General features: G+C 31.4%; 97 protein-coding genes and 1 tRNA gene (2 of these 98 cut by a window edge). 50 read left to right on the forward strand and 48 right to left on the reverse strand.

Features of this window, described 5'->3' with window-relative positions:
- Positions 1-1,689: the 3' portion of a PAS domain-containing sensor histidine kinase gene (locus Q0820_RS12375; RefSeq protein ID WP_298487957.1), read on the forward strand. Its footprint begins 144 nt before the window's first position; the window shows 1,689 of its 1,833 coding nt (coding positions 145-1,833); its start codon lies off the left edge, out of view; the stop codon is at positions 1,687-1,689.
- Positions 1,690-1,696: 7 nt separating this feature from the next.
- Complete coding sequence (locus Q0820_RS12380; protein ID WP_298487958.1) at positions 1,697-2,089, forward strand: response regulator; 393 nt, start codon at positions 1,697-1,699, stop codon at positions 2,087-2,089.
- 3 nt (positions 2,090-2,092) lie between these two features.
- Here Q0820_RS12380 and Q0820_RS12385 read toward each other — a convergent pair whose 3' ends face one another.
- Positions 2,093-3,424 carry a DUF5689 domain-containing protein gene (locus Q0820_RS12385; protein WP_298487959.1) on the reverse strand — a complete coding sequence of 444 codons (1,332 nt, stop codon included), beginning with the start codon at positions 3,422-3,424 and terminating at the stop codon, positions 2,093-2,095.
- Between the two features lie 53 nt (positions 3,425-3,477).
- On the reverse strand, positions 3,478-6,216 hold the full coding sequence (locus Q0820_RS12390; RefSeq protein ID WP_298487960.1) for a TonB-dependent receptor: 2,739 nt from the start codon (positions 6,214-6,216) through the stop codon (positions 3,478-3,480).
- A gap of 100 nt (positions 6,217-6,316) precedes the next feature.
- On the opposite strand from Q0820_RS12390, the gene Q0820_RS12395 reads away from it, so the two are divergent.
- A complete protein-coding gene (locus Q0820_RS12395) occupies positions 6,317-7,369 on the forward strand; it encodes an endonuclease/exonuclease/phosphatase family protein (RefSeq protein WP_298487961.1) in 1,053 nt (350 codons plus the stop codon).
- A gap of 13 nt (positions 7,370-7,382) precedes the next feature.
- Here Q0820_RS12395 and Q0820_RS12400 read toward each other — a convergent pair whose 3' ends face one another.
- The 9 genes from Q0820_RS12400 to uvrC form a co-directional block, all read right to left on the reverse strand.
- Complete coding sequence (locus Q0820_RS12400) at positions 7,383-8,162, reverse strand: DUF481 domain-containing protein (protein WP_298487962.1); 780 nt, start codon at positions 8,160-8,162, stop codon at positions 7,383-7,385.
- 127 nt (positions 8,163-8,289) lie between these two features.
- Positions 8,290-8,727: a hypothetical protein gene (locus Q0820_RS12405; RefSeq protein ID WP_298487963.1), complete on the reverse strand. Its 438-nt coding sequence runs from the start codon at positions 8,725-8,727 to the stop codon at positions 8,290-8,292.
- A gap of 88 nt (positions 8,728-8,815) precedes the next feature.
- Positions 8,816-11,428 (reverse strand): carboxypeptidase-like regulatory domain-containing protein, encoded by a 2,613-nt coding sequence (locus tag Q0820_RS12410; RefSeq protein WP_298487964.1) that lies wholly within the window; start codon positions 11,426-11,428, stop codon positions 8,816-8,818.
- A gap of 171 nt (positions 11,429-11,599) precedes the next feature.
- Positions 11,600-13,237, reverse strand: coding sequence for a glucose-6-phosphate isomerase (gene pgi / locus Q0820_RS12415; RefSeq protein WP_298487965.1), 1,638 nt, complete (start codon positions 13,235-13,237; stop codon positions 11,600-11,602).
- Positions 13,238-13,241: 4 nt separating this feature from the next.
- Positions 13,242-14,510, reverse strand: coding sequence for a peptidoglycan DD-metalloendopeptidase family protein (locus Q0820_RS12420; RefSeq protein WP_298487966.1), 1,269 nt, complete (start codon positions 14,508-14,510; stop codon positions 13,242-13,244).
- Positions 14,511-14,512: 2 nt separating this feature from the next.
- Positions 14,513-15,481: a tryptophan 2,3-dioxygenase family protein gene (locus Q0820_RS12425; protein ID WP_298487967.1), complete on the reverse strand. Its 969-nt coding sequence runs from the start codon at positions 15,479-15,481 to the stop codon at positions 14,513-14,515.
- A 7-nt stretch (positions 15,482-15,488) separates the two neighbouring features.
- Positions 15,489-16,268 (reverse strand): DUF3108 domain-containing protein, encoded by a 780-nt coding sequence (locus tag Q0820_RS12430; protein ID WP_121064720.1) that lies wholly within the window; start codon positions 16,266-16,268, stop codon positions 15,489-15,491.
- Positions 16,269-16,591: 323 nt separating this feature from the next.
- Positions 16,592-18,841: a patatin-like phospholipase family protein gene (locus tag Q0820_RS12435; protein WP_298487968.1), complete on the reverse strand. Its 2,250-nt coding sequence runs from the start codon at positions 18,839-18,841 to the stop codon at positions 16,592-16,594.
- Between the two features lie 11 nt (positions 18,842-18,852).
- Positions 18,853-20,649: an excinuclease ABC subunit UvrC gene (gene uvrC / locus Q0820_RS12440; protein ID WP_298487969.1), complete on the reverse strand. Its 1,797-nt coding sequence runs from the start codon at positions 20,647-20,649 to the stop codon at positions 18,853-18,855.
- 564 nt (positions 20,650-21,213) lie between these two features.
- On the opposite strand from uvrC, the gene Q0820_RS12445 reads away from it, so the two are divergent.
- Complete coding sequence (locus Q0820_RS12445) at positions 21,214-21,777, forward strand: 5-formyltetrahydrofolate cyclo-ligase (RefSeq protein WP_298487970.1); 564 nt, start codon at positions 21,214-21,216, stop codon at positions 21,775-21,777.
- A gap of 29 nt (positions 21,778-21,806) precedes the next feature.
- Here the strand turns inward: Q0820_RS12445 and Q0820_RS12450 are convergent, their stop codons facing one another.
- Genes Q0820_RS12450 through ileS form a run of 4 tightly spaced genes read right to left on the reverse strand, consistent with a single transcriptional unit; the run spans position 21,807 to position 26,926 of the window.
- A complete protein-coding gene (locus Q0820_RS12450) occupies positions 21,807-22,448 on the reverse strand; it encodes a lipoprotein signal peptidase (RefSeq protein WP_298487971.1) in 642 nt (213 codons plus the stop codon).
- Between the two features lie 32 nt (positions 22,449-22,480).
- Positions 22,481-23,101 carry a hypothetical protein gene (locus Q0820_RS12455; protein WP_298487972.1) on the reverse strand — a complete coding sequence of 207 codons (621 nt, stop codon included), beginning with the start codon at positions 23,099-23,101 and terminating at the stop codon, positions 22,481-22,483.
- 38 nt (positions 23,102-23,139) lie between these two features.
- The gene (locus Q0820_RS12460) at positions 23,140-23,523 is read right to left on the reverse strand and encodes a TraR/DksA C4-type zinc finger protein (RefSeq protein ID WP_298487973.1); all 384 of its coding nucleotides are present in this window, start codon (positions 23,521-23,523) and stop codon (positions 23,140-23,142) included.
- 4 nt (positions 23,524-23,527) lie between these two features.
- Positions 23,528-26,926: an isoleucine--tRNA ligase gene (gene ileS / locus Q0820_RS12465; protein ID WP_298487974.1), complete on the reverse strand. Its 3,399-nt coding sequence runs from the start codon at positions 26,924-26,926 to the stop codon at positions 23,528-23,530.
- A 182-nt stretch (positions 26,927-27,108) separates the two neighbouring features.
- On the opposite strand from ileS, the gene Q0820_RS12470 reads away from it, so the two are divergent.
- Positions 27,109-27,519 carry a hypothetical protein gene (locus Q0820_RS12470; protein WP_298487975.1) on the forward strand — a complete coding sequence of 137 codons (411 nt, stop codon included), beginning with the start codon at positions 27,109-27,111 and terminating at the stop codon, positions 27,517-27,519.
- A gap of 55 nt (positions 27,520-27,574) precedes the next feature.
- Here Q0820_RS12470 and Q0820_RS12475 read toward each other — a convergent pair whose 3' ends face one another.
- From Q0820_RS12475 to Q0820_RS12490, 4 genes are all read right to left on the reverse strand, one after another.
- Positions 27,575-29,986: a TonB-dependent receptor gene (locus tag Q0820_RS12475; protein WP_298487976.1), complete on the reverse strand. Its 2,412-nt coding sequence runs from the start codon at positions 29,984-29,986 to the stop codon at positions 27,575-27,577.
- 1 nt (position 29,987) lies between these two features.
- A complete protein-coding gene (gene recO, locus Q0820_RS12480; RefSeq protein WP_298487977.1) occupies positions 29,988-30,707 on the reverse strand; it encodes a DNA repair protein RecO in 720 nt (239 codons plus the stop codon).
- Between the two features lie 93 nt (positions 30,708-30,800).
- Entirely contained in the window at positions 30,801-32,144 is a 1,344-nt protein-coding gene (gdhA, locus tag Q0820_RS12485; protein WP_298487978.1) for an NADP-specific glutamate dehydrogenase, read from the reverse strand.
- 206 nt (positions 32,145-32,350) lie between these two features.
- Positions 32,351-33,505 carry a PLP-dependent aspartate aminotransferase family protein gene (locus Q0820_RS12490; RefSeq protein WP_298487979.1) on the reverse strand — a complete coding sequence of 385 codons (1,155 nt, stop codon included), beginning with the start codon at positions 33,503-33,505 and terminating at the stop codon, positions 32,351-32,353.
- A 99-nt stretch (positions 33,506-33,604) separates the two neighbouring features.
- On the opposite strand from Q0820_RS12490, the gene Q0820_RS12495 reads away from it, so the two are divergent.
- Positions 33,605-34,348, forward strand: coding sequence for a DUF3298 and DUF4163 domain-containing protein (locus Q0820_RS12495; RefSeq protein WP_298487980.1), 744 nt, complete (start codon positions 33,605-33,607; stop codon positions 34,346-34,348).
- Position 34,349: 1 nt separating this feature from the next.
- On the opposite strand, the gene Q0820_RS12500 is transcribed toward Q0820_RS12495, so the two are convergent.
- Positions 34,350-34,814: a DinB family protein gene (locus Q0820_RS12500; RefSeq protein WP_298487981.1), complete on the reverse strand. Its 465-nt coding sequence runs from the start codon at positions 34,812-34,814 to the stop codon at positions 34,350-34,352.
- 103 nt (positions 34,815-34,917) lie between these two features.
- Between Q0820_RS12500 and Q0820_RS12505 the strand changes: the two genes are divergently transcribed.
- Positions 34,918-35,271, forward strand: coding sequence for an ArsC/Spx/MgsR family protein (locus Q0820_RS12505; RefSeq protein ID WP_298487982.1), 354 nt, complete (start codon positions 34,918-34,920; stop codon positions 35,269-35,271).
- On the forward strand, positions 35,268-36,161 hold the full coding sequence (locus Q0820_RS12510) for a DMT family transporter (protein ID WP_298487983.1): 894 nt from the start codon (positions 35,268-35,270) through the stop codon (positions 36,159-36,161). The genes Q0820_RS12505 and Q0820_RS12510 overlap by 4 nt, the downstream gene beginning before the upstream one ends.
- On the opposite strand, the gene Q0820_RS12515 is transcribed toward Q0820_RS12510, so the two are convergent.
- Positions 36,145-36,621, reverse strand: coding sequence for a thioesterase family protein (locus tag Q0820_RS12515; protein WP_298488090.1), 477 nt, complete (start codon positions 36,619-36,621; stop codon positions 36,145-36,147). The two genes, Q0820_RS12510 and Q0820_RS12515, sit on opposite strands and share 17 nt — an antisense overlap.
- Before the next feature lie 120 nt (positions 36,622-36,741).
- On the opposite strand from Q0820_RS12515, the gene Q0820_RS12520 reads away from it, so the two are divergent.
- From Q0820_RS12520 to Q0820_RS12545, 6 genes are all read left to right on the forward strand, one after another.
- On the forward strand, positions 36,742-37,716 hold the full coding sequence (locus Q0820_RS12520; RefSeq protein ID WP_298487984.1) for a nitronate monooxygenase: 975 nt from the start codon (positions 36,742-36,744) through the stop codon (positions 37,714-37,716).
- Positions 37,716-38,120, forward strand: a complete 405-nt coding sequence (locus tag Q0820_RS12525; RefSeq protein WP_298487985.1) for an ACT domain-containing protein — start codon at positions 37,716-37,718, stop codon at positions 38,118-38,120. Before Q0820_RS12520 ends, Q0820_RS12525 begins: the two co-directional genes overlap by 1 nt.
- On the forward strand, positions 38,120-39,085 hold the full coding sequence (locus Q0820_RS12530) for an alpha/beta fold hydrolase (RefSeq protein ID WP_298487986.1): 966 nt from the start codon (positions 38,120-38,122) through the stop codon (positions 39,083-39,085). Before Q0820_RS12525 ends, Q0820_RS12530 begins: the two co-directional genes overlap by 1 nt.
- A gap of 42 nt (positions 39,086-39,127) precedes the next feature.
- Positions 39,128-39,607 carry a c-type cytochrome gene (locus Q0820_RS12535; protein WP_298487987.1) on the forward strand — a complete coding sequence of 160 codons (480 nt, stop codon included), beginning with the start codon at positions 39,128-39,130 and terminating at the stop codon, positions 39,605-39,607.
- 283 nt (positions 39,608-39,890) lie between these two features.
- The gene (locus Q0820_RS12540; RefSeq protein ID WP_298487988.1) at positions 39,891-41,201 is read left to right on the forward strand and encodes a sulfatase-like hydrolase/transferase; all 1,311 of its coding nucleotides are present in this window, start codon (positions 39,891-39,893) and stop codon (positions 41,199-41,201) included.
- A 9-nt stretch (positions 41,202-41,210) separates the two neighbouring features.
- Positions 41,211-42,728 (forward strand): arylsulfatase, encoded by a 1,518-nt coding sequence (locus Q0820_RS12545; protein ID WP_298487989.1) that lies wholly within the window; start codon positions 41,211-41,213, stop codon positions 42,726-42,728.
- Between the two features lie 65 nt (positions 42,729-42,793).
- On the opposite strand, the gene Q0820_RS12550 is transcribed toward Q0820_RS12545, so the two are convergent.
- Together Q0820_RS12550 and Q0820_RS12555 are read right to left on the reverse strand one after the other, a co-directional pair.
- Positions 42,794-44,365 carry a SulP family inorganic anion transporter gene (locus Q0820_RS12550; RefSeq protein WP_298487990.1) on the reverse strand — a complete coding sequence of 524 codons (1,572 nt, stop codon included), beginning with the start codon at positions 44,363-44,365 and terminating at the stop codon, positions 42,794-42,796.
- Between the two features lie 234 nt (positions 44,366-44,599).
- Positions 44,600-45,517: a nicotinic acid mononucleotide adenyltransferase gene (locus Q0820_RS12555; RefSeq protein ID WP_298487991.1), complete on the reverse strand. Its 918-nt coding sequence runs from the start codon at positions 45,515-45,517 to the stop codon at positions 44,600-44,602.
- A gap of 121 nt (positions 45,518-45,638) precedes the next feature.
- Here Q0820_RS12555 and Q0820_RS12560 point away from each other — a divergent pair, with 121 nt between their 5' ends.
- The gene (locus Q0820_RS12560; RefSeq protein ID WP_298487992.1) at positions 45,639-46,640 is read left to right on the forward strand and encodes an NAD(P)H-dependent glycerol-3-phosphate dehydrogenase; all 1,002 of its coding nucleotides are present in this window, start codon (positions 45,639-45,641) and stop codon (positions 46,638-46,640) included.
- Between the two features lie 2 nt (positions 46,641-46,642).
- Here the strand turns inward: Q0820_RS12560 and pbpC are convergent, their stop codons facing one another.
- Positions 46,643-48,991 (reverse strand): penicillin-binding protein 1C, encoded by a 2,349-nt coding sequence (gene pbpC / locus Q0820_RS12565; RefSeq protein WP_298487993.1) that lies wholly within the window; start codon positions 48,989-48,991, stop codon positions 46,643-46,645.
- A gap of 27 nt (positions 48,992-49,018) precedes the next feature.
- A complete protein-coding gene (locus tag Q0820_RS12570) occupies positions 49,019-49,375 on the reverse strand; it encodes a hypothetical protein (RefSeq protein ID WP_298487994.1) in 357 nt (118 codons plus the stop codon).
- A gap of 86 nt (positions 49,376-49,461) precedes the next feature.
- On the opposite strand from Q0820_RS12570, the gene Q0820_RS12575 reads away from it, so the two are divergent.
- Complete coding sequence (locus Q0820_RS12575; RefSeq protein ID WP_298487995.1) at positions 49,462-49,968, forward strand: CvpA family protein; 507 nt, start codon at positions 49,462-49,464, stop codon at positions 49,966-49,968.
- Between the two features lie 149 nt (positions 49,969-50,117).
- Positions 50,118-50,561 (forward strand): hypothetical protein, encoded by a 444-nt coding sequence (locus Q0820_RS12580; protein ID WP_298487996.1) that lies wholly within the window; start codon positions 50,118-50,120, stop codon positions 50,559-50,561.
- A gap of 11 nt (positions 50,562-50,572) precedes the next feature.
- On the opposite strand, the gene Q0820_RS12585 is transcribed toward Q0820_RS12580, so the two are convergent.
- The gene (locus tag Q0820_RS12585; RefSeq protein WP_298487997.1) at positions 50,573-56,089 is read right to left on the reverse strand and encodes an MG2 domain-containing protein; all 5,517 of its coding nucleotides are present in this window, start codon (positions 56,087-56,089) and stop codon (positions 50,573-50,575) included.
- A 301-nt stretch (positions 56,090-56,390) separates the two neighbouring features.
- Here Q0820_RS12585 and Q0820_RS12590 point away from each other — a divergent pair, with 301 nt between their 5' ends.
- The 6 genes from Q0820_RS12590 to Q0820_RS12615 all read left to right on the forward strand — a co-directional run bounded on the left by Q0820_RS12590 (position 56,391) and on the right by Q0820_RS12615 (position 61,400).
- Positions 56,391-56,867, forward strand: a complete 477-nt coding sequence (locus tag Q0820_RS12590) for a CAP domain-containing protein (protein WP_298487998.1) — start codon at positions 56,391-56,393, stop codon at positions 56,865-56,867.
- 136 nt (positions 56,868-57,003) lie between these two features.
- Complete coding sequence (locus Q0820_RS12595) at positions 57,004-57,543, forward strand: 3-hydroxyanthranilate 3,4-dioxygenase (protein WP_298487999.1); 540 nt, start codon at positions 57,004-57,006, stop codon at positions 57,541-57,543.
- On the forward strand, positions 57,544-57,915 hold the full coding sequence (locus Q0820_RS12600; RefSeq protein ID WP_298488000.1) for a DUF1304 domain-containing protein: 372 nt from the start codon (positions 57,544-57,546) through the stop codon (positions 57,913-57,915).
- 83 nt (positions 57,916-57,998) lie between these two features.
- Positions 57,999-59,549, forward strand: coding sequence for an aldehyde dehydrogenase family protein (locus Q0820_RS12605; RefSeq protein ID WP_298488001.1), 1,551 nt, complete (start codon positions 57,999-58,001; stop codon positions 59,547-59,549).
- Between the two features lie 314 nt (positions 59,550-59,863).
- The gene (locus Q0820_RS12610) at positions 59,864-60,769 is read left to right on the forward strand and encodes an OmpA family protein (protein WP_298488002.1); all 906 of its coding nucleotides are present in this window, start codon (positions 59,864-59,866) and stop codon (positions 60,767-60,769) included.
- A gap of 28 nt (positions 60,770-60,797) precedes the next feature.
- Positions 60,798-61,400, forward strand: coding sequence for a hypothetical protein (locus Q0820_RS12615; protein WP_298488003.1), 603 nt, complete (start codon positions 60,798-60,800; stop codon positions 61,398-61,400).
- A 68-nt stretch (positions 61,401-61,468) separates the two neighbouring features.
- Here the strand turns inward: Q0820_RS12615 and Q0820_RS12620 are convergent, their stop codons facing one another.
- Positions 61,469-62,464, reverse strand: a complete 996-nt coding sequence (locus Q0820_RS12620; protein ID WP_298488004.1) for an acyl-ACP desaturase — start codon at positions 62,462-62,464, stop codon at positions 61,469-61,471.
- Positions 62,465-62,528: 64 nt separating this feature from the next.
- Positions 62,529-63,254 (reverse strand): metallophosphoesterase family protein, encoded by a 726-nt coding sequence (locus Q0820_RS12625; RefSeq protein WP_298488005.1) that lies wholly within the window; start codon positions 63,252-63,254, stop codon positions 62,529-62,531.
- 160 nt (positions 63,255-63,414) lie between these two features.
- On the opposite strand from Q0820_RS12625, the gene Q0820_RS12630 reads away from it, so the two are divergent.
- Positions 63,415-64,362: a carbohydrate kinase gene (locus Q0820_RS12630; RefSeq protein WP_298488006.1), complete on the forward strand. Its 948-nt coding sequence runs from the start codon at positions 63,415-63,417 to the stop codon at positions 64,360-64,362.
- Here Q0820_RS12630 and Q0820_RS12635 read toward each other — a convergent pair.
- Both Q0820_RS12635 and Q0820_RS12640 read right to left on the reverse strand, forming a co-directional pair.
- Positions 64,359-65,498, reverse strand: coding sequence for an ATP-binding protein (locus Q0820_RS12635; RefSeq protein ID WP_298488007.1), 1,140 nt, complete (start codon positions 65,496-65,498; stop codon positions 64,359-64,361). The genes Q0820_RS12630 and Q0820_RS12635 overlap by 4 nt on opposite strands.
- The gene (locus tag Q0820_RS12640) at positions 65,495-66,250 is read right to left on the reverse strand and encodes an SDR family NAD(P)-dependent oxidoreductase (RefSeq protein WP_298488008.1); all 756 of its coding nucleotides are present in this window, start codon (positions 66,248-66,250) and stop codon (positions 65,495-65,497) included. Before Q0820_RS12640 ends, Q0820_RS12635 begins: the two co-directional genes overlap by 4 nt.
- 246 nt (positions 66,251-66,496) lie before the next feature.
- Between Q0820_RS12640 and Q0820_RS12645 the strand changes: the two genes are divergently transcribed.
- The 14 genes from Q0820_RS12645 (at position 66,497) to Q0820_RS12710 (ending at position 81,803) form a co-directional block, all read left to right on the forward strand.
- Complete coding sequence (locus tag Q0820_RS12645; protein WP_298488009.1) at positions 66,497-67,498, forward strand: MoxR family ATPase; 1,002 nt, start codon at positions 66,497-66,499, stop codon at positions 67,496-67,498.
- Between the two features lie 98 nt (positions 67,499-67,596).
- A complete protein-coding gene (locus Q0820_RS12650; RefSeq protein WP_298488010.1) occupies positions 67,597-68,463 on the forward strand; it encodes a DUF58 domain-containing protein in 867 nt (288 codons plus the stop codon).
- A gap of 6 nt (positions 68,464-68,469) precedes the next feature.
- On the forward strand, positions 68,470-70,128 hold the full coding sequence (locus Q0820_RS12655) for a hypothetical protein (RefSeq protein WP_298488011.1): 1,659 nt from the start codon (positions 68,470-68,472) through the stop codon (positions 70,126-70,128).
- A complete protein-coding gene (locus Q0820_RS12660; protein WP_298488012.1) occupies positions 70,129-71,127 on the forward strand; it encodes a VWA domain-containing protein in 999 nt (332 codons plus the stop codon).
- A gap of 3 nt (positions 71,128-71,130) precedes the next feature.
- Complete coding sequence (locus Q0820_RS12665) at positions 71,131-72,177, forward strand: VWA domain-containing protein (protein WP_298488013.1); 1,047 nt, start codon at positions 71,131-71,133, stop codon at positions 72,175-72,177.
- 1 nt (position 72,178) lies between these two features.
- On the forward strand, positions 72,179-73,060 hold the full coding sequence (locus Q0820_RS12670; RefSeq protein WP_298488014.1) for a tetratricopeptide repeat protein: 882 nt from the start codon (positions 72,179-72,181) through the stop codon (positions 73,058-73,060).
- Positions 73,060-74,841: a BatD family protein gene (locus Q0820_RS12675; protein ID WP_298488015.1), complete on the forward strand. Its 1,782-nt coding sequence runs from the start codon at positions 73,060-73,062 to the stop codon at positions 74,839-74,841. Before Q0820_RS12670 ends, Q0820_RS12675 begins: the two co-directional genes overlap by 1 nt.
- Before the next feature lie 2 nt (positions 74,842-74,843).
- Positions 74,844-75,605: a tetratricopeptide repeat protein gene (locus tag Q0820_RS12680; RefSeq protein ID WP_298488016.1), complete on the forward strand. Its 762-nt coding sequence runs from the start codon at positions 74,844-74,846 to the stop codon at positions 75,603-75,605.
- Positions 75,606-75,664: 59 nt separating this feature from the next.
- Positions 75,665-75,961, forward strand: a complete 297-nt coding sequence (locus Q0820_RS12685; RefSeq protein ID WP_298488017.1) for a hypothetical protein — start codon at positions 75,665-75,667, stop codon at positions 75,959-75,961.
- A gap of 71 nt (positions 75,962-76,032) precedes the next feature.
- Complete coding sequence (locus Q0820_RS12690) at positions 76,033-77,619, forward strand: SulP family inorganic anion transporter (protein WP_298488018.1); 1,587 nt, start codon at positions 76,033-76,035, stop codon at positions 77,617-77,619.
- A gap of 6 nt (positions 77,620-77,625) precedes the next feature.
- On the forward strand, positions 77,626-78,252 hold the full coding sequence (locus tag Q0820_RS12695; protein ID WP_298488019.1) for a carbonic anhydrase family protein: 627 nt from the start codon (positions 77,626-77,628) through the stop codon (positions 78,250-78,252).
- A 169-nt stretch (positions 78,253-78,421) separates the two neighbouring features.
- A complete protein-coding gene (locus Q0820_RS12700; protein WP_298488020.1) occupies positions 78,422-80,281 on the forward strand; it encodes a SulP family inorganic anion transporter in 1,860 nt (619 codons plus the stop codon).
- A gap of 96 nt (positions 80,282-80,377) precedes the next feature.
- On the forward strand, positions 80,378-81,397 hold the full coding sequence (gene pheS / locus Q0820_RS12705; protein ID WP_298488021.1) for a phenylalanine--tRNA ligase subunit alpha: 1,020 nt from the start codon (positions 80,378-80,380) through the stop codon (positions 81,395-81,397).
- Between the two features lie 10 nt (positions 81,398-81,407).
- The gene (locus Q0820_RS12710) at positions 81,408-81,803 is read left to right on the forward strand and encodes a hypothetical protein (RefSeq protein WP_298488022.1); all 396 of its coding nucleotides are present in this window, start codon (positions 81,408-81,410) and stop codon (positions 81,801-81,803) included.
- Between the two features lie 9 nt (positions 81,804-81,812).
- On the opposite strand, the gene Q0820_RS12715 is transcribed toward Q0820_RS12710, so the two are convergent.
- Complete coding sequence (locus Q0820_RS12715; RefSeq protein WP_298488023.1) at positions 81,813-82,280, reverse strand: CYTH domain-containing protein; 468 nt, start codon at positions 82,278-82,280, stop codon at positions 81,813-81,815.
- A 51-nt stretch (positions 82,281-82,331) separates the two neighbouring features.
- On the opposite strand from Q0820_RS12715, the gene dinB reads away from it, so the two are divergent.
- Positions 82,332-83,429 carry a DNA polymerase IV gene (dinB, locus tag Q0820_RS12720; RefSeq protein WP_298488024.1) on the forward strand — a complete coding sequence of 366 codons (1,098 nt, stop codon included), beginning with the start codon at positions 82,332-82,334 and terminating at the stop codon, positions 83,427-83,429.
- 60 nt (positions 83,430-83,489) lie between these two features.
- Here the strand turns inward: dinB and Q0820_RS12725 are convergent, their stop codons facing one another.
- The 9 genes from Q0820_RS12725 to Q0820_RS12765 all read right to left on the reverse strand — a co-directional run bounded on the left by Q0820_RS12725 (position 83,490) and on the right by Q0820_RS12765 (position 90,094).
- Positions 83,490-83,879: a cupredoxin domain-containing protein gene (locus tag Q0820_RS12725; RefSeq protein ID WP_298488025.1), complete on the reverse strand. Its 390-nt coding sequence runs from the start codon at positions 83,877-83,879 to the stop codon at positions 83,490-83,492.
- A 34-nt stretch (positions 83,880-83,913) separates the two neighbouring features.
- On the reverse strand, positions 83,914-84,462 hold the full coding sequence (locus Q0820_RS12730) for a carboxymuconolactone decarboxylase family protein (RefSeq protein WP_298488026.1): 549 nt from the start codon (positions 84,460-84,462) through the stop codon (positions 83,914-83,916).
- Positions 84,463-84,519: 57 nt separating this feature from the next.
- Positions 84,520-84,675, reverse strand: a complete 156-nt coding sequence (locus tag Q0820_RS12735; protein ID WP_298488027.1) for a hypothetical protein — start codon at positions 84,673-84,675, stop codon at positions 84,520-84,522.
- A 91-nt stretch (positions 84,676-84,766) separates the two neighbouring features.
- Positions 84,767-85,615 (reverse strand): helix-turn-helix domain-containing protein, encoded by an 849-nt coding sequence (locus Q0820_RS12740; protein ID WP_298488028.1) that lies wholly within the window; start codon positions 85,613-85,615, stop codon positions 84,767-84,769.
- A 123-nt stretch (positions 85,616-85,738) separates the two neighbouring features.
- Positions 85,739-87,181 (reverse strand): pyruvate kinase, encoded by a 1,443-nt coding sequence (gene pyk / locus Q0820_RS12745; protein WP_298488029.1) that lies wholly within the window; start codon positions 87,179-87,181, stop codon positions 85,739-85,741.
- 2 nt (positions 87,182-87,183) lie between these two features.
- Entirely contained in the window at positions 87,184-87,648 is a 465-nt protein-coding gene (locus Q0820_RS12750) for an IPExxxVDY family protein (protein WP_298488030.1), read from the reverse strand.
- 110 nt (positions 87,649-87,758) lie between these two features.
- Positions 87,759-88,496 (reverse strand): ribonuclease III, encoded by a 738-nt coding sequence (rnc, locus tag Q0820_RS12755; protein WP_298488031.1) that lies wholly within the window; start codon positions 88,494-88,496, stop codon positions 87,759-87,761.
- A 6-nt stretch (positions 88,497-88,502) separates the two neighbouring features.
- Positions 88,503-89,753 (reverse strand): beta-ketoacyl-ACP synthase II, encoded by a 1,251-nt coding sequence (fabF, locus tag Q0820_RS12760; protein ID WP_298488032.1) that lies wholly within the window; start codon positions 89,751-89,753, stop codon positions 88,503-88,505.
- Positions 89,754-89,860: 107 nt separating this feature from the next.
- Positions 89,861-90,094 carry an acyl carrier protein gene (locus Q0820_RS12765; protein WP_008269813.1) on the reverse strand — a complete coding sequence of 78 codons (234 nt, stop codon included), beginning with the start codon at positions 90,092-90,094 and terminating at the stop codon, positions 89,861-89,863.
- A gap of 161 nt (positions 90,095-90,255) precedes the next feature.
- Between Q0820_RS12765 and purN the strand changes: the two genes are divergently transcribed.
- The 4 genes from purN to Q0820_RS12785 all read left to right on the forward strand — a co-directional run bounded on the left by purN (position 90,256) and on the right by Q0820_RS12785 (position 94,454).
- Entirely contained in the window at positions 90,256-90,825 is a 570-nt protein-coding gene (gene purN / locus Q0820_RS12770) for a phosphoribosylglycinamide formyltransferase (protein ID WP_298488033.1), read from the forward strand.
- Entirely contained in the window at positions 90,825-91,460 is a 636-nt protein-coding gene (locus Q0820_RS12775) for a ribonuclease H family protein (protein ID WP_298488034.1), read from the forward strand. The genes purN and Q0820_RS12775 overlap by 1 nt, the downstream gene beginning before the upstream one ends.
- A gap of 122 nt (positions 91,461-91,582) precedes the next feature.
- Positions 91,583-92,509, forward strand: coding sequence for a PfkB family carbohydrate kinase (locus tag Q0820_RS12780; protein ID WP_298488035.1), 927 nt, complete (start codon positions 91,583-91,585; stop codon positions 92,507-92,509).
- A 46-nt stretch (positions 92,510-92,555) separates the two neighbouring features.
- The gene (locus Q0820_RS12785; protein WP_298488036.1) at positions 92,556-94,454 is read left to right on the forward strand and encodes an amidophosphoribosyltransferase; all 1,899 of its coding nucleotides are present in this window, start codon (positions 92,556-92,558) and stop codon (positions 94,452-94,454) included.
- A gap of 1,110 nt (positions 94,455-95,564) precedes the next feature.
- Here Q0820_RS12785 and Q0820_RS12790 read toward each other — a convergent pair.
- The gene (locus Q0820_RS12790; RefSeq protein ID WP_298488037.1) at positions 95,565-96,173 is read right to left on the reverse strand and encodes a superoxide dismutase; all 609 of its coding nucleotides are present in this window, start codon (positions 96,171-96,173) and stop codon (positions 95,565-95,567) included.
- A gap of 118 nt (positions 96,174-96,291) precedes the next feature.
- On the opposite strand from Q0820_RS12790, the gene Q0820_RS12795 reads away from it, so the two are divergent.
- From Q0820_RS12795 to Q0820_RS12805, 3 genes are all read left to right on the forward strand, one after another.
- Positions 96,292-99,390, forward strand: a complete 3,099-nt coding sequence (locus Q0820_RS12795) for an exodeoxyribonuclease V subunit beta (RefSeq protein WP_298488038.1) — start codon at positions 96,292-96,294, stop codon at positions 99,388-99,390.
- Positions 99,391-99,581: 191 nt separating this feature from the next.
- A complete protein-coding gene (locus tag Q0820_RS12800; RefSeq protein WP_298488039.1) occupies positions 99,582-100,928 on the forward strand; it encodes an OmpA family protein in 1,347 nt (448 codons plus the stop codon).
- Between the two features lie 66 nt (positions 100,929-100,994).
- The gene (locus Q0820_RS12805) at positions 100,995-103,742 is read left to right on the forward strand and encodes a PD-(D/E)XK nuclease family protein (RefSeq protein WP_298488040.1); all 2,748 of its coding nucleotides are present in this window, start codon (positions 100,995-100,997) and stop codon (positions 103,740-103,742) included.
- A 2-nt stretch (positions 103,743-103,744) separates the two neighbouring features.
- Here the strand turns inward: Q0820_RS12805 and Q0820_RS12810 are convergent, their stop codons facing one another.
- On the reverse strand, positions 103,745-104,458 hold the full coding sequence (locus Q0820_RS12810; protein WP_298488041.1) for an SDR family oxidoreductase: 714 nt from the start codon (positions 104,456-104,458) through the stop codon (positions 103,745-103,747).
- A 242-nt stretch (positions 104,459-104,700) separates the two neighbouring features.
- Between Q0820_RS12810 and Q0820_RS12815 the strand changes: the two genes are divergently transcribed.
- Positions 104,701-107,334 carry a T9SS type A sorting domain-containing protein gene (locus tag Q0820_RS12815; protein WP_298488042.1) on the forward strand — a complete coding sequence of 878 codons (2,634 nt, stop codon included), beginning with the start codon at positions 104,701-104,703 and terminating at the stop codon, positions 107,332-107,334.
- Between the two features lie 47 nt (positions 107,335-107,381).
- On the opposite strand, the gene hppD is transcribed toward Q0820_RS12815, so the two are convergent.
- Genes hppD through Q0820_RS12835 form a run of 4 tightly spaced genes read right to left on the reverse strand, consistent with a single transcriptional unit; the run spans position 107,382 to position 111,832 of the window.
- On the reverse strand, positions 107,382-108,497 hold the full coding sequence (gene hppD, locus Q0820_RS12820) for a 4-hydroxyphenylpyruvate dioxygenase (RefSeq protein WP_298488043.1): 1,116 nt from the start codon (positions 108,495-108,497) through the stop codon (positions 107,382-107,384).
- A gap of 16 nt (positions 108,498-108,513) precedes the next feature.
- Entirely contained in the window at positions 108,514-109,401 is an 888-nt protein-coding gene (locus tag Q0820_RS12825) for a flavin reductase family protein (protein WP_298488044.1), read from the reverse strand.
- Position 109,402: 1 nt separating this feature from the next.
- Complete coding sequence (gene fahA / locus Q0820_RS12830) at positions 109,403-110,650, reverse strand: fumarylacetoacetase (RefSeq protein ID WP_298488045.1); 1,248 nt, start codon at positions 110,648-110,650, stop codon at positions 109,403-109,405.
- 24 nt (positions 110,651-110,674) lie between these two features.
- Positions 110,675-111,832, reverse strand: coding sequence for a homogentisate 1,2-dioxygenase (locus Q0820_RS12835; RefSeq protein WP_298488046.1), 1,158 nt, complete (start codon positions 111,830-111,832; stop codon positions 110,675-110,677).
- A gap of 107 nt (positions 111,833-111,939) precedes the next feature.
- On the opposite strand from Q0820_RS12835, the gene Q0820_RS12840 reads away from it, so the two are divergent.
- The gene (locus Q0820_RS12840; protein ID WP_298488047.1) at positions 111,940-112,518 is read left to right on the forward strand and encodes a TetR/AcrR family transcriptional regulator; all 579 of its coding nucleotides are present in this window, start codon (positions 111,940-111,942) and stop codon (positions 112,516-112,518) included.
- Between the two features lie 20 nt (positions 112,519-112,538).
- On the opposite strand, the gene Q0820_RS12845 is transcribed toward Q0820_RS12840, so the two are convergent.
- Both Q0820_RS12845 and Q0820_RS12850 read right to left on the reverse strand, forming a co-directional pair.
- A tRNA-Ala gene (locus Q0820_RS12845) sits at positions 112,539-112,612 on the reverse strand.
- Between the two features lie 16 nt (positions 112,613-112,628).
- Positions 112,629-113,426 (reverse strand): universal stress protein, encoded by a 798-nt coding sequence (locus tag Q0820_RS12850; RefSeq protein ID WP_298488048.1) that lies wholly within the window; start codon positions 113,424-113,426, stop codon positions 112,629-112,631.
- A 138-nt stretch (positions 113,427-113,564) separates the two neighbouring features.
- Between Q0820_RS12850 and Q0820_RS12855 the strand changes: the two genes are divergently transcribed.
- Both Q0820_RS12855 and Q0820_RS12860 read left to right on the forward strand, forming a co-directional pair.
- Complete coding sequence (locus tag Q0820_RS12855) at positions 113,565-114,899, forward strand: MATE family efflux transporter (protein ID WP_298488049.1); 1,335 nt, start codon at positions 113,565-113,567, stop codon at positions 114,897-114,899.
- 15 nt (positions 114,900-114,914) lie between these two features.
- Positions 114,915-115,343, forward strand: the 5' portion of a protein-coding gene (locus Q0820_RS12860; protein ID WP_298488050.1) for an enoyl-CoA hydratase/isomerase family protein. 339 nt of this gene lie beyond the right edge of the window; the window shows 429 of its 768 coding nt (coding positions 1-429); the start codon lies at positions 114,915-114,917; its stop codon lies off the right edge, out of view.

A 115,343-nucleotide genomic window follows, 5' to 3' on the forward strand; every position in this document is an offset into this window, starting at 1 on the left:
ATTATTGGAAAAGATTTTTTTGCAGCAATGTCTAATTTACCCAAAGATTTTTCTCCCTATTTGCAATATTGTTTAAAGGGAAATGATTGTTACAATGATGGCAAAAAATTTAGTGCAAATAACAATGAATTTATTTGGTTAAAATGGAGCATTAACCCGTGGAAAGAGAATGATGGAAGTGTGAAAGGGTTAATTATTGAACTTGATAATATTACTGTAGATAAAAATAAAGAAGCTTTAATTCAAGAAGCTCAAATTGTTTCTAGGGTAGGTGGCTGGGAGGCGTATTTACAAAATTTTAGAGTTACTTGGACTAAAATGGTTAACATTATTCATGAGCAACCTTTAGATTACGTACCACAAAGTTTTGAAGAATGTTTTGAGCATTTTAAAGAAGGGGAACATAGAGATACTGTCTTACGTTTAGCTAATATTGCCATGACTAAAGGTACTCCTTGGGACGCCGAAGTTATAATGATTACTGGAAAAGGGAAAGAAGTTTGGATACGAACAAAAGGGAAACCAGAATTTATTAACGGTAAATGTGTAAGGCTATACGGTATTTGCCAAGATATTAATGAACGTAAAATTGCAGAATTTAAATATAGGGAAGAAGCAGAAAGAGCAAAAAAAGCTACAACTGCTTCTAATGTTGGTATATGGCAGTTTACAACAAAAGACAGAATTGCTATTTGGGATGATATGTGTTATAAACTGCATCACAAAAACCCTAAAGATTACAATAGCACCTATGAAGCTTGGGAAGCCGCAATACATCCTGATGATTTTTTAAGAGTTTTACAAGAAGCTTTTTGGATGAGCAAAGGAGAAGGAAGTGGTATAATTGAATACCGAGTTATCTTAGAAAATAAAAGTATAAGACATTTAAAAGCTGTAATTACTTTTTTTGCCGAAACAGAAAAATATAACAACAAAGCTATTGGCGTAATTTCTGATATAACAAAGGAAAAAGAATCTGAACAAAAACTAAAAGAATATGCACAATTAACAGGAGATCAAAATAATAGTCTTACTAATTTTGCTCATATGGTTTCCCATGATTTACGATCTCATGCTACAAACCTATCTATGGTTACAGGGTTTTTATTAGAAGAAAGAAAAGATGAGGAAAGGCATAAATTAATGGCAATGTTAAAAGAATCTACAGAGAGTCTTAATAGCACCGTGTATAATTTAAATGAGGTGGTACAATCTAACGCCAACGTTACTAATAAACTTGAGCCCATAAACTTAAAAGGGGTTATAGAAAATGTAAAAAATAATATCTCGGCTACTTTTATAGAGAAAAATGCTTCCTGTACCTTAAAGCTCTCTTCCAATTCTATTGTTCTAGGAGTTCCTGCTTATTTAGATAGTATTTTACTAAATTTATTTACAAACAGTATAAAATACTCTGCTAATGACAGACCTCCCCATATTGAAATTAAAACCACTAATTCTGGAAAAAATTTAACTTTAAGTTTTACAGATAATGGGAAAGGTATAGATTTAAATAAATTTGGGAATAAAATTTTTGGGATGAACAAAACCTTTCACCGAAACAAAGACGCCAGAGGTGTAGGTTTGTATATAACTAAAAACCAAATAGAAGCAATGGGCGGAAGTATTTCTGTAATAAGTGAAGTAAATGTAGGAACAACATTTACCTTAAAATTTATAACACCTTAACATTTTAATGAAAAAAATTAACTCTGTTTGTATTATTGATGATGACTCTATATTTGTTTATATAGTTAAGCGTCTTATGGATGAAAGTAACTTTTGTGATTCTATAATTGAATTTGAAAATGGAAAAGAAGGAATTGAAGGCGTTTTGGAATTAAATACTAAAAACAAATTACCAAATATTATTTTTTTAGATTTAAGTATGCCCATAATGAGTGGTTGGGAGTTTTTAGATGCTTTTGCAGAAGCTAAAATTTCTAATAAAGAAGCTATAAAAATAATTGCGATGAGTTCTTCTATTAACCCCAATGAAATAGAAATGATAAAAGCCTACCCTATGGTTACAGATTATATAGTAAAACCGATTACACCATCCGATTTAGAAAAAATTGCAAACTACTAATTTTTAATTGTGTGCGCCTGGAGTATAACTTTCTGGAGCAATCCCTGGATTATTTATAGTGCCACTCTCACCCGAATCATTAGTAATAATCCATTCGCTAAAATCATAGACTGGGTTGCCATTTTGCACCTCTGATTTTCTTACAGCTCTACCATCTTCAAATTCATGATTTGTTCCAGAACCATCTTCCCCAACTACTCCAAAAACATCTATTATTTTACCAAAAGGGTCTACCAAAACTAAATTATCATCTCCATTAGAATCTGCAGGACTATTATTGCCAACTTCTAAATCTGGTAAAAAACCATAAATGGAATTAAAATCATCTACAGTAGGAGTTATTACTATTGTACTTTGTGGTTCAATTTCTAGGTCCGATAAATCTATTTCAGAACTTACTTCTATATTCCCATTAGTATACCTTTGCAATGCCCATTTGTTTAAACTTAATTTACTATCACTAGCATTATAAAGTTCTACATATCTTCCTAAACTAGTATTATTTGGGTCTGCTAATTCAGATATAAATATAGCATCTGATGTAAATTCTGTTATTTCTTCCACACAACGTTCTTTATTAAAATTAAGGTCGTCTAAACTTCTTATGGTTAATTGATACTCTTTACTAGATTTTGAAAGTACTCCTGTTATGGTTCCATTTAAATCTGGTAAAATACTATCATAAAAATTGGAGTAGCCACTACTAACTAGTTTTAAAATATCTTCATCACAGTTTTGTAATGTCCTTTCGGTTTCCTCTTTTTCATCTGCAAACGGTAATTCTAATTCTTCTTCTAGAAACTCTACATTATTAAATGTAACCAGAGTGTTAATGTGTTGATCGGATAGTTGGGATATTTCTACTACTGTTGGCTTTAGTTTTTGTTGCTCTTCACAAGATAAAAACACATGTTCTTTTAAAGATATTGCTGGCAACCTTCCTACCGATAAATTACCAAAAGAAGTAAAAAGACCTCCAATTTTATACGTTTCTTTACTTTTTCCTAAATACAATCCTTTTAGTTTTATAAAAACTTTAGCCCCTACAGGATATTGTAAATGCAAATTTTGCAAATCTACTTCTAGTTGTATTCCTCCTGTAGGGTTTATAGTTTTGTCTTGACAATGAAGAACACTAAAAAAATTACCTTCTTTGTCAGATGAAATAACAATTACCTCCAAGACTAAATCTTCTTGTATTTCTATAACACCATCAACATATATATTTTTTAAATCTTCTAAACTAATTGTAGCTACTATGTCTGAATTACATAGATTATCTGGTGTATTAAAATTTTTATCCGGAGCGCAGCCTAAAACAAACGCTAAACTCATAGTTAGTATAAAAAAACAAACCTTATTTATGTTTACATTCTTCATTCTGTGCTTTAATTAAAACTATATGCAAAATTTAAAAAATAGGTTCTACCGTAACCATACCAATATTTTGGAGCAAAAGAAGGACTGCCACTAAGGTTATCATCTCTTAATTGTCCAAAATTTCCATTTCTACTTTGTTCATAACCACCTGTTCTATATTTGGTATTAAACAAATTATTTAAACTCATAAAAACACTAATATATTTCCCATTTACTAACCAGGATTTTCCGGCTACAGCATTTAATAAATAAAAATTATCTAGTGGTTTTTGTGCTAATAATGCGGTAACATTTTCTTTTGTAGCATCTGGGAAATTTTCTCCCGTTTCTGGGTCTAAATAAAAACTATTTGTTCTGGTAATTGTAGAAATATTACTATAATTATTGCCTAAGAAATTAGCACTTACCCCTACCCACCAATATTTAGGGTCTCTATAATCTATACCAATAGCCCATGCTTTTTGAGGCCCTTGTGCTAGTTTATAACCCTTTATAAATGCTTCTCCTAGATCTACATTTCCTACTGTATTTATGAGTTCTTCTGATGCATCTGCAGTATCAAAATTTATAGAAACATTGGGGTTGCTTGCATAAACATATTTTGCAAGAGAAAATACTCCAGATAGTTTTACAGCAGAGGATAATTGATAGGTTACTCCCAACTCCGCACCAAAATGTAATTTGTCTAAACCAGTGAGTACTTCTTGTACAAAATCTGACCCAACACCTGCATCTACAAAAAAGAAATTTATATCTGTAGTATTTTGAAAACGAGTATGAAAACCTGTTACTCTTCCTGTTAGTTTAGGAAAACTTGCAAAATAACTTACATCTACACTAGTTATGGTTTCTTTGGTACTCTCGCCAACAATAGTATTATTCTCTCTAGGGTTAATAAACAAATTTTGGATTGTTGGAGGTCTGTTTATTAATGCTACATTCGTAGACACCCAATTTCTACCATTAATTTTATACGTAGCACCCGCTTTTGTAGCAATATTTGAAAAACTTAGCGTCTCACTTTTACCTAAGGAATTCTCTAAAAAACGTTCATTTTTATATAACCCTTCTCTTTGGTAATTAGACGCACTATATTTTCCAGCTATAAATCCTTCCCATTTTTTTGACTCATATTTTAACTGCCCAAATACATTGTAATTGTGTGCAAGAATATTGTAGTTATAGTTAAAAATATCTCCCTGTAACTTTTCTTGACTTTCATTTACATTGTTTTTTGTGTTAGAAAAAGCATCTACATCATTATGATAATTTGCTCCTAAAAGGTCTACTATTTTAGCGTAATTACCAGAATGCAACTTTTGATAGTACATCCCAACGTCTAATTTTATATCTGTTCCTAAATTTACATTTGCAATACTATTTATTATAAACTGTCGGTCTTTAACCACATCATTATATAAAATATATGAGGCTGGGGAACTTATGGTATTTGTATTAGCTACATATAAATTTTCCCAATCTATTTGCGCATTATCTAAAAAATCTTCTTCAGCTTTATTTGCACTATAAAAATTAGCTCCTATGGGGCTGTTTAAATAAAAACTGGGTAAATATCTATAATATGTTTTATCGGGGTTAGGTGCATTATAATATCCTAATCTACTTTTAGAATGTGTGCCATATTGATACGCAACACCAGTGTTTATATTTACTTTTTTAGTAGTATACCTATGGTTAAACATAAATATAGGTTCTTGTAATTTACGCTCTCTAGAATTTCTAGTTTTTCCATTCTGATTTCCCCAATATGGGTTGTAAGTGTTACTTTTTAGCTCAAAAACCTCCTCTGTAATTGCAGAGGACCTTCCTCTTCTGTTCGATGCCAAGAAGCCTGTTAGTAATAGGGTATGTTTGGCATTTAAATTATATTCCACAGCACCGTAAATTGCATACGCATTATATAATGTGCCTTCTACAAATCCATTTTTAGCTCCTCTTAAAGAACCCGAAATACTATATGTTATTCCTTTTTTATTAGTTTTAGAGGTATATGTTGCCATTAATCTACCTGCATAAGTTCTATTAGAAACAGAAGAAGAGAACCTATAACCGGGTCTAAGTTGCGATGGTCTTGTATCTATATTTGTAGTTCCCAAAACTCCACCAAAAGATGAAGAAGAGGGTTTTAAACCTGCTGAAAATTCTTGGTTTCTAGTTACATCATTTAATCCCCCCCAATTATTCCATTGTGGCCTTCCGTCTATGAGTTTATTCATGGGAATACCATTAATTAGCACTTTACCATTACGAGAATCATAGCCACGGACTCTAAAGAAAGCCTGACCAAAATCAAAAGCAGCCCTATTTAAAAAAATATCTTTTGTTGCTTGTAATAAACCAGAAGTAATAGATTCTCCTTGATCATCCTCCAAATCTGCATCTGTTAAAGCAATTAAATTATTGGTTTTCTCAATTACTATATTTGGCTCTAAATAAATAGCACCTAAATCTATATCTTCTCCATTACCTATTAGCTCTAATTTCTTAGTTATAAAATTATATGCACGAACTTCTAATATAAAAGACCCTTTTATGCTCAAAGAAATATTAAAATTACCCAGTGTAGATATAGGCCTTTCTATTGGCTTTCCATTAATGCTAAGTGTTGCATTAATAGGCTCTTTTTGGTTTACTATGGATGTAACTTTTCCGGTTATTTTATAATCTTCTTGCGCTACTGCAAATTGTAACATAAAAAGCCATAGCAACAATACAAAATATCGCATTATATTTGGTTATGGTTAATGGTTGCATATTACAAATAGTAAAAATGCCCATATTATTGTATGAAAAAACCCTCTTTTTTTGCTATATATTAAATTTTTTATGAAATATAACTTTACATTTTTAAAGAATATTCTTGTATTTATATTAGCTATTTATACTGGATACGGACAGGAAAAAAACAAATATACAGTCCGAACTATTGCATTTTATAATGTTGAAAACTTGTTTGATATTAAAAATGATTCCCTTACTAGAGATGATGACAGAACTCCTTCTGGTAAAGATAATTGGACATTAGATAGATATACTACCAAAATTGAAAATACCACTAGAGTATTAAGCAAAATTGGTTCTAAAGTGACCAATACCTCTCCAGATATTATTGGGTTATGCGAAATAGAGAATATAGAAGTTTTGCAAGATTTAGTAAATCATCCTAATATAAAAAACAAAAATTATGGTATTATACATTTTGATTCTCCTGATGAAAGGGGCATAGATGTAGCTTTACTTTATAAGAAAGATGTTTTTATTCCTGATAGCTTTAACAGTCATAGACTTTTGCTTTTTAATGAAGAAGGGTATAGAGATTTTACTAGAGACCAACTTGTAGTTAGTGGCTTATTAGATTCTGATAAAATACATTTTATTGTAAATCATTGGCCATCAAGAAGTGGTGGTGCAGCAAGGAGTAAACCTAATAGACTACAAGCTGCTAAACTCAATAAACGTATTATAGACTCTATTTCTAGGACTGAAGTAAACCCAAAAATTATAAGTATGGGAGATTTAAATGACGACCCAACTGATGATAGCCTTAAAAAAATACTACAAACCAATGGGAAAAAGAAAAAATTAGAAGATGGTTCTTTATTTAACCCTATGGAAAAACTATATAAAAAAGGAGTTGGCACACTTGCCTATAGAGATAAATGGAATTTATTTGACCAATTTTATATGACAAAAAGTGTAACTAATTCTGTTTCTTCTAGTGGCTATAGTTTTTGGAAAACAGGGGTTTACAATCCACCCTATTTATTAACCCAAACAGGTAAATACAAAGGCTATCCCTACAGAACATATGCTGGCGGAAGTTATGCCGGTGGTTATAGTGACCACTTTCCTGTTTACATGTATCTAATAAAAAAATAGATTATCTATACTTTTAAACTTTTAATGTAAAACCAAAGTTTACATTTGAAAATTTATTGTCCTCTAAGTTCGAATTAAAGTTAATTACAGAATGGTTATATAAAGCCGAAAAACTAATCTTTTTTGTAAGTGGTAAATCTGCTTTGAATTGACTTAGTACCCTATGATTACTAATATTACTATACAAAGGCTGAAAATATAAAGTACCGGTTATACTAAGGCTTATCTTTTTAAAAGATTGATTTAAAGATATATAACTGCTATTTCTGTGATTATAAAGTTTTTGATTTGTAGAACTAATTTTTTCTGTTTCGTACATATATGCATTACCCAAATATGCCTGTGTATTGGTAGTAGAAAAAAGCTTAAATCTTAACCCTAATCCAAATAAGTTTCTTTCGTTAATAGTAAGCTTTTTGTTATTCTGGTTTTGCAAAAAAGATTCTACACGTAATAACTTAGATATCTTGTAGTTATATCTTGCGTGCACAAAATATGAATTTTGAAAATCCTCGTTTCTAGACCTTATTAAATTTATATTACCTATTAAAAAATAAATGCTCTTAAGGTTTTTAGATTTTAATTGTGCGCCCACATTAGAGCGTATTTGAAGTATATATGCTCCATTATTATCGGTATAATTAAAAAGCATATCTGCATTTAAAACAAACCTTAATGAATCTGTATGCATACGTTTAGATTCAATATTAACCAACTGCGCTTGAAGATAATAACTAAAGAAAAAAAGTAATAGTAAAAAACTTTTACGAATAGTATTTAAAATAACTGTCATTTAGTTTAAAAAAAATAAAGAAAATAATCTTTAAATAATTTTGCCTATTCTATTTAGAACAATGGTAATAAAAAATCCTTTTTCTTTTGTAAAAAGGATTTTCAAATTAAATGTTTATTACATATGCTTAAGCAAACCATTGCCCCCATGGAATTCTGCTTAAAATAAGTATTAAGCCAATACCATAAAACATTGCAATACTTTTAAATTTTTTGTTACCCTCAACAAACTTTTTGTGACGAGACCAACCAATTGTTATTAAAACCAAAGCTATAATATTTATAAATGGATGCTCTACCGCTAAAAGTCTTGCTGCAGAATTTAAACCTCCCATACCAAGCTCTTTAATTGCATTTAAACCATTTGCAGACACAAAATAAAGAATAAGTCCTACAAGTAATTGAATATGACATAAAATCATGGCAAATAGGCTAATACGTAAATCTTTAGTCATCGTAAATACCTTATTACCAACTAAACCAATAATAGCATTTGCTACTGCTAAGAATAATACCGCCAATGCAACATAGGCCAAAGAAGAATGAAGGGTTTTTATAATTTCCATAGTCATTAATTATTTTGATAAAAATAGTGAATTTTAAGCATAAAAAAACCCTGCTTAGAGCAGGGTTTAAAATTATGTGATTTTGGTTTTAGAAATTGTAACGCAAACTTGTATTCCAAGTTCTTCCTATTCCTAAATAATAACCAAATGCATCTCTTTGGTTAATATAAGATTCGTCAAATAAATTATAAACATTTGCTCTAAATGTTAGGGTATTTTCTCCTAAATCAAATTTATAAGTTAGCCCTGCGTCTGCTAAGGTATAAGCAGGTAATCTAATTGACTCATACTGACCTCCTGCTAAGGCTTCTGAAGCTACATCTTCTGGATCTACAAATTCATATAAATCGGTATAAATATTATAATCCATATCAATAGAAAGGCCTTCTGTAATATTTGCTCTTAGCCCAAATCCAAAAGATGTTTGTGGTGCATTACCAACTTTTACTCCTGTTAAATCTACATTACCGTTTGTTGTAATAAAATTACCTGTATCATCATTTTGTAAAGTATATGGTGTCTCTCCATCATACTTCCAATTACCTATAGACCCATAATGTCTTAAGCTCCAAACTCTTGATCCTGAAAGGTACTCAAGATCCCACTCTATACCTCTGTGCACCTGAGTAACATTCGTAAGTCTGTAAGTAGAAGTTTCATCATTTGGTAGCGCAGGGCCATTAACAGATAAAAATCTATTACCCCACTGTGTACTGTAAATATCTAAATTAAATCTAATATTATTATTTTTAAATCTATATCCTCCTTCTAATCCAACAATCTCTTCATTATCCACTTCTGGCTCAACTAATGCATTTGAATAACGAATATTTGCAAATACATTGTCTAAAAATGGTTGGCGAGAAAAGAAACCTGCATTAGCAAAAAAAGAATGTTTTTCATCTAATTCATAAGCTAAACCACCTTTAGCTTGATACCCTAATTTATTAAGTTTTTCTGATTTACCTAATCCGTCTCCAGCACCACTTAACCTACCTTCTCTTTGATAAGATTGTGTTGATACAGCACCTTGTATAAAGGCAGAAAACCCATTCTTAGAAAATTCAGCTTGACCAAAACCTCCCACATAATTAATATTTTCAGAATAATCTCTATCATACCTTTGTTCTTCATCTGCAAAATTAAATAGTGCAGACCAAGGATTAGCTTCAAAAGTTTCAGAAATAACGTAATCACTTGGGCGTTCAGATGCATTAAAGTTATCTACATATCCATTTAAACCAAACTTATTTATTAATTGTCTAAAGTGATCTCCTCTATAAAATCTGGTATCAAAACCTACATTAAAACTCCAACTCTCATTAGCTTCAAAATTTAAATTAGATAATAAACCATACCAATTGTGATTATTAACAGAAGCTCTTCTTAAATAAGAACTACCAAAGTTACCATTACCATTAGCATCTGCAGTAGCAACATTATTTACCTCAATAGCATCAAAATTAATTTCTCTCTCATTAAGACCCGTAATTCCTAGATCTTCATTTCTAACACGACCTCTACCTAGGCCACCAGTTCCTCCACCTCTTCCCCAAGATGCGTATACAACTGTTGATAAATCTAATTTATCATTAATATTAAAATCCCAGTTTAAGTTTGCTACTGGTTTATGATAATAATTTCTTCTTTCAGTAAAACGTTCTCCTTCATAAAAACCAGAATTATCATTTGCTTTATCACCGTATTGTTCGTAAAATTCTAAATCTTCTGAGAAATTCTGATCATGCCACTGTGGTGCACCCGTTAATAGGAAATTAAAGGTATGTATATCATTTGGTTGGTAACCAACAGATATCATATAATTTTGACCTTGACCTGCAGTACCTATAGAATATTTTCTATACGATTGCCAATGATCTAATAATATTGAAAAGGCCCATCCTTTATCATTAATTCCTGTATTATAGTTAATAGTACCTTTTACATAGCTATCATTAGCTCCCATAAACCTAACAAATCCACCTTCTTGCTTATCTGTAGTTTTAGAAATAATATTTACTGTACCACCAACTGATGAAATTGCTAATTTGGAAGATCCCAAACCTCTTTGAATTTGAACTGCATTAGCTACATCTGACATACCAGACCAATTAGACCAATACATATTACCGTCTTCCATCCCATTAATAGGTTGCCCATTTAATAAATAAGCTGTATTTGTTTGATCAAAACCCCTTAAAAATATTTGGCTGTCACCAAAACCTCCTGCTTGGCTCGAAACATAAATAGAAGGAGTATTTTTCATTGCCTCTCCAAACTCAACATTTCCTGTTGCTTTAAGCTGAATATCTTTAGCTTTTATTGTAGATACTGCTACTGGAGTTTTTCTATCACCAGCTAAGTCAATTAATCCTGTTCCTACTACCACAACACCTTCTAACTCCTCTGCATTTGGTTGTAATGTAATTGAACCTAAGCTTCCTTCTGATGTGTAGGATACTGTTTTACTTATAAATCCTATATATGAAATTACTAAGCTTCCTGAACCTTCTGAAACATTTATTGAAAAGTTACCATCAAAATCAGTTACTGTTCCATTAGTTGTTCCTTTTACCATAACATTTGCTCCTGGTAATGGACTATTTGTTTCCCCGTCAATTACAGAACCCGTTATAGTTCCTTGTGAAAATGCAATAGCAGTAATTAAAAAAGCTGCTAGTGCGAAGTACATTTTTTTCATTTTTCTAATGTTTGTTATTTTCATTATTGTGCAAAAGTGTTGTATTTTTTTTAACAACACATTAAGACAATGTTAAATTAGTCAACCCAAATTTAACATACAATTAGCAATAAAAAAGGCTTATAACCATATAAGTTACAAGCCTTTATCAAATTTTACTAATAAAGAAAATTATCTCTTAAATTTTTGAAGTAATTGTAATGTGGATGCATCATGATTAGCAATTTCTGAACCATTAATATCTTTTAGAATGGTACCAGCCAATTGTTTTCCAAGTTCTACTCCCCATTGATCATAACTAAAAATATTCCATATTACGCCTTGCACAAATATTTTATGCTCATACATTGCTATAAGTGCTCCTAGAGACTTAGGGGTTAATTTATCTATTAATAGTGTGTTTGTAGGTTTATTACCTTCAAACACTTTAAATGGTGATAATTTCTCAATTTCTTCTTCTGATAGGTTTTTAGCTTTTAATTCTGAATCTACCTGTTCTTTTGTTTTTCCATTCATTAAAGCCTCTGTCTGTGCAAAGAAATTAGCCATTAATTTATTATGGTGATCTGTTTCTCCATACAAAGATTCTTTAAACCCTATAAAATCTGCTGGAATTAGCTTAGTACCTTGGTGTATTAATTGAAAAAAGGCATGTTGCGAATTTGTTCCAGGCTCTCCCCAAATTATTGTTCCCGTTTGGTATTTAGTTGCTACTCCATTACGGTCTACACTTTTACCGTTACTTTCCATTATACCTTGTTGTAAATAAGCAGAGAATCTACTTAAATACTGTGTATAAGGTATTATTGTTTCGGTTTCTGCACCATAAAAGTTATTATACCAAACACTAAGAAGTGCTAAAACTACCGGGATATTAGTGTTAAAGTCTTCTTCTTTAAAATGCTCATCCATAGAGTTTGCCCCTTGTAATAAAGCATCAAAATTATCATAGCCTACTGCTAATGCTATAGACAAACCTACAGCACTCCAAAGAGAAAAACGACCTCCAACCCAATCCCACATAGGAAAAACATTAGCACTAGAGATTCCAAATTCAGCAATTTTTTCTGCATTTGTAGAAACAGCTGCAAAATGTTTTGCTATATCTTCTTGAGTAGCATGCTCTAAAAACCATTTTTTTATGGTTGTTGCATTACTCAATGTTTCTTGCGTTGTAAATGTTTTAGATACAATTACAAAAAGTGTTGTTTCTGGATTTAAATCTCTTATAATTTCACGAACATGATCCCCATCTACATTACTAACAAAGTGTAATTTTAAATGGTTTTTGTAGAACTTTAGAGCTTCAGTTACCATTGCCGGCCCAAGATCCGAACCTCCAATACCAATATTTACAACATCAGTAAAAGATTTTCCTGTATACCCTTTTGCTTCTCCAGATATTATAGTCTTAGTAAATTCTTTAATATGCTCCTTTACTTCATATACTTCTGGTATAATATTTTTTCCGTTTACTAAAACAGTATCTTCTTTTTTAGCTCTTAGTGCTGTATGTAACACTGCTCTACCTTCGGTTTCATTAATTAGATCTCCCGTAAAGTATTTATTTATTGCATCTTTTAACTCTAATTCATTAGCCAATTCTACTAATAAATCTATAGTTTCTTTAGAAATTCTATTCTTAGAAAAATCGACTAAAAAATCTTCCCAATTTAGAGTGAATTTTTCTGCTCTTTTAGGGTCTTTGCTAAATAAATCTTTTAAAGTAGTCTCTTTTGTAGTACTAAAGTGTTCCTCTAATTTAGTCCAAGCTTTTGTTGTTGTTGGGTTAGTGTTCTGTAGTGGCATTGTTTTAATTAAGTGTTACTAGTTCTTCTTCTATTTTCTCTGGAAAATTAATACTATCTAATTGTTGCTTTTTAGGGTTTATAAAATTATAATAATCTTCCCTTAAAGATTCCGCTAAAGGTTCTGCTTGAGGTAATTTTTCTTTTAGTGGATCTACTTGTCTTCCATTCTTCCAAAAACGATAACATACATGAGGTCCTCCCGTATTTCCTGTCATACCAATCCATCCAATAACATCTCCTTGTCTTACAAACTCTCCCTTTTTAACATTTTGGTTTTTCATATGTAAATATTGTGTAGAATAAGTACCATTGTGTCTTATTTTAACATATTTCCCATTACCCCCTCTTCTGGTAGATTCTGTAACAGTACCGTCTGCTGTAGCAATAATTGGTGTTCCAATGGCTGCAGCATAATCTGTTCCTTTATGTGGTCTCAGTTTGTAACCGTAATATTTTATTCTTCTTTTTAAATTATACCTTGAAGATATACGACTAAATTTTACTGGAGCTCTTAAAAAGGTTCTTCTTAGGTTATTTGCATTTTCATCAAAATAATCTACAATGTTTTTTAAAGAGTCATTTTCATAAGCAAACGCATAAATTGGTTTGCCATTATGCTCAAAAAAAGCGGATTCTATTGGCCCAGCTCCTGCATAAATAGAGTCATTAATATACTTTTCTTTATATATTACCTTAAACTTATCTCCTTTCTGAAGTCTAAAAAAGTCTATTGTCCACGCATAAACTTCTGATAAATTGTTTGTTACATTATAATCTATCCCTTGATCTAAAATAGCTTCAGACAAGGATGTTTCTATTACCCCAGAAGCTTCTCTTTCTATATATTTTACTTCTTTTTTATCTTTATAAGCTATTATACTGTCTCTTAAATCTACTACAGTATAATTTATAGCATCATTTTCATAAATAAAAACTTGCGCCGTTTCTGTTGTATCTTTTGCTTTTAATATTACATAAGGTTTTCCTACTCGTATTTTACGAACATCAAAAGTATCTTTATAATCCTCTGAAATTTTTGCAATTTTAGGATACTCTACATGGTTTTTAAGCATTAGCTCTCCAAAGCTATCGCCATTTTTAACCGTGTCTTTATGTACTTTAAAATTATCTAAATTAAAGCCGTACTGTTTTGTAATTACCTTTTCTTCTTGCTTAGGTTTTTGTACCTCAACCTTAGTTTTTTCTGTTTCATTGTTTTTACAAGAAGACAGTAAAACCAATGCTATTATTGTGCCCCAATATTTACGCATTATTACTCTTTATTGTTATCTGGATTAAAAATGTGGTTCACCCATTCTTTTCCCCAATCTGTTATTTCCTGTTCTGTATATATTTCTGGAAAAAATATTACTTTTTGAAAACTTGGTGGTAAATATTTTTTCCAATTTGTTCCTCCTGTTGCATCTATGGCTTCTTTCTCCTTATGTAAATACCTATGCGCAGAGCCCATATGCATTAATGGCCAATTTACATTTGCATTTAAGTCTAACGTTTTTAATGCTTTAACTAGCTCGTTATTGTTTTGGTCTTCTTTAGAAAGCTGTAAGTATTTATCATATATAGTACTGTTATGAACTTGCTTTGCTATTCTTATTAAGCGTGGAGTATACCTGTACTCAAACTGTTTTAAGGTTAATGTCTTTTCTCCTGTTTCTTTGTCTATCGCTCCTTTTTTCCAATATATAGTTTCATACAATTCTTCTATAGTATTTTCTGAAGAAAAAAGCTCTCTTTGGGTATGATGCACTAAATTATGCATTGGAGTTGCATAAAGCTCTATCATCCTATATTGTGCAGATTGAAAGCCACTCGCTGGCAATAATGCCATTCTGTATTTTAAAAATTGCTCTCTTTCCATTCCTTTAATCATGATACTAAAGGATGATATTAAAGCTTTGTAATAATTATTTATTCTATTAGCCTTATCAATAAAAAAAGAAACGCTTAGAGACTTATCGTCCACCAATTGTTTCTGTTCGTGTAGTATTAATTTAAAATATAATTCGGTAATCTGATGATACATTATAAAAATCTCTTCATCAGGAAAATATGTTTTGGGAACCTGTAAACTTAAAAGTGTATCTAAATGTATATAATCCCAATAAGTTAAATAACGTTGGTAAAGCAAACCATCTAAATAAGCGCTAAGATCTTGGCCAGAATCTTTATATTTTTCTTGTAGTTTTTTTATTTGAGACTCTATCTGCTCGTTATTCTCCATTATTAAGTTAGTCCATTATTATTTTAAACTGGTGTTTAAGACCATTATACCCATCTAAATCTGCCTTTATAGAACCAACTGCAATGTCTGCTTTTATTCTAATTGGTATTCTATTATCATCATTAGACACCCAAAGAGATAAACTTTCTTGCTCTTTAAATATTCTTCCTGACTGTACTAAAGGTCTAAATTTTAGACACTCTACCTTTCCGTATTTTGTCTTAACCACTTCTTTTCCAAGATACTTTAATTTAAAATTAAAAACACCGTCATCATCAAACAACATTTTTAATGTAATTGCTTCTCCTTTTACTAAATCTTGAACATTGTAATTGTTTCTAAGGTAATAAAAAGCAGATATTAAATCTTGTATACTATCTTGAAGGTCAAAATTAAGCTTTTTCTTGTTCTTTTTATCGTTTAATAATGCCTTATCTTTCTTATAATCAAAATTTATCTCAACATCTTTCTTATAACCTCCCTCATTAATTTTACGAACAAAACGGTATGGCTTTCCATCTTTTTTATCAAAATAACTTTCATAGGTATCATCCACTTTAAAAAATACACTTGCAAAACCTGTAGTTTCTCCATGAGCTACAACATGGTATACTGGTTTATTATTTATAGTACTATTTTTAACTTGTAAAGTGGCGTAACTAGCATTTAAAAAGCCATAATGCATTCGAAATTTAAGCCACTCTCCTGATTTAAATGAAGATTTTTGATTTTGTGCGTTACTAAATAAACTTATGAATAAGAAAAATAAGAATATAATTTTTTTCATAACCTAATAGTTGTTTAAAACATTAAAATTACTAATTAGTAGTAATAAATGTGTGTTAGTAACAATTACTTAAACAAAATTTGTTCCAAAGTATTGTATAAAAAAAGCCCAGTTTTAAAACTGGGCTTTTCCTAAATAACCAACCAAACTTTAAATTATGAAAAACCAATACTTAAAGTTATAAGGGAACCACCCCTTATGCTATACAAATGTAGTATATACTAGTTCTACAACAGCAAGCTTTAACTTACTTTAACTATTACATTAACACTTATTGGTATTTAACCTATAATTTTATATTTTTTTTAAGAAAAAAGGGGTTGTTAAAACCAGTATCCTACACTTATAAACAGATTACTCTTTTTTACTTCTGGAGACCAAGAATACATTAATTGGATTGGACCTACGAAAGAATCTAAACCATACCCTATACCATAGCCAGAAAAATTTGGTGTCGTAAACCATTCTCCTGTTCTAAAAATATCATCCTCGACATTAGAATAATTACATGCAAACATAAAATGATTTTTAGCTGCAAATTCATAGTCTAATTTTGCGTAAGCTTTTACAAAACTATTCCCTGGTAGGCTTAAAAAATCGTACCCAATAAAAGGAGTAAAACTATTAATTGTACTAGCCCCAAAACCTCCTAAAACAAAATCGAAAGTTGATACTTTAGAAGTACCCAGTTTAAAACCTCCTTCTGTTTCTATATTTAGTGCTAAGTTTTTAATTATAGGAATAGCTACTCCTATTTTTGCTTTAGATATTGAAAATTCTTTAAAATTGTTATTATAGTCTGATGACCAAGGGTAAAAATGAAAATCGCCATTAAAATATACTCCTTTTTTAGGGAAATATTTATTGTCATACGTATCATACGTTAATTGACTATAGGCACTTAAAAAAGTACTTTTTTCAAAAAAGGTTCTTCTATCTTTAGAATTTGCGGTACTATCTATACTTGCGAGAGTTCTAGAGCTATATTTTATAAATTTATGTTCTACACCTAATGTAAACGCTAATTCGTCTTTTAAGACTGTTTGTACATATATTTGATTTGTTAAATCTGTTACATCTAAATTAATTCTATTAACATTAGTTATACCAGGAATATCATAATTTTCATTTATTAGACTAAAATCTATTTCTTCTTCAAAAGCATTGAATCTAGAGTTAACCCCAAAACTCCAATAACTACCTTTATCTATATAATACTGCATATTATAACGCACATTATCTCCCAAAATAAAATCAAAAGAAGCTACATCATCTCTTGTTAAAAAATTCTTTCTGGTAAGGTTAATTATTGCTGCACTTTTATAGAGATCGTCATAATGAGCTCCTAAACGAATAAAGGTTTTAGTCTTCTTTTCTTCTAAATTTAAAATGAGGTCTTCTCCAATGCCGTTTTCTAAAAGTTTATATCTATTTGTTTGAAAGTTTCCTGTTGCTGATAAATTTAAAATTCCTTTTTGTAAGTCTGCAAAGGTTATTTCCTTACCTAAAGGGAATCTTAACTTCCCTTTTACATATCCTCTTGAATAATTATTATTACCATCAATAATTAGTCTACTAATTATTAATGTATCCTTTATAGTTGTTTTAGAAATACCTTTTTTTCTAATTTTTTGATTAAACGCAATTGTTTTTAATTCCGAATATTTTTGAATTGCAGCGGTTTCCCCAGTTTTTATAATTGCATCTCCTTCATTAAAATCTAACACAGAATACTCTCCTATTTTTGGTTTTATATAAATAGTAGTCTCTTCAGATTTTTTTTTCATGTCTGTAGCTACTCTAAAATTATTTATCTGTGATAAAATTTCTGTTGCAGAAATAAGTTCTTCTTTGCTAGATAAACCGTGTTGTACATCTACACCAATTACAACATTTGCTCCTAATTTTTTTACTTGATCTATTGGGTAATTATTTACAATACCACCATCTATTAACGTTTTATCTCCTATTCTTGTTGGCTCAAAAAGGGAGGGGAGTGTACCACTAGCCATTATTGCTTCAGGTAAATATCCTTTATCTAAAATTACTTCTTCTCCCGTTTCTACATTTGTTGCAATACATACAAATGGTTTTGGTAATTTTTTAAAATCATTAATATCTTTTACATGGTACAATAGGCGTACCAACTCATTATAAATATTTTGTCCTCCAGAATATGCAGCAGGAACTGTTATCTTAAATTTATTAAATGGTAATGTTAAAATATAACGCTCAGAATCTTCTTTTTCATAAAACGTTTTTGCACTTCTTGGTAAATTATCTTGAATAAAGCTCCCAAAATCTATATTTCTAAAAATAGAGTCTAACTCAGTGGCAGAATAACCCGAGGCATATAATGCACCAACAATTGCCCCCATACTTGTACCGCTAATATAATCTACATGTACTCCTGCTTCTTCAATAATTTTTAATGCGCCAATATGAGCCATTCCTTTTGCTCCGCCACCACTTAAAACTAGGCCTACTTTTACATCTTTTTGTACTGCTAAGTTCTGCGCATTTACAAAAAAAGTAAATAATATTGCTGCTATTGTTATTAGTAACTTAGGCATACCATATTAGATTATTGTTTCGTATTAAAGGCTTCAAATATTTTCTTTGCTTTAGAAAAACCAACGTTTTCTGTTAACTTTTCTAAGGATGCTTCTTTTACTCTTTTTACCGATTTAAATTCTTTTAGTAATTCTTCTATCGTTTTTTTTCCTATACCTTCTATATTTTCTAACTCAGAGTTTATTGCGGCTTTACTTCTTTTATTTCTATGAAAAGTAATTCCAAACCTATGGGCTTCATTTCTTAGTTGTTGAATAATTTTTAAACTTTCAGATTTCTTATCTAAGTATAAAGGTATTGGATCTTCTGGAAAATAAATCTCTTCTAGTCTTTTTGCTATTCCTATAATTGCAATTTTTCCTCTTAAACCTAACACGTCTAAACTTTTTAAAGCAGAAGATAGTTGCCCTTTACCACCATCTATAACTATTAACTGCGGCAGAGGTTCTCCTTCTGAAACTAATCTTTTATATCGTCTATAAACAACTTCTTCCATAGAGCCAAAATCATCTGGCCCCTCTACTGTTTTAATATTATAATGTCTGTATTCTTTTTTAGATGGCTTACCATTTTTAAAAACTACACATGCAGCAACTGGATGTGTTCCCTGTATATTACTATTATCAAAACATTCTATATGCCTGGGCTCTTCAGAAAGACGAATGTCTTTTTTCATTTGGCCCATTAATCTATTTGTGTGCCTATCTGGGTCAATTATTTTTATTTGATTAAAACGCTCCTTTCTATAATATTTAGCATTTCGTTCAGATAACTCTAGTATCCTTTTTTTGTCCCCTAATTTTGGCACTGTAATCTTTAATTCTGGTGCAACTTCTATTTTAAAAGGTAAATAAAGTTCTCTTGTAACTAAATTAAAACGTTGTCTTATTTCTATAATAGCTAAAAGCAAAAGCTCGGCATCTGTCTCATTTAGTTTTTTCTTAAGCTCCATAGTGTGGGATCTAATAATTGCTCCATGAGAAAGTTGTAAGAAGTTTACATATGCAAAAGCTTCATCAGAAATTATAGAAAATACATCTACATTATTAATCTTAGGGTTTACCACTGTAGACTTAGATTGGTAGTTTTCTAAAACTTCTATCTTTTCTTTTATTGCTTGTGCCTCTTCATATCGCATTTCCTTAGCCATTTTTACCATTTGACTTTTAAAATAATGCAATGATGTTTTAAAATTACCTTTAAGAATTTCTTTAATATCTTTTATTTGCTGGTTATAATCCTCTAAAGATTGATATCCTTCACATGGTCCCTTGCAATTTCCTAAATGGTACTCTAAACATACTTTATACTTTCCTGCCTCAATTTTTTCTTTAGAAAGGTCATAGTTACAAGTACGAAGAGGATAAACACTTTTAATTAAGTCTAATAAAGTCTTTACTGTAAAAGTACTTGTGTAAGGTCCAAAATAAGCAGACCCATCTTTTATTAATCTTCTTGTACTAAATATTCTGGGAAATCGTTCATTTTTAATACAAATCCACGGATAGGTTTTATCATCTTTCAATAAAACATTATACCTAGGTCTATATTTTTTAATTAAATTGTTTTCTAACAAGAGAGCATCAGATTCTGTAGATACAACTATATGCTTTATACTCCTTATTTTTTTTACTAATACTTTAGTCTTACCATTATCATGTTTCTTATTAAAATAGGAAGAAACTCTTTTCTTTAAATTTTTTGCTTTTCCTATATACAGAATCTTATCTTCCTCGTCATAAAATTGATACACCCCAGGGCTTTTAGGAATTGTACTTAATTGTATTTTTATGGGAATATGAGACATGAAATAACAAGATTATTGGCCTTTTTTAAAGTATGGTTAAATTACTATGTTTTTTAAATAATAACTATCTATTTCAACTTTTTTTAACTCTGTCCTATTTAGGAAAACCAAGTTTCCAATATTATTAAATTCTTGATTTACGAAGGTCAATATTTTTATATTGTTATTTTTTTAATATAAAATTGTATAAAATGTTAAAAACGGTTTTTGCAAGAAAAAGCTTTTTTTAATGCCTTTTAAGAAAATTGTTTTGTAATTAATTGATTATCAATTTTTTAAATGTAATAATTACATTTTTATGTTAAGCAAATATTTCTTTTATGTAAACCGTTTTTGTTAAAATGTGCATTTCATCGATATAAAAGTGTATTTCATGGGTAATATGTAAAATATTTTACCTATTTTTAAAACATCAAAAAACCCGAAAAAGCATGGACAGCTACATAATTACTTTAGGAACTTACTTAATATTAATGTTATTTTTTAAGGTGTTTTACGCATCTTCTGTAAAAGAATAATATTATAATAAGTACACTTACGTAAACTTAAAATCAACTTTTATATATGTTGAAAAAAGATTTACGTACCTTATATTTAAACAAAAGACTTCAATATTCTACACAGTCTTTACAAAGCAAAAGCTTAATAATTTCTAATAATATATTAGAGTTACCTATATGGAGTTATACCAACTACCATATATTTTTACCTATTGATACTAAAAATGAAATAGACACTAGTTATATATTGTCTATTTTACATGGTAAAGATAAAAACGTTATTATTCCTAAAATGTTTACAAGCAACAGTTTAGAAAACTATTTACTTACAGATAACACTACATTAAAAAAAAATAAATGGGGAGTTCCAGAACCTATAGATGGTATTAAGATAGAACCTTCTTCTATTGATGTTGTATTTGTGCCTCTCTTAGCTTTTGATAAAAAAGGGAATAGAGTAGGTTATGGAAAAGGCTATTATGATAATTTTTTAAATAACTGCAAACCTGATGTTCTAAAAATTGGACTTTCTCTTTTTGAAGCTGAGGAACAAATTACAGATGTATATGAAAATGATATTCCGATAGACTATTGCGTTACACCAAAAAAAACATATATTTTTAAGTAAATCTCTATTATCGAGTAGTTTCAGAAAAACTACTCTTCTGTGGTTTTATTTTCTTCTGCGTTTTCTCCAAAAGCTTTTTTATTAAAAACTAATAAAATACCTACTCCTGTACTAATTGCGGTATCTGCAATATTAAAAACAGGCTCAAAAAAACGAAAATTATCACCTCCAAAATAAGGAATCCATTCTGGCAAAGTAGTATCTACCATTGGAAAATAAAGCATATCTACCACTTTTCCGTAAAAAAAGCCTCCATATGGTTCATTAGAGAACAAAGTTGCTACTTGATTGTAGCTATCATTAAAAATTACTCCGTAAAACAAGGAGTCTAAAATATTTCCTAAAGCGCCAGAAAAAATACAAGAAACGGCAATTATTAGTGTATTAGAAGCTCCTTTTCTTATTACGTCATATAACCAATACCCAATGCCCGTAATTGCAAAAAGCCTAAAGACAGTTAAAATAAGTTTCCCTGTAGCATCCGAAACTGGTAGAATATCACTTAGTTTAGCTCCCCAAGCTGCCCCTTCATTTTCTATAAAAAGTACTTTAAACCAACTAAAAACCTCAACAGACTCTCCTAAAACAAAATTTGTCTTTATATAAATTTTACTAATCTGGTCTATTAAAAGTAAAATGAAAATTAGTAATAATGACTTTTTTAAATTCATAATCTTATTTATAGACGGCAAAAATAGACATATTATTTTACTTTATTTAACAAGATATTTCCTGTAATAGTTGTCAAATTAAAAAGGGTTTCTCCCTCTGGGAAATCCTCTTTTTTAATTTTTCCGTATTTACTATAGGTAATAAATTTACCTTGTTCATTTTTAACTATTATGTCTCCACTTTTAGTTGTAACAAAAACATCTCCTGTTATAGTAGATAAGTTACATATACCGTCTTCTAAAGACACTCTTAAGCTTTTATAAGTACCAGAGGCTACTATATTGCTATTTGTCCCTAACAACAAAACATCTTTATCTTTAGGAAGCATAATTTTTAAAGCTATGGAGACCACTTTGTGAGCACTTAACTTATCATTTGGACTAACAAAAACAGGTTGAAATTCTGTTTTTATACCAATAGAAGCGTCTCTTTCACTAACATTCAAAAGTAAATCTTTTTGATACTCTCCATCAATCAGAGCTTCTAAAATTACTTCGTTACCATCTGTTGTTACGACCTCTATTTTATAACAATTAGTAGCATCTATTTCTATAGTAGAAATAGCACTATTTAAAATGGATTTCTTTACTACTTTCTGACTTATACCAATAAAGGAACAAAAAAGCAAAAGGGGGAAAATAAACTTTTTCATGCTTAGTTATAAAGAACGCCCTAAAAGGGCGTTTACTATTATTTTTGCATATTCTTAGCTTCAATACTAAGTGTTGCATGTGGTACTAATTTAAGACGCTCTTTGTTTATAAGCTTACCTGTAACTCTACAAATACCATACGTCTTATTTTCTATACGAAGAACAGCATTTTTTAAATCACGAATAAATTTTTCTTGACGAATAGCTAATTGCGTATTAGCCTCTTTACTCATAGTTTGCGAACCTTCTTCGAAAGCTTTAAAGGTTGGCGAAGTATCATCTGTACCATTATTACCATCGTTCATATAAGAACTTTTAAGTAATTCTAAATGGCTTTTTGCTTTCTCTATTTTTTCTTCTATAAGAGTTTTAAACTCTGCCAGGTCTTTATCTGAATACCTTACTTTTAATTCTTCTGCCATAATATTAATGTTTTGCAATAAACAATTTTGTGTTCACTTGGTCAAAAGTTACTTCCGTGCCACTTTCTAATTTTTCTTCAAAATGTAAATCTGCAGTTAATGTTTCTGTCTTAATATAATCTATATTTCCAGCAACTGCTTCTTCTACAATACCGTCTTTTAATATTTTAATATCAATTTTGTCTGTAACTTCAAAACCAGATTCTTTTCTAATATTTTGAATACGGTTTACTAATTCTCTAGCAATTCCTTCTTTTTTTAACTCCTCATTAATAGTAACATCTAAAGCAACAGTAAGTTTACCTGATGTTGCCACTAACCAACCTTCAATATCTTGAGAAGAAATCTCTACATCCTGTAACTGTAAATTAATACTTTTATTTTCTATGTTTATAGATAATTCGCCATCCTGCTCAATTTTCTGGATATCTTCTTGATTAAGACCTGCTACAGCTTGCGCAATTTGCTTCATTTCTTTACCATATTTAGGCCCTAAAACCTTAAAATTAGGTTTAATCTGCTTTACCAAAATGCCAGAGGCATCATCTAATAATTCTATTTCCTTTACATTAACCTCAGACTTTATTAAGTCTGCAACAGCTTCTATCTCCTGCTTCTGTTTTTCATCTAAAACCGGAACTATTATCTTTTGTAATGGCTGCCTTACTTTTATTTTCTCTTTTTGTCTTATAGATAAAACCAAAGAAGAAATAGTTTGCGCTTTTTCCATTTTACTCTCCAAATCTACATCAATAATAGCACCATCGTATTTTGGAAAATCTGCTAAATGTACACTTTCAGCAGCATCTTTTTGCGTAGTATTTGTTAAATCTTTATAAAGCCTATCCATAAAAAATGGAGCTACAGGCGCAGATAATTTTGCAATAGTTACTAAGCATGTATAAAGAGTTTGATACGCAGATATTTTATCTTGCTCATATTCGCCTTTCCAAAAACGTCTTCTACATAATCTTACATACCAGTTACTTAAATATTCCTGTACATAATCTGAAATAGCTCTTGTTGCTTTTGTTGGTTCATATTCTGCATACGCTTCATCTACCTTTTTTATTAAGGAGTGTAATTCTGATAAAATCCAACGATCTATTTCTGGTCTTTCTTTTAATGGAATTTCATCCTCGGCAAATTTAAAATCGTCTAGATTAGCGTATAATGCAAAGAAAGAATAGGTGTTATATAAGGTTCCAAAAAACTTTCTTTTTACTTCTGCTATCCCCTCAATATCAAACTTTAAGTTATCCCAAGGGTTTGCATTAGATATCATATACCAACGCGTTGCATCTGGTCCATGCGCGTCCATAGTAGTGAATGGATCTACTGCATTGCCTAAACGCTTAGACATTTTTTTACCGTCTTTATCTAGTACTAAACCATTAGATACTACATTTTTATAGGCTACGGAATCAAAAACCATAGATGCAATTGCATGTAGGGTGTAAAACCAACCTCTGGTTTGGTCTACTCCTTCAGCTATAAAATCTGCCGGGAATGTTTCTCCTTTATCAATTAAATCCTTATTTTCAAAAGGATAATGCCATTGTGCATAAGGCATAGAACCACTATCAAACCAAACATCAATAAGATCGCTTTCTCTTTTCATTGGTTTTCCTGATGGGGAAACTAAGGTAATTTGATCTACAATATTTTTATGTAAATCTATTTTCTCATAGTTTTCTTCACTCATGTCTCCCACAACAAAATCTTCAAAAATGTCTTTCTCTAAAACACCCGCTTGTAATGCTTTAGCCATTTCTTCTTTTAATTCTGCTAAAGAACCAATAATAATCTCTTCTTTACCATCCTCTGTTCTCCAAATAGGAAGTGGTATTCCCCAATATCTAGATCTAGAAAGATTCCAATCATTAGCATTTGCTAACCAGTTACCAAACCTACCTTCTCCTGTAGATTTAGGTTTCCAATTAATAGACTGATTTAATTGAAACATTTTATCCTTAACATCCGTCACTTTAATAAACCAAGAATCTAAAGGGTAATATAAAATAGGTTTATCTGTACGCCAGCAATTTGGGTAACTATGCAAATACTTTTCTACCTTAAAGGCTTTATTTTCTTCTTTTAAACGAATTGCTATTTCTACATCTATAGAACGTTCTGGAGCTTCCCCATCTGCATAATACTCGTTCTTAACATACTTACCGCCCCATTCTCCTAATTCTGGTCTAAACTTACCTTGTAAATCTACAAGTGGAACTGGGTTTCCGTTCTCATCTAAAACCAACATTGGAGGTATTTCTGGCTCTGCTTGTTTTGCAACCAAAGCATCATCTGCACCAAAAGTAGGTGCTGTATGTACTATACCTGTACCATCTTCAGTAGTAACAAAATCTCCAGAAATTACTCTAAAGGCATTTTCTGCATTTTGGTAAGGTTGTACAAAATCTATAAGTTGTTCGTACTTAATACCTATAAGGTCTTTCCCTTTAAACTCTTTTACAATGTAGTATGGTATTTTTTTATCCCCAGATGTATATTCTAATAATTCTGGTTTTGTTTCTACTGCATTATATTTTCCTGCAAATTGTTTACTAACCAAGTTTTTGGCTAAAATTACATTCATAGGTTTAAACGTATATTGGTTATACGTTTCTACCAAAACATAGTCTATTTTAGAACCTACGGTTAAAGCTGTATTACTTGGTAACGTCCAAGGCGTTGTTGTCCAAGCTAAAAAGTATATATCTCCTTCGTTTTGTAAAAACTCTGGTAAAGTATCTTCTATTGCTTTAAATTGTGCTGTTACTGTAGTATCTGTTACATCTTGATACGTTCCTGGCTGATTTAACTCATGTGAACTAAGACCAGTACCAGCTTTAGGAGAGTATGGTTGTATAGTATACCCTTTATAAATAAGGTCTTTATTATAAATTTGCTTTAATAACCACCAAACCGACTCCATGTATTTGGATTTGTACGTAATATATGGATCTTCCATATCTACCCAGTACCCAACTTTTTCGGTCATTTCATTCCAAACATCTGTATAACGCATTACTGCCTTTTTACAAGCAGCATTATACTCTTCTACAGATATTTTTTTTCCAATATCTTCTTTGGTAATCCCTAATTCTTTCTCTACTCCTAACTCAATAGGTAAACCATGCGTATCCCAACCAGCTTTTCTTTTCACTTGAAAACCTTTCATGGTTTTATACCTTGGAAAAATATCCTTAATAGTACGAGCCATTACATGATGTATGCCAGGCATACCGTTTGCCGAAGGAGGTCCTTCATAAAAAACATAACTTGGTTTTCCTTCTCTAGAAGAAACACTTTTATCAAAAATATCCTGTTCCTTCCAGTATTTAAGAATTTCTTCTGCCACTTTTGGCAAGTCTAAATTGTTGTATCCCGCAAACTTCATAATCTCAGTGCTCTACCTTTAAATTAAGGCTGCAAAATTATAAATTTAGATTGAATAATAAGCCTTTATACGCAACCAATATACTTGTTAAAGCCCTCTTTCTTACATAAAGACATCTAAAAATTGATTTATTACGTATATATTTGCGTTGAAAACATATTTAAACACTAAAAACATTCACGATGAAAAAAGTAATTTTAGGATCAATTTTAATGGTTGCATTAAGTGTATCATTTGTATCATGTAGAGAAGCTGCTGATAAAGCAAAAGACGCTACGGAAGCTGCTGCTGACGCTGCAGGAGATGCTGCTGATGCTGCAGGAGAAGCTGCAGGTAACGCTGTTGATGCAACTAAAGATGCCGCTGATAGCGCTGTTGATGCTGCTGGAAATGCGGTTGACTCTGCTAAAGATGCTGCTGGAAATGCAGTTGATGCTGCTAAAGATGCTGCAGGTAACGCTGTAGATTCTGCTAAAGATGCTGCAGGTAATGCTGTTGACGCAACTAAAGATGCTGCAAACGATGCTGCTGATAAAGCAAAAGACGCTGCAGGAGCTGCTGCTGACAAAGTTAAAGATGCAGTAAAGCACTAAAAACTTATTCTTTTAAAAAAAGGGCAAAACTTAATTGTTTTGCCCTTTTTTATGCTTAAAATTTATATCCTATCCCAAGAATAAGATTTATTCCTGGAGCAACTATACCAGATGAATACGTTCTATACCTCTGGTTTGTAATATTCTCTACACTTAAAGTTGTCTTTAATGCGGATGATATTGCATATTGAGAACTAAAATTAAGGGTATGCCAAGATGGTGCGTATGGATTACCATTTACGTCTGTAGCATATATATAATCCTTATTTTTTTCTGAACTTGCTAAATCATTATACGCTATTTCTCCGTTAAAATTTAAATATAAATCTGTCTTAATTTTTTGGTTTTTCCATACAACATGAAAATCTCCAAAAGTTGGAGCAACATGTCTTGCAGGTGTATCTGTACCATCTTCCTCTTCTTCTATACCTTCTGTAAATGTTATGTTACTATTTATTGAAAAATTTTCGCTTATATAAGCATCCAGCCCAAACTCAAATCCATAAACATAAGCTTTAGCTGCATTTTGAACGGCTTGAACATTACTTAATTCTCCATTATAATGTATCTCTGATGCGCCATTAAATTCAAAATCTCTACGTACCAAAGCATCTACTAAATAAGTATAAAATGCTGCTCCCTTTACTACTAAAACATCTTTAATATTTTTATGGATACCCAGCTCCACATTATAGGCATATTCTGGCTCTAAATCTGGATTAGGCACTACTACAGAACCTGGTTCCGAATCAAAAACCTTACCAACATCATCTATATTAGGAGATCTAAAACCGGTAGAACCATTAAAAGTTACTTGTAAATTTTTCTTTGGAAACCAACTTAACCCTAAACTACCAGTTAAAGCTCCCGTACTAAGTCTTTCATTAGTAAAGGGGAAAGGAAAAAAAGTAGTGTCAAAATCTGCATCTATCCAAACATGACTATATCGTAACCCAGATAACACTGTAAAATTAGGCTTAGCCTTGTATTCTCCATTAACATATGCAGCAACGGTTTTCCAACTTGCACCATGAGGGTATCTAGATGCAGCTCTGTTAGTTTCTTTGGTTTCAATATTTGTTTCTGTACCATTGGAATATATTTTGTTAAAAATAAATTCTCCTCCATAATACAAACGCAAGTCTCCAATTTTTTTATTTTCAAAATCTATATTTGCAGATAAAGCATCTACATTTTCTTTGGTACTAACTAAATCTAATACCCCAAAGTTTCTACTATTTCTACTTTCTTGAAAATGCTGATATGCTGTAGTTATTTTTAAGCCATCATAAAATTTACCATTTCCTTTTTTTTGTATTTGAAAATTAGCCATAAACCATTTTTGAGGTCCATAATACCAATTGCCATAACGAAGTCCATCTCCATTACTTGCTGGCCTTATTAAACGGTCATACCTAGAGTAATCTGATGTTTCTGAATAATAGGTTCCTAAAAAGAATTTTAAATTATTATTAGGTTTAAATGCTAATTTTTGCATCACATTAATTTGACTATAACCGCTTGTAACCTGTTTTTTAGGGTTATTGTTACGTACCAACACATCCTCATCATTAATTCTTTCTACATAATTATTTCTTAGATAAGAATCTGGGCCAGAAGTACCCATATACAAATCATTAAAATCACTATAAGTTACACTAGTTAAAAGTGCCCATTTCTTTTTTCCTAAATTAATATCTGCATGTAGTGTATTCTCCATATTTACAGAAGAAAACCTATAATTACTGTTTCCAGAAACAGCTAAACTATCTGTACTAGAATACTGTGCTTTTTTTGTGTAAAAATTCATAACACCGCCAATAGCATCACTACCATAAATTACAGAACCTGGACCAAAAATTATTTCAGTGTTTTTTATAGTATATGGATCTATAGAAATAACATTTTGAACGTTACCTCCTCTAAAAATGGCATTATTCATACGAACACCATCTACAGAGAGTAACAACCTATTTGTTGCAAAACCTCTTATCATTGGGCTGCCCCCTCCTAACTGGCTTTTTTGAACAAATACTTTACCACTTTTTTGCAATACATCTGCCGAAGTTTGTGGTGCAGTAAAAGAAATGCTTTTAGCATCTATAGATGCAATTTTATTAGGAATATCTTTTTTTTGTTGTTCCCATTTAGAGATAGACATAACAACCTCATCTAACTCATTTGGTTTCATAACCATAAAAACCTCATGGCTATGCTTTAATAGTTGCCTTTTTGTTTTTTTAAAAACATCATAACTAACGTGTTTAAAAAATATTTTTTCTTTTAAGTCAAAATCATCTAACTGGCACGTCCCATTTAAATTAGTAATAGTTGCTTTAGACTTATCGTTATTATATACTGCAACATTAACTATAGGAGAATTAGTGTCTGCATCTAAAACTGTTATTTGTTGCGCAGAAACTATTTGTAGAAATAGAAATACTATAAAAAATATTATTTTTTGCATCCTAATTAAACACTTCATTTAATATGGCTAGAGATTTGGGTTTTCTAAATCCTTGTAAATGTAATTCATAATAAAGCACTAAAGATTTTAACAAATTTTGCCTACTTTCTTTATGTAGCTTAATGGTGTGTATTACATCAAATTTTATGCCTAATAGAGTTTTAAAATTATCTAAATTTTTATTTTCTATCATTGGGTTTAATGAAGGGCTATTTACAAACTCACCTTCTAACAAATCAAAATACAAAGCTTGTTTATTAGATGTATCTGGATATATGCCTAAATATCTAGTTAATTGTAGTAAAAAGTATAAATGAAAATTTGCAATTTCATCATTGCTATCTAACCACTGTAACATTACCTCTATATAGGAGAAAAGTTCTTCATTACACTCTTCTTCATGTATACTATGACTAAGCATTTCTGCTAAAAAAAGAGTCATTGCATTTTTTGCAATTTGGGAGTGTAGTGTTTGGTAGTGGTAATTTACTTTTGCCTCTCTTATACTTTCTAAAGTTCCTTTGTTTCTATGATTAGCAACTATTTCTAATTGCATTAAAGGCTGAAAATATGCGGTCTTTAATTTTCCTTTTTTACTTGCCAACACACCTTTTAACAAATACGATTTAAGCCCGTCTGAAGCTGTAAAAGCTTTGACAATTAAACTTGTGTCTCCATATTTTAAGGAAGATAAAATTATGGCTTTGGTAGTAACCTGCATTTTTGTTTTTAAATCTTGTCAAAGATAATTGTAATAAAGTAAAAAGGCTTCCCAGAAACTGGAAAGCCTTATTTTTATATTTAAAAGTTAGGTTTAAATTACTCCTTGTGCTAACATAGCATCTGCTACCTTAACAAAACCTGCAATGTTTGCTCCTTTTACGTAGTTGCAAAAACCATCTTCTTCTTTACCAAACTCAATACAAGAATTATGAATTTCTTCCATTATACCTTTTAATCTTTCATCTACCTCTTCTCTTGTCCAACTAATTCTAAGAGAATTCTGAGACATTTCTAATCCAGAAGTTGCAACACCACCAGCATTAGAAGCCTTTCCTGGAGCAAAAAGTATTTTAGCATCATGAAAAGCATGTATAGCATCTGCTGTAGAAGGCATGTTTGCTCCTTCTGCAACACAAATACATCCATTTGCAATAAGTTGTTTTGCTTGGTCTACATTTAACTCGTTTTGCGTTGCACATGGTAATGCAATATCACATGTAATTCCCCAAGGTTTTTCTCCAGCATGATATGTTGCAGAGCTATATTTTTTAGTATACTCAGAAATACGAGCACGCTTGTTATTCTTTAAATCCATAACAAACGCCAATTTCTCTGAATCTATACCGTCTTTATCATAAATATAACCAGCAGAATCTGAAAGTGTAACCACTTTACCCCCTAACTGAATTACTTTTTCTGCAGCAAATTGCGCTACATTACCAGAACCAGAAATAACAACTGTTTTTCCTTTTATCTCTTGCCCTCTTGTTTTTAACATGCTTTGTGCAAAATATACGGTACCATAACCTGTTGCTTCTGGGCGTATTTTAGAACCTCCCCAAGAAAGACCTTTTCCTGTTAATACTCCCGTAAATTCATTTCTTATTTTTTTATACATTCCAAAAAGGAATCCTATTTCTCTTGCACCAACACCAATATCTCCTGCTGGAACATCCGTATTAGGACCTATATGTCTATTCAACTCTAACATAAAAGCATGACAAAAACGCATTACCTCATCATCAGATTTTCCTTTAGGGTCAAAATCTGAACCACCTTTACCACCACCCATTGGCAGCGTAGTTAAACTGTTTTTAAATACTTGTTCAAAAGCTAAGAATTTAAGAATACTTGCATTTACTGTAGGATGAAAACGCAAACCTCCTTTATAAGGACCAATTGCCGAGTTCATTTGTATACGATATCCTCTGTTTACATGTATATCTCCTTGGTCATCTACCCATGCAACTCTAAACGATATTAAACGTTCTGGCTCTACCATTCTTAATAGAATGTTTTTGCCATTGTAAATTTCATTACTAGCAATGTATGGTATTACAGTTTCTGCTACCTCTTGTACTGCTTGGATAAACTCAGGTTCATGGCCGTTTCTTGCCTTAACCTCATCCATAAAACCTTTAATTTTTGCCTCCATAAAGCTATTTTAATATATTATGTTTTAACAATTTAGAAATATAACGGCGAAATTATAACATTACTATAATTATATCGCTATTTTTTTTAGTTAAATTATCATAATCTTAATTTAACAATCTTAATCTTACATTGTTAAAAAACTTCAAAATTCCCCTTTTAATTGTTCTCTTTAAAAAGCATGCATTTTATACAATGTATTACTAATTAACTTAAGGCATTCTCTAAATCGTCTATTAAATCTTGCGCATCTTCTATACCCACACTAATTCTAATTAATGCATCTTTAATTCCAATTTTTTCACGCTCTTCTTTAGGCATACCACCATGAGACATACTTGCAGGATGCCCAACTAAACTTTCTACACCGCCAAGAGATTCTGCTAATGTAAAAAGTGATAGTTTTTTTATAATAACAATGGTCTTTTCATAACTCCCTTCCTTAGGCAAAAAAGATAACATTGCACCAAAATCTTTCATTTGATGTTTAGCAATTTCATGATTAGGATGATTTACAAAACCTGGCCAAAACACTTTTTCTACTTTAGAATGTTGGTTAAGAAATTCAGCAATTTTTCTTCCATTTTCGCAATGGCGTTGCATTCTTACGTGTAACGTTTTTATTCCACGAAGCACTAAAAAGCTATCCATAGGGCCACTTATTGCTCCACTTGCATTCTGAATAAAATAGAGCTTATCTGCTAATGCTTTATCTTTAACCACGATACCCCCTAAAACAGTATCACTATGTCCTCCTAAATATTTAGTTGCAGAATGCATAACTATATCTGCACCCAAATCTAATGGTGTTTGTAAATATGGCGATGCAAACGTATTATCTACCGCAACTAATACTTCGTGGTTTTCTACTATTTTTGTAATAGCCTTAATATCTATTATGTTAAGCATAGGGTTCGTTGGGGTCTCTAACCAAATAAGTTTTGTTTTATTAGTAATATAAGATTCTATAGAAGCAGCGTTTTGCATATCTACAAAATGAAAAACAACTCCATATTTCTCAAAAACTTGTTTAAATAATCTATAACTTCCTCCATACAAATCATTATTAGATATAACTTCATCTCCTGGACTAAGTAATTTCATTATAGCATCTATAGCCGCAAGCCCACTACCAAAAGCTAATCCGTATTTTCCATTTTCTATACTTGCCATAGCATTTTCTAATGCCGTACGCGTAGGGTTAGCACTCCTAGCATACGCATACCCTTTATGCTCCCCTGGAGTAATTTGTGCAAATGTTGAGGTTTGATATATTGGCGGCATAACTGCTCCATATGCCTTTTCTACCTCTTGTCCTCCATGTATAGTTTTACTATTAAATTTTAAAGATTTATTAGTCATAAAAAAGAATTAGTTAATACTATTTTAAATTTACAGTATTCTCCTTGGAGATTATAACGAAACCGTATTTTTGTGACGTTAAAATAATTATCTCTTTCTATGAAATATATTTATATACTACTTCTTTTATTCCTTGTTTCTATTAGCTGTAAAAATGAAACACTACTAACTTTTGAAACTTTATTCATTGAAGATAAAACTTGTGAAAATTGTCCAGTAGTAACTATTGATATTCCAAAAGCATTAGAAAAAAATACCATTTCTAAAAACATAAATACTGCCTTACAAGAAGAGATAATTGCCCTTTTAAATTTTGATGAAGCAACTAATGTTAACTCTATAAAAACTGCTATTGCATCTTTTAATGAAGGTTACACGAAATTAAAAGATAAATTCCCAGAAGAATCTACAAAATGGGAAGCTGTTATTAATGGAGAGGTGGTATATGAAAATAAATATATACTTACTATAGCTTTAGACTCTTACATTTTTACTGGCGGTGCTCATGGATATTCTGTAAAAAGATTTTTAAATTTTAATAAGAAAAATGGCGCTGAATTAGAAAATTGGGAACTATTTAATACCAATTTTGACTTTGAAAAATTTGCTGAAATTAAATTTAGAATTCAAGAAGATATACCACAAGACACACCTATAAACTATACTGGTTTTATGTTTGAAGAAGATTCTTTTTATTTGCCAGAAAATATTGGTTTTACAAAAGAAGGGATACAACTTTTATATAACCAATATGAAGTAGCATCCTATGCAGATGGCCCCATTACAATAACAATTCCTTATAATGAAGCCAATAAATATTTAGTTACGGGAATTAAAAATTAAACTATTTAGCCAAGGCTCTCCTCAATGCTAAAATTGACCCTAAGTGTATACCCTCATGAAAAACATTAAACGCTATAGCATCTTCAGCACTATCTAAAGTTACCTGTGGCGTTGTTGTATAACTTTCATAGGAAGTAAAAATACCTTTATTATAATCTTCCTCTGTTTGTTTTGGTAATGATAACAACAAAGCTTCCACCTCTTTTATTTCGTCTTCACTTACAGGTTCTTCTGTTGGTACAGTTCCTTTTTTGTATTTCTCTACCAACTCATTAGAAACTAAAAATTCCTTACCACTTTTCCCATATACCAGTAACTGTTGTGTTACAACAACATGTGCAATATTCCAAAATAGATTATTATTAAATCCATCAGGAATTATAAATAGTTCTTCTCTAGGCGTTTCTGTTAAAAATCTTTTAAGAATAATTCTATTCTTCAAGGTAGTATCAAATAATTTTTCCAATAGATTTTTATTTTAAATTAAAGGCTATACATTTTATTTTACCAAAAATAGAAAATTAGGCTTTAATTAGGTTTCTTTGCTTAGTAAACTTTGCAGTAAAAAAATGAAAAAACTATATTACTTAAGCACTTGTGACACCTGTAAAAGAATTATTAATGAATTACAACCTCTAAATAACTTTGAAATGCAGGATATAAAAGTTAATTCTATTTCAAAAAATGATATAGAAAAAATGCAAAACTTAGCAGGTTCTTATGAAGCGCTTTTTAGTAAAAGAGCAAGGTTGTACAAAGAAAGAAACTTAAAAGAAAAAAGATTATCTGAGGAAGATTATAAAAATCTTATCCTAGAACATTATACTTTTTTAAAAAGACCTGTTTTAATTAATGGTAACAAAATCTTTATTGGAAACAGTAAAAAAACGGTTGCAGATGCAAAACTAAATATACATTCTTGAGTACTAGAACACTTGCAATCCTTGCAGCAATAGGTGCAACTACAATTTATGGTATTAACCATACTATTGCTAAGGGAGTTATGCCAATATATGTAAAACCTTTTGGATTTATAATGCTACGGCTAGCAGGTGCAACCATTTTATTTTGGGCTATTTCCTTTTTTGCCCCAAGAGAAAAAATAGAAAAAAAAGACTGGGGCAGACTTTTATTATGTGCCATAACAGGTATGGGTATTAATATGCTTTCTTTTTTTAAAGGATTAGCATTATCTACACCAATAAACAGTGCTGTATTAATTACATTATCTCCTATTTTTGTAGTTGGTTTATCTGCAATATTAATTAAAGAAAAAATTACTTTACAAAAAGGCATAGGTATAGCAATAGGCTTTATTGGCGCGGTTACTTTAATACTTTTTGGTGTAGAGGTAAGACAAGATGCTCCTAATATTCCATTAGGAAACTTACTTTTTATAGTAAATGCAGTTACTTATGGTATATACCTTATTCTAGTAAAAAAACTTATTGAAAAATACCACCCATTTACAGTAATGAAGTGGTTATTTCTTATTGGTACTATTATTTGTTCTCCTATTACTTTGCCAGAATTTTTAGAAATTGAATGGAATTCTTTACCCGTAAATGCTTTAGGGGGTATTATTTTTGTAATTGTCTGCACTACATTCCTTACCTATCTATTTAACATTTATGCCTTAACCAAACTAAAAGCATCTACAGTTAGTTCTTTTGTTTATTTACAACCATTAATAGGTATTATTTTTGCTATTTTGGCAGGAAAAGACCAGATAACTACATTAAAAATAGTTGCAACCCTACTAATAATGTTTGGCGTTTACTTAACAAGTAAAAAACCTAAACCAAATCTTTAGGTATTTTTACAAATTTTCTAGTGTCTTCTTTTGTAAGTACTCTAAACCCTTCAGGTTTCTCTACTTTACTAAATGCATTTAAAAAATCGTCATTAAGACCTGTTAATGCTCTAGTTTTTAAATTTACCCAAGCACCCATCATCTCACAATGTGCAACGTTTCTACCTTTGTAATCATAAAAATTATGGTGAAACTCAAAAAATTTACCGTCTTCACTCATTCCCATAACCTCCATAGACACTCTCACTGGTTTTCCAGGAAAAACTTCTTTAAAATAATACACATGTTCATAAAAAACCACAGGACCAATACCTTGCTCTTCCATAGTTTTATGATTAAACCCTAATTCCATTAAAAAAGCCATTCTAGTATGGCTCATAAAATTTAAATATGCAGAGTTTGCTAAATGTCTATTAGCGTCTACATCACTCCATCTAATTTCAAAATCTTTTAAATACATAGTTATTTTTTTGTTATGCATGCATAATACTTCATAAAAATAGTATAGTTTTGAAGAACAAGGAACATTTTAAGATAAAAATATTCTTAAATTTAATAGTTAACTCTAAAGTAAACACTTATGACTGCAAAACCATCTTTTATAAAAGAGCTCTCTTTACCAGCTGTTGCTGCACCAATGTTTTTAATCTCTGGACCGCAATTAGTAATTGAATGTTGTAAAAATGGCATTGTAGGCACCTTTCCTGCTCTTAACCAACGTACTAGTGAAGGATTTGAAGAATGGCTTATAGAAATACAAACCGTTTTAAGTGCTTTTGAAAAAGAAACTGGAAAAAAAGCGGCTCCTTTTGGTGTTAATCTTATTGTGCACCCAACAAATCCAAGATTACAAGAAGATATAAAGCTTTGTATTAAATATAAAGTGCCGTTAGTAATTACTTCTTTAGGTGCAGTATCGCAAGTAGTAGATGCTATTCATAGCTATGGTGGACTAGTTTTTCATGATGTGATTAAAAAACGTCATGCAAAAAAAGCTGCAGGAGCCGGTGTAGATGGTTTAATTTTAGTTGCAGCAGGAGCTGGCGGACATGGAGGCACTATAAATCCTATGACTTTAGTTTCTGAAATAAAGCAGTTTTTTGATAAAACAATTTTGCTCTCTGGTTGCATAAGTACTGGAAGAGATATTGCCTCTGCATTACAAATGGGGGCGGATTTAGCATATATGGGAACTCGCTTTATTAATACCAATGAAAGTAAAGCTACAGAGGAATATAGAAAAATGATTATTGAAGCAGGAGCTAGCGATGTTGTTTATACGGCATCTATCTCTGGTGTACATGCTAATTTCTTAGGTGCAAGTTTACAAGCTGCAGGAATTACAGAAGAAGATTTAAAAAAAGACACAAAAATAGACTTTGGAAAAGAGATGGATACCGAGGCTAAAGCATGGAAAACTATATGGTCTGCTGGGCAAGGTGTTGCTAACATAGAAAATACTACTTCTGTTTCTAATTTGGTTTCTACTCTAAAAACAGAATTTAAATCTGCCATAGAAGAACAAACAAAGTATTTAGAAATATACCCTAAATAATGTCTGGAGAAAAAAATTTAGGAAAATTAATAATTGGAATGACTCCAATTCTACATGAAGGAACTTATGTATTTTCTACGGTTAAAAATCTAAATTTAGTATCTAGAGAAGACACCATTTGTGAGTTTAAAGAAAAAGAAGGGACAACAATAGTGATAGAGCAGCAAAAAGCAGATGCAATAGGACTTACCTATGATTATGTAGCGGCATGGCTAACATTAACTATACATTCCTCATTAGAAGCTGTAGGCTTAACAGCATTATTTTCTTCGGAACTTGCAAAACATGAAATAAGTTGTAATGTAATTGCTGGGTACTATCACGATCATATTTTTGTAGATATTAAAAATGCAGAAAAAGCAATGACTGTTCTCTCTAATCTATCTAAGAATTCTACAAAATAGTGCCTCTTATAACCTCCACATATAATCCACCGTTAGCCTTTAAAAACGGTCATTTTTCTACCATTTATTCTGGCTTATTTAGAAAAGTCTCTGGAGTAACTCAAGAACGAGAAAGAATACTATTGCCAGATAGCGATTTTTTAGATTTAGACTGGAGTTATTCTAAAATGCAAACCAAAAAACTCGTCATTATAGTTCATGGGCTAGAAGGTAATGCGCAAAGAGCTTATGTATTAGGAAGTGCAAAATTATTTAATGCTTCTAATTATGATTGTTGCTCTATAAATTTACGAGGCTGTAGCGGTGAGATTAACTCTTTGTTTCGTTCCTACCACTCTGGTGCCACAGAAGACTTAAAAGCCGTAATTACCCATATTCTAGAAAATAAAAACTATGACGAACTTTATTTAAAAGGATTTAGTCTTGGCGGAAATTTAATTTTAAAATATTTAGGAAAAGAGCCAAAAAAAGTTCCTAATCAAATTAAATCTGCAGTTACAATATCAGTCCCCTGCAGCTTAAATAATTCTCAAGAGCAGTTTTTAAAAGCAAATAACATTTTATATGCTAAACGTTTTAAAAAACACCTTAAAAAGAAATTAATAGAAAAACAGATTCTTTTTCCTGACTTAATTTCGTTAAAACAAATTCAAAACATAAAGACTTTAAAAGATTTTGACGACACGTATACGAGTAAAGCTCACGGCTTTAAAAATGCGTTAGACTACTATAAGCAGTGTAGTTCTCTTCAGTTTTTACCTAATATTAAAATTCCAACTTTATTAATAAATGCAAAAAATGATTCTTTTTTAGGAGCCGAATGCTATCCATACTTAGAAGCAAAAAATAGCGCTTATTTATATTTTGAAATTCCTAATTTTGGTGGCCATGTTGGCTTTTTTGGCAAAAAAAACATCACTTATAGCGAAAAAAGAGGGTTAAATTTCTTTAATGAAGTGTATTAATTTTTTCTATTTATTATCTTAGGCGCAAAATCAAACAAAACAATGAAAAAAATATTCAGCATTTTAGCATTAGGAGCCTTAATTGTAAGCTGCGGAGAGAAAAAAGAAGAGAAAAAACCTGGTTTTGAAATGAACAGAACCAAAACAGAAGCAAAAACTACCACAGAGACTCAAGAAGTACCTGTAGATTTAAGTAATAAAGGTGTAGGGCCAATTACTTCTATAACACTTGATACTGATATTAATACAGATATGGCTACTGCTGGCGAAGAAAAATTTAAAACAGTTTGTACTGCTTGCCATATGGTAGATAAACGTATGATTGGACCTGCTTTAGAAGGTGTTTTAGAACGCAGAAGTCCAGAATGGGTAATGAATATGATTTTAAACCCAGATAAAATGATAAAAGAAGATCCTATTGCACAGGCTTTACTAAAAGAGTATAATAACGCAATAATGATTAATCAAAATCTTAGCGAAGGTGATGCTAGGTCTATTTTAGAATACCTAAGAACATTATAAAAACGTTCAAAAATATATAATAAAAGAGCCACCTAATTAGGTGGCTCTTTTATTTTTAGTTCCATTATACTTTCCTTTCTATAAACAACTGTACTAACTTATAGATCATATGTAGCAATACTTACCACTATATATAAGTAGTTTTACTCTCAAAATATATTACATTATAAAATTAGGATTTGGTATTCACTTTAGTATTGCCATAATTACCTACATAAACTCTAGATTCTATTAAAGTTTATTGGGAAAAAATCTGACATTATAATCAATAAAAAATAAAAAAATGTGTAAGCTAGTTTTAACTATATCTGTTCTACTTTTTCATTTTGTAGTAATAGGACAATATAATATTATAGTAATAGAATCTGATGATCAAAGTAATGTTGCTGTAGGCGCCTATGATTTTGGTACTATAAAAACCCCTAACATTGATAAAATAGCAAAATCCGGAGTCTATTTTACTAATGCATACAATATGGGATGCTGGTCTCCAGCTGTTTGTATACCTAGTAGAACTATGTTATTTAATGGTACATATCTTTGGAAGGCATCTAAAATTACAGCGAAAAATGTTCCAGGTCTTTCACTAACAGAGCGTTTAAAAAATGCTGGTTACGAAACTTATTTTACAGGAAAATGGCATGCTTTAGGAAAATCTCCTAAAAACACTTTTGATCATTATGGAACTATACTACCTGGCCAATTAAAAACCTACATAAGTACTAAAGGGCATTATACAGATGTTGTTGGCGAAGAATCTATAGCATTCATTAACGAGGCTGCTAAAAACAAAAAGCCATTTTTTTTATATACAGCATTGAATGCGCCACATGTACCAAGGCAAACAGAGCAAAAATACTACGACATGTACCCTATAGAAGACATTGAACTTCCTCCTAGTGTTAAAGCAGGTCCTTTACATCCTCATATAAAATACAACTATACCACAGCTCCTTTAAACCTAAAAACAATGAAAAAGCGTTACCAACAAAACAATGCAATGGTAACCCATATGGATGATCGTATTGGAGACATTATAACTGCATTAAAGAAAAACGGAATCTATGATAACTCTATAATTGTATTTATGTCTGATCATGGAATAAGTTTTGGTGAAAATGGCGTTGCTGGTAAAGTATGCCTTTATGATATTAGCGCAAAGGCTCCATTAATAATTATGGGTCCTGGAATACCAAAAAACACTAAAAGAAGTCAACGTATTTACTTACAAGATATTTACCCTACAATTTTAGAGCTAGCGGGAATTAAAATTCCTGAGTATATAGAATTTAATTCCTTAACGCCACAAATTAAAAACAAAGTAAAACCAAGCCCTTATAGCTCTATCTATTTAGCCATGTTTAATGACCAAAGAGCTATTGTTGCAGACAATTATAAACTTATACTTTACCCCAAAACAAAGGCGTCTGAATTATACAATCTAAAAATAGACCCTTGGGAAACCAATAATATTATTTCCGAGAAAAAATCTATCTCCAAAATAAAAAAATTAGGGAGCGCTTTTTTAGAATGGCAAAAAAATACTGGCGATACTTTAAGCTTAAAAAATATATACCCAACCTATTTTAAATAAACATTATTCATGAAAATTAAAAACGTATACCTTTTAGGTGTTTTAATATTGTCCACTCTTGCTAAAGCTCAAGAAAAACCAAATGTTATAGTTGTTTTAGCAGATGATATTGGGGTAGGAGATATTTCTTATTACAGAAAAATGTATTCTGATAAAGTCATAGTTAAAACTCCAACTATTGATAAGTTAGTTAATAATGGAATGGTTTTTACTAATGCACATTCTCCTGCTGCATTATGCGCTCCCTCTCGTTATGCTATAATGACAGGAAATCATTGTTACCGAAGCGACTTTCCGTGGGGAGTTTGGGGTGCTTACCAAGAATCTCCAATTAAGCCAAAACAACTTACACTAGGAAAACTTATGAAAAATGCTGGTTACCAAACTGCATTTTTAGGCAAATGGCATTTAGGAGGTAATTATTATACAAAAAGAGATCCTACCAAAATATATAGAGGTCCAAGAAATAAACCAGAAACCGAAGTAGATATTAGTAAAATTGTTTCTGGAGGGCCACAATCTAACGGTTTTGATTATAGTGTAACCTTAGCTGCAGGAATACAGGCTTCTCCTTATGCAGTTTATGAAAATGGAAAATTAATGCCTTTAGAAAACGATTCTAAAATTAGTTTTATTTCGCAAGAGAAAATGAATAAAATAGGGGTGAAATTAGATAAGTTAGAAGGTTTAGGGGATAGCAATTGGGATCCTCATAAAATTGGTGGCGTTTTAGCTAATAAAGCAGTCTCTTATATTGAAAGTAGAAAAGCCGAAAAGCCTTTCTTTATATTTTACTCTACCCAAGCAGTGCATTTACCACATACCCCATCTAGAGAATTAAATGGCAAAAAAGTTGCTGGCACAACTCCTTCTAATCATTTAGACCTAGTTAAAGAGCTAGATATTCAAATAGAAATGCTTGTACAAACTTTAAAGAAAAAGAACCTATATGATAACACTTTAATAATTATAACCTCTGACAACGGTGGTTTACACACTCCTAATACACTAAAGGCTAATCATAATTCTAGCAGTATGTACCGTGGGCATAAAAATCTTTGTTATGAAGGTGGTCATCGTGTTCCTTTTATTGCTTCATGGCCAAATAAGATAAAACCAAATTCTAAATCTGATGTTCCAATTATTGGTCTAGATATATTGGCTACATTAGCAGATGTTACAAAGCAGAAAATAAACCCAAATAATGCTTTAGACTCCTCTACTTTACTTCCTTTACTTTTAGGTGAGTCAACAGCAAATCCACATCCTTTTTTAATGCTACAAAGCGGAACCGCTAAAGAAGTAATAATTACAGAAAATAATTATAAGCTAATTATAAAAGTAGACAAAAAGGATAAAACCGATAAAACTAGAACACCTTATGCTCTTTTTAATCTTAAAGAAAACCCAACGGAAAATGAAGAGAAAAATTTAATAAACATTCCAAAGTACAAAAAGAAGATAGATTATTTATTTAAAAAATATAATACTACAAGAGATAGTAAAATTGCCACGGGAGTTCGGTAAAACAAACTAAAAAAGCGCAGTAAAGAATAATCTTTTACCGCGCTTTTTTTAATACTTAATAAGCCTTACTTAGCAACCACTTTATAAGTAGGGTCCTCTAAAACATTAACATCAATAATATCATCGGCATTTTTAAGTAAGCGTATACAATCTTTACTTAAATGTCTTAGATGTACTTTTTTACCTACTTTTTGGTAGCGCTCCGTAAGCTTATTTAAAGCTTCTATACCAGACATATCTGCTACTCTACTATCTTTAAAATCTATAATAATTTCATCAGGATCTCCTTGTACATCAAACTTTTCATTAAAAAGTGTTGTAGAACCAAAAAATAAAGGACCAAAAATTTCATAGTGCTTTACACCATTATCATCTACATGTTTTCTTGCTCTAATACGTTTTGCATTTTCCCAAGAATATGCCAATGCAGATATTATTACTCCTAATAAAACAGCTACTGCAAGGTTGTGGGTTATTGCAGTAATTAAAGTAACTAATACCATTACTATAACGTCTGAGTTTGGCATTTTTCTAAACGTTTTAAAACTTGCCCATTCAAAAGTACCTATAGCAACCATAAACATTAAACCTACTAAAGCAGCCATTGGTAATTGTTCTATTAGATTAGAACCAAACATAATAAACACCAATAACATTACTGCAGCAGTAATACCTGATAAACGTGCTCTTGCTCCAGAAGAAGTGTTAATTAAACTTTGCCCAATCATTGCACAACCACCCATTCCGGATAAAAACCCAGAAAGTATATTTGCGGTTCCTTGTGCTACACACTCTTTATTACCACTACCTCTGGTATCTGTAATTTCATCAATAATATTTAAGGTTAGTAAACTCTCTATTAAACCTACACCAGCCACAATTGCAGCATATGGGAAAATAATTTTGATAGTTTCTAACGTGAATGGAATATTAGGAATAGAAATAGGAGGAAAACCACCTTTTATAGATTCTCCTTCTTTCATAGTATCTGCCACAGTAAGCGTGTCTATACCAAAGCCTAAAACAATTGCAGAAACTACTATAATTGCCACTAAAGAAGAAGGTACTGCTTTTGTTAATTTAGGTAACCCCCAAATTATTAACATGGTCAAAAGCGTTAATCCTAGCATTATATACATAGAACTGCCTTCTAAAAGACTGTCTGTTCCTTTTTGATAAAAATTAGGAAACTGCGCCATGAATATAATTATAGCCAAACCGTTTACAAAACCAAACATTACAGGATGCGGTACTAGTCTTATAAATTTCCCTAAGCGCAAAACACCAGCTAATATTTGTAATACTCCTGCAATAATTACGGTTGCAAAGACATAATTAAGAATTGACTCTGGCTCTATTCCTGGAAAGTTTCTTTTTAATTCTAAAATAAGGCCAATAAAAACAACTGCAACAGCACCAGTTGCTCCAGATATCATTCCTGGTCTACCTCCAAAAATAGAGGTAATTAATGCCAATACAAAAGCGGCATAAAGCCCTGTTAATGGAGAAAATCCCGGAATTAATGCAAAAGCAATTGCTTCTGGAACTAATGCTAAGGCTACTGTTAATCCAGAAAGTATTTCTGTTTTATAATCTACTTTTTGTTTAAAGTCGAAAAGATTAAGATACTTTTTCATATCACTAATTTAAGGGCGCAAAAATAGAACAAATTCTTTTGGAACACCTTAAACTGTTTAATAATTAAAGATATAGCGGTTTTTTATTAAAAATTTAAACTTCTTAATGTTCTTAATAACAATCCATTAGGAATTATATAAATAAAAAACCGCCTTAAACATATTGCTTAAAGCGGTTCTTAACTAAATAACCAACCAAAAATTCTTGAAAGAGAATTTAATACTTTTCTCTTATTATTTTATTTTTCTACTTCGTTTTACATGCATTGTGGGGTTCGAAGTCTTTTCTCTCTTTTTACTTACCGAGTTTTTACCCGACTTTAAGTACTGCTGATATCCTTTTCCTGTAAACTCATAAACCGTTTTACTATCTGGGTGATAAAGCTCTATAGTACTATCATTAATAACGTATAGTTCAAAGTAATCATTGCCCATGAAATCATATGCAAGTGTTAAAGTTTTAAGCGTTTCATCGTTTTCTATGTTATACACCTGATAATCTCCTTCAAAATCCCATTGTAATCTAGAAATAGAGGTTCCATTTTTATCTATAGAAGATCTAAAAAAGTCTGGTAAAAACTGTAAAAAATTCTCTTCATCAAAATCGTTTATAGCTCCTTCTTCACTAGTATAACTTTTTTCCCAAGCATCATACTCTTGTAAAAAGTAATTTATGTTATCATAAAACACATAATCATAATCAAACGTATCTGTATAATATCCTTTTAAAAAGTAAGATGTTCTAGATCCAGCATCATACAATTCTATGGTATTATTATTAACTGTAAGCACCTCTAATATCCAAGAACCATCCACAACATGATCTATATCTACCGCACCACTATAGCCGTCATAATAACCTACAGGAATTCCAAAACCATTTCCTGTATTGCCAATACCTACAATATTATTATTAGCATACATTTTTCCATTTTTAAATGAAACTGTAAATGCTCTTTGTAAAAAAGGAACTTCGCCATTACCCTTGGTAGCATTAATATCTATATACCATAAGTCATAAGATTGTAACACCTGATTGGTGGTATAAATTGGCTCGTCTATAAATTCATCTTCTATTAATACTTCTGCATAACAAGAAGAAAGTAAGGTTCCTACTAATATAAATCCCATAAGTAATTTTACTGCTTTCATCTTTTAACTATTTTAAATTCCTTTAATACAAAACAAACCTCATGCCAAAAAATTTACAATGCTTCTATTGTACTATAGAAAGCTCCTTAAATTTTGGTAATTTTGGAACATTAATACTATAATGTACAAACAAATGAAATTTGCAGTTTTAGGAGGGGGAAGTTGGGCAACAGCTATTGTTAAGATGCTAACCGAAAACCAAGATCAGGTTATTTGGTATATGCGTAATGAAGATGCTATTGCTCATATTAAAACTGAAAAACATAATCCTAACTATTTAAGTTCTGTAGAATTTCACTTGGATCAACTACAATTAACTTCAGATATAAACGAAGCTATTTCTAATGCAGATTTATTGTTATTTGCTATTCCGTCTGCTTTTTTAGATAGTGAATTGCAAAAGCTTACCGTCTCATTAGAAAATAAAATTGTTTTTTCTGCTATAAAAGGAATTGTTCCTGAAACTGGGTTAATTGTTGGAGAGCATTTTCATGAAAAGTACGCTATCCCTTTTGAAAATATTGGTGTTTTAACTGGTCCTTGCCATGCAGAAGAGGTAGCCTTAGAGAGGCTATCTTATTTAACTATTGCTTGTGCAGACCAGGAAAAGGCGACAATTGTAGCAGAAAACTTAAAAAGTCATTACATAAAAACTAAAATATCGGACGATATTATAGGTACAGAATACGCTGCTATGTTAAAAAATATTTATGCAATTGCAGCAGGGATTTCTCATGGTCTTGGTTATGGAGACAACTTTCAGAGTGTTCTTATGAGTAACTCTATTAGAGAAATGAAACGCTTTATTAAGCGTGTACATAAAATGAAAAGAAACATTAACAATTCTGCTTATTTAGGCGATTTGTTAGTTACTGGGTATTCTACTTTTAGCCGTAACCGTATGTTTGGTAATATGATTGGTAAAGGGTATACTGTAAAAAGTGCCATGATGGAAATGAGTATGGTGGCAGAAGGATATTACGCTACCAAAAGTGCACATTTACTAATGCAAAAAATTAATAAAGAATCTGGAACCCCTATTATAGATGCTGTTTATGAAGTATTGTATAAAGGTAGAAACCCAAAAAAAATATTTACTGCACTTACCGATAAGTTAGATTAAATTTACTCTACAGTAATATGTATTATTGCTTCATTTCCTAAAGCATCTAAAACTGTAATTTTGTGTTTTCCTTCTGAAGGAATAATTCCAATTTCATGAAAATTAGTTGTTTCTTTTATAAACTCTTCATCTACATACCAATACACTGGTGTTTCTTGTTTAGAGTGCGCTAGCTTTAAAATAAGTTCTCCCTTTTCCCCATTAAAACCTTTAGTAAGCGTAATTCTGTTTCCATCCTTTGGGTAAATAAACTGCATAGGAGAAACATTTGTTGGCTTGCATGCCCTTTTAAAGCTTGGGAGTATTCTATAATCAAGATGCGTTTTTTTATAATAAAACTCCATTAAGGGTGGTAATACAAACCAAGATTCTGTTATAGTAGTAGATAAATCTGCGCAGGAAGAATTTACCCTAAATTGTTTCTTAGCATCTAATTGTATGTTTTTATGATAAGAGCATACCTTAATTTTATTTTCTTTATTTGGAATAGAAATAGTTTTTGTGGGACAAATAGGTGTTGCTAAATACCCACTTTTAGAACAAATATTAACATCTACAAATGCATCTAGAGGCTTTAAAAACCAGTCCGATTTTGGTAGCACATCAAAAACATCAAATAAAATAGGAGCTGCACTATGTACTCCAGTATGGTTTGGTCTTCCTTCCCCATCTGCATTGCCTGCCCAAACACCAACCACATAATCTTTAGTTACCCCAATAGCCCAAGCATCTTTATTACCATAGCTAGTCCCGGTTTTCCATGCTACTTCTTTACTACTATCATAAAACTCCCAAGACTCACTCCCTTCTGGCCTATTTACCTCTTTCATAGCTTCAAAGGCTAAATAAATACTTGCAGCATCAAAACTATTTTTCTCCTTAGTAAGCTCTCCAAAATTTATAGAATCTTCCTGTTTTATAATTGGTTCTACAAATTCATTTTTATAATACTCACTAGAAGTCTCGTTAAAATGATTTACTGTAGAAGCTAAATTTGCATAGGTCTTGCATAAATCCCACAAATTACTTTCTGCACCTCCTAAAATTAAAGTTAACCCATAATGGTCCGCAGATTTATTAACTCCTCCCAAATTAAAATAGTTAAGTTGGTCTCTAAACTTTTCTAAACCATAAGACTGTAATAAGCGAACCGCAGGTATGTTTAAAGAGCGTGCTAGTGCTTTTTTTGCAGTTACGGCTCCACTATAATCTTCATTAAAATTTTCTGGTGTGTACCCGGCAATTTGTGTAGGTACGTCTGGCACTAACATTTCTGGTAATAGCTCTCCTGCATCTAACATTGCAGTATATAGCAAAGGCTTAATAACACTACCTGTACTTCTATTTGCTCTAATTATATTAACATCTTTTTGGTATTCTTTTGTAGTTGGTGTGTTCCCAACATAAGCTAAGACTTTTCTAGTCTTTACTTCTAAAACTAAAATTGCAGCGTTATGCACTAAATTTTGTTTTAATCTTTGGTAATGCTTCTCTAGAATCCTATTTGCATTTTGTTGCAATGTCCTATCTATAGAGGTTACTACACATTTCCCGTTATTATTTTTTGTTATTTCTTGTACTAAATGTGGAGCAATTTGCGGTAAAGCATACGGCTTTTTTGGTAATTCTTCTAATAGTGCTAATTCATAGGTAGTTTTGTCTAAAACACCTGTATTCAATAATTTTTTTAAAAGTCGGTTCCTTTTAAATAATAATTGTTCTTGATTTTTTCCTGGGTAAATTAAACTTGGAGCGTTTGGCAGCACCGCTAAAGTAGCAGATTGTGCCCATGATAATTGATGAGATTGTAAACCATAGTAACGCCAAGAAGCTACTTCTAAACCTACTACATTACCACCAAATGGAGCATTACTAGTATACAATTCTAAAATTTCTTTTTTAGAATGTCTTAACTCTAATCTTGTTGCCCAAACTAACTCTATTAACTTTTCTAGGTAAGACCGTTTCTTATTCTCTCTGGCTAAGCGTATCACTTGTTGGGTAATTGTACTACCTCCACGGAGGGTTTTACCTGCTAATAAATTTGTTTTAATAGCCTTAGCCATTGAAACAGGGTTAAAGCCAGGGTGTTTATAAAAATAAGCATCTTCAAACTCAAGAATACAGGTTTTAAATTTATAAGGAACACTATCTACTTTTGGAAACCGCCATTGCCCATCTGCTGCAATAGTGGCTCCTATTAAAACCTTATCATTACTTTTTATTACTGTAGCTTTAGGAGAACTAAATAAAACCTCAGGAAGGCAAAAGTAATACGCAATACATAGAACACATACTAGAACTAATTTCTTTGGATGCTTTTTTATAAACTGTACAACTTTATTTTTCATAAGTACGAAGTCATCCTACGTAACAATTTATGCTATATAATTTTTCTCTAAAAAATAGCCAACAATTGCTTCTTTCATCAATACCGATTGTTCTCCAGCTTTTAAAGCTGGTAATTCTTCTACAACAATATAATGAGGCCAACCTTCTTCATCAAAAAAATCGAACTTATAATACCCATAAGGTTCAAGCAATCTGCAAATGGCTATGTGCATTAAGTTTAATTTTTCATCTTTCTTATACGTCTTATCATATTGCCCTAATTCCTGTATCCCTATTAAATAAATAATGGCATCTAAATCTAAGGTATCTCCTTCTGCAAACTGTGTAGAAAGTTTTTCTACTAAATTTTGCCAACGTTCTTTTAACTCTATATCTCTAGACATTATTTAATTTTTAATCTGTAGTCTTTTGTTTTTAAAAAATCAAAGGTACAAATCAAAGTTTTATATTTGCTTAAATCAAAACAAGCATGGCTATATTAGATATTGTTTTAGGAATAGTACTTATTTGGGGGCTTTATAAAGGTCTTAAAAATGGTCTTTTTGTTGAAATTGCCTCTATAATTGCTCTCATTGCAGGAATTTATGGCGCTATACATTTTTCATACATAGCTGGCGATTATTTAGCAGAACATATGCAATGGAATGAACATTATATGAATGTTGCTTCTTTTGTAATTACCTTTATTGCAATAGTAGTTCTTGTACATATAGCAGGAAAATTATTAACTAAAGTAGCAGATTTTGCTATGTTAGGCTTTTTAAATAAAGTTGCTGGTGCTTTATTTGGAGCTTTAAAAGTTGCTGTGATTATTGGGGCTTTATTAGTATTCTTTGACCGTATGAATAATACACTAAATTTTATTGGAGATGATGCTAAAAAAGAATCTATACTTTATGAGCCAATAAAAGAAATTGGTGCTTTTGTTTTTGATACTGTTTTACCTGAAAAAGCAGATGAAAAAACTACAAACTAAAAAACGTTTTGTCTTACAAATTTTGTTGTTTCTGAATCTTTTAATCTTCCTATTACATTAGGCAGAGTTTTTGTGTTTTTAGCCGATTAAATGTAATATATACGCAAACATTTTTTTCTTTTGTTATTAGAACAGCAGAACACTATACTTTGAAAAGAATAAAAGAGTATTATTTTTACAAAAAACCCCTTCATATTATTAGTTATGATTTTGGGGATTTTTACTTATACGATACTTTCATTGTTGGTGAGATAAAAGAAGATGTTGTTATTTCTTGGGAAGCGCAAGGAAAAACTTTAGTAGAGGAATTTCAAAGTATTTATGGAGATAAGGCAAAAGAAGTAATTTACATTAGCCACCGTATTAATGATTACTCTGTAGTCCCTTCTGATTGGTTAAAATTTAAAAAATTTAACGCTAAAATTAAAGGTTACGCCATAGTTAGTTATACAAAAAGAGGCTATTTTAATGGTATGTTAGAAAAAGTTTTTGTTCCAACCACGTTAAGAACTTTTACTTCTTTAAAAGAGGCTTTAGGGTGGGCTAAAGCCTCAGAAAAAATAACTATAAACGAGTCTTCTTACTTATTATAATACTCTAATTATTACTGCACAACCTTTACCCATTGGCCTTTAGTGCGCACCATATAATCATTATTATACATAGCTTCTGCTTGTACTCCAGGTAAATAATAAGTTCCTAAATAGGATGCGTTTAACAATACTCTAAACGTTTTGCTCTCTTTAGGTTTCATATCAAAATAAAAATTAGCCCTGTCATCTCTAATATCAGTATGGGTTACATTATTCTCTGCAAAACTTCCAAAATCTGTAAATCTTGTATTTACAATTTCCCAACCACTTGGAAATATTTGAGACATTGCCATATCATTTAATTTAGCGGTAGATGTATTGGTAATGGTAACCTCAGCAACAAAATCTGTTCCTTGCTGTATTTCTGCTATTTCTAATGTAGACCCATTTCTATTTTTATACACCACATTTGCATTAAGGTTTTGCGTTATTACTTTTTCTTGGCCAACAGGCAAAATTCCATTTGTAATTAAACTAACATAAACTGCATTATCCTCTTTGTTTTTAATGGTTACTGTATTTGCTCCTTTTTTAATTTCAAAATTCCTATTTACTAATGTTTTAGAAGTACTAATTTTATCTGATTTTCCGTTTACAGAAATACTTGTACTAATACCTTTACCACCTACCATGTCGGCAAATTTTGCCATACTTAATAAACTATAAGCTGTTTCTTGTGTGCTTAACCATTCTTTTTCTGCTAACACACCAGCTATTTCTTTTGCTAGTTGTTGCGCTTTTACTTTGTCTTGTACTAAAACAACCGTTTCTAAAGCCATTGCTTTATTACGTAAAGCAGAACCATAAGTGTAGTATGAATTTTTTCTTTTAACAAAATCCCATTTAGCCTTTAATAATAAGTCTTTAGCAACTTTGCTTTGCCCTATTTGGGCATAGGCTGCTGCTAGTTTAAAGTAAGTATCATTAGACAATTCTTTTGTTTCTCGTAGTCTGTTCATAGATGCGATATCTGCATTTCCAGAAAGAGCCAAAGTATATAAACGATACGCTTGTGCTAAGGAAGAACTTGTGTTTCCAGAACGCCACTGTTTTGCTATTTGTTTTTGATAATCTACCCAACTAGATTTAAACCCTATAGGCAATACATAACCTCTTTTTTCTGCTTCTAGTAAAAAATGCCCTGCATAAGTTGTTCCCCAATCATTAGCTTGCTTTTGTCCTGGCCAGTAGCCTAAACCTCCGTTAGCTAATTGGAACCCTCCTAATCTTTTAATAGCACTTTCTATATTTTGCTGAATTCTTTTTTTCTTATTAGAAGTAACATCAAAAATAGAAGTTAAAAATAACTGCGGAAAAGCTCCAGAAGTAGTCTGTTCTACACAACCATGAGGATAGCGAATAAGTTGCTGCATACGCCCATTAAAATTCATTGCTGGTAAGGTAGAAAACTCTACATCTAAAGAGTTGCTTCCGTTTATTCCAAAAGATTCTATAGAAATTGTTTTTTCTGCATTGGCCTCTAGAATAATAGCCTCTGTATTAGAAGTCATTGGATTAGGGTTTACCACATCTATAGGAATTTCAAAAGATGCTTTTTCGCCATTACCAGATGCTTCAACCACTACCTTTCCTATACCTTTAAAGTCGGATACATTTAGGGTAAAATATGCCATCTTCTCCTCTGGTTCTGAAAAACTTAAAGATTGAGATGCTCCGCCTTCTACGGTAAATGCTTTGTCTTGTTTTATTTTTAAAGTAACATTTTTAATTTTCTTTTCCATAGCAAATACGGTAACAGGCAATGTTACTTTTTCGCCTGATGTAATTTTCCTTGGCAAAGAAGCCAATATCATTAATGGTTTACGTACAGGAGTTGTTTTTTCTGCAATACCATAAGCTTCTTTAGTTACATCACCAGCTACTACCATAGTACGCACAGAACCTACATATTTTGGGATTTTAATTTTATGCGATTTGGATTTTCCTGCTTTTAACTCAAACGGACCTAAATGAACCACCATAGGTTCAAACCTATTAGCTTTCTTATTTTTTGCGCCAGCTAACTCATCATCTCCACCAATTGCAAAAACCTGATTTACTTTGCCTCCAAAAGCCCCAATAACATCATCATAAACATCCCAAGTCTTTACACCTAATGCTTCTTTAGCATAAAAGGTGTTCCAAGGATTTGGAGTTTTAAATCTTGTTAAATCTAATAATCCTTCATCTACAATAGCAATACTATAAGTCATAGCTTTTCCTTTGTTTTCTTTTACCGTTACTTTTATTTCTTCTTCTGGTCTAAGAACATCTGGCATAGAAACTACTGGCTCTAACTTTGTTTCTGGGTTTTCTACTGCTATTGGTACCAAACCATATAAACGAATAGGATTGTCATTTAATGTGCTTGCATGTGGTTGTAATAGGGTAATATGAATAAATACATTTGGTGTATATAATTCTGTTATAGGCAAGATAAATTTTGTTTCTTCTTTGGTTGTTTCTACCCAAAGAGATTCTAAAACTTCGCTTCCATTTTCTACAGTAACTAAAGCTCTACCTCCTTCTGAACTCGGGAAAGAAATCGTAGCATTCTCGCCAACATTATAATTTTCTTTATCCGCTGAAAAAGACAACATAGTAGCTGCAGATGGGTCGTTCTTTTTAGATTTTCCTGCCCAACCTGGCCAGTCTACGTATACTGCTTTACCTGTTGCATGGCCGCCTTTGGTATCTTCTACACGTACTAAATAACGCCCCCAGTCTGGGTACTTCAATTCAAACTCAAAACTACCTTTTCCATTAGAGCTAGTACTTATTGTTTTAGAAAAAATTTCTTCTCTATACTGGCTACTACTATATGAGGATAAGTTATCTGCAGAAGTATCCCACCACCATCTCCAGTTTACTTTATGGATGGTAACTTTGAGGTTCTTAGCTGCTTTTGGTTTTCCATTTTCATCTACAGAAACTACCTCAAATTTATGCTTAACATCAGTTAAAAGCATTCCTCTTCTTTTATCTCCTTTAGGGGCATTTAATCCAACATACGTACTATAAGGAGAGTATTGCTTTGTAAAAACATCTGTACTAAAATCTCCTCCATTTTCATACACTTTAGTAATAAATGCAGCATTTAGCATTCCTGGAGCTTTTGCTGTTACTTGCGGATTAACATTGAATTTTGCTTTTCCTTCTGCATTAATCTTACCATTAAAAACTACTTGCTCTTCGCTAGAAAAACTACGTGAAGGATCATCAAAAACATACCCAGGAAAAGTCTTAAAAGTTGTTTTCTTTGCATTAAATTTTCCTGTTATATCTGCCTTTAAGTTTTTAGCTATAGCACCATGCAGCCATTTTACTTCTATCTCTCCATCTACTGGAGATTTACTAGACAATACCTCTTTATCAAAAGCGGTTTTTATTTTTAAACGGTTTGGCTTTATGGTTTCAATTTTTAGAGTCTTTGTAAAAGATGCTCCGCCAACAGATACTTTAGCTAACCAATTTCCTGTTACAGCATTCTCATCGGTCTTTAAACTAAAATTGTAAAAATTATTTACGCCATTAGTTTTAACCTCTCTATGTACTATACTATTATAAGGGTCTAAAAGTTCTAGTTTTACAGGATGGTTTTCTGGTAACTTATTAGCATTATCATTTAGCATAAAAGAAAGATAAATTTTGTCTCCAGGGCGCCAAACTCCTCTTTCTGCAAAAATGAATCCTTTTATTCCTTTTTGTAATTGAACACCAGAAACGTTAAACTTACTTACAGAAAGCGCATTACCATCATTAAGTTTGATATAATTTTTTTGACCATTACTTTCTACAATTGCAAAAAAGGCTAGTTTATCTGAATCTAAAAATGATATTCCTTTTTCATCTGTAGTAACTTTTCCTACTTCTTGTTGTTGGTAATTATAAAAAGTAACTTTTGCGCCAGCAATAGGTTTGGTGCTTACAATATCATTTACGGCAATAAAATAACTTTTATTAAGGCCTTTTTTTACTGTAACCCCTATATCTGTAGCCAAAACATTTATACCAATTTTTTTATTATAATAATAAGATGTGTTACATGGGTTTTCTCTCTCGGACCAATTATAATCATAGTAATAGTCATTATAATAATTTTCAACCCCATCCCAAGAACTATTCTCTTGTTCTTCATCAAAACTATCTGTTGGATCTTCGGCCTCAAAATTTGTAGAACTACAGGTATATAAACTATACGTTCCTTTATATGTAAATTCTACTCTATAAATTGCGCCTACTTCTGGAGTAATAATGGACTTTAAATCTAAAGCATGTGCTGTCCATTTTCCATTATTATTAGATAATTTACCTACTAAATCAATCTTTTTAGTAATAATTGGCCTTGCTACGCTTCTTAAATTACCTTGTCCGTTTATAGAATTGTTTTGTAAAAATTGTAGTATGTTATTTTCATAAATTTTAAGAACAGTAACGTCTACTGCTTTTAAATTTACAGCCTCAAAATTAATCTTAAGATTATTAGATGAAGGTAAAATAGTACCGTTAGATAGTAATCTAATTTGTGGTTTTATTTCTTCAAAAGCCACACGTTCTGTAAACTTAGATTTTAGTTTATAGCCATCTGCACTTTCAATACCATCAAAAATTTCTAGTAATGCAGTTCCACTCATTTCTTTAGATGGGTATATTTTTAACACATTACCATCTACAGAATACTTTGGTTTATCATCGCCTTGTAAAACTATTAAACCTTTAAAGTTTTGGCTTTTTTTAATTGGATCCGAAAAATTTAATACTATAATTTGATTCTCTGAAGGATCTAAAGTAACATCCAGAATAGTGAAATTATTTTTTCCTGCAATAGAAATTTTATTTTCACCCGCACTTTCTATGTCTAAGGCTTTTCCTGTCCATGTAACTAAAAGTTCACTATCTTCTTCAAAACGCTGAATGCTGTCTATTGTAAAAGAAAACTGAGTTCCTTCTTTTAAACCACCATCAAACTTTGGCGTTATTTTTTTTCCTTTATGTGTAATACTTACTAAGGTTTTAGCATTTTCTAAAGAAAGAACATCGGAACTTCTTAATTGCCCGTTTATATATTGGTACTCTTTAGAGTAAGACTGTATTGCATTTGTATAAATATTAAACTGCTGTTTTATTGTTTTTACGCCAAAAGACATTTCTTTTATCTCCTCTGGAGAATTAGGTAAAATAGTTTTTAGATCTAACGTAAAAGCATAGTCTGTATCTTGTTTAAATGCTTTCTCTGGTACAAAAGCAATTGTCTTGTTATCTAAGGCTATTACTTTACCTGCTACTTTAGGAGAAACTTTAAATAAACTTTTATCTAACCCTAACCCGTTCTCCCAACCTTCTATTGGGGAATTAAATACGACTCTAACATCTGATTTAACAGAAATTATTCCATGACTTACTTCAGAAATGTAATCTTGATACTTACTTAAATCATCAAAAGTATCCGAGGCATTTTTTTGCTTAGAATTACAACTTATTAAAACAATAAAAAAAAAGAAAAGATAAAAAATAGACTTACTATTCATGGAATTTTATTTTATGTAAAAGTAACGCAGTTTATAACACATTACATCCCTGTTTTCATTGAAAAACAAAGAAAACTTACAAATGAAGAAACGCTTTTATTGTCCGAAAAATTATACACTTTATCTAAAAAGAAGTATTTCATCGAAAAAATGTAAATTTTAATAGAACCAATACAATAATTCTTTAATATTACAACCGTTAATAGTTTCCCCTTATTAACATAGAACTTAAGAAATCCCCTTTCTTAATAATAGTACCTACTTCTGTTAGAGAACAACCTACTTACAAATAGAACATTATATGAAAATGAGTATGCAAAAAGCATTCTTAGTTTTATTTGTATTTGTGGCTTTCTCTTGCACAAAAGAAACCACCGAGGATACAAACTTTATAGAAGCTAAGAACGTTAAAGAAATAGAAGAGGAACTACTTTCTATTGTTAATGAATATAGAGTAGAGCAGGGCCAAACATTACTTACGTATAGTAGCGTGGCACATGAACAAGCTAATAAACATAATGATTATATGATTTCTAAAGGAAACATAAGTCATGACAATTTTAGTTCTAGAGCTACCGCTATATCTACAGAGTTAGAAGTAGAATACGTGGCCGAAAATGTAGCAAAAGATTACAAAACTGCTAATGAAGCCTTTAAAGGATGGCTTGGTAGTTCTAGCCATAAAAAAACTATGGAAGGAGAATTTACACATACAGCGGTGAGTGTAAAAAAAGATACAAATAACAATTTGTTTTATACACAACTCTTCTTTAGGTAAAGAAAGTAATGAAACCTGTGGCAAGCCTCAGAGCATTTAAATCTTGATTATAGAGTAAAGACATTTTGTTTTATTAATTTTATAACATCAGCATATTGCTGGTGTTTTTTTATTTCTAATATTTAAAATTTACAAAATGCCTATACAAGCTCCTTTTAATCTTACTAAATGGATATCTGAAAACAGAGAGTTACTAAAACCACCTGTTGGAAACAAAAACCTATATAAAGATGCAGGAGATTATATTGTAATGATTGTTGCTGGTCCAAACGCAAGAAAGGACTACCACTACAACGAAACTGAAGAATTATTTTATCAGCTAGAAGGAAATATAGAAGTACATATACAAGAAGATGGTGAAAAGAAAACCATGAAGCTTGGCCCAGGAGACATGTATTTACATCCTGCAAAAGTACCGCATTCTCCAGTACGTCATGAAAACTCTATAGGGTTAGTCATTGAGCGTAAAAGAGCTGACTTAGAGGCCGAAGATGGCTTATTATGGTTTTGCGATAATTGCAATCATAAATTATATGAAACCTATTTTAAGTTACATAATATTGAAAAAGATTTTCTAAAACATTTTAAACACTTTTACGGCTCTCCAGAGCTGCTTACCTGTGCTAATTGTGGAACAAAAATGCCTGTTGATGAACGATTTACTAAAGAAGAATAAATGGATATCATTGCAAAAATTTTAATAGGGATAATTGCATTTTTACATTTCTACTTTTTATGGTTAGAAATGTTTGCTTGGACTACTAAAGGAAGAAAAGTTTTTAAAAATTTTCCGCCAGATTTATTTGAACCTACTAAGTCTATGGCTGCAAATCAAGGGCTTTATAATGGTTTCTTAGCCTCTGGCCTTGTATGGACATTCTTAATCTCTAATGTACAATGGTCTACCAATATTGCCATTTTCTTTTTAAGTTGTGTTGCAATTGCTGGTATTTATGGAGCAATATCCGTAAGTAAAAAAATATTCTACATACAAGCGCTTCCTGCAATTATTGCAATACTCTTATTAGTAATAAAGCGGTTTTTATAACTAAAAAATTAACTGTTAGGATTAATCAGTTTTATTTGTAAATTTGCTAAAAATTTAACAAATAGTATTCAAAAAGTTATAAAATGTCAAAAATTGCATCATTCGGAATACAAGAAGCACTTAAAGAATTAGGTGTTACTGAAATCAATGAAGGAACATCTACTGGTTCTAATAACTTCTCTAATGGGGAAATTATAGAGTCTTATTCTCCTGTTGATGGTAAATTAATTGGTAAAGTAAAAACCTCAACCAAAGAAGACTATAATAAAGTGATGCAAACTGCAACAGTTGCATTTAAAGAATGGAAAACAAAACCTGCTCCACTTAGAGGGGAAATTGTTCGCCAATTTGGAGAAAAGTTAAGAGAAAAAAAAGAAGCTTTAGGAAAACTTGTTTCCTATGAAATGGGAAAAAGTTACCAAGAAGGTTTAGGTGAGGTTCAAGAAATGATAGACATTTGTGATTTTGCAGTTGGTTTATCTCGTCAATTACATGGTTTAACTATGCATTCTGAACGTCCAGGACACAGAATGTATGAGCAATACCATCCGCTTGGAGTTGTTGGTATTATTTCGGCTTTTAATTTTCCTGTTGCTGTTTGGGCATGGAACACTGCACTTGCATGGATTTGCGGAGATGTTTGTGTTTGGAAACCTTCTGAAAAGGCTCCAATTTGTGGCATAGCGTGCCAAAATATTGCTGCTGATGTTTTTAAAGCTAATGGACTTCCTGAAGGAATTTGCAATCTAATAAATGGCGATTATAAAGTAGGCGAAATGCTAACTAAAGATTCTAGAATTCCTTTAGTTTCTGCTACAGGTTCTACAAGAATGGGTAAAATTGTAGCACAAGAAGTTGCTGCTCGTTTAGGAAAATCTTTATTAGAGTTAGGAGGAAATAATGCTATAATTGTTACCCCAGATGCAGATGTTAAAATGACGGTTATTGGTGCCGTTTTTGGAGCCGTAGGTACTGCAGGACAACGTTGTACATCTACAAGAAGGTTAATTATACATGAAAGCATGTATAACACTGTAAAAGATGCCATAGTAAAAGCCTATGGACAATTAAAAATTGGTAACCCATTAGATGAAACTAACCATGTTGGTCCAGTAATAGATAAAGATGCAGTTAAAATGTATGAAAATGCATTAAAACAAGTGGTTGCAGAAGGTGGTAACATACTAGTAGAAGGCGGTGTACTTTCTGGAGAAGGATACGAATCTGGCTGTTATGTAAAACCTGCAATTGCAGAAGCACAACCACATTATAAAATTGTACAACACGAGACTTTTGCTCCTGTTTTATATTTATTAAAATATTCTGGAGACGTGCATAATGCAATAGCTATTCAAAATGACGTAGCGCAAGGGTTAAGTTCTGCTATAATGACTAATAATTTACGTGAAGCAGAAGCTTTCTTATCTGTACAAGGGTCTGATTGCGGTATTGCTAACGTTAATATAGGTACCTCTGGTGCAGAAATTGGAGGCGCATTTGGTGGTGAAAAAGAAACTGGAGGTGGTAGAGAAAGTGGTTCTGACGCTTGGAAAGTATACATGAGACGCCAAACTAATACTATTAACTATACTACAGAATTACCTTTAGCGCAAGGTATAAAGTTCGATTTATAAATAAAAAATAATTCTTTTAGTAATAAAAGCTCTATTGCAATTCTATGTAGTAGGGCTTTTTACTCGATAATCGAGATTTAAATGCTCCGACGCTTGCGTCGAAATCAATGCTAATTTTTCTTCTAATGCCTCGTGGGCTTGCCCAGAGTTAGTTTACTTGTCATTAAAAAATATAAAAAAAGTATAATTTGTATGTTTATTTAATGTTCTCTAACCGGTAATTAATGGTTACCTCCTTGATTTTTAGACATTCGTAAGATTTTTTTAAGATTTTTTTAATACATTGTAGACTAAACACTAAATGAATATTAACAATGACAAAAACAACTACGAATCTGCTAGGGATTATAATTACCATCCTGGCAGGTATTTATTTTTACATTACGTGCTGCAGTGAATGTGGTGCAGCTGTAAAAGAGGAACCCGCCAAACAAGCCATAGTTCCAGCAGAACCAACTGCAACATCCTATCCCTTTGCTTTTAGTGATGGTGATTATGCGTTTAATGAAAATGATAATTACAACTTTAATTCGTCTGAATCAGAGATTCTTATGCCATTGTCTACAAAAGTAGAAGCTGGTATTGCAAGCCTAAAATCCTTTTTAGGAGAAAACGCGTCTAAAGTTATAAATATTACTGGCTATTATAAAAGTGATGAAACCAACGATTCTGCATTCCCTAATTTAGGGCTTGCAAGAGCAAATGCTGTTAAAAACCATTTAGTTGCTAATGGTATTTCTTCTACTCAAATTAACACCTTTGGTAGTTTAAAGGATGAAATGGTAGATAAAGACAATGTTTATTTAGGCCCTATAGCTTATGGTCTAGATGCAAAATCTGATACCGCAGATGATGAATTAAAGGCGCTTTATGAAAAAATTAAAGCAAATCCATTAGTACTCCATTTTAATACTGCGCAAGCTTCTATTAATCTTAATGCAGAGCAAAGACAAAAAGTAGCAGATATATCTAGATACTTAGATAAAGTAGCTGGTGCAACTGCTAATGTTGTTGGCCATACAGACAATACTGGTAACCGTAATACCAATATAGGTTTAGGACAAGAGCGTGCAGACTTTGGTAAAGCATACCTTATAAGAAATGGCATATCTGGAGATAAAATAAACACTTCATCTAAAGGGCCAGATAGTCCTGTTGCAACCAATGCTACCGAAGAAGGTAGAGCAGAAAACAGAAGAACAGTAATTACATTAAACTAAATAACAAACAATAAAAAAATTATAAAATATGGATTTTGCAAATATGAACATTTGGTGCTGGTTAATTCCTTTATTAGTAGGAGCAATTTGTGCTTACTTAGGCTACCTAATTGGAAAAGGAAAAACAACTACTATAGATAATAGTGCCGATTTAAAATTATTAGAAAATAAAAATGCAAAACTACAAGCAGATTTAGATGCTTGTATTAGTAAACGTGCTGCATTACAAACAGATTTAGACGCTTGTAATGTTAAGTTATCTGCAAAAGCTGCTGCTCCAGCTGCTTCAGCAGTTTCTTCTTTTGCTGCTGGTGCTGCAATTGCATCTATTCCTTTTGATGGAGATGCTGCAAAAGCTGCGTTTGGAAAGAAAATTAATGAAGATGACTTAAAAGTTGTGGAAGGCATTGGACCAAAAATATCTGGAATGTTTAATGATGCTGGAATAAAAACTTGGAAAGCATTATCAGAAGCTACAGTAGCAGAATGTCAAAAAGTTCTTGACGGCGGTGGTGATCGTTACAAAATACATGATCCAGCCTCTTGGCCAATGCAAGCAAAAATGGCGTATGAAGGTAAATGGAAAGAACTTGCAAAATGGCAAGATGAACATGACCACGGAAAATTATAATTAAATAACCAACAACAAAAAGCCCAATCAAAAAATTTGATTGGGCTTTTTTATATTTTAGAAAATCTTTACAATCTACCGTTGGCCTCTACCCACTTAAAATTATATTGATCTTCAGGAAATTTCAAACGCTCAGAAATACGTAATAAACGAGCTGGTAACTTCATTAAATAATCTCTTGCCTTTTGAGCCTCATCATTTAAAGACCTTACAGTATCTATTTCCCAATAGCTATTTAGTTTCTTTAATATTTCTATGTAATCATGTGCTGTATACACTCCTAATCTTTGCGCGCAGTTAGAAAAGTTCTCAAAAGCTGTTCCTATACTTCCACCAGATTCTCTAAGAAAGTGTGCAGGCATAACTATCTTTTGTTTCATCATATCTGCAAAAGCTATCATCATTCCAGAAGGGTCTTCAGATAAAATAGTTTTTACAAATTCTCTATATGCTAAATGGTGCCTCATTTCATCACCAGCAATAATAGTACACATTTTACCTAAAAGTGCATTTCCTTTTTTCTTAGCCATTTGCCCAACACGCTTATGCGATATATTGGTAGCTAATTCTTGAAAAGATGTATATACAAAATTCTTATAAGGGTCTCTATCTGTTCCAATATCAAAACCATCCGAAAGTAAATGTTGCGTTGTAATTTCTACTTCGCGCATATTTACTCTTCCAGATAAATATAAATATTTGTTTAGTACATCTCCATGTCTATTTTCTTCTCCCGTCCATGCTCGTACCCATTTAGACCATCCATTTGCCTTACCGTCATGTTGGTTTATCCCTTCTACATCCATTAACCAAGATTCATATGTTGGCAATGCTTCTTCTGTAATAGTATCGGCTACCATGGTAACCCAAAAATCATATCCTAATTCTTTAGACTCTTCACGTAATTGCTTTACGGATTCTAAAAAATTATCGCTCTGTGAATCTGGTAAAAAATCTGTAGGTTGCCAAATCTCTTCAATAGGAATAAGAAAAGAATCTATAAAGCCCTCTACTTTATGCTCTATAGCCTGCATAACTTCTAACCTTATATTTTTTTCAGACATAAATTATTTTTTTGCAAAGTTCGTTAATAATATAGTGTTTTTGCCTCTAAAACTACATCTATTTTTAATTTCTTCCCTTTTCTGAAGGATAAAAAGTGTAAACTGGATCACTTTGCCATATTTTCTTACTTTTTATATCAAAAATAGTAAGCGGTCCTTTAAAGGCTGCTCCAGTATCTATATTCCAAACATTTGCAAAATTCTGGGGTGTAGTTTTACCCATTCTTGTCACAGGTGTATGCCCAATATATATTTCTTTGTAATTTTTTAATCGTGCTGGGTAATTTGAATCTTCTTCTTGTAAATCTGGATTTAAAGAAACTGCTAATTCCCATAATGTACGATCCCAATAAAAGGTTTTTGTAAAATACTCATGCTCAATACCTTTTAAGTTTGTGAATCCTGCATGAAGAAAAAGTCTATTTTCTTTATCTAGATAATAGTTTTTTAATTCTTTATAGAATTGAATATGCCTTTTTTTTGTTTCTTCTGAAACTGCCGCATAAGAAGTACTAGTTGCTGTGCCTCCATGTTGCAGCCACACTGGATTATGTTCTTCTTTTAATAACCAATCTAAACATAGCTCATCATGGTTACCCCTTAAATAAATACATTTATGTGTTTTCTGTAGTTCTAATAAAAATTCTACTGTTTCTACAGCTTCACTCCAGCCATCTACATAATCTCCTAAAAATATTAAGGTATCTTCTGTAGTTACTTCTGCTTTTTCTAAAACTTGTTGTAGTGCCTTTAAACCAGAATGTATGTCTCCTATTACTAATGTTCTCATACTACAAAAATCGTAATTATGAACAGGAATATACTATTTTATACCTTTAAAAAACTTTTTTTTAACCTAAGCATTACAAACCACAAGTATAGTACTCCAAATTTATAAAGGAACAGATATATTTTTCTAACTACTTTAGCGTTATCTGAAAAAGGATAAAATGAAAAGCGTATTCTGTATTGGAGAATTATTGATTGATTTTATTGCTAAAACTGAAAAAAACAATTTAGGTAAAGCAAAAGATTTTTCTAGAAACCCTGGTGGAGCTCCTGCAAATGTGGCCTGTGCTATAAGTAAACTTGGAGGTTTAAGCAAGTTCATTGGTAGTGTTGGTAAAGATTCTTTTGGAAGCTATTTATTAGAAGTACTTAAAGACAATAATGTAGATGTATCTTTAGCGCAAAGGAGTGATGCCTTTACAACGCTTGCTTTTGTTTCTTTAGATGAAAAAGGAGAGCGCGATTTTGTTTTTAGCAGAGGCGCTGATGAAAAATTAAAGTATGATTCTTGTATTAAAAAAGAATTTAATAATAACATAGTTCATTTTGGTGCTGCAACTGCCTTATTAGGAGGTAATTTAGAGGATGCCTATAACCGGTATTTTTTTGATGCGCTTACACAAAATACATTTATAAGTTTTGACCCAAATTTTAGAAGTGATTTATGGAATAACCAAACCGATGTTTTCATAAAAAAATGCTTGCCTTTTATTCAAAAATCGCATTTATGTAAATTTAGTTTAGAAGAAGCACAATTACTTTCTGGAGAAACCAACCCAATAGACTGCTCTGGTGTATTACATGAAATTGGTGCCCAAGTTATTGCTATTACGTTAGGCAAAAAAGGAACTTTAGTAAGCACAAATAAAAAACAAAAAACCATACCAAGTATAGAGGTTAAAACGGTAGATACCACCGGTGCTGGCGATGCTTTTATTGGTTGTTTATTGTACCAAATAGCATCTTTAACCTCTACTTCTGGGATTATGGAAGATTTTAGTTTATTAAATAAAATGGTAATAAAAGCTAATAAAGCTGGGGCTTATTCAACTACTGGTTATGGAGCAATTTCTTCTTTGCCAAACTATAATGCTGTTTTTAATTCTTAATTATTATACTGCACCTTACGCAGAATTCTTAAAGAAGCTTTAAGGTCATTATAAATTTTTCTGTCCGTTTTTTTAAGCAATGGTCTTGCTTTTTCCATTTTCTCTTTTGCATCTTTAAAATTATTTAAATAACAAATTAAATAGGTAGCAGGCAGTTGTTTTAAATCTTCTAATTCTGTTTCATTTAAACTAATTCCTTTTTTTATTTTAGAAAGCAGGGCATTATTAGTGTTATAAATATGGTGCAAATCTTCTTTATTATACTGCGGCGGGTTAAATATTAATTTACTTTTTATTACATATTTTCCATTATCATTAAAAGCAATGGTAACCTCTTCTAAAGGATAATATTTTACTTTATTTCCCAAACCTAACTGTACATATTCTGTAGTAGTAAAAGAGTCATTTGTATAGGTAATTGTTACCTCATCTAAGGTGGAATAAAATAGCTTTACTTGCTCATTTATAAGCTCTATATCTACCCTAGAAAAGTAAGTTTCTTCTTTTACTTTTTTAATATTGCCTGCCCAACAAACTACAAACTGCTCTTTAAAAACTTTATAGTTACTTTCTAAATCCTTGTGCCTATTATTTATAAAATCTATAACACCATCTAGAGTTAACTCTATATTATTTTTGGCATGCTTTTCTATAGTTGCAACGGTCTCCGAATTATTGTCTATTAACTCTATGTCATAGGCCTTTGGCAAGCTTATACTACCTTCTCTAAAAAAAACAGAACCCCCATAATATTTCCAAATATTTTTTCGAAGAGAACAAACTTTCCCGTTAGAAGATACGGTTACTAAACCAACCACTTTACCCTCTGGTAAATGAGGAAAAGGAATATTTTCATAAGCTATTAATGGCGGATTATCTAGATAGGCATTTACTAAATTTTGAATTTTACTATCATCAAAAAAATCTACTCCTACAATTTTATTGTCCTCATCTTCTACTCCAATTACTATAAAAGAATTATTATTAGGATTGCTATTAGCTAAGGCACAAACATGTTTTAAAAACTTGCCTTTCCCTTCTTTTTCTCCAATGTTTATAAAACGTTTTTTATCATAAAAACTATTTTCATCGTTATGAGCAAGAAGGTTTTTTACTAATAGTCTTTTGTTAATCATAATTCTTTATTCACTATAGTACTACTGGCTTGTGCTGTTGGCATAACTACTAAATCTGCAATATTAACATGGTAAGGGCGTGTAACAGCAAAATGAATAATATCTGCAATATCTTCTGGTTTTAAGGGTGTAAATCCTTTATAAACCGTATTTGCTTTTTCCGTATTGCCTTTAAAACGAACCTCACTAAACTCGGTTTCTACAAGTCCTGGGTTTATAGCACCAACTTTAATCCCATGTTTGTTAAGGTCTATTCGCATTCCTTGGTTCAAGGCATCCACAGCATGTTTACTTGCACAATACACATTACCATTTGGGTACACCTCTTTACCAGCAGTAGAACCAATATTAATAATATGTCCGCTTTTATTCATTATCATTTTTGGAATAATGGCTTTAGAAATATAGAGCAAGCCTTTAACATTAATATCTAACATAGCATCCCAATCTTCAATATTTCCATCTTGGATAGGTTCTAAACCATGGGCATTCCCTGCATTATTTATTAAAATATGAATCTTAGAAAACTCTTTTGGCAAAGTATTAATAGCATTGTGTACAGCATGCTTATCTCTTATATCAAAAGAAAGAATATGCACCTTAACTTTTTCATTTAAAGCTTTTTGCATTTCTTCTAATCTTTCTTTTCTTCGCCCGCAAATAATTATGTTTATACCTTGTTCTGCAAAAAGAAAAGCTGTTGCTCTACCAATTCCGCTAGTTGCTCCTGTAATTAAAGCTGTTTTATCCATTTTTAAGGTTATATTTAGGCAATAAAATGTGAAATTTAGACTACTCCAAAAAATTAACGAATCATTAAAAACACTCGTTAGACCAAGTTATGGAGTGAAAATAAAAAGAAATGACTTAAAAACTTCATAAAAATAGAGGTTTACCTCATTTTTTAACCAATTGTTAACAGCTAAAGAGTGAATAAATTTTCAATTTGCACTTCTGTTAAAAATAAAATAAAAAAATACCAAAATATATAAAGTTATATGGAAGAAAATACCACGGTAGACATTAGCGCAGTGAACGAGAAAATTGCCCAAGAAAGCGCTTTTATTGATCTTCTTATTACAGAAATGAATAAAGTAATTGTGGGTCAAAAACATATGATAGAAAGATTGCTAATTGGTCTTTTAGGGCAAGGGCATATTTTATTAGAAGGTGTTCCTGGACTAGCAAAAACACTTGCTATTAATACGCTATCTAAAGCAGTAAAAGGAAGTTTTAGTAGAATCCAATTTACACCAGATTTATTACCTGCGGATGTAGTTGGTACTATGATTTATAATATGAAAGTCAATGACTTTTCTATTAAGAAGGGTCCAATTTTTGCAAACTTTGTACTGGCAGATGAGATTAACCGTGCTCCTGCAAAAGTACAATCGGCACTATTAGAGGCCATGCAAGAAAAGCAGGTTACTATTGGTGACCAAACTTTTGTTTTAGACAAGCCTTTTTTAGTAATGGCAACGCAAAACCCAGTAGAACAAGAAGGAACTTACCCTTTACCAGAAGCACAGGTAGACCGTTTTATGCTAAAAACAGTTATTGATTATCCTAAAATGAATGAGGAGCAAATGGTAATGCGCCAAAATTTATTAGGAAAATACGAAGAAGTAAAACCTGTTGTAAGTGTAGACCAAATTTTAAGTGCTCAAAAAGCAGTTAGAGAAGTTTATATGGATGAGAAAATAGAAAAATATATCCTGGATATTATTTTTGCTACTCGTTATCCAGAAAAATATAATCTAGAAAGCCTTAAACCATTAATTAATTTTGGTGCGTCTCCTAGAGGTAGTATTAACCTTGGAGTTGCTTCTAAATGTTATGCCTTTATTAAAAGAAGAGGGTATGTAATACCAGAAGATGTAAGGGCTGTTGTGCATGATGTATTAAGACACCGTATAGGAATTACATATGAAGCGGAAGCAGAAAACATTACTTCGGAAGAAATAATTAATAAAATTATTAATGAGGTTGAGGTACCATAGGCACTAATGTGCCAGTATTAAGTACAAAGTATAGAGAAATAAGTTTTCTCTATACTTTGTACTTAATACTTTGTACTAAATGAGCCAAGGGCGAATATATGGATACAAAAGAGTTACTAAAAAAAGTTCGTAAAATAGAAATAAAGACTAGGCGTCTTTCTGATAATATTTTTGGAGGAGAATACCACTCTACCTTTAAAGGTCGTGGTATGACATTTAGTGAAGTACGTCAATACCAATTTGGAGATGATGTACGTAGTATAGACTGGAATGTAACTGCAAGATATAACGAGCCTTTTGTAAAAGTTTTTGAAGAAGAACGGGAACTTACCATGATGCTTATGGTAGATGTTAGTGGTTCTGAACATTTTGGCTCTAACAATCAATTTAAGAAAGAGATAATTACAGAAATAAGTGCAACACTTGCCTTTTCTGCATTACAAAATAATGATAAAGTAGGTGTAGTTTTATTCACAGATGAAGTAGAACTTTTTATTCCTCCTAAAAAAGGAAAAACACATGTTTTACGTATTATTAGAGAACTACTAGAATTTCAACCAAAAAGTACCAAAACCAATATTGCAGAAGCATTAAAATATGTTTCTAATGTTATGAAAAAGAAAGCAATAATTTTTGTGCTTTCAGACTTTATAGCAGACGATTATGAAAAAACTCTAAAAATTATAGGCAATAAGCATGATGTTACTGGTATAAGAATCTATGATGAAAGGGAAGAAACCATTCCAAATCTAGGTATGGTTCAAATGCAAGACGCAGAAACAGGAGCTATTAAATTAGTAAATACCCAATCTAGAAAAGTCCGTACAGCGTATAGTAACTTTTACAAAGAACAAGTAAACTATTTTACAAACACCTTTACAAAATCTGGCTGCGGTGTTCTAAGTAGTAGGGTTGATGAAAGTTATGTAAAAAAATTATTAGGTTATTTTAAAAGAAGAGCATAATTACAAATGAGTTGTAACAAATTATTTAATAAAGATTTTATTTTATGCTTTTTGCATAAACTTGTGCTATGTCTGTTTTTTATAGGAACCTATACTAGTTATTCCCAAACAACGCCAAAAGTAACTTCTGAAGTAGACGTTACCACCTTAAAAATAGGAGAGCAACTACATTTTAAAGTTTCTGTAGAAGTAGATTCTACAGCTCAGGTAATATTTCCTGAAGGACAAACCTTTTCTCCTCTAGAAACTGTAGAAGCTTTTAAAACAGATACTACAAGAAAAAAAGACCGTGTTACGCTACAAAAAATATATGCTTTAACACAATTTGATTCTGGTTCTTATAAATTACCACAACAACGTATAGAAATAAACGGCAAAGGATTTTTTACAGATTCTCTACGTATTGAAGTTTCTACGGTAAAAGTAGATACTATTGCACAAAAAATGTTTGATATTAAACCATTACTTAGTGTAAACAAAAGCAATACTAAATTATGGAAAATAATACTTGCAATACTATTTGTTTTAGTAATTGGCGGACTTGTATATTGGTTTTTATATAGAAAAAAACCTTTAACAGAAGAAGAAAAAGTAGCACTGTTACCTCCTTATGATAGAGCTTTATTAGAGCTTAAAAAGTTAGAAAATTCTAGATATTTAATTCAAGACGAATACAAACAATACTATTCTGAACTTACAGATATTGTTCGCTCTTATTTAGAGGAAGATGTTAAAGTATCGGCCCTTGAAAGTACTACAGATGAGCTTATTTCTAAATTAGAATTGCGTAAAGATGCTGGAGAATTAGATTTGGATAATGCTACCATATCTCAATTTAAAAAAATACTACAAACAGCAGATTTGGTGAAATTTGCAAAATCTAAACCTCCTATTTCTACTGCAGAAAATGACCGTAAAGCAGTAGAACAAATTGTAGTTAAAACACATGAAGCTATTCCGGAACCTACAGAGGAAGAACTTTTAGAGCAAGCAGAATACCAAGAAGAATTGGCTCGCAAAAAGCAAAGAAAAAAGACAATAATTGCAATAAGTGCTGCATTAGGAGTTGTTATAATTGGTATTGCAGGTATAACAGCATATTATGGCCCAACTAATACATGGGATACTATAACAGGAAATCCATCTAAAAAAATGTTAGACACTAAGGAGTGGGTTTCTAGCTCCTACGGATATCCTCCAATTAGTTTAGAAACTCCAGAAGTTCTTATGCGTCAAAAAACAAAAATACCTGCAGAGGCACAAGAAAAAATAAAAGAGTTACAAACTTTTGCATACACAAACAAAGCTGCTTTATTTACTATTGCAACTACCTCTACCACTTTTACATCAGAAGAAGAACCAGATTTTCAAAAATCGGTAGAGCACTTAATTAAAAACTTTGAGAAAAAAGGAGCAAAAAACATCATTACTAAAAACGAAGAATTTACTACAATTTCTGGTGTTAAAGGTTTAAAAACTTATGGTAATGCTAAATTTAGAGTTCCAGACTCTAAAGAGCTTGTAAAAGGCAACTATATAATATTAAGTTTTGGCGGCAAAGGGTTTCAGCAACAAGTATTGTTAACTTGGTTAGCTAATGATACGTATGCTCAAGAAATTATAGATCGTATACTAACCACTGTAGAAGTTAAAACAGAAGCATAAATGTTAGAAAATATATCTTTCGCAAATCCTGAGTTCTTTTGGTTGTTTTTGCTACTTCCAATTGCTTTGCTATGGTATTTTTTTAAACGCAAAGAGCAAACAGCTACTTTAAAAATATCTAGCATACAAGGTTTTAATACCTCTAGTATATTACCAAAATTAAAACCCATTTTGTTCTTATTTAGATTGTTAGCTCTTGCAGCAATAATTGTTGCAATGGCAAGACCACAAACAGAAGATATTTCTACAAGGACAAAAACTACAAAAGGGATTGATATTGTAATGGCAATAGATGTTTCTTCTAGTATGCTTGCTCGCGATTTAAAACCTAATAGATTAACTGCTTTAAAAGAAGTTGCCGCAGATTTTATTAAAAAACGTCCTAGCGACCGTATTGGTATTGTAGAGTACGCAGGAGAAGCATTTACAAAAACACCTATAACTAGCGACAAATCTATTGTTCTTAGCTCTCTAAAAGGAATTACTTATGGGCAATTAAATGACGGTACTGCAATTGGTATGGGGCTAGCAACCTCCGTAAACAGATTAAAAGAAAGTAAAGCAATTAGTAAAATAATTATTCTTTTAACCGATGGGGTAAATAACTCTGGATTTATAGAACCCCAAACTGCTGCAGATTTAGCTATAGAGTTTGGTATAAAAACGTATACCATAGGTTTAGGAACAAACGGTAATGCACCGTCTCCTATTGCCTATAATCCTGATGGTTCTTTTAGGTACGGAATGCGACAAGTAGAGATAGATGAACCTCTACTAAAAGATATTGCAAAAGTTACCGGTGGTAAATACTTTAGAGCCACTAACAATAAAAAATTAGAAGCTATTTATGACGAGATAAATAAGCTTGAAAAAACAGAAATAGAAGAATTTAAATACTATAAGTATGAAGAAAAATTTAGGCCTTGGATTTTTATTGCCGGAATATTTCTTTTACTTGAGTGGTTTTTAAAAAATACCATATTTAGAAGTTTTGTATAAACTATGATTCAGTTCGACGAAAAAATATATTTCTATCTGTTATGTATCATTCCGGTGATAATTGTCTTATTTATTTTGGCATTAATCTGGAAGAAAAAAGCGCAGAAAAAATTTGGCAATCCTATATTGCTTAAAAAATTAACGCCTAATAAATCGCATTTTAAATCTACCTTAAAACTTATTCTTTTGCTTTTAGGTATTACTTTATTAGTTATTGGTTTAGTAAACCCCAAAATTGGAACCAAACTAGAAACTGTAAAAAGAGAAGGGGTAGATATTGTTTTTGCGGTAGACGTTTCTAAAAGTATGCTAGCAGAAGATATTGCTCCTAACAGACTAGAAAAAGCAAAAAGATTAGTATCCGAAATTATAAACCAATTAGGAAGTGATCGTATTGGTATAATTGCATATGCAGGCCAGGCCTATCCACAATTACCAATAACAACAGATTATGGTGCTGCAAAAATGTTCTTGCAAAGTATGAATACAAATATGCTAACCTCTCAAGGTACAGCAATAGATGAAGCCATAAAACTTGCAACAACCTATTATGATGATGAAGAACAAACAAATAGAGTATTATTTATTATTTCTGATGGAGAAGACCACTCTGAAGGATTAACATCTGATGCTGTAGAAGAAGCTACCGAAGAAGGCATACAAATATTTACAATTGGTGTAGGTAAAGAAAAAGGAGCTCCTATACCAATAAAAAGAAATGGGATTGTAGAAACTTTAAAGAAAGATTCTCAAGGAGAGGTTGTTATTACAAAACTAAATGAAAAGGTTTTGGTAGATATTGCAGAGGATGGTAATGGTGAATATATTGATGGAACTAATACTGAAGAAGCGGTTGATTTTATAAAGGAACAACTAATAAAAATGGACAAAACAGAGTTTGAAGCAAAACAATTTGCTGAATATAAAGACCAATTTCAATGGTTTTTAGGAGCTGCTCTTTTATTTCTTTTTTTAGATATTTTTGTATTAGATAAAAAAACTAAATGGTTAAAAAAACTTAACCTATTTAACGAAAAAGAAGAAGAATAAAATGAAAAAATATATTTTACTTATTGTTTTTCTATTTGGTTATTTTGGTATTTCTCAAGACGAGGAAAAAGAAAAAGCCAAGGCTTTAGAAGCTTCAAAAAATTATACATGGAATGCAAATAAAAATTTATCTGAGGATAAGTTTGTAGATGCAGAGGCGGAGTATAGAAAAGCTATTTCTAAAAGCTCTGAAAATGCCGCTGCCCCTTATAATTTAGGAAACGCTTATTATAAAAAAGAAACCTATAGTGAAGCTTTTGGACGTTTTAAACAAGCAGGAGAAGTAGCTACTAGCAAAGCAGACAAGCATAAAGCTTACCACAATATGGGTAATGTATTTATGAAGCGTAAAGAATATGAAAAAGCTGTTGAAGCCTATAAAGAAGCTTTAAGAAACAATCCTAAAGATGAAGAAACACGTTATAATTTAGCTCTTGCAAAAGAAATGCTAAAAAAACAACAAGACGAGCAAAAGAACGACCAAAATAAAGATCAGGATAAGGATCAAGATAAAAAAGACCAAGACAAGAAGGATAAAGAAGATAAAAATAAAGATAAGAAAGACGGCGACGAAGGAGATAAAGGGGATAAAGACAAAGAGGAAGAGAAAAAAGACGGGGACAAAGGAGATAAAGGCGATCAAGGAGAAGAGGAAAAAGAAGATAATAAAGAAGGAGAAGGTGATGAGAAAAAAGAAGACAAAAAACAACCTAATCAAGGAGATCAACAACAAGAAAAATCACAACCTAGGCCTAACCAATTATCTAAACAACAAGTTCAGAATTTGCTAGAAGCTATGCAAAATGAAGAGAAAAAAGTAAAAGATAAAATAGACGCTAAAAAAGTAAAAGGAGCTAAAGTTAAAAACGAAAAAGACTGGTAATGCCAAAACTATTTAAAATAAACATTCCCCTGCTATTTTTAGTTTTCTTTTGCCTATTTACACAGGCTCAAGATAAGGGTGCCGTTACTTTTGAAATGAAACTTAGTAAAAATAAACTAGGTATTAATGAACGTTTGCGGGTAGATTTTGCTATGAATAAAGATGGAGACGATTTTACACCTCCAGACTTTAGTGGTTTTAGAGTTCTAATGGGCCCTTCGCAATCTATTAGTTCTTCCTGGATAAATGGTGTTCGTAGTTATTCTAAAACCTATTCTTATACGCTAGCGCCAACAGCAAGAGGTAAATTTTCTATAAAACAAGCCTCTATTGTTATAGGTGGTAAAGTATATAAATCCTTAGCTAAAACGGTAGAAGTAACTGCTGCTGTAGATAAACCAAATGGTGAAAAATCTGCCGATGCTATTGCAGAGGATAATTTACATTTAGTTGCTGAAGTTTCTAAGACCAATCCTTATTTAAATGAAGCAGTAAGTGTAGTTTATAAATTATATGTAAGTCCGCAAATAAGTGTCTCTAATTACCGCCCATTAGACAACCCTAAGTATAATAATTTTTGGAGTCAAGATATTCAAGTATCTAGACTCAATGCGCAAAATGGAACTTATAAAGGAAAAGCGTATCGCTATGTAGTATTAAAACGTGTTGTACTGTATCCTCAAAAATCAGGAAAATTAGAAATAGAACCTTTATCCCTTGAAATAACTGTAGATGTTCCTACAAACAAGAGAGACTTTTTTGGTGGCCGAGTATACTCCCAAACTAATAAAACTGTATCTGCTGGTAAACGCACAATAAACGTAAAAGCGCTTCCAGAAAAAGGAAAACCTGCCGATTTTAGTGGTGCTGTTGGTGATTTTGATTTTAAAGTTACCACCAGTAAAACACAATTAAATGCATCAGAATCTTTACAAGCTAAAGTAGAGGTTAGTGGTAAAGGAAATTTAAAACTTTTTCAACTTCCAAAACCTAATTTACCAAGCTCTTTAGAAGTATATGAACCAGAATTTAATGAAGGTATAAGAACAAATTTAGCTGGTATGCAAGGGAAAGTTAGTGATAGTTATACTATAGTACCAGCATACAAGGGCAAATACCCAATTCCTTCCATTTCTTTTAGTTACTTTAATCCAAAGACTAATAAGTACGTTACAAAAAATTCTGAGGAAATATTAATAAATGTAATAAAAGGACCTTCAAGTTCTTCCGCTACAAATCCAACTAATTCAAATAACAAACAGGTAGTATCTTCTAATAATAATGCATTCCATTTTATTAAAACTAAAACAAATTTACATGCCATAAAGTCTAATTACTTTTTTGGCTCTACTCCTTTTTACTTATGGTTACTACTTCCTCTTTTGTTAATTCCTACTTATATATTATTACGTAAAAAAAGAGAGGCTATTACTAATGATGTGGTTGGTAATAAAGTTAGAAAGGCAAATAAATTAGCTAAAAAATATTTATCTAAAGCCAAAGCAACATTAGGAACCAAAGATGCTTTCTATGTAGCACTAGAAAAAGCTTTGCATAATTATTTAAAAGCAAAATTAAAAATAGAAACATCAGAATTTAGTAAAGATAAAATTCAAGTTTTACTTTCAGAAAAGAAGGTAGATTCAGTAACTATAGATGAATTTATTTCTCTTCTTAAGAATTGTGAAGCAGCACGTTATAGTCCATTCTCAAATGTGCAAATGCAACAAGATTATGACAAGGCTAGTGAGGTAATTTCATTAATGGATAAACAATTATAGGTATGCTAAAAAAATTAATATTCCTATTTGTTCTTTGTTTAGGCACTCTAGGAAACGCTCAAAACACTACTTTATTTAATGATGCTACAACCGCATATAATAATGGTAATTACAACAAGGCTATAGAAAATTATTTACAAATAGTAGAAAATGGGGAGCATTCTGCAGAACTTTATTATAACCTTGGAAATGCCTATTATAAATTAAACCAAATAGCTCCTAGCATATATTATTATGAAAAAGCATTGCTTTTAAAACCTAATGATAGTGAAATTAAGAACAACCTAAGTTATGCTCAAAACATGACTTTAGATGCATTTGAAATACTACCTGAAACACAATTTTCTAAAATTTATAAAACAATTGTAGGTACATTTTCCTTTGATCAATGGAGCTATATTGCAATTTTATTTGTATTCTTATTTGTATTCTTATATATTGCATTTAAGCAATTTAGGTACTCTACAAAAAAACGTATTGCCTTTATAGGAAGTATTATTTCTTTATTTATAGTTTTTACTAGTTTACTATTTGCTTACGCTCAGTACAAAGAATTTAACGCTAAACAGCCGGCAATAATCTTTACAGAAGAAGTTGTAATAAAATCGGATCCAAATAATAGCGGTCAAGAGCTTTTTAGATTACATTCTGGTACTAAGGTAAATATAGAAGAAGAACTTAAAGATTGGAGAAAAATAAGTTTAGTAGATGGCCAAACAGGCTGGTTATTAGTTGAAAATATAAAACCACTAAAGGATTTTTAAAGTTTATTAATAATTTTTAAACGTTTGCATAGTATATTTGTTAAGGAATTTTTAATTGTATGAAAGTTATTGCTCAAATTATTTTATTGTTTTTATGGCTTTTTGCAGTTACTGCACCAAGCATAATAACCTTATGCGATGCTGAAAATACAATTGTAATTACCAATCTTAATGAAGAAGAGCAAGAATCTGGTAAAAAATCCCCAACTGCAGAAGAAAAATTTGTCAAAGAAAATTCTTTAGACTTTTCTATAGTTGCCATTTTAAACAATACGGTAAATAGTAACTTTAATATGGCAGGTTACAAAAATTTATCTTTAGAAGTATTATCCCCTCCCCCAGAATGCGTTAGCTAATAATTACTAACTGTTTTTTTATTAATTAATCTGTCCTAAAAAATCTAATTAGGACATAATCAATTTATTTTATGTTTAAACATATTAAAAGCGATATTCCCGCAAGTATCGTTGTATTTTTCGTTGCTTTACCATTATGTTTAGGTATTGCTTTAGCTAGTGGAGCACCACTTTTTTCTGGTTTAATTGCTGGTATTGTGGGAGGTATTGTTGTTGGTGCTATAAGTGGGTCTCATATTGGAGTAAGTGGTCCTGCTGCAGGTTTAGCCGCAATTGTTTTAGTGGCAATTACTTCTTTAGGCTATGAAAACTTCTTAGTAGCTGTAGTACTTGGTGGAGCTATTCAAATTCTATTTGGCGTATTACGACTAGGTATTATTGGATACTTTTTTCCTTCCTCCGTAATTAAAGGAATGCTTACTGGTATTGGAATAATTATTATTCTAAAACAAATTCCTTATTTTTTTGGAATGGGTAAAAATCCTAAAGGAAATTTTGATTTTCTACAAGTAGAATGGGATAATTTAATATCTGGACTTTTAAAAGCTATCAATGCCCTAATAAGTGGTAACATAAGTATTGGTGCAACCGTAGTTGGTATAATTTCATTAGGAATATTGCTTTTATGGTCTAACGTACTTTCTAAAAAAGGAAAAATATTTCAATTGGTACAAGGGCCATTAGTAGCTGTTGTTTTTGGTATTATTTTTTATGTAGTAACTCAAGGAGGCTCTTTAGAATTAACCTTAGAGCAACTTGTAAAAGTACCAGGAAGCATACAAGATATTAAAGAGCAAATAACTTTTCCAAATTTTTCAGCAATAGGAAATACTGAAGTTTGGATTACTGCATTTACTATAGCTTTAGTTGCTTCATTAGAAACTTTACTATGTGTAGAAGCCACAGATAAGTTAGACCCGCATAAAAATGTAACCCCAACAAACAAAGAATTATTTGCTCAAGGTACAGGAAACATTGTTTCTGGTTTAATAGGAGGTTTACCAATAACTCAGGTAATTGTACGTAGTTCAGCTAACATACAATCTGGAGGAAGAACTAAATTATCTGCAATTATTCACGGATTCTTATTAATTGTATCTGTTCTTTTAATTCCTACATTACTTAATCAAATACCTTTAGCTGTGCTTGCAGCGGTATTATTCATAGTTGGTTTTAAATTAGCAAAGCCATCTACTTTTGTAAATATGTACAAACTAGGTTGGAAACAGTTTGTACCATTTATGGCAACGGTATTACCAATGGTTATTACTGGAGATTTATTATTGGGTATTGGCTTAGGTTTAGGAGTAGGTATTTTTATTATTCTACTTAAAAACTTTCAAAACTCTCACTTCTTACATAAAGAAGGTGAAGATGTTGATGATGGTAAAATTAAAATGACGCTTGCTGAAGAAGTTACTTTTTTTAACAAAGGAGCTATCTTAAAAGAGCTAGATAGTTTACCAGAAAACACCTATTTAGAATTAGATGTTAGAAAAACCAGATATTTAGATAATGATATAATTGAAATATTAGACGACTTTGCCTTTAAAGCAAAAGAAAGAAGTATTAATATTAAAATAATTTCTGAAAGAGGTGTTGCAGAAAACCCTCCAAGTTTTATAGAATTTTTTAAGTTAACACCAAAAACTACATAAAAAAATATGAAAGCACATACAAAAGAAACACAAGCAGCCATTACCCCAAATACAGCTATTGAACTTCTTAAAGAAGGTAATGCTAGATTTATAGCAAGCAATAATGCAAACAGAGATCTTTTAGACCAAATGAAAGATACTGCAAGCGGTCAATATCCTTTTGCCACAATTTTAAGTTGTATTGACTCTAGAGTATCTGCAGAACTTATATTTGATCAAGGTGTAGGAGATATCTTTAGCGCACGTGTTGCTGGTAATATTGTAAATGAAGACATTCTTGGTAGCATTGAATTTGCATGTAAATTAGCCGGGACAAAAGTAATTGTCGTTTTAGGCCATACGGCGTGTGGTGCTGTAAAAGGAGCTTGTGATGGGGCAGAATTAGGTAATTTAACTATTCTGTTAGATAAAATTAAACCCGCAGTAAATGCAGTAAAAGAACCTACAGATAGTAACTTAAGAAATTCTAAAAATATAGATTTTGTAAATAATGTAGCAGCAAAAAACGTAGAACTAACAATAGATAATATTCGTACTAAAAGTCCCGTATTAGCTGAAATGGAAAATAACAATGAAATAAAAATTGTGGGTGCCATGTATAATATTTCTACAGGTAGTGTAGATTTTTATTAATCATTATTACTATAAATAGTACCTAAAAAGAGTCTTGGTATAAACCAAGGCTCTTTTTGTATGTTATACAAAACTTTATACCCAAAAAATAAAATACTTTATTTTTTGATATAAAACATTCCCCTAACTAAATTTACAATCTATAATTACCTATAAATTTGACCTTTATATGAAAAATTTATTCTCTAACATAAAAGGAGACCTTTTCGGTGGCATTACTTCAGGAATAGTAGCATTACCATTAGCTCTTGCTTTTGGTGTATCTTCTGGCCTAGGTCCTAGCGCTGGTTTATATGGTGCTATATTTATAAGCTTTTTTGCAGCTCTTTTTGGAGGAACTAGCACACAAATATCTGGTCCAACTGCTCCAATGACAGCAGTTAGTATGGTTGTAATTGCACAAATAATTGCTGTTAACGATGGTGATGTTTCTGTAGCTATGCCAGCAATTCTTTCTGTATTTCTACTCGCAGGAATATTTCAAGTTATTCTAGGAGTTTTGCGTATTGGTAAATACATAAAATATATACCATACCCCGTAGTTTCTGGCTTTATGACTGCCATAGGTATTATTATATTAATAACGCAAATTCTTCCTGCCATTGGTTATTATCCAAAAGAAGATGTAGACTATGTAAATACTTTTAAACCAAAAGCAGAAGAAATTATTTTAGATAATATTTTAAAGGAAGAAGCAGGAGAGGGTATTCTAGTCTTAGAAAATTTTGAAGAAACCATTAAAAGAGCAAAAAAAATAACCCCTAACGATATTCTAAGAGAGGCAAAAACCTTAGCTGGTTCTGAAGCCAAAGGAGTTTTAGGAACTTTCAAAGTACTATCTAGAGCTTTGCAAAAAATTAACTGGTTAGAACTAGGTTTAGCAATAGCTACAATTATTATCATATTTGGTTTTAAGAAAATAACAACAGCCATTCCAAGCACATTAGTTGCTTTGGTTCTTGTATCCGGCGTAGCATATGGTTTTGGACTACCATATATACCAATAGAAGAAATTCCTCAAGGTTTTCCAGTGCCAAATATAGAAATACTAACCGAATTTAAAATTAGCGCCATAACCCCCTATATTTTTACTGCACTTACTTTAGCGCTACTAGGGTCTATAGACTCGCTTTTAACTTCTGTTGTAGCAGACAATATGACTAAAACTAAACACAAACCTAATAAAGAATTAATTGGGCAAGGTATAGGAAATAGTATTGCTGCTATTTTTGGTGGTATTCCAGGAGCTGGAGCTACTATTAGGACTGTTGTAAATATTAACTCTGGTGGTAAAACAAAATTATCTGGAATGATTGCCGGTGTATTATTGTTAATTGTAATGTTAGCATTAAGTACCGTTGCCTCGCAAATACCTGCTGCAGTTTTAGCCGGTATCCTAATTACCGTAGGTATAGGCGTTATGGATTATAAAGGCCTAAAAGCTATATCTACCTTACCTAAAGATATTAAAATAGGACCTATTAAATTAAGTTCTGAAGTACTGATTATGCTTTTAGTAATGGTACTTTCTTCTATTTGGAATTTAGTCTATGCGGTTGGTATTGGTCTTATTATAGCATCTTTAATGTTTATGAAAAAAATTGGGGATCTTACCGCCAAAAAATCGAATATTAAAGCCTTATCCAAAGAAAAAGCATGGTCAGATGAAATAGGCTTACCAATTAATTTACAGGAAAAAGTTATTATAAAGCACCTAAATGGACCTTTGTTTTTTGGCTCTACAAGCGAGTTTCAGGAACTAGCTAACCAAATACCAGAAACTGCTTCTACGGTAATTATTCGCCTTGGAAGAACCCAATATATAGATCAATCTGGAGTATACGCTATGGAAGATGTTCTTATAGATCTTGTAAAATCTAATATAAATGTATTATTTATTGATGTTCTTGAACAACCCAAACATATGATGGAACGTGTAGATATTATTCCTGACCTTGTCCCAAGAGAGCATGTTTTTAAAACATTTAAAGAATGTTTAGCTTGGATTAAAGAGAATGTAAAAGAGTAATATTTACTAAATTATTTATTAGAGCAGTAGCATATTTGATGAAAAACGTATTGCTACTGCTCTAAATGTTTTAAATTTGTAAGCTAGTTTATTGTTATGATTGATAAGATTAAGGAGCATATTGCCGAAGTAGAAAAATTTACTGCAGATTCTAAAGAAGCTGTAGAAAGTTTTCGTATAAAATATTTAGGTAAAAAAGGGTTGTTAAACGATTTTTTCGCAGAGTTTAAAAATGTTCCTAATGAACAAAAAAAGGAATTTGGACAAACTATAAACCAGCTTAAAAAAACAGCTGAGGAAAAAGTTAGCACTTTAAAAAGTGCTTTAGACAATACAGCAGAAGAAACTGGAATATATGGCGATTTAACACGCCCTGGTGAAGCAACAAAAATAGGTGCTCGGCATCCTATATCTATAGTAAAAAATCAAATCATAGACATTTTTTCTAGAATAGGTTTTAATGTTTCTGAAGGTCCAGAGATTGAAGACGACTGGCATAACTTTACCGCATTAAATTTACCGGAATACCACCCTGCAAGAGATATGCAGGATACCTTCTTTGTACAAACTAATCCAGATATATTATTACGTACACATACCTCATCTGTACAAGTGCGTTATATGGAAAACAACAAGCCTCCAATACGTACTATATCTCCAGGAAGAGTATACAGAAATGAAGCTATATCAGCACGATCGCACTGCTTTTTTCATCAAATAGAAGGTTTGTATATAGACAAGAATGTATCTTTTGCCGATTTAAAACAAACACTACAATTTTTTACAACTGAACTTTTTGGAAAATCTAAAATAAGGTTACGTCCATCTTATTTCCCTTTTACAGAGCCTAGTGCAGAAGTTGATGTATACTGGGGATTAGAAACCGAAGCTGATTATAGGATAACTAAGGGTACAGGTTGGTTAGAAATAGGCGGCTGTGGTATGGTAGATCCAAATGTTTTAAAGAACTGTGGTATTGATGCTAATGAATATTCTGGTTTTGCTTTTGGTGTTGGTATAGACCGTATAGCAATGCTATTATACCAAATTACAGATATACGTTTATTAAGTGAAAATGATGTTCGTTTCTTAGAGCAGTTTAGAAGTGCTCTTTAACACCCAACTTTTGAAAAAAGATATTAAAATACCTATTGTTACAGACGTTCATGTTGCTTTAATATATGAGTATAATACTGATTTTAAAGCTAAAGAATGGAATGCCTATATTCTAAACAATAAGGAAACAGCTATTGAACTTGTTTTTGTGGTCTCTAAAGGATATGATGGCGAAACTAAAACCTCACCATTAAGGCATAGTATGGAAGGTTTAGAACCAAAATCTTTTGCAAAATTAGAATTTGTACAAGATGAAGTTCTTAAACTAAACAACGAGTTTTTTGTTACTTTTTACGAAAATGGGGTATTATATGAAAAAAAATATCTGTTTAAAAAAGGAACGGTTTCTGAACAAAATACTATAAATATTCCTCTACTTGGAACCAAAGGAATTTTAGCATCTTAAGGGTATAAGCTACCACTTTGTGAATGGGTTTTTACTTAATTGCGAATTATAATATTTTGTAATTCCTGAAACCTCTATACCTAGCCAATCAGGTTTTTCAAAAATTTCATTTTCTGCAGATAATTCTACTTCTGCAACAACTAAACCTTTATTATCCCCAAAAAATTCATCTATTTCAAAAATATGTTTTCCTACTTTTACCTCATATCTAACCTTATCAATACTACCAGGTTCTGCAATTTTTAATAACTGTTCGGCTTCTACCACAGGTATTTCTTTTTCCCACTCAAACCTAGACACTCCGGAGGCATTACCTTTCCCTTTTACTGTAATAAAACCTTGACTTCCTTTAATACGAACCCGTACGGTACGTTCAGGATTTGTATTTAAAAACCCCTGAACAATACGAATTTTTGTATTTGCTTGTGTTTTATAAGCATCAGAAACAACTAAAAATTTACGTTCTATTTCTATCATTTATAAACCTATTTTACTTTTTGTAAATGTATATAAAGTTTACATTTGTTTATGCTATCTAATTTTCCTTTACGAAAAATAATTCATGTAGATATGGATGCATTTTATGCTTCCGTAGAGGAATTAGACAACCCAAGTTTAAAAGGGAAACCATTGGCCGTTGGCGGAAATGAAATTAGAGGTGTAGTCTCTGCTGCAAATTATGAAGCCAGAAAATATGGTGTTCGAAGTGCAATGAGTGGCTTTCTGGCAAAAAAAAATTGTCCGCAACTTACTTTTGTAAAACCAAGATTTCAACGCTATAAAGAAATTTCACAGAAGATTAGAGCTATATTTTTTGATTACACAGATTTAGTAGAGCCTCTTTCTCTAGATGAAGCCTATTTAGATGTTACTACCAATAAAAAAGGAAATCCATCGGCATCTTTAATTGCTAAAGAAATTAGACAGCGTATTTATGATGAACTTGGATTAGCAGCATCTGCAGGAATTTCTATTAATAAATTTATTGCAAAAGTAGCAAGTGATTATAACAAACCTAATGGTCAAAAAACAGTAAACCCAGAGGAGGTTATACAATTTTTAGAAGATTTAGAGATTAGAAAATTTTATGGTGTGGGTAAAGTAACCACTCAAAAAATGTATGCTTTAGGTATTTTTACTGGAAAAGATTTAAAGGCAAAATCTAAAGAGTTTTTAGAAACAAATTTTGGTAAAAGTGGCGCTTATTATTACCATGTAGTACGGGGTATTCATACAAGCGAGGTTAAACCGCATAGAATACCAAAATCTTTAGGTGCAGAACGTACTTTTAGTGAAAATTTAAGTAGCGAAATTTTTATGTTAGAACGCCTAGTTAGTATTGCTACAGAACTAGAGAAACGTTTAACCAGAGCCAAAGTAGCAGGAAAAACAATTACTCTAAAAATAAAGTATAGCGATTTTAGTTTACAAACCAGAAGTAAAACTCTTCCTTATTTTATTGCAAAAAAAGATTTAATTCTAGAAACTGCTAAAGAGTTATTGTATCAAGAAAAATTAGAAAACTCTGTAAGGCTTTTAGGTATTTCTCTAGCAAACTTAAATACAGAAGATAAAAACAAACCCAAAAAGAAAACCATAGATATACAACTACGTTTTGATTTTTAGAAAAAATAAACCCTTGACATGCATAACATACCAAGGGTTTATTAACAAAACACTAACCTATTATTTTACTATTAAAATATTATCTGTTGCTGTTGGGTTTAATGGACAAAAATAAACATACTCCCCTTTTGCTAATTTAGTAGCTTTAGATTTTTGCGTTTTACCAGTTGCAACTGCCTCTGTAACATAAGCAGTTTGAATATGGTTTTCTGGCTTACTAATATCTTTTCCTTTTTGTACTAAAACAAAACCAACATCATGACCCACTGCATTATTTGCAATTTCAAAAACATAAGTTCCTGGAGAAACTGTAATCTGTTTTTGTGTAAATTCTCCTGAAGTTTGCTCTAAAGAAATGGTTTTTTGCGCTTTTTTCATCATTTTATCTTGGGCACTTGCCGAAAATGATACTCCTAATACTAATGCTACTAATACTACTAATTTTTTCATCGTTTTTAATTTTAAAATTTATTATTTATGTTAATTATGCTTCTATTGTTTCTAATGGTTGTGCTTCTGGAAAATCTACAGGAACATCTGTTGTTTTATGTAAATAGTTAGATATTGTTTTATCCCCAACCAATACAATTGTGTCTACAAGGTTTTCTTTTGTCCATCCTGCATTTAAAAAGTTTTCTACTACAGCACTACTTGTTGCTCCACGATTTTCTGTCACATTTTTAGCTAATGCAGCTAATGCATTTAATTTAGTGTCAAAAGAAGCTTTACCAGCTCTTAATTCTAAAATTTGAGCGTCGTTAAAGCCATTCATTTTTCCTATTGCTGTGTGTGCCGCAAGACAATAGGTACAGTTATTAACTTGACTTACTGCTAAATTAACCACCTCTTTTTCTTTTGCAGATAAAGATGTTTTTGCGCTAGATAATGCTAAATAGTTTCCTAATGCATTTTCTGAATGTGCATACGTTGCATACAGGTTAGGTACAAAGCCAACTGCTTTTTCTAAGTTGTCAAAAATTGCTTGGTTAGCAGCACTTACTTCTTCTCTTTTTGGTACATTAAAATTACTCATACAATTGTTTTTTATTTTATTTCCGTGAAAACGGAAATCTATTATTACTATTAAATTTTATAAGGATATAAATGGTTTCTCTGCATCACAATAAAAATCATGATGTTGTTTTTGAGCGCAATGACTTTCTAGATTAATACTTTTAGCTTCTACTCTATTAGTATTTCCAAAAATTTCAATAAGGTTAAAAATAGACTTATGTATATGTTTCATCTTGTATTGTTTTTTAATTACACTACAAAGATGCGATAGTAAGGAGCCTTTTTGTTAGTACCTATTTCCCGACTGCTTGTATAAATTTCCTTTATTGTAGAATTCCGTTTGTTTCACGGTATTTAGAAGGAGAAAGTGATGTCATTTTTTTAAAAAAACTGCTAAAATGAGCCGGATCATTAAAGCCTAACTCATATGCTATTTCTTGGTTTTGCTTGTCTGTGAAGTTTATTAATCTCTTTGCTTCTAAAGCTACACGTTCTAAAATAATTTGCTGCGGTGATTTTTGATTGTATAATGCAAATAAATTAGATAGTGTTTTTGGGCTTTTAAAAAGTAGTTCTGCATATTCACTAACTTTTCTTTTGGTTTTATAGTGCGTATCTACCAAAACATTAAATTTACGAATAACATCTATCTGGTCGTTATCTAATTTTTTTACAATAAGCTGTTCTTTAGCTAGTCTTGTAGAAATAATTATTAACCTTTTTAAAAGCATTTGTAGCATGTCTCCTTGAATTTTATCTGGAGTAGCAAACTCATCTTCAAAAATTTCATATAATGTATTAAACTTACGCTCTTGTTCTTTTGGGATTGTTATTATAGGTAAATCCTGTGTACCAAAAAATAAAATACCGTTACAAGAAACTTCTTGATCATGGTCCGAGATACAGTAAAACTCTCTATTAAATAAAAAAGAAGTTAAAGGTAATTGGGTGTTTTTATATGAAATATGCTGTAAATAAGTAGTAGTTGCTATTTGGTTAGGTTTTAAAACTAATGGTGTACCATCTACTAAAATTTCTAAATTTTCAGCATTTCTATTCCATAAAAAATTAATAGTCCCAGAAGTTATTGTAAAACTTTGCGCATCTTTTTTAATATCATCTGTTAATCCAAAAATTGAACCTAACTTTTGATCATAAAATTCAAACTTCATACTTTTATTTTCTTTTTTATATGTTTTTAGTCTTTAAAAAAAGAAAAAGCTTACTACGTTACTAGAAAAGAAAAAGCCCAAACACACTTAGTATATTTGGGCTTAGAAATTGTGTATATAATATTAAAAATTACAAGACTCTATTTCTGTAACTCTTAATGTATTTACCATCCCTTTATCTTTTATTGGCATTGCAGCAAGGCTAATTAGCATATCGCCTTCTTCTAAAAATCCTTTCTGGCAAGCAATTTTATTTACATCTTCTATAGTTTCATCTGTAGAAACATAACGATCATAAAAGAATGCTTTTACACCCCAAAGTAAATTTAGCTGTGTTAGTATTCTTTTGTTTGATGTAAAAACTAAAATATGCGCACTTGGTCTCCAAGCAGAAATTTGAAAAGCAGTATAACCACTATTTGTTAAAGTAGATATAGCTTTTGCTTTAATTTCATTTGCCATTAAAGATGCATGGTAACAAACTGATTTTGTAATGTATCTTTTTGTTTTAATATGTGGTGGCTCTTGTGGTACTTTAATAAGGTCTGATCCTTCTACACTTTCTAAAATACTAGCCATTTTATCTATTACCTGAACTGGGTAATTACCAACAGATGTTTCTCCAGATAACATTACCGCATCTGCGCCATCCATTACAGAGTTGGCAACATCATTAACTTCTGCTCTTGTTGGTGTAAGGCTTGTAATCATAGTTTCCATCATTTGGGTTGCTATAATTACTGGTATTCTTGCTCTTTTAGCGCGTAGTACTAATTGCTTTTGAATAAGTGGAACCTCATGTGCTGGGACTTCTACTCCTAAATCTCCTCTTGCTACCATTAAACCATCACAATACGAAACTATTTTATCTATATTTTCAACTGCCTCAGGTTTTTCTATTTTAGCAATAATTGGAATTTTATGCTCAGAATGCTCTTTTATTATCTTTTGAAGATCAATTAAATCTTGGCTAAAACGCACAAAAGAAAGTGCGATCCAATCTACTTGCAATGAAATAGCAAATATGGCATCTTTAACATCCTTTTCTGTTAAGGCTGGTAAAGAAATATTAGTGTTAGGTAAGTTTACTCCTTTTTTAGATTTTAAAGGACCTCCTTGTATTACTTTAGCTTTTACTTCGTCTTTTTTATTTGTAGAAACTACTTCGAACATTAATTTTCCATCATCTAATAAAATGCGTTCTCCTGCTTTTACGTCTTCTGGAAATTTTGCATAATTCATATACACACGTTCAGCGCTACCTTCAAAAGCTTCTCCAGTTACAAATGTAATTTCATCTCCAGGAGAAACTACTACTTCTCCTGCCATTACACCTACTCGTAACTTAGGGCCTTGTAAATCTCCTAGTATAGAAACGTTAGAACCTAATTCATCATTTAGCTCTCTAATCATTTTAACACGCTCCGTAACATCTTCATAATCTGCGTGAGAAAAATTTATTCTAAAGACATCTACTCCAGTATTAATCATGTCTCTTAAGACTTCTTTTTTGCTTGTTGCTGGACCTAAGGTTGCTACTATTTTTGTTTTCTTTTGTCTTGACATGGTTAAAATATTAAGTTGTTCTTAGATTTTAAGTTTTCAGCATCTATTTTATATGCTGTAATTATTTTTGGTATGGTTGTTAGTGCTTTTAAAATATCTTCTACCATATGTGCATCTTCCTCTTCAATTTTAAGAAAATAATCTATTTCCTTATGTTCAGGTATTAAATAATGCCTCGTAAAAGTTATTTCGTCTTTAAACAAATCTGCAGTAATTACATTTTCTTTATTTCTGCTAGAATTTGTAATTAATGTCCAATATCTATCATTAATTTCATCCTCCCACTCAAAAAAAGGAAAAGAAATAATATTAGATAAATCTAAATCTTTTTTTGATCTTTTAAAGGCTGCTTTTAAAGAACTATTTATAGCATATGTTAGAGCATAATCTGGCAAACTGCTATGCAAAGCAATTAATATGAAACTATCTTCATAAAAATCTTCCGTAATTTTATGTACTGCAACCATAGGCCATAAAAAGCAAATATAGGATTAATTAGCAATCTGCCTAGTTAAGAAATTACAATAAAATTGTGAAATTGTAACTATATCGTTGTAGTATGTAAAAAAAAATTAATCTAAGAGTGATTCATTTTGTTTTGTAGTGCAAAATAGGCTCTTTTTGAAGCTCTTTCTTCGGCTTTTTTCTTAGAAGTTGCTCTTGCTTTTGCTACAATAGTATTATCTATAGATAATTTTACGGCAAAGTGTTTTAATTCGTCATTACCTGTATCTTCATAGACATTATACTTAAATGACTTTTTTTGTTTTTGACACCACTCAATTACAAGGCTTTTATAACTTATTACTTTTCCTTCTAATTGTTCTATATCTACATAAGGGTTTATAACTTTTTTAGTTATAAAAGTTTCGCAGTATTTATATCCGCGATCTAGATAAATGGCTCCTACTAGAGCTTCAAAAACATTACCATGTATATTATCTCCAAAATGAGTTTTAGGAATTCTACTTTCTACAAAATTTATTAATTCTAAATCTTTTCCTAGTTCATTAAGGTGCTCTCTACTCACTATTTTAGATCTCATTTTTGTAAGATAGCCTTCATCTCCTTCTGGAACTTCATTATATAAGTATTTAGAAATAATGGTGCCTAACATAGAATCTCCAAGAAATTCTAGTCTTTCATAGTTCATAGGGATTCCATCTGCATCTTTTAAGTTTACAGATCTGTGTAAAAAGGCTTTTCTATATATCTGAAGATTTTTAGGCTTAAAACCTAATATTGTTTTTATTCCCAATAAAAAATCCCCATCCTCTTTAGAATGGGAATTAAATATATTGTATGGGAAACTCATGCAGTCTTAGCTTATTTTTTTAAAAATAACACATGCATTATGACCTCCAAATCCAAAGGTATTACTCAATGCAACATTAACCTCTCTCTTTTGAGCTTTGTTTAATGTTAAATTTAATTTAGGGTCTATATTCTCATCTACAGTAGTATGGTTTATTGTTGGTGGAACAATACTATGTTTCATTGCTAGGATAGATGCAATTGCTTCTATAGCTCCTGCAGCACCTAATAAATGCCCTGTCATAGATTTTGTAGAGTTAATATTTATTTTTTCAGCATGTTCTCCAAAAACTTTAGAAATTGCTTTTAATTCTGCAACATCTCCTAATGGTGTTGATGTTCCGTGTGTATTAATAGCATCTACGTCTTCTGGTTTTAAACCTGCATCTTGCAAACAATTTTGCATTACACGAACAACCCCTATACCATCTGGGTGTGGTGCTGTCATGTGGTAAGCGTCGTTAGATAAACCGCCACCTAATACTTCTGCGTATATTTTTGCGCCTCTTGCTTTTGCATGTTCGTATTCTTCAAGGATAAGAGCTCCTGCTCCTTCTCCTAAAACAAAACCATCTCTGGTAGCATCAAAAGGTCTTGATGCTGTTTCTGGGCTTTCATTTCTTTTAGATAGAGCGTGCATAGCACCAAAACCGCCCATACCTGCAATAGTTACAGCAGCTTCACTACCTCCTGTTACAATAACATCCGAGTATCCTAAACGTATATTATTCATGGCATCTATCATAGCATTAGCAGAAGATGCACAAGCAGAAACAGTTGTGTAATTTGCTCCCATAAAGCCATGCTTTATAGATATATTGCCTGGGGCAATATCTGCAATCATTTTTGGAATAAAGAAAGGATTAAATCTTGGGGTACCATCTCCTTCAGCAAAATTCATTACCTCATTCTGGAAAGTTTCTAAACCACCAATACCAGCTCCCCAAATAACACCTACTCTAAATTTATCTAGTTTATCTAAATCTAGACCAGCGTCTAAAATTGCTTCATCTGAAGAAATTAAAGCATATTGCGCAAATCTATCTAATTTACGTGCTTCTTTTCTATCAAAATAATCTAAAGGGTCATACCCTTTTAACTCACATGCAAATTTGGTTTTAAACTTTTCTGTATCGTAATAAGTAACTGGGGCAGACCCACTTTTACCTTCGATTAAAGCATTCCAATATTCCTCTATATTATTACCTATAGGTGTTAAAGCACCCAATCCAGTAACTACAACTCTTTTTAATTGCATTAAACCTGGTGTTTGTTAATACTTAATAAACTGAAATTTAAAAAAAAATATCCATGCAGCATATTTACCGCATGGATAATTTAAAAACTTTTTAAGAAATCATAAGATTACTTCGCTTCTTCTATATAGCTTATGGCCTGGCCAACTGTTGCGATATTTTCAGCTTGATCATCAGGGATTTGAATATCGAATTCTTTTTCGAACTCCATAATCAACTCAACAGTATCTAGTGAATCTGCTCCTAAGTCATTAGTAAAGCTAGCTTCCGTTACCACTTCGTTTTCATCAACTCCTAATTTATCAACGATGATAGCTTTTACTCTTGATGCAATGTCTGACATAATAATATTGGTTTTAAAAATTTAAATTGATGGCAAAAATAAAAAACTTATGGTTTAATAACACAATTTGTCGTTAAAATGTAGTGTAATTTAAGAAAATTAAATACAAGTGTGGTATTTTAGCCCTATAAATTTATATTAAAGTAACGTTATTTTATCTAATGAAAAATATTGTTTTATTTGCTTCTGGTTCTGGTTCTAATGTTGAAAACATAGTACAGTATTTTCAGAATAACGTTAACGTTACTATTGCCTGTGTACTTACTAACAAAAGAGATGCCAAAGTCATTGACAGATGTAATAGATTAAAAATCAATTGTTTATATTTTAACAGAAACGCTTTTACGAAAACAGATTGTGTTTTAAAAATTATAGAATCTCATAAACCAGACCTAATTGTTTTGGCTGGTTTTTTATGGAAAATACCATTAAACTTGATTACAAATTTCCCAAATAAAATAGTAAATATACATCCTGCTCTACTTCCAAAATACGGAGGTAAAGGTATGTACGGAAATAATGTTCATGCAGCCGTAAAAGAAAATAATGAGCCAGAAACGGGCATTACAATCCATTTTGTGAACGAAAATTATGACGAAGGGGCAATAATTCATCAAGAAAAAGTTCTTTTAAGCCCATCAGATTCTATAGAAGAAATAGCTTCTAAAGTTCATAAACTAGAATATGAGTTTTTTCCTAAAGTAATAGAGAAACTACTTTTAGAAGCATAATGGCCGGAAAGAAAAAATTTTATGTGGTTTGGCAAGGTTTAAAACCCGGAATTTACACCTCTTGGAAAGAATGTAAAGCTGCTATTACTGGTTATAAAGGAGCGCAATACAAATCTTTTGAGTCTTTAGCTACTGCACAAACCGCATATAATGGTAGTTATAACGATTATAAAGGTCAAAAAACCAAAAAAGCAACTTTATCTAAAGAAGAACTTGCAAAATATGGTTTACCAAACTATAACTCTATTGCTGTAGATGCTGCCTCTAGCGGAAATCCTGGTATTATGGAATACCAAGGGGTAGATTCTAAATCAGGAAAAAGACTCTTTCATCAAGGGCCATTTAAACAAGGAACCAATAATATTGGAGAGTTTTTAGCACTTGTACATGGTTTAGCTTATTTAAAAAAACACAACAGCGATCGCATACTTTATACAGACTCTAGAACTGCTATGAGCTGGGTTCGCAAAAAAAAGTGCAATACCAAATTAGCACAAAACGATAAAAACAAAGAACTCTTTGTTTTAGTGGATAGAGCTGTTGCTTGGCTACAAGCTAATTCTTACACTACAACTATAGTAAAATGGGAAACCAAAGCCTGGGGAGAAATTCCTGCAGATTTTGGACGCAAATAGTAGTCCTGTCCTATTTTTCGACGAAAATTCTTATGGATCGATGAAATTTTATTTTTTTGATTAAGCGGTTCCTTTTTTCCCTTTTCAAAGCCTTATATTTGTGGCTTAATTTTTTTAGTACAATGGGTAAATTATTAATTGTTGGTACCGTAGCTTTTGATGCTATAGAAACTCCATTTGGGAAAACAGATAAGATTTTGGGAGGAGCTGCCACTTTTATTGGGCTAGCGGCATCTCAATTTGATGTAGAATCTGCTATAGTTTCTATTGTAGGTGAAGATTTTCCACAAGAACATATAGATTTACTTAAAAGTAAAAATATAGATTTAACTGCTCTAGAAATTGTAAAAGGTGGTAAAACCTTTTTCTGGGAAGGCAAATACCATAATGACCTTAATTCTAGAGATACAATTACAACAGAATTAAATGTTCTAGCAGATTTTAACCCTGTAGTTCCTGAAAGTTTTAAAGATGCAAATGTTGTAATGCTTGGAAATTTACACCCTAGCGTACAAATGAGTGTTATTAAGCAAATGACAAAAAAACCAGACCTTATAGTATTAGATACTATGAATTTTTGGATGGATAATGCTCTTGACGATTTAAAAGAAGTTATAAAAGAGATTGATGTTATTACAATAAATGATGAAGAGGCAAGACAGTTAACTAATGAATACTCTTTGGTTAAAGCTGCTACAGCTATTCATAAAATGGGTCCTAAATATGTAGTTATTAAAAAAGGAGAACATGGTGCTTTATTATTTCATAATGATGAAATTTTCTTTGCTCCAGCCTTGCCTTTAGAAGAAGTTTTTGACCCAACCGGAGCAGGAGATACTTTTGCTGGTGGTTTTACTGGCTACTTAGCATCTACTAATAACATTAGTTTTTCTAACTTAAAAAATGCTGTAATACACGGGTCTAACCTTGCATCCTTTTCTGTAGAAAAATTTGGAACTGCTAGAATGGAAGATTTAAAACGAGAAGAAGTAAACAAAAGACTTCACCAATTTAAGACATTAACACAATTTGATATTAAACTAACATAATTTAACGCCCCATCTTTTGGGGCTTTTTTAATACTAAAATAACGTAATGAGTGACGCCATTAAACACGAATGTGGAATTTCTGTAATACGATTACTAAAACCCCTAGAATATTATAAAGAAAAATACGGTACCGCTTTTTATGGTGTAAATAAAATGTATTTAATGATGGAAAAACAGCACAATCGCGGTCAAGATGGTGCTGGTTTGGCAAGTATTAAATTAGACATGGAACCTGGAGAGCGCTATATGAGTAGAGTTCGTTCTGCAGAACAACAGCCCATACAAGATATTTTTGCGCAAATAAACCAAAGAATAAATACCGCTTTTAAAGAACATCCTGAGTATTTAGAGGATGTTGCGTTACAAAAAAAGAATATACCTTATATAGGAGAGTTATTATTAGGGCATGTACGTTATGGTACTTTTGGTAAAAACAGTATAGAAAGTGTTCATCCTTTTTTAAGACAAAACAACTGGATGCACCGTAACTTAATTGTTGCTGGTAACTTTAACATGACTAATGTTAATGAACTTTTTGACAATCTTGTTCATATTGGACAACACCCTAAAGAAATGGCAGATACTGTTACTGTCATGGAAAAAATTGGTCATTTTTTAGATGATGCTGTTGCCAAAATATACAAACAGGTAAAAAAAGAAGGTTATACTAAAAGAGAGGCTTCTCCTTTAATTGCAGAACGTTTAAAAGTTTCTAAAATTTTAAAAAGAGCTGCAAAGAATTTTGATGGAGGCTATGCAATGGCAGGTTTATTAGGCCATGGAGACGCCTTTGTTCTTAGAGATCCAGGAGGAATAAGACCTGCTTATTATTATAAGGATGATGAAGTTGTAGTTGTAGCATCTGAAAGACCCGTAATACAAACGGTATTTAATGTTCCTTATGAGTCTGTACAAGAAATAGACCCTGGACATGCATTAATAATAAAGAAAAGTGGTGATTCTGCAATAAAACCAATTTTAGAACCTACCGAAAGAAAAGCTTGTTCCTTTGAACGTATATATTTTTCTAGAGGTAGCGATAAAGAAATATACCAGGAGAGAAAAGAGTTAGGAAAACTATTATTCCCGCAAATCTTAAAATCTATTAATAACGATATTAAGAACTCTGTATTTTCATACATTCCTAATACCGCAGAAACTTCTTTCTTTGGTATGGTTAAAGAGGCGCAAAATTATCTAAATAAAAAGAAAGAAGAACAAATATTAGCTTTAGGTAGTGGAATTACAAGTGATGAATTACATGAAATTTTAAAAGTAAGGCCTAGAATAGAAAAAGTTGCAATTAAAGATGCCAAGCTAAGAACCTTTATTACCCAAGATAGTAGTAGAGATGATTTGGTTGCACATGTTTATGACATATCTTACGGATCTGTAAAAAAAGGAGACAACCTTGTAATTATAGATGATAGTATTGTAAGAGGAACAACTCTTAGAAAAAGTATTTTACGAATTCTAGATCGTTTAAACCCTGGAAAAATAGTAGTTGTTTCTTCTGCTCCGCAAATACGATATCCAGATTGTTATGGTATAGACATGGCTAAATTGGAAGATTTTATTGCTTTTAGAGCCGCCTTAGAATTACATAAAGATAATAACACTATGAATGTTGTAGAAGACATTTATAACAAGTGTAAGTTGCAAATAACGTCAGAAGATAAAGATGTAATAAATTATGTAAAAGAATTTTACGCACCTTTTACTGCTTTAGAAATATCTAAGAAAATTGGAGAACTTCTTAGTCCTCCAGAAATAAAAGCTGATGTAGAAATAATTTACCAAACTATAGAGAGCTTGCATCAAGCATGCCCAAAAAACTTAGGAGATTGGTATTTTACTGGTAATTATCCTACCCCTGGAGGTAACAGAGTAGTTAACAGAGCTTTTATTAACTTCTACGAAGGAAAAAACGAAAGAGCTTATTAAAGGTTTTATCGATGAAATGCACGCAATAGTGTATTTCATCGATAAAACATACTTTTCAACGGCAATATAGTCTCTAAGGTAGCACACAAGACTATTTTAGATATGCCATAGCATAAGTAGGTTAAGTTCATGGTAAGATTTGGGGTAAAGACGGAGCAATGCTTCGTCTTTTTTATTTTTTATATTATTTCTAATTCCTAGTAATTCCTTCCTCTAAAAACTATAGAAATAAGTCGCTAAAAGCATCATTCTAACCCTTTAACTAAAGATATGGTTGCTTTGTCTAATTCCTTTTTTAACTATACGCCTTTACAGTACTTTTGGAGAACCATAGCATAAGTAGGTTAAGTTCATGGTAAGATTTGGGGAAAAGACGGAGCAATGCTCCGTCTTTTATTTTTTACACTATTTCTAACTTCCTAGTAATTCTTTACCCCTAAAAACTATAGAAATAAGTCCCTAAAAGCATCATTCTAACCCTTTAACTAAAGATATGGTTGCTTTGTCTAATTCCTTTTTTAACTATACGCCTTTACAGTACTTTTGGAGAACCATAGCATAAGTAGGTTAAGTTCATGGTAAGATTTGGGGAAAAGACGGAGCAATGCTTCGTCTTTTATTTTTTATACTATTCCTAACTTCCTAGTAACTCTTTACCCCTAAAAACTATAGAAATAAGTCCCTAAAAGCATCATTCTAACCCTTTAACTAAAGATATGGTTGCTTTGTCTAATTCCTTTTTTAACTATACGCCTTTACAGTACTTTTGGAGAACCATAGCATAAGTAGGTTAAGTTCATGGTAAGATTTGGGGAAAAAAGGTAGAGCAATGCTCTGCCTTTTTTATTGCTGAAAACCAGACATTTAACAAGATAAATCTTTCATTTTGTAGTGTTCCGCTAAAAAAAATTTGTTAAAATTACTTTTTTATGTCCCACAATACCAGTAATTTAGTTTCGCCATAGCATAAGTAGGTTAAGTTTATGGTAAGATTTGGGACGAAAAGGGTGGAGACTTCTCCGCCCTTTTCTATTATAAAAAAAGCCGCCTTGTTTACAAAAACAAGGCGGCTTTTAATTTGATTACTATAGTGTTACCTATATAAGTATCTTATTTATTTGCTTCATATAAAGCAGAAACTTTATCCCAATTAATTACATTAAAAAATGCATTAACGTAATCTGGTCTTCTATTTTGGTAATTTAGGTAGTATGCGTGTTCCCATACATCTAAACCTAAAATAGGAAAACCACCACAACCAGTTTCTGGCATTAATGGGTTGTCTTGGTTTGGTGTAGAACAAACTTCTACTTTACCTCCTTTATGTACACAAAGCCATGCCCAACCAGAACCAAATCTTGTTCCAGCTGCACTACTAAATTTATTTTTAAACTCTTCAAAAGAACCAAAAGCAGAAGTTATAGCATTAGCTAATTCTCCTTTAGGCTCACCACCCCCGTTAGGAGAAAGTATTTCCCAAAATAAAGAATGGTTATAAAAACCACCTCCATTATTTCTTACAGCTCCATTAGACATATCTAAAGTTGCAAGAATATCATCAATAGATTTTCCTTCTAAAGCAGTACCCTCAATAGCACCATTTAATTTAGTTGTGTAACCGTTATGATGCTTAGTATGGTGTATTTCCATAGTTCTTGCATCAATATGTGGTTCTAACGCATCATAAGCGTAAGGTAGTTTTGGTAGTTCAAAAGCCATAATTTCTATATTTTTATTAATTAATTTCCTATATCAAATTTACTGTTTTTAAGTGTCACATTCAATTAATTCTTTGTTAAGAACTATACATAATTTTGTACTTTGCATATAAAACACATTGCAAGAAGCTTCTTATAAAATATATAATGCCTCCGCAGGTTCCGGAAAAACCTATGTACTTTCTAAAGAATACATAAAAACCATACTATCATCAACACATTCTTTTAAACAAATACTTGCTATAACATTTACAAATAAAGCTGTAAATGAAATGAAACAGCGTATTGTTCAAAGTTTATTTGAGTTTAGTAAAACTAAATCTATAAAGGAGGCATCGGCTATGTTTATAGATATTACAAAAGAGTTAAATATAGATGCTAATGCGTTACAAGAAAAGAGTAAAAAAATTTTAAAAAATATTCTACATAATTACGCCTTTTTTGATATTTCTACCATAGATAAATTTACACACAGACTTATACGTACTTTTGCCAAAGATTTAAAATTGCCCCAAAATTTTGAAGTTGTTTTAGACACTTCTCTATTATTAGATGAAGCCGTGTCTTCTTTAATAAACAAGGCTGGTTCTAATAAAAAGCTCACCAAAGTACTTTTAGATTTTGCAATTGAAAAGATAGATGAGGATAAAAGTTGGGATATTGCTATAGATTTAAACAAAATAGGGAAACTACTTTTTAATGAAAATCAAGCAAAACATTTAGATGCGCTTAAATCAAAAAGTTTAGATGATTTTTTAAAACTAAAGAAAGATTTAGTACAAGAAATTTCTAAAATAGAGACTGATGTTAAAGATGTAGCAAAAAACACCTTGCTTTTAATACAAGAATCGGGATTTGAGTTCAGTGATTTTCCAAGAGCAACTCTTCCTAATCATTTTAAAAAAATTGAAGAAGATATATTTGAACCTAGCAAACTATATAATAATAAGTTAGAACAAAATTTAATAGATAACGAAATAGTAAAAAAAACTATTTCTAAACCTACAGAAGAGTTTTCTAAGCAAATATTAGAATGCTACACCGCTATAAAAAAGCTTTTATACTCCAGAGCTTTTTATAAAAATGCATATAAAAATTTAGTCCCCTTAACAGTTTTAAATGCTATACAGCAAGAAGTAAAAAACATACAAAAAGAAAAAGACCAGTTATCTATATCTGAATTTAATACAATAATTTCTAATGAAATAAAAAACCAACCTGCTCCTTTTATCTATGAAAGGTTAGGAGAAAAATATAGACATTATTTTGTAGATGAATTTCAAGATACTTCTGAGATGCAATGGAATAACTTAACACCATTAATGAGTAATGCTTTAGAAAGTGAAGATTTATCTGGGAAAACTGGCTCCTTATTTTTAGTTGGTGATGCTAAACAAGCAATATATAGATGGCGAGGAGGAAAAGCAGAACAATTTTTAAACCTAGCAAATAATAAAGCAAATCCTTTTGTTATACCTGCAAACATTAACAGCCTCCCTAATAATTATCGTAGTTATGAAGAGATAATACAGTTTAATAATTCTTTTTTTACAACTACTAGTCCTTTTTTAAATAACACCTCCTATAAAGACTTGTTTGTCCAGGGAAATAAACAAGGTAGTAATACCAAAAAAGGAGGTTTAGTTTCTCTTACCTTTTTAGAAGAAGAAAATAGTGAAGATGAAAATTACTGTGAAAAAGTACTAGACACAATACATAGCGTAAAAAAAGAAGGCTATAATTATAATGATATTTGTATAATTACCAGAAAGAAAAAACATGGTATTTTAATTGCTGATTTTTTAATGCAACATAAAATTCCAATAGTATCTTCAGAAAGCTTACTTCTTAAAAATAGTCCAAAAGTTCTTTTCTTAATATCCCTCTTAAAATATAGTTTACAACCAGATGATTTAGAAAACAACTATTTATTACTTCACTTTTTATCTCAGAACAAAAAAAATAAACACAATTATATTGCATCCAATATAAAAAGGATACAAGAACTATTTAAAAAGAATTTTAATTACAACACATCTCTAATAGAACAATCCTCTGTTTATGATACCGTAGAGTATGCCATTAAACAATTTAAATTAGTGGAGAGTTCTGATGCTTACATAAACTATTTTTTAGATGTTGTGTTAGAAGTAGAACAACAAAATAGTGCAGATCTGCAAACTTTTTTAAACTATTGGACTAAAAAAGAAGATTCTCTTAGTATTAGTGCTCCCGAAACAATGAATGCTGTACAAATAATGACAGTTCATAAATCTAAAGGTTTAGAGTTTAATATTGTTATTTTCCCTTTTGCAACCACTAATTTTAATGAAGAAATAGACCCCAAGCTTTGGTTACCAAACACACTAAAAACATCTGAGAATTTTAAAGAACTATTAATTAGTAAAAAACAAGAAGTTATTCATTATAATACTACTGCAGAGCAACTATATAATGATGAAGAACATAAGTTAGAGCTAGATGCTTTTAATGTTCTTTATGTAGCACTAACCAGAGCAGTTAAAGCCTTATATATATTTACTAAGAAAGACCTTAATAAAGATGGTAGTTATAAAAAAACATCCTATTCTGGAATGTTTATAGATTACTTAAATCAAAAAAATCTTTGGAACCTTGATACCTTGGAGTATAATTTTGGTAAACTGCCAGATAATAAAGAAATAGATACTATAAATACATTAAACAGTATACCTTATATATATACCGAAAAAGACCGGCCAAGTTTTAATATAATTACAACATCTGGCATGCTTTGGGATACTTCTAGGGAAGACGCTATTAATACTGGAAACCTATACCATAATATATTAAGCAGTATAGAAACTAAAGAAGATGTAAGCAACGCAGTTAATAAAGCTATTACCGCTGGAGAAATAAATAACGAAGATGTAGAAGTAGTTACTAATAAACTAAAAGAAATAATTAATCACCCAGAATTACAAGATTTTTATGAGGGCAATATCATAGTTAGTAACGAAAAAGAGATAATTACAAAAGAAGGAAAACTATTAAGGCCAGATAGGGTAACCATAAATAATAAAGAAGCAACGGTTATAGATTACAAAACTGGAAAGAAAAACCCACGATATTACCAACAAGTTTATGAATATTGTGATGCTCTTAAAGATATGGGCTTTCAAATAAAAAATAAAATTATTATATATATAAATGATAAAATAGAAATAGAATATATATAACGCTATGGTACTCACGCACATATATTTAGCAATAATATGAAGCAAACTACTACAAGAATAATGTTAAAATTCGACAAAATGTATGCTTTTTTCTATAAAAAGCGTTAAAAAAAATAGGAAATTGATTTTGTTAATAATATTTAACAACTTACATTTGCAGCTAATAAACACTTAAACTTAAAAATTTGAACATGAAACATCTTAGCAAATTATTGGTTGTTGCTCTACTTGTTGTAGGTTTTAACAACATACAAGCGCAAGACGAAAATAACCCATGGCAGGTTACTTTTGGGGTTAATGCAGTTGACGTATACCCTACAGGTGATTTTGAAGGGAGTTCTTTTGGAAATGAGCTTTTTAATGCAACTGACCACTGGAACATATTACCATCTATCTCTTACATAGGAGTATCTAAAAATGTTGGTGGCGGTTTCTCTGTTGGAGCTAAAGGTTCTTTAAACAAAATTAGCAAGTGGGGAGATACTTCAGTTGATGATTTATCTTACTATGGTATAGATGGTACTATTAAGTACAACTTCTTACAAAACAAATGTATTGACCCATTCGCTGAAATAGGTGGTGGTTATTCTTGGATTGATGAAGTAGGTGCTGGTACTGCAAATGGTGGTGTTGGTATTAACTTTTGGTTCACAGAAAACATTGGTCTTACTGTTCAATCTACATATAAGCACTCTTTTGAAGATTACTTAGTATCTCACTGGCAACATATGGCTGGTATAGCTATTAAATTTGGTGGTACTGATACAGATGGTGATGGTGTTTATGACAAAGATGATGCTTGTCCAGAAGTTGCTGGTTTAGAAGCTTTCAACGGTTGTCCTGATGCTGATGGCGATGGTATTGAAGACAGTAAAGATGCTTGTCCTAACGCTGCTGGTACTAAAGAAATGAATGGTTGTCCTGATTCTGACGGTGACGGTGTTGCTGATAAAGATGATGCTTGTCCAGAAGTTGCTGGTTTAGCTGCTTTAGCTGGTTGTCCTGATGCTGACGGTGATGGTGTTGCTGATAAAGATGACGAATGTCCTCAAGAAGCAGGTCCTGCTGAAAATAAAGGTTGTCCTTGGGCTGATAAAGATGGTGATAGCGTTTTAGATAAAGACGATGCTTGTCCTGAAGTTGCTGGTACTGTTGCTAACAATGGTTGTCCTGAAGTAACTGAAGAAGTTCAGAAGCAATTAAATGAATATGCAAGAACTATCTTATTTGATACTGGTAAATCTTCTATCAAAGCAGAATCTACTGCTGTTATGGTTGATATTATCACAATCTTAGCGGAGTACCCGACTGCTAAATTTACAGTAGAAGGTCATACAGACAGCGTTGGTAGTGCTAAATTAAACCAAAAATTATCTGATTCTAGAGCTAATTCAGTTCGTGATTTCTTAATTGATAAAGGAATTGGTTCTGATAGATTAACTGCTATTGGATACGGAGAAGATAAGCCTATAGCTACTAACAATACTAGAGCTGGTAGAAAATCTAACAGAAGAGTTGAAATTAACTTAGTTAAATAAGAAGATTTAACACTCTTTATTATAATATAAAGCTCCGCAATTGCGGAGCTTTTTTTATATTTAAAAATGAATGGATTTTTAGAAGAAGTACTAGATAAAATACTTTCCCAAAATAGTAGTCTTAGTAATCATATATTTATTTTACCTAGTAAAAGAGCTGGTACATTTTTAAAAAATTCCATTGCAAAAAAAGCAACAAAAACAGAATTTGCACCAGAAATATGGAGTATAGAAACATTTATAGAAAAAATTTCTGGTCTCTCTTATGCATCTAACCTAGAGCAACTTTTTTCCCTTTATAACACCTATTTAAAAAGTAAGCCCAAAGAAATAGAAACATTTTATTCATTTTCTAAATGGGGGCAAACACTACTACAAGATTTTAATGAGATAGACCGCTATTTAATAGACACAAAAAAGCTTTTCTCTAACTTATCTGCAATACAAGAAATATCGCATTGGTCACCAGAAGCTCCAAAAACCCAACTAATGGAGGATTACCTTCTTTTTTGGAACAATTTAGATGTTATTTACAAAGACTTTAATGCATCCTTACTAAATAAAAATAAAGGTCACCAAGGCTTAGTGTATAGAACAGCTTGCAGTAAATTAAAATCCTATTTAAAAGAAAACAAAAACAAAACATTTGTTTTTCTTGGTTTTAATGCCCTAAACGAATCTGAAAGTATTATAATACAACAAATTTTAGAACAACATAGTTCGGACATTTTTTGGGATATAGATAATAGTTTCCTCAAAGATCCTGTACATGATGCTGGTCTTTTTCTTAGGGATCATAAAAAAAACTGGAGCCATTTTAACTCTAATGATTTTAAAGGTGTTAGTAATTACTATTCAGAATCCAAAAAAATTGAAATAATAGGTACACCAAAAAATATTTCACAAGCAAAATATGTTGGTAATCTTCTAAAAGAAATATCAAAAACTTCTAATAACGCTATTAAAAATACAGCTGTTATTCTAGCAGATGAAAGCTTACTAAACCCAATACTAAACTCTATTCCAGAAGAAATTAACTCGGTAAATATTACTATGGGTTACAGTTTAGAAAAAACACCCCTAGCTAGCTTTTTTCAGTTATTTTTTGAGTTATATATTAAACGTAATACTAAAGGTTGGTTTTATTCTAATTTATTAGACTTTTTGTCGCATCCAACCACTACATCATTTCTTAACAGTAAAGAAGAAAATAATAGTAACCTAATAAGTAATGCCATAAAAAATAAAAACTGGTCTTACATAACTCCTGAAAAAATTATAAGTGTTGCAAAAGATAAAGATTGTATTTCAACAGTATTTCAAGAATTAAACTTTACTCCTTTAAGTTTTACCAAAAGATGTTTATTAATAATATCTAAATTAAAAGATATATATACAGAGCAGTCTAATTCTTTAGCATTAGAGTACTTATATCGTTTTAATAGTCTATTTAATCAACTTAATACGCTATTAGTAGAACATCATTATATGAACGATTTAAAATCGCTCTTAAGTCTTTACAATGAACTTTTATCCTCTGAAACTTTAGATTTTAGAGGGGATCCAATAGAAGGGCTTCAAATTATGGGAATGTTAGAAAGCAGAAACTTAGATTTTGAAACGGTAATCATAACTTCTGTAAATGAAGGTATTTTACCCTCTGGAAAATCTAACAATTCTTTTATTCCTTTTGATTTAAAAATTGCACATGGTTTACCAACCTATAAAGAAAAAGATGCTGTATATACCTATCACTTTTACAGAATATTACAGCGTGCAAAAAATGTATATCTAATCTATAATACAGAGCCAGATGTATTGGAAGGCGGTGAAAAAAGTAGGCTAATAACACAGCTTTTAACCGATGAAAATAAAATTGGGGATATTACGGAAAAAATTGCAACCCCAAATGTTGTTCCCTCCCTAAAAGAGGATGAAATAATAGAAAAGGATGTAGATTTAATGTCCTTAATTAAAAACCATGCAACTAATGGTTTTTCTCCTACTTCATTAAGTAATTATATTAGAAATCCTATAGATTTTTACAAAAGAAACCTATTAAAAATAGACGATTTATTAGCAGTAGAAGAAACTGTTGCTGCAAATACTTTTGGTACTATAGTGCATGATACTTTAGAGGATTTATATACGCCTTTTGTTGGAAAAACCTTAGAGGTTGGTTTGTTACATGAAGCTAAAAAAAATATAGAAGCCCTTGTAAAAAAACATTTTGCAAAGACCTATGCAGAAGGAGATATTAAGTACGGAAAAAATTTAATTGCTTATAATGTTATTCTACGGTACATAGAAAGATTTATACATCTAGAAATTAAGCAAGTAAAGCAAAACACTATAAAAATAATTGCCCTTGAACAAAATCTTAAAGTTTCTCTTAATTTTCCAGAACTAGACTATCCAATAGTTCTAAAAGGAAAATTAGACCGTATTGATGAGGAAAATGGAACTTTAAGAATCATTGACTATAAAACTGGTAGAGTAGAACCTAAAAACGTTAAGATCACAAACTGGGAAGACTGTATTACAGATTACTCCTATAGTAAAGCATTTCAGCTACTTTGCTATAGTGTTATGTTTAATGCTCAAAATCCTATTTCTGAAATACAAGCAGGTATCATAACTTTTAAAAATCTTAATGCTGGAATCTTAAAATTTAACACTCCAAAAGGGCCAAAAAAAAGCGCAGAAGATTCTCTAATAAATAAAGAAACGCTTGATCTATTTTTAGTAGAGCTCAAGCGTCTTATTTTAGAAATTTGTAATCCAAATATTCCTTTCAAAGAAAAGGAAGTCTAAGATTATTTTTTATCTGGTCTAGTAGGCCTTACCTCTATTTTACTTGGTAAGGTTCTAGGGTGCATTTTTAATAAATCTAAGACCAATTCTCCTATATCTTCAGGCTGTATTTTCCATGCATCTTTATCGGATGGAGAATTACCTGCAAACTCTGTAGAAACAGAACCTGGCATTATTGTAGAAACCTTAACATCATACTGTCTTAAGTCTAGCATTGCTGCTTGTGTAAAACCAACAACACCAAATTTAGTTGCATTATACCCCGCTCCATTAGCAAAAAAATTGGCTCCTGCCAAACTAGCTAATGTAATATAATACCCTTTAGATTTTTTTAAAGCTTCTACAGATGCTTTTAAAGTATGAAAAACGCCATTTAAGTTTGTGTTTATCATAGCATTCCAATCGTCACTAGACATTTGATCTATTGGTGCAAAATGCCCTACTCCTGCATTAGCTAAAACAACATCTACTTTTCCCCATTTTTCTATAATAGTAGAAATAGCAGTTTGCTCATCTTCTATTTTAGTGACGTCCGAAGCTAAAGCTAAAACATTCTCATTAATTTCTAAATATTCTGCTGCTTTTTTAACCGTTTTTAATGTTCTACCACTAATGGCAACCTTCATTCCAGCATCTACTAGTTTCTTTGCTATTCCAAAACCAATTCCTTTAGACCCTCCTGTTATATATGCTACTTTCCCTTTTAAACTTTCCATTTTATTCTTTTTGCAACTTAAAAATTTCATCAAAATATACCATCAAAAGTATTAAAATACAATTCTAAATAAAGGTAAATCTATGTTAAAGGTTTTTCTTTTAATATTATAAAAACTCCTAGAATAAACCTTTTAACTAAAGAATACTAAGATATCTCCTTTAGTATGCATTAATTATACCTATAAAATTTGCTGTAAATTTCTATTTTTACAGTAACCAAGCCACGATTTAAATTTAAATTTTGAAGAAAAAATCTTTTATTTTTTTAGTATTCTTTATTATCGTTTGCACTAAAAGTATTGGGCAACAATCTGTAGCAAGAGAATGGAATGAAGTATTGCTAGAAGCAATTAGAAAAGATTATGCAAGACCTACAGTACACGCAAGAAACCTTTTTCATAGTGCAATTATTATGTATGACATTTGGGCTGTTTTTGATGATACTGCAGAAACCGTTTTTTTAGGAAAATCTTTTGGGAATTATCCTTGCTCTTACATCCCTTTAGCTACACCAGCTAATATAGAAATTGCAAGGCATGAAGCTATTAGCTATGCAATGTATAGGTTATTAAATCATAGATTTAAAAACTCCCCAGGAGAGGAAGAATCTTTAGCTTCTTTTGAGAATCTCTTCCTATCCTATGGCTATGATAAAAATATACAAACAACAGATTATATTTCTACAAACTCTTATGCCGCCTTAGGAAATTATATTGCAAACCAAATTATTGCTTTTGGCTTACAAGATAAATCAAACGAAGAAAACGATTATGAAAATAAATTTTACCAATATAGTAATAGGCCTTTAATCTTAGAACAATACGAAGACCAAAACGATTTAAATTTTCCTGATAAATGGCAACCTCTTGCCTTTGATTTGTTTATAGACCAAAGCGGTAACCCTAGACCAAGTGCTGTACCAGATTTCTTAAGCCCAGAATGGGGAGAAGTTACTCCTTTTTCTTTAAAAGAAACTGACTTAGAAATTTTAAACAATGGATTTAATAGTTATATATATAATAATCCCGGAGATCCTGTTTACATTCAAAATTCTAATGAAAATGGTTTAAGCGACCCTTATAAATGGCATTTTTCTTTAGTAGCCTCATGGTCTGCTCATTTAGACCCTAATGACCCTACATTAATAGATATTTCACCTGGAGCTATAGGAAATGTTTCTATAGATAACTTTCCAAATTCTTTTGAAGAATATAAAGCGTTTTATCATTTTACTACTGGTGGCGATATGGGCACTGGGCATACTAGTAATCCATCTACTAATTTACCATACCAACCTCAGCTAGTAAAAAGAGCAGATTACGCAAGAGTTTTAGCTGAATTTTGGGCAGATGGCCCAGATTCAGAAACTCCACCAGGGCACTGGTTTACAATACTTAACTACGTTAATGACCACCCCCAAACTATTAAGAAATTTGGTGGAGAAGGAGAGACTTTAAGTAATTTAGAATGGGATGTTAAATCTTATTTAACCTTGGGTGGGGCAATGCATGATTCTGCTATAAATACTTGGGGATTAAAAGGATATTATGATTACGTAAGACCTATATCTGCCATACGATACATGGCTGGAAAAGGACAAAGCACTAATGCTTCCCTTCCTAATTATGATCCTCATGGAATACCACTTATTCCAGGGAGTATAGAAATTATAGAAGCTGGTGATGCTTTAGCTGGAACAAATAATGAAAATGTTGGGAAAATAAAAATTTACGCTTGGAAAGGTCCAGATTATATCTCGGATCCAAATGCAGATGTAGCCGGAGTAGATTGGATATTAGGTACGCATTGGTGGCCATACCAAAGAGCCACTTTTGTAACTCCTCCTTTTGCAGGTTATGTTTCTGGCCACTCTACTTTTTCTAGAGCGGCAGCAGAGGTGTTAACATTATTTACTGGAGATGCTTTTTTTCCTGGAGGAATGGGCGTGTTTAATGTAGAAAAAGAAAACTTTTTAGTGTTCGAGAATGGCCCTAGTGAGGGTTTTACATTACAATGGGCTACTTATAGAGATGCTTCTGACCAAACTAGCCTATCTAGAATTTGGGGAGGAATACATCCTCCTATTGATGATATTCCTGGACGCAAAATAGGGGATAAAATAGGTAAAGAAGCTTTTGCCCTTGCTAAAGAATATTTTAATGGGACTATTTTTTTAAATGAAGATAATTTTGATGTTTCAGTAACTAATAAAACTTGCAGCTCTTTAAACAATGGAACTTTAAAAATAACTGCTAAGAATAATCTAAACTACGAAACAACCATTGATAACGTTACCTATAATTTTAATGAGGAATTAATAATAACTGGTCTAGACGCTAAAACATATAGTTTTTGCATTACGGTAACCAATAATACATTTGAAAAGTGCTTTGAATATACCATACAGGAAAATGAAATTTTTAATCCAATTCTATTAATTAATAATGAGGAAGATGCATACAAAGCAACTTTTGAAATTGATACTGGTACACCACCATATACTCTAACAATAAATAACGCTTTTATTACGGAACATAATAGTTCCCCTTTTGAAGTTTTTGTAAAAAATGGCGATAAAGTAGAAATTTCTACTAGTATTCCCTGTGAAGGAACGTTTTTAAAGTATATAAATTTAGAGCCAAAAACAATTATTTATCCAAACCCTACAGAACAAGATGCTACCATTTTTTTAACAGAAGATGTAAATCCTGTTTTAATCCATATTTTTAATTCTAAAGGGCAACTACTATCTTCAGATACTTATGAATCGCAAGAGAAAAAAATAGAACTTCCTACAAATGGGTTGCTTTCTGGCTTATATTATATTGTCTTAGATATAAAAAAACCTGAAACAATAGTATTATTAAAAAAATAAGAGGTTTAATTTTCAATAAATTAAACCTCTAGAAATTATAACATATATTAAAGAGTACCCCGCAACTCTTGTTCTCTTTCTAATGCTTCAAATAACGCTTTAAAATTACCTTTACCAAAGGATGTAGCTCCTTTACGTTGTATTATCTCAAAAAACATAGTGGGTCTTGCTTGTACTGTTTTTGTAAATATTTGTAATAAGTACCCTTCATCATCACGGTCTACTAAAATTCCTAATGGTCTTAAGGCTTCAATATCCTCATCAATTTTACCAACTCTTTCTGTTAAAACATCATAATAAGAATCTGGTACCCTTAAGAACTCTACACCTCTATCTCTTAACTCAGTAACTGTTTTTACAATATTATCTGTTGCTACGGCAATATGTTGTACACCTTCTCCTTCATAAAATTCCAAATACTCATCTACTTGCGATTTTTTTAATCCTGGTGCTGGTTCATTAATAGGAAACTTAATTCTACCGTTACCAGAACTCATAACCTTACTCATTAAAGCGGTAAATTCTGTAGAAATATCTTTATCATCAAAAGACATAATTTGTGTAAAGCCCATAACCTCTTCATAGAACTTTACCCAATGGTTCATTTGCCCTAAAGCCACATTACCAACCATATGATCTACATATTTAAGACCAACTGGTTCTGGATTATAATTAGCAGTTTCCCATACAACAAAACCTGGTAAAAACACGCCGTTATAATTTTTACGCTCTACAAAAATATGCACAACCTCCCCGTAAGAATAAATCCCAGAACGTACTACTTCTCCGTGTTCATCTTTCTCTGTAATAGGTTTCATATAATGTGTTGCACCTCTCTTTATGGCTTCATTATACGCATAAGTAGCATCATCTACCCATAGAGCAGTAACTTTTACACCATCTCCATGGGTATCTATATGTTTGCCAACTTCTGTTCCACTTTTTAGAGGAGAAGTTAAAACCAATCTTATTTTATCTTGTACAACTACATAAGACTCTAACTCTTTACTTCCAGTTTCTAAACCTTTATATGCAAGAGACTTAAATCCGAATGCTGATTTATAATAGTGTGCTGCTTGTTTAGCATTACTAACATAAAATTCTAAATAATCAGTTCCGTTAATAGGCATAAAATCTTTAGCCCCTTCTACTGTTTGTGACATTACAACTTATTTTTAATTATTTAATAAATGAAAAAGCAACTAGTATTGCTTTAGATACATTTTCTTCTTTTAAAAAGTCTTTTACTTTAGTGTGCAAAGCAGGAATATCTTTATTGTTTATCATAGTTTGCACTTCTATGTTATTTTCTAAAAATGTAGAAATTTCTTCTTGCGTTGGTAGCTTTTCCGAATTACCTAATCTCCCTAGATTATTACCCGTAAGTATTTCGCTTTCTAAAATATGTTTAGGTAATTTATCTACCCCAATCCCTTTTGTAAATATTGGTTTTGGAATCTCAAATAACGCATCTTTGCTAGCTCTACAATACCAACTTTCTCCCATTCTTGCAACTAAATCTAGTTTTGTGGTATCTAATTTTCCATCTTTATTTGTATAGGTATCATCTACATGAACCATAACAACTTTTGCAATTATTAAATTTCCTGCTCCTCCTTCTTCTCCTAAAGGCATTATGTTTTCTACAATACATTCAAAAGAAACAGGAGATTCTTTAACTCTTGGCGGTTTTACTTTTATAGAAGGTACCTGTGTTAAGCCAGATTTACTAAACTCATTAACTCCTTTATCATACTCTGTACTAGAAAGAGACATTTGCTCTACAATAGGAAAGTTTACAATATTTATAGTTACCTCTTTGGTAGCAATTGCATTTTCTAAGGTATGTTTAGTAGTATTATCTCTTACTCTTCTTGCAGGGGAAAATATTAATATTGGAGGGTTAGCACTAAATACATTAAAAAAACTAAACGGACTTAAATTTACATTCCCATTAATATCTACGGTACTTGCAAATGCAATAGGTCTTGGCGCTACAGCAGACAATAAAAGCCCATGTAATTTTGCCGTTTCTACTTCTTTTGGATTAATACTTACTACTCCCATATTATTGTTTTGCAGGTAATAATTTAGTTTTAACTTCTCCAAATCCTACTTTTTTACCATCCTTCTGGCAAAACCCTCTCATAACAACAGTATCGTTATCTGCTATAAAAGTTCTTTGGGTACCATCTTTAAGTTGTATTGGGTTTTTGCCAGCCCATGAAAGTTCTAGCATAGAGCCGTAACTGTCTGTAGATTTTCCACTAATGGTACCAGAACCCATCATATCCCCTACATTTATATTACAACCGTTCATGGTATGGTGTGCTAATTGCTGTGCCATATTCCAATACATATATTTAAAATTAGAGTTACTAACTACAGTTTCTTCTCCACTTTCTGATTTAATAGCTACTTGTAACTCAATATCATAATTACGTTCTCCTTTATATTCTAAGTATGGTAATACTTTTGGAGTTTGTTCTGGCCCAGCAACTTTAAAAGGCTCTAAGGCATCCATAGTTACAATCCATGGAGAAATAGAAGAAGCAAAATTCTTTGCTAAAAATGGTCCTAAAGGAACGTACTCCCATTTTTGAATGTCTCTTGCAGACCAGTCATTAAATAATACTTTTCCAAAAATATACTCCTCCGCATTTTCTACTTTAACCGTATCTCCAAGACTTGTCTTTTTTCCAATAATGTATGCCATTTCTAGTTCAAAATCTACTCTTTTAGAAGGGCCATAGGTTGGTTCCTTAGCATCTGGAGCAATAGTTTGCCCCATAGGTCTATGCACATCTACACCACTAACAATAATAGAAGATGCTCTACCATGATACCCAACAGGAATATGTTTCCAGTTTGGCAACAAAGCGTTATTGGGGTCTCTAAACATAGTACCTACATTAGTTGCATGCTCTATACTGGAATAAAAATCGGTATAGTCTCCAACAAATACAGGCAAATGCATTTGTACCTCTTTTTGATTTACAAAAACACTAGAATCTGTTTTTAAAACACTATCCACATTTGTTAGTTCTTCTTGAATTATAGTTCTTACTTTAGAGGTAATTTCTTTACCTAAAGCAATAAAATCATTCAATGTTTTACTTTCAAAAACATATGGGTTAAAATCTAAAGAATTAAAAACTCCTAATTCTGACGCTACAACCAAATCTAATATTTGGTCTCCAATAGCAACCCCAGCTCTTAATGTATTGCTTTTAGTTGAAAAAATTCCAAAAGGAATATTATGTATAGAAAAGTCCGAATTTTCAGAAATGGAAATCCAACAATCAGTATTTGTCATAATTGTAGTTGCTTAATATTATTGTTATTCTAGCCAAGATTGATAATAGGTACCATCATCAATATCTAAGGCCATTTGTGTTAATTTTAAAGGCTTAAAAGTATCTATCATTACTGCTAATTCTCCAGTTTCTTTTTTTCCTATACTTTTTTCATAAGCGCCTGGGTGTGGTCCATGAGGTATTCCTGCTGGGTGCAAAGATATATGTCCTTGTTCTACGTGGTTTCTGCTCATAAAATCTCCATCTACATAATACAAAACCTCATCGGAATCTATGTTAGAATGATTGTATGGTGCCGGAATTGCATCTGGATGATAATCATACAAACGAGGGCAAAAAGAACAAATTACAAAGGCATTTGTTTCAAAAGTTTGATGTACTGGTGGTGGTTGGTGCACTCTACCTGTTATAGGTTCAAAATTATGTATAGAAAAACCATAGGGGAAATTATAACCATCCCAACCAACAACATCAAAAGGGTGCGATGCGTATACTAAATGGTGTAACTGCCCTTGCTTTTTTACTTTCATTATAAAGTCTCCTATCTCATTATGTGTTTTTAAATTTTCTGGTAATTTAAAATCGCGCTCACAAAAAGGGGAATGCTCCAAGTGTTGCCCAAACCAATTTCTATATCTTTTAGGGGTGTAAATTGGAGAATAAGATTCTGCAATTAATAATCTGTTATTCTCCGTTTCAAAAGTAATTTGATATATCATTCCACGAGGAATAATAATATAATCTCCATATTCAAAAGAGATATTTCCCAACATGGTTTTTAAAACCCCTTTTCCCTTATGAATAAATAACATTTCATCTGCATCCGTATTTTTATAAAAATACGTTGTCATTGATTTTTTTGGAGCAGCTAAACTTACATGCACATCATTATTAAATAAAACTACTTTTCTACTCTCTAAAAAATCATCTTCTGGCTTTACACCAAAACCCTTTAACAGTCTAGATTTTATATTATGTTCCACGGCAGCTTTAGGCCTTAAGTCAATACTTTCCTTAACCTCTTTTACCATAGTGGGTCTATGTAAATGATACATTAAAGACGACATTCCGTCAAAACCAATTGTTCCAAACAATTGCTCGTAATGCAGGGTTCCGTCTTGCTTCTTAAAAACTGTATGTCGCTTAGATGGAATCTTCCCTAAAGTATGATATAGTGGCATAATTTTATATTTAGGTGAACAAACGTTCATGTAAATATATTAATTATTCTTTCACAAGCAAACTTTTTCCTTAGTTTTGAGGTCTTTAAGCACAAAAAAGCTTTTAAATGAGTAAAATGACAAAGAGAGAACGTTTTTTAGAAACCTCTTTAAAATTGATTAATGAAAAGGGATTTAAGGCAACTACCATGAGAGATATAGCTCATAGTTTAAACTGTGAAGTTGCTAATGTTTATAATTATATAGATTCTAAACAATCTCTTTTAGAAACTTATTTGTTTGGTATATCTAATGAGTTCCATGCAGCAATAGACACCATAATAGACTCCAACGCTAGCTCCGAGGAAAAAATAAGACTCATTATTAGAATACATATAGACTTAATGGTAAAAAAACCTTATGAATTAGCACTATTAGTAAATGAGTGGCGAAATTTAAAAGAACCTAAATTAAGTACTTTTCTTGCCGAAAGGATTGTTTATGAAAACAAAGTAAAATCTGTATTAAAAGAAGGTATGGAAGCTAAAGATTTTAAACCCATGGATATAGAAATTGCAACGTATACTTTTTTATCTACCTTAAGGTGGTTGCATGATAAGTATACGGACTTACCTATAAAAATTAACCCAAAAGAAATAGAAGAACAAATATCTGAATTTGTGTTTTCTGGTATTTCTAAAAAGTAACCTCTTTAGTACTATACTAGTGGAGAATACCGGAGTCGAACCGGTGACCTCTTGCCTGCCAGGCAAGCGCTCTAGCCAGCTGAGCTAATCCCCCAAAGTGTAGTAATTTTCTAATTCTTATTTGCACTAAGAACTAACACAGGAATTGGTGCAAAAAACTCAGATTTAGGTATGGTATTCTTTTCCCATAGTTTTTTAAAGAAACCTCTTTTTCTTCTAAATACACAAAGTAATTCTGGGCTAAAAGATTGTAAATGTTGCGTTACGCCCAAATAAGTTGTGGCATTCTCTGTTAGTGTTAGGTTCGCACTAATATCCATTAAAGCAGTATTTACATTTAAATCGCTATCTACATAACCCGGAGTTTTCACTAAAAGTAAATTTACATTAGCACTATACTTTTTACGAATAGTTACTAATGAATTAAGAATACGGTTTCTTTTAATTACTCCTGATTTAAAAGCAACTAAAATATTTTTAAATGCAACATAACTACTCCCTTTTGGTACTAAAAGAGCAGGTATATCTGTTCTTTTAATAATTTTTCCTGAAGTATTTCCTAAATATAATTCTTCTTCTATAGCATTACTACGTGGAGCCAAAATTATTAAGTCTATTCCTAACTCTTTATCTAAATCTTTAATCCCATCAACAATTCCTCCATTATACGTTGCTATTTTTATATCTACATTTTTAGCATTAATCTTAGCAATAATTTCTTTTAAACGCTCTCTACTATTTTCTGCTACTTTTTCAGAAATATTTACCAAATTCCCAGCTTTTGCAGACACATTAAAAACATCCATCACAAAAATATTGGATGAAAATTCATTTGCAAAATCTACAGCATATTGTAAGGTTTCATGAGAGGTGGTAGAAGTGCCAATAGGAACAAGTATATTTTTCATTTGTTAAGAAGGATTGTTTATTAATATTCTAAATTTACAATTAAAATAAAATCTATTCATACTATAAGACTACAAAGATATTCTAAATTCATAAAAAACAGGACAATTATAATACCCTCTTCATTATAAAAACAACTATTGAAAACCATTATTAATTTTAAAAGTATAAATAACCTTGCTATTCCTGCAACCATTGCCGGTATTGCAGAACCGTTATTATCTATTACAGATACTGCCATAGTGGGTAATATTCCTGTAGATGGCCTAGAATCTTTAGCAGCCGCAGGTATTGTTGGTTCTTTTTTATCTATGCTTATTTGGGTTTTAGGACAAACACGTAGTGCTATTTCTGCAATACTTTCTCAATATTTAGGTGCAGGAAAACTAGAACAAGTAAAAACACTACCAGCTCAAGCAATATTTTTAAACCTTATTCTTAGTGGCATAATCTTACTTACTACCGTTTTTGTTATAGAAGAAATATTTATGGCTTTAAAAGCCTCTGGTAAAATTCTTGAATATTGTATTAGTTATTATTCTATTAGAGTTTGGGGCTTTCCTCTTACTTTATTTGTATTTGCAATTATGGGCATATTTAGAGGGCTACAAAATACGGTTTGGCCTATGGTTATTGCAATAGTTGGGGCAGTAATAAATGTTATTCTAGATTTTATTTTAGTCTATGGAATAGATGGTTTTATTTCTCCAATGTACTTGGAAGGTGCTGCATGGGCTAGTTTAATTGCACAAGCTATTATGGCAATACTTGCTTTTATTCTTTTAGTAACAAAAACCGATGTTAGTCTAAAATTAAAATTACCCATTCATCCAGAGTTGAGTAGATTGGTAATTATGAGTTTAAACCTTTTTGTGCGAGCATTAGCCCTAAATACTGCCTTAATTTTAGCAGTAAGAGAAGCAACAGCTCTAGGAGACCAATATATTGGTGCGCATACTATTGCAATAAATCTTTGGTTATTTGCTGCTTTTTTTATTGATGGGTATGGAGCTGCCGGAAACATTTTAGGGGGAAAACTTCTGGGTGCAAAAGAATATGATAAACTCTTCTTATTAACTAAAAAAATAATCCTTTACGGTATACTAGTTAGCCTAGTTCTAATGTTAATAGGCTTTACATTCTACTATTCTATTGGCACATTTTTTTCCAAAGAACCTCCCATTTTAAAATCTTTTTATAGCATATTTTACATTATGCTTTTAGGATTACCCCTACATACACTTGCATTTGTTTTAGATGGATTATTTAAAGGTTTAGGTGAAATGAAATATTTAAGAAAAGTACAACTTGCAGCTACCTTTTTAGGGTTTGTTCCCTTACTTTTTATTGGTAAATGGCTAAACTGGGGTATTCATGGTATTTGGATCGCATTTACACTTTGGATGCTAATAAGAGGAGGCACATTAGTCTGGAAGTTTAACCAAAAATTTCGCCCATTATTACAAAAGCATTAATTTTAAACAAAAAATATGTCTACATCTCGTACAGACGGAAGTCTTTATACCTCTATAAATAACCGAATAGCAACCATAGAATTTGGTCACCCTGCTAGTAACTCTTTTACGGCAGAATTACTGGAAAGACTAACAAAAGAATTAAATAAACTATCTGTAAACAATGCTGTTTCTGTAATTGTTTTAAAATCTGAAGGAGAAAAGGCTTTTTGTGCTGGTGCATCTTTTAATGAGCTAATGGAAGTTTCTAACCTGGCTGAAGGAAAAGTATTCTTTAGCGGTTTTGCTAATGTAATAAATGCAATGCGTAACTGTTCCAAAATAATTGTTGGACGTGTTCATGGAAAAGCTGTTGGTGGTGGCGTTGGTATTGCTGCTGCATGCGACTATGTTTTTGCATCAGAAAAAGCATCTATAAAATTATCCGAACTTTCAATTGGTATT

The organism is uncultured Maribacter sp., assembly GCF_947495965.1.
Taxonomy (GTDB): domain Bacteria; phylum Bacteroidota; class Bacteroidia; order Flavobacteriales; family Flavobacteriaceae; genus Maribacter_B.

Excerpts from the sequence above, each read along its gene's own strand:
- Q0820_RS12380 (WP_298487958.1), top strand. The coding sequence starts at position 1,697 with ATGAAAAAAATTAACTCTGTTTGTATTATTGATGATGACTCTATATTT.
- Q0820_RS12385 (WP_298487959.1), bottom strand. The coding sequence starts at position 3,424 with ATGAGTTTAGCGTTTGTTTTAGGCTGCGCTCCGGATAAAAATTTTAAT.
- Q0820_RS12390 (WP_298487960.1), bottom strand. The coding sequence starts at position 6,216 with ATGCGATATTTTGTATTGTTGCTATGGCTTTTTATGTTACAATTTGCA.
- Q0820_RS12395 (WP_298487961.1), top strand. The coding sequence starts at position 6,317 with ATGAAATATAACTTTACATTTTTAAAGAATATTCTTGTATTTATATTA.
- Q0820_RS12400 (WP_298487962.1), bottom strand. The coding sequence starts at position 8,162 with ATGACAGTTATTTTAAATACTATTCGTAAAAGTTTTTTACTATTACTT.
- Q0820_RS12405 (WP_298487963.1), bottom strand. The coding sequence starts at position 8,727 with ATGGAAATTATAAAAACCCTTCATTCTTCTTTGGCCTATGTTGCATTG.
- Q0820_RS12410 (WP_298487964.1), bottom strand. The coding sequence starts at position 11,428 with ATGAAAAAAATGTACTTCGCACTAGCAGCTTTTTTAATTACTGCTATT.
- pgi (WP_298487965.1), bottom strand. The coding sequence starts at position 13,237 with ATGCCACTACAGAACACTAACCCAACAACAACAAAAGCTTGGACTAAA.
- Q0820_RS12420 (WP_298487966.1), bottom strand. The coding sequence starts at position 14,510 with ATGCGTAAATATTGGGGCACAATAATAGCATTGGTTTTACTGTCTTCT.
- Q0820_RS12425 (WP_298487967.1), bottom strand. The coding sequence starts at position 15,481 with ATGGAGAATAACGAGCAGATAGAGTCTCAAATAAAAAAACTACAAGAA.
- Q0820_RS12430 (WP_121064720.1), bottom strand. The coding sequence starts at position 16,268 with ATGAAAAAAATTATATTCTTATTTTTCTTATTCATAAGTTTATTTAGT.
- Q0820_RS12435 (WP_298487968.1), bottom strand. The coding sequence starts at position 18,841 with ATGCCTAAGTTACTAATAACAATAGCAGCAATATTATTTACTTTTTTT.
- uvrC (WP_298487969.1), bottom strand. The coding sequence starts at position 20,649 with ATGTCTCATATTCCCATAAAAATACAATTAAGTACAATTCCTAAAAGC.
- Q0820_RS12445 (WP_298487970.1), top strand. The coding sequence starts at position 21,214 with ATGTTGAAAAAAGATTTACGTACCTTATATTTAAACAAAAGACTTCAA.
- Q0820_RS12450 (WP_298487971.1), bottom strand. The coding sequence starts at position 22,448 with ATGAATTTAAAAAAGTCATTATTACTAATTTTCATTTTACTTTTAATA.
- Q0820_RS12455 (WP_298487972.1), bottom strand. The coding sequence starts at position 23,101 with ATGAAAAAGTTTATTTTCCCCCTTTTGCTTTTTTGTTCCTTTATTGGT.
- Q0820_RS12460 (WP_298487973.1), bottom strand. The coding sequence starts at position 23,523 with ATGGCAGAAGAATTAAAAGTAAGGTATTCAGATAAAGACCTGGCAGAG.
- ileS (WP_298487974.1), bottom strand. The coding sequence starts at position 26,926 with ATGAAGTTTGCGGGATACAACAATTTAGACTTGCCAAAAGTGGCAGAA.
- Q0820_RS12470 (WP_298487975.1), top strand. The coding sequence starts at position 27,109 with ATGAAAAAAGTAATTTTAGGATCAATTTTAATGGTTGCATTAAGTGTA.
- Q0820_RS12475 (WP_298487976.1), bottom strand. The coding sequence starts at position 29,986 with ATGCAAAAAATAATATTTTTTATAGTATTTCTATTTCTACAAATAGTT.
- recO (WP_298487977.1), bottom strand. The coding sequence starts at position 30,707 with ATGCAGGTTACTACCAAAGCCATAATTTTATCTTCCTTAAAATATGGA.
- gdhA (WP_298487978.1), bottom strand. The coding sequence starts at position 32,144 with ATGGAGGCAAAAATTAAAGGTTTTATGGATGAGGTTAAGGCAAGAAAC.
- Q0820_RS12490 (WP_298487979.1), bottom strand. The coding sequence starts at position 33,505 with ATGACTAATAAATCTTTAAAATTTAATAGTAAAACTATACATGGAGGA.
- Q0820_RS12495 (WP_298487980.1), top strand. The coding sequence starts at position 33,605 with ATGAAATATATTTATATACTACTTCTTTTATTCCTTGTTTCTATTAGC.
- Q0820_RS12505 (WP_298487982.1), top strand. The coding sequence starts at position 34,918 with ATGAAAAAACTATATTACTTAAGCACTTGTGACACCTGTAAAAGAATT.
- Q0820_RS12515 (WP_298488090.1), bottom strand. The coding sequence starts at position 36,621 with ATGTATTTAAAAGATTTTGAAATTAGATGGAGTGATGTAGACGCTAAT.
- Q0820_RS12520 (WP_298487984.1), top strand. The coding sequence starts at position 36,742 with ATGACTGCAAAACCATCTTTTATAAAAGAGCTCTCTTTACCAGCTGTT.
- Q0820_RS12525 (WP_298487985.1), top strand. The coding sequence starts at position 37,716 with ATGTCTGGAGAAAAAAATTTAGGAAAATTAATAATTGGAATGACTCCA.
- Q0820_RS12535 (WP_298487987.1), top strand. The coding sequence starts at position 39,128 with ATGAAAAAAATATTCAGCATTTTAGCATTAGGAGCCTTAATTGTAAGC.
- Q0820_RS12540 (WP_298487988.1), top strand. The coding sequence starts at position 39,891 with ATGTGTAAGCTAGTTTTAACTATATCTGTTCTACTTTTTCATTTTGTA.
- Q0820_RS12545 (WP_298487989.1), top strand. The coding sequence starts at position 41,211 with ATGAAAATTAAAAACGTATACCTTTTAGGTGTTTTAATATTGTCCACT.
- Q0820_RS12550 (WP_298487990.1), bottom strand. The coding sequence starts at position 44,365 with ATGAAAAAGTATCTTAATCTTTTCGACTTTAAACAAAAAGTAGATTAT.
- Q0820_RS12555 (WP_298487991.1), bottom strand. The coding sequence starts at position 45,517 with ATGAAAGCAGTAAAATTACTTATGGGATTTATATTAGTAGGAACCTTA.
- Q0820_RS12560 (WP_298487992.1), top strand. The coding sequence starts at position 45,639 with ATGTACAAACAAATGAAATTTGCAGTTTTAGGAGGGGGAAGTTGGGCA.
- pbpC (WP_298487993.1), bottom strand. The coding sequence starts at position 48,991 with ATGAAAAATAAAGTTGTACAGTTTATAAAAAAGCATCCAAAGAAATTA.
- Q0820_RS12570 (WP_298487994.1), bottom strand. The coding sequence starts at position 49,375 with ATGTCTAGAGATATAGAGTTAAAAGAACGTTGGCAAAATTTAGTAGAA.
- Q0820_RS12575 (WP_298487995.1), top strand. The coding sequence starts at position 49,462 with ATGGCTATATTAGATATTGTTTTAGGAATAGTACTTATTTGGGGGCTT.
- Q0820_RS12585 (WP_298487997.1), bottom strand. The coding sequence starts at position 56,089 with ATGAATAGTAAGTCTATTTTTTATCTTTTCTTTTTTTTTATTGTTTTA.
- Q0820_RS12590 (WP_298487998.1), top strand. The coding sequence starts at position 56,391 with ATGAAAATGAGTATGCAAAAAGCATTCTTAGTTTTATTTGTATTTGTG.
- Q0820_RS12595 (WP_298487999.1), top strand. The coding sequence starts at position 57,004 with ATGCCTATACAAGCTCCTTTTAATCTTACTAAATGGATATCTGAAAAC.
- Q0820_RS12600 (WP_298488000.1), top strand. The coding sequence starts at position 57,544 with ATGGATATCATTGCAAAAATTTTAATAGGGATAATTGCATTTTTACAT.
- Q0820_RS12605 (WP_298488001.1), top strand. The coding sequence starts at position 57,999 with ATGTCAAAAATTGCATCATTCGGAATACAAGAAGCACTTAAAGAATTA.
- Q0820_RS12610 (WP_298488002.1), top strand. The coding sequence starts at position 59,864 with ATGACAAAAACAACTACGAATCTGCTAGGGATTATAATTACCATCCTG.
- Q0820_RS12615 (WP_298488003.1), top strand. The coding sequence starts at position 60,798 with ATGGATTTTGCAAATATGAACATTTGGTGCTGGTTAATTCCTTTATTA.
- Q0820_RS12620 (WP_298488004.1), bottom strand. The coding sequence starts at position 62,464 with ATGTCTGAAAAAAATATAAGGTTAGAAGTTATGCAGGCTATAGAGCAT.
- Q0820_RS12625 (WP_298488005.1), bottom strand. The coding sequence starts at position 63,254 with ATGAGAACATTAGTAATAGGAGACATACATTCTGGTTTAAAGGCACTA.
- Q0820_RS12630 (WP_298488006.1), top strand. The coding sequence starts at position 63,415 with ATGAAAAGCGTATTCTGTATTGGAGAATTATTGATTGATTTTATTGCT.
- Q0820_RS12635 (WP_298488007.1), bottom strand. The coding sequence starts at position 65,498 with ATGATTAACAAAAGACTATTAGTAAAAAACCTTCTTGCTCATAACGAT.
- Q0820_RS12640 (WP_298488008.1), bottom strand. The coding sequence starts at position 66,250 with ATGGATAAAACAGCTTTAATTACAGGAGCAACTAGCGGAATTGGTAGA.
- Q0820_RS12645 (WP_298488009.1), top strand. The coding sequence starts at position 66,497 with ATGGAAGAAAATACCACGGTAGACATTAGCGCAGTGAACGAGAAAATT.
- Q0820_RS12650 (WP_298488010.1), top strand. The coding sequence starts at position 67,597 with ATGGATACAAAAGAGTTACTAAAAAAAGTTCGTAAAATAGAAATAAAG.
- Q0820_RS12655 (WP_298488011.1), top strand. The coding sequence starts at position 68,470 with ATGAGTTGTAACAAATTATTTAATAAAGATTTTATTTTATGCTTTTTG.
- Q0820_RS12660 (WP_298488012.1), top strand. The coding sequence starts at position 70,129 with ATGTTAGAAAATATATCTTTCGCAAATCCTGAGTTCTTTTGGTTGTTT.
- Q0820_RS12665 (WP_298488013.1), top strand. The coding sequence starts at position 71,131 with ATGATTCAGTTCGACGAAAAAATATATTTCTATCTGTTATGTATCATT.
- Q0820_RS12670 (WP_298488014.1), top strand. The coding sequence starts at position 72,179 with ATGAAAAAATATATTTTACTTATTGTTTTTCTATTTGGTTATTTTGGT.
- Q0820_RS12675 (WP_298488015.1), top strand. The coding sequence starts at position 73,060 with ATGCCAAAACTATTTAAAATAAACATTCCCCTGCTATTTTTAGTTTTC.
- Q0820_RS12680 (WP_298488016.1), top strand. The coding sequence starts at position 74,844 with ATGCTAAAAAAATTAATATTCCTATTTGTTCTTTGTTTAGGCACTCTA.
- Q0820_RS12685 (WP_298488017.1), top strand. The coding sequence starts at position 75,665 with ATGAAAGTTATTGCTCAAATTATTTTATTGTTTTTATGGCTTTTTGCA.
- Q0820_RS12690 (WP_298488018.1), top strand. The coding sequence starts at position 76,033 with ATGTTTAAACATATTAAAAGCGATATTCCCGCAAGTATCGTTGTATTT.
- Q0820_RS12695 (WP_298488019.1), top strand. The coding sequence starts at position 77,626 with ATGAAAGCACATACAAAAGAAACACAAGCAGCCATTACCCCAAATACA.
- Q0820_RS12700 (WP_298488020.1), top strand. The coding sequence starts at position 78,422 with ATGAAAAATTTATTCTCTAACATAAAAGGAGACCTTTTCGGTGGCATT.
- pheS (WP_298488021.1), top strand. The coding sequence starts at position 80,378 with ATGATTGATAAGATTAAGGAGCATATTGCCGAAGTAGAAAAATTTACT.
- Q0820_RS12715 (WP_298488023.1), bottom strand. The coding sequence starts at position 82,280 with ATGATAGAAATAGAACGTAAATTTTTAGTTGTTTCTGATGCTTATAAA.
- dinB (WP_298488024.1), top strand. The coding sequence starts at position 82,332 with ATGCTATCTAATTTTCCTTTACGAAAAATAATTCATGTAGATATGGAT.
- Q0820_RS12725 (WP_298488025.1), bottom strand. The coding sequence starts at position 83,879 with ATGAAAAAATTAGTAGTATTAGTAGCATTAGTATTAGGAGTATCATTT.
- Q0820_RS12730 (WP_298488026.1), bottom strand. The coding sequence starts at position 84,462 with ATGAGTAATTTTAATGTACCAAAAAGAGAAGAAGTAAGTGCTGCTAAC.
- Q0820_RS12735 (WP_298488027.1), bottom strand. The coding sequence starts at position 84,675 with ATGAAACATATACATAAGTCTATTTTTAACCTTATTGAAATTTTTGGA.
- Q0820_RS12740 (WP_298488028.1), bottom strand. The coding sequence starts at position 85,615 with ATGAAGTTTGAATTTTATGATCAAAAGTTAGGTTCAATTTTTGGATTA.
- pyk (WP_298488029.1), bottom strand. The coding sequence starts at position 87,181 with ATGTCAAGACAAAAGAAAACAAAAATAGTAGCAACCTTAGGTCCAGCA.
- Q0820_RS12750 (WP_298488030.1), bottom strand. The coding sequence starts at position 87,648 with ATGGTTGCAGTACATAAAATTACGGAAGATTTTTATGAAGATAGTTTC.
- rnc (WP_298488031.1), bottom strand. The coding sequence starts at position 88,496 with ATGAGTTTCCCATACAATATATTTAATTCCCATTCTAAAGAGGATGGG.
- fabF (WP_298488032.1), bottom strand. The coding sequence starts at position 89,753 with ATGCAATTAAAAAGAGTTGTAGTTACTGGATTGGGTGCTTTAACACCT.
- Q0820_RS12765 (WP_008269813.1), bottom strand. The coding sequence starts at position 90,094 with ATGTCAGACATTGCATCAAGAGTAAAAGCTATCATCGTTGATAAATTA.
- purN (WP_298488033.1), top strand. The coding sequence starts at position 90,256 with ATGAAAAATATTGTTTTATTTGCTTCTGGTTCTGGTTCTAATGTTGAA.
- Q0820_RS12775 (WP_298488034.1), top strand. The coding sequence starts at position 90,825 with ATGGCCGGAAAGAAAAAATTTTATGTGGTTTGGCAAGGTTTAAAACCC.
- Q0820_RS12780 (WP_298488035.1), top strand. The coding sequence starts at position 91,583 with ATGGGTAAATTATTAATTGTTGGTACCGTAGCTTTTGATGCTATAGAA.
- Q0820_RS12785 (WP_298488036.1), top strand. The coding sequence starts at position 92,556 with ATGAGTGACGCCATTAAACACGAATGTGGAATTTCTGTAATACGATTA.
- Q0820_RS12790 (WP_298488037.1), bottom strand. The coding sequence starts at position 96,173 with ATGGCTTTTGAACTACCAAAACTACCTTACGCTTATGATGCGTTAGAA.
- Q0820_RS12800 (WP_298488039.1), top strand. The coding sequence starts at position 99,582 with ATGAAACATCTTAGCAAATTATTGGTTGTTGCTCTACTTGTTGTAGGT.
- Q0820_RS12805 (WP_298488040.1), top strand. The coding sequence starts at position 100,995 with ATGAATGGATTTTTAGAAGAAGTACTAGATAAAATACTTTCCCAAAAT.
- Q0820_RS12810 (WP_298488041.1), bottom strand. The coding sequence starts at position 104,458 with ATGGAAAGTTTAAAAGGGAAAGTAGCATATATAACAGGAGGGTCTAAA.
- hppD (WP_298488043.1), bottom strand. The coding sequence starts at position 108,497 with ATGTCACAAACAGTAGAAGGGGCTAAAGATTTTATGCCTATTAACGGA.
- Q0820_RS12825 (WP_298488044.1), bottom strand. The coding sequence starts at position 109,401 with ATGGGAGTAGTAAGTATTAATCCAAAAGAAGTAGAAACGGCAAAATTA.
- fahA (WP_298488045.1), bottom strand. The coding sequence starts at position 110,650 with ATGACAAATACTGATTGTTGGATTTCCATTTCTGAAAATTCGGACTTT.
- Q0820_RS12835 (WP_298488046.1), bottom strand. The coding sequence starts at position 111,832 with ATGCCACTATATCATACTTTAGGGAAGATTCCATCTAAGCGACATACA.
- Q0820_RS12840 (WP_298488047.1), top strand. The coding sequence starts at position 111,940 with ATGAGTAAAATGACAAAGAGAGAACGTTTTTTAGAAACCTCTTTAAAA.
- Q0820_RS12850 (WP_298488048.1), bottom strand. The coding sequence starts at position 113,426 with ATGAAAAATATACTTGTTCCTATTGGCACTTCTACCACCTCTCATGAA.